Consider the following 115,343-nt stretch of genomic DNA (forward strand, 5'->3'; position numbering starts at 1 on the left):
CAGCTTCCTTAAATGATGAGATTGCTGTTGTGTTAAATTGCAGTTATGATGCCGCGCACCGAAGAGTTTCGGGTAAGAGTAAGTTTTCTATTGATGAAACGTTGCTTTTGGCAAATCATTTTAATATTTCGTTAGACAAATTATTTTTGAAAAATGATAAAGTAATTGTTGAAAAAACCATCGAAATTACTTCGTTAAAAGACATGCTTTCATATTTTAAAAAATCAGCAGAACGCATTGAACAATTAGCAACTACTGAAAAAGCAACCTTATATTATTCGGCTAAGGATATCCCGTTGTTCTATTTTATGGACGGAACGATTATATCAAAATTTAAAGCCTACGTTTGGTTGACATTGTTAAATCCGAATCAATCCAATGTGTCTTTTGAAAATTTTGTTATCGACGAATCCTTCATGGAACATACTCAAAAACTTAAAAAAATTTATGAGAAAGTTGGTGTAAAAGAAGTTTGGAACGACACAACAATCAACAGTAGCTTGCAACAAATATTGTATTTTAATGAATCTGGTTTACTGAATTTTAAAAGTGCAACAGCATTGTATTTAGATTTAAAAAGGATTTTGAATTTAATAAAAGACAAATCAAACAAATCCAATTCGAATTATTCTATATATTATAATGAGTTGATTTTGCTCAACAACAATATGCTAATTGAAACCAATGAAAAGCTCACGATGTTTATTCCGTATACTTTATTAGGTTATTTTATTACGGATAATAAAGAGAGTTGTAAAAATGTGCACGAGTTTTTCAATCAGCAAATTCTAAATTCTAAATCGTTGAATCAATCAGGAATTAAGGATCAAAATTTATTTTTTAATAAAGCCAACCGAAAAATTGATTATTACATTGAACGATTAAACAATCAAGTTGATTTACTTTTTTAATTATTTTTGAATTTTTGTAACTTTTTCTCAATCCTTTACGTATAACAACTTGTACACTTAAAAATAAGGAGGCAAAACTATGAGACAACTTAAAATTACCAAGCAGGTAACAAATCGTGAAACTGCATCATTAGACAAGTATTTACAAGAAATTGGAAAAGTTGATCTTATTACCGCTGACGAAGAGGTAGAATTAGCACAAAAAATTAAAGCTGGTGACCAGAAAGCCTTAGAAAAATTGACTAAAGCCAATTTACGTTTCGTGGTTTCGGTAGCAAAACAATACCAAAATCAAGGATTAACACTTCCTGATTTAATTAATGAAGGAAATTTAGGATTAATAAAAGCAGCGCAACGTTTTGATGAAACTCGTGGTTTCAAATTTATATCTTACGCCGTTTGGTGGATTCGTCAATCGATTCTTCAGGCACTTGCAGAACAATCTCGTATCGTTCGTTTGCCATTAAACAAAATTGGTTCTATCAATAAAATCAACAAAATGTACGCTTTATTAGAGCAATCTAATGAACGTCCACCTTCAGCTGAAGAAATTGCTAAAGAGCTTGATATGACTGTAAATGACGTAAAAGAGTCTATGAAAAACTCAGGCCGTCACCTATCTATGGATGCTCCGCTTGTTGAAGGAGAAGATTCTAACCTTTATGACGTTTTGCGTTCAGGTGAATCACCAAATCCAGACAGAGAATTAATACACGAATCATTGCGTACAGAAATTGAGCGTTCATTAGAAACTCTTACACCAAGAGAAGCCGATGTAGTGCGTTTGTATTTTGGTTTAGGCGACCAACATCCTATGACATTAGAAGAAATAGGTGAAACTTTTGACTTAACGCGTGAGCGTGTGCGCCAAATTAAAGAAAAAGCGATTAGACGATTGAAACATACTTCTAGAAGTAAAATTTTAAAAACATATCTTGGATAATAATTTCCAAAATTGAAATCTTTAAATTTTTAAATATTTCAATTTATAGTAAACAACAGTCTGATTAACTGTTCGTTTTTTGATTGATGATTGAAACCTCGGCTGATTACCGAGGTTTTTTATTTTAGATCCAAGATTAAATGAGAGTTTCTTAACTTTGAGAACTTTGCGTAAAACCTTTGTGTTCTTTGCGGTTAAAATTTTACCTTTGTCTAAACAACATAAACAGCACAATGAAAAATACTATCATCGCTCCATCAGTTCTAGCTGCCGATTTTGCCAATTTACAGCGCGACATCGAAATGATTAACGCTAGTGAGGCCGATTGGTTTCATATTGATATTATGGATGGCGTTTTTGTTCCCAATATTTCATTTGGAATGCCAGTTTTAGAAGCAATTACAAAACATGCTAAAAAAACTATTGATGTCCATTTAATGATTGTAGATCCTGATCGTTACATTAAAACTTTTGCAGATTTAGGAGCAAACATTTTGTCTGTGCACTATGAAGCCTGCACGCATCTTCACAGAACACTTCAAGCTATAAAAGCAGAAGGTATGCAAGCCGGTGTGGTCTTAAATCCTCACACAAGTGTTGGTTTACTGGAAGATATTATCAATGATATTGATTTAGTTTGTATCATGAGCGTAAATCCTGGTTTTGGCGGGCAATCTTTTATTGAAAACACCTATTCAAAAGTTGAAAAACTGAAAGCAATGATTATAAGAAAAAATACTTCAACTATAATAGAAATTGATGGCGGAGTAACCAATAAAAACGCTAAACAATTAGTAATTGCTGGAGCAGATGTTTTAGTAGCTGGAAACTTTGTTTTTAAAGCCGAAAACCCAACGCAAACTATTGCAGATTTAAAAGTATTAACAACACTATAAAAATTAAAAAATCCCAAGATTGGGATTTTTTAATTGTATTGCTCCAATAAATATTTGATTAAATCGGTCGTGGTTAAAATTCCTACCAACAAACTTCCCTCGCAAACTGGCAACGCATGAAACTCATTATGGGATAAAATTTCTGCGGCTTCTTTAATTGTTGTTTCTGGAGAAACACTAACCACTTTTTTAGCCATAACTTGCTCTACAGTAAACATATTATAGACTGTTGTGTCAACAATATCGGCATCATCGTCTACAGCGTCAACAAAAGAAATTCTAAGCAAATCGGTATAGCTTAACATACCAATAATTTTTGATCCGCTTACAATAGGAATGTGTCTGATTTTATTTTTTTTGAACAACTCTTCTGCCTTTGTTAAATCATCGGATAACTTAAGCGTGATTACATTTTTTGTCATTATAGATGACACTGGAACTCTATGCTTCATGATGTTTAAATTTTAATTTATACTTTAAAGGTATTCAGTATAAATAATATAAAACATGATGTTTATCAGTTCTCAAAAAAAAGCTCAGAAAGAGTTTAGTATAAATAAAGAGAATACTATTTGTAAAGAGTTTAGTAGTTGATAATCTCTTTTAAAATATAGCCAACCACATAAATAATCAAAAGGAAACAAAAGAAGAGGAAAACAAACTCCATGATTTTTGATTTGTAGGTTAATTTTGAAAGCTTAAATCAAAGTTAGGTATAAATATTTAAGTCTATGTTAAGTTATCAATAATTTTTTATGTAATTTACTTGTTATCAGTCCTTGAAAAAAATGATTATTGCTTAACGACTTTAAAAACCTGCTGCTTGGCATCAGATACCACTTTTACAAAATAGTTTCCAGAAATTAAATGTGACAAGTCTAGTTTTAACTCTAAACCATTTCCTTTTTGACGGAGTACTTCTTGACCTAAAATGTTATAAATACTGACTTTAGTAAAAATTTTATTGGATTTAATCGTTAACACATCTACTAAAAGATTTGGAGTTACTTGCAAATCTTTGAATGCAAATGAATTGTTATTTAAGGGAACCCCCACTTGATAATTCAACTCAAAGAAACTATTAACTCCTTTAATGGTTATTTTATTTAACTCATTACTTACATATGTAAATATATTAGATTCTTGAAACACTCTATTGCTTCCTCCTATTGTAGATTCATTTGAGGCAATTACTCTAATTCTGTCTCTAGTCAAAACACTTGTAAATCTTGGAATTTACACCCGAAATAGTTCCGCTTACAATTGCGGTTTTTATTCCAATGTTTATAGGACTCACAAACTAACTAGAAGCATTACTCAATTGAGAAGTAAATACATTTCCTGAATTATATGTACCACTTACTGTAAATGTAATAACAACTGTTGTACCTTAACAAAATGAATTTAAGGAGACCGAGTAAGTAATTTAATTAACTAGCACTTCTTTTTTTACATCATTTCCCTGTTTAAAGGATTGCTTGCGGCGTTTATAAAAAAAAACATTGCAAAGTAAAGTCAGCTTGAGAAGTAATTTTAGTTTCATAATTTGACACTTAATGATTTGATTATAAAGAAGTTTCAAATTTTATAAAAATAATAGTGTTAAAGTTTTTTATGTATTATTAAAACAATAAGTATAAAAAAAACAGCATAAAAAATACTTTAATGCTGTTTTTTTGTGACCTCGGAGGGGTTCGAACCCCCAACCATCAGAGCCGAAATCTGATATTCTATCCAGTTGAACTACGAGGCCTTTTTTTTTTAGATAGTTAGACTTCTTAGATTTTTAGATTCTAAAATGTCTAACAATCTAAAATGTCAAATTATCCTATTTCTCTATACCAACAATTTCTTAACTATTGATGAAATAGTTTTTCCTTCGGCGGTTCCTCCTAATTGTGCGGAAGCTATTCCCATTACTTTCCCCATAGCAGCAATTCCTGATGCTCCTGTTTCTGCAATAATTTTTGCAATTATAGCTTCAACTTCGGCTTCGCTTAGTTGTGCTGGTAAGAATTTTTCGATTACTGCAATTTGTGCTAATTCTGGTTCTGCTAAATCTAAACGGTTTTGCTCTGTAAAAATCTTAGCGCTGTCTTTTCTAGTTTTTACTAATTTTTGAAGCAATTTGATTTCATCGGCTTCAGTAATTTCTTCTTTTGATCCTGATGATGTTTGGGCTAGTAATAATTCTGATTTTATTGCTCTTAAAGCTTCAAGGGCAACTGTATCTTTGGCTCTCATGGCAGTTTTGATTTCCTCCATGATTTGTGATGCTAAACTCATAATATTTTTAGATTTTAGATTGTTGATTTTAGATTTGTGATGTTTGAAATTCGTTTTGGCTAAATGAAAACTTAGTTTATTCGAATTTAAAACGAATCACTGTCTAATTGCCCCAGATGGAAGTGGAAAACCTTTTTTAGAGAAAATGTATTTTTTTCTTGAACTTAAAAAGCGACCAAAGAAGCTCATTTAAGTTTTTAGAAAAAAGCATTTTAGAAAAAAAGCTTGTAACGCACAGCTGGATTAAGGCTCGACAAATTTAAGGAAATTTACTGAATTTAACAACTGATAAATTTGAGATTGTTTCGTTGCTCGCAGTAACAAAAAGCCTGAAAATTTACTAGAAATTTTCAGGCTTTTTAGCTTTGTTAAAAATTTATTAGTCTACATTGTCATGAAGAAAAGAATTGTTAGATCGCAATTGCGGATCGTTGTTACTATCAGTTCCTATTGAAGTGCGAGATGCGTTATTAGTTATTTGTGTGTTTGAAAGGTCTATTCCCGATCTTTTGTATGCTGGCTCTCTTTCTAATTCGTCCATACGTGATGGGTTGTTGTGAAACTTATAATTGAAATCTTTTAACTTTCTTCTTCTTTCGTCAGCTCTCAATTTTAAAGTATCTTCGATTGACATATCTATTGGAGAAACCTCTTCGTAAGATGCTGAAAAATTAGAAACTTCTTCCACTTTTTTCATCGTAAAATTTAATTCCTCAGCTATTGGCTCAGAAACATTTTTCTCTACTTGTTTTGAATTGAGCAAATCGTTTTCAACTTCCATATATTCTTCTAACGAATATTTGATGATACCTTTTTCATTCAATTCAGTCATTGGAACCATTTCAACTGCTTGGTTTACTACTATGTTTCTAGTTTCGTTAGTTAATTCGAATAGAATTTTATTTTCATCAATAGCAGCTGTTTCAATTGTTTTTTCTCTAGTTAGTGGCAAGTCGAAAGAGAATGCAGCTTGCTCAGGTTCTTTTACAACAATATGATCTATAACTTTAATTTCCTTTACATCAGGAATTACAGGAGCAGAAACCACAAAATCGATTGGTTTTTCAGGCGAAACGATTTCGAAAGTAACATCTAAATTTTTGATAAATTCAGATATTATAACCAATTCATTTTCGTTAATTAATGGTTCTTGAACGGCTTGAAAATCATCTTCAATCAATTCAAAAACAATTTTTTCTTCTGATTTAGTCTCAACTATTTCCGTATTGAATTGAAAAGACTCAACTGTTTTATTGGTTAAATCACGTTCTAATTTATGCTCACCATCTAAAGAGTGGATAATTTTTTTTGGTTCAGTATTTACTATTTCGTTTTGTTGTTCGATATTGAAACCTGTTGCAATAATAGTAACTGCAATTGATTCTCCAAGAGTTTCGTCCTCTCCAACTCCCATGATAATATTGGCGTTATAACCTGCTTCTGCTTGAATATGATCACTAATTTCTCCTATTTCGTCGATAGTAATTTCATTCGAACCAGAAACGATAAGCAACAATACGTTTTTAGCCCCTGAAATTTTATTATCATCTAAAAGTGGAGAATCTAATGCTGAAATAATAGCTTCTTTTGCGCGATTTTCTCCCAGTGCGGTAGCAGAGCCCATAATTGCAGTACCGCTATTTGACAATACTGTTTTAGCATCTTTTAAATCAATATTTTGCGTGTAATGGTGTGTAATGACTTCCGCAATTCCCCGTGAAGCAGTTGCTAAAACTTCATCTGCTTTAGAAAATCCAGCTTTGAAACCTAAATTTCCGTACACTTCTCTCAATTTGTTGTTGTTGATAACAATTAAAGAGTCTACTTGTTTTCTAAGTTTATCTACACCCAATAGAGCTTGTTCATACCTAACTTTTCCTTCAAACTGAAATGGTTTTGTAACAATACCCACAGTAAGAATTCCTCTTTCTTTGGCCAATTGTGCAATAACTGGAGCAGCTCCAGTTCCCGTTCCTCCACCCATTCCTGCGGTGATAAAAACCATCTTGGTGTTACTGTCTAACATTTTTTCGATTTCCGCAATACTTTCAATAGCAGATTGTTGCCCTACTTCTGGATTTGCTCCTGCGCCAAGACCTTCAGTAAGGTTAAGTCCTAATTGAATTTTATTGGGTACAGCACTATTTTGTAAAGCTTGTGCATCAGTATTACAAACAATAAAATCAACTCCTTTGATTCCTTGTTTGAACATGTGATTAATAGCATTACTTCCGCCTCCACCTACTCCAATCACTTTAATTACATTAGATTGGTTTTTTGGTAAATCAAATGAAATACTTCCAAAATCTGAGTTGCTCGTCATAATATTGGTTTTTATTCTTGTTATTGTTTTGTTTGTTCTGTTTCTGTTTTTGTTTCGAATTAGTTAAAGCTTATTCCGCATTATCTAAAAACTCTTTGATCTTATCTACATATTTATCAAAAAAAGATCGTCTTATTCTTGTTTCTGTTGAACCTCCTTGAGTAGTAGTTTCATTTACAAGGACTTCTTCCTCTGCTACTTCAATTTCTTCTTTAAATTGAGGAACTACAGGTTCGAAATAACGTTCTCTTTGTGGAGATACCTTTTCAGGAACAATAGTTGTTTCGAATTTTATGGCACTTTGTGTCTTATTCTCGATGCTATTCATTACCAATCCAACCGCTGTTGCATATAAAGGACTAGATATTTCTTCGTCTGAATTTCCTGCTAAATGTTCGTTAGGATAACCAATTCTAGTGTCCATTCCAGTTATGTATTCTACCAATTGTTTGATGTGCTTTAGATTTGCACCTCCGCCGGTTAATACAATACCTGCAATTAATTTTCTGCGTGGATCTTCATGACCATACGATTTTATTTCAGCAAATACTTGCTCCACAATTTCTACAACACGAGCGTGTATAATTTTAGAAAGGTTCTTTAAAGAAATTTCTTTGGGCTCTCTGCCTCTTAATCCTGGAATAGAAACAATTTCGTTGTCTTTATTTTCTCCTGGCCAAGCTGATCCAAATTTTACTTTTAATAATTCGGCTTGCTTTTCTATAATCGAACAGCCTTCTTTTATATCATCGGTAATTACATTTCCGCCAAAAGGAATTACTGCGGTGTGGCGAATAATACCATCTTTAAAAATGGCCAAATCAGTTGTTCCACCACCAATATCTATTAATGCAACTCCTGCTTCTTTTTCTTCTTGACTTAAAACGGCATCAGCAGAAGCTAGTGGTTCTAAGGTTAATCCTGATAATTCGATTCCAGAGCTTTGAATGCATCGTCCAACGTTTCTTATGGAAGAAGCTTGTCCTACCACTACGTGAAAACTGCTTTCTAATCTTCCACCATACATCCCTATTGGCTCTTTTATGTCGGATTGACCATCAATTTTAAATTCTTGTGGCAATACATGTATGATTTCTTCACCAGGAAGCATTGCCAATTTATGTACTTGGTTGATTAACATATCGATGTCTTTTCCACCAATTACTTCTTCTGGATTGTCTCTACTGATGTAATCGCTATGCTGAATGCTACGTATGTGTTGCCCTGCAATTCCTACTACTACATCTTTTATTTTATAACCCGAATTGTTCTCGGCTTCTTCAATAGCTTGTTGAATGGATTGGATGGTTTGTGTAATATTATTTACCACCCCTCGAGCCACACCGAGGCTTTTTGATTTTCCTACACCTAAAATCTCTAGTTTTCCGTACTCATTTTTCTTGCCTATCATGGCAACAATTTTTGTTGTACCTATGTCTAAACCTACTGCGATGTTCTCTTTTTCCATACCCTAATTATTTAGTGCACACTACTTGTTGCGTAAACTTCAGATTTATTTTTTTGTATTTGTATAATGAACTGTCTAAAACAGCTTTTTGAAAAAACGCTTTATAATTATCAAATTTTCGTTCTACATGTATCGCTCTTCCAAACTCAATCTCATAATTAAAAATTCTATTCCTCATTTTTATGTTTCCATTCGGAGAAATCTGTATCCCGATGATGTTTTTTTTCAAAAATTCATCATCATAAACCAATCGTAATAATTTGTTTAATTCGAAGCTATTTTCCTTATTAATTTCTCCTGAAATAATAGGAACCCTAGCGGTAAACTCATCTGACAAGGGCATCCTATTTCCTTGATAGTCAATATAAAATGAACCTTTATCGTTAAACACTCTTGCTACAGGTGTTTTTTGTTTTACAACTGCTTTAAGCACGCCATCGATACTCACAAAAACCTCTGATTTTTCGATCATTTTGTTTTTGTTAATGGCTTTTTCCAACTTGTTCAAATCTAATTTATCTTTTTCAATGCTTGAGGCATCTTTTTTATTTTCTATTAACAATTTATTAACCGTTTCTTGTTTAATAAATGGGTTGGAATCGTCTAAGAAAATTACTATGGATTTTGACAATTTTCGATGTTCATTTCGCTTTGAAGTGAATGAAAATAGAAAAATGACCAATGTAAACATTAGTACTAATCGAATAGTTGTCCAATTAAATAGTTTCATTTAAAGCTGCTTTAATAGGTTTTACTAATTCTCCAATATCTCCTGCTCCAATAGTCACAATAATTCGAGCTTCGCTTTTTAAAATAGTTGGTATTAAATCAGTTTTTGAGACTAATTTTTTATTTGGATTTGAAATCTTATCTAATAACCATTTCGAATTTACTCCTTCCACTGGCAATTCTCTGGCGGGATAAACATCTAACAGTAGTACTTCATCAAATGCCGCTAAACTTTTGGCAAAATCATCAATAAAATCTCTTGTTCTGCTAAAAAGGTGCGGCTGAAAAATGGCTAATATTTTTTTATTTGGATATAACTCTCTTACTGCTTGATGCACTGCATTTATTTCTGTTGGATGATGTGCATAGTCATCAATATAAACTAAATCATCTGTTTTGATTTGATAGGAGAATCGTCTCCTAATTCCTTTAAAAGACATCAACGCCTTAGCAATGGCCTCGGTCGGGGAACCATACGTTTTTGCCATTGCTAAAGCCATTAATGCATTTGTCAAATTATGTTTTCCTGGCAATCCAAACTGTAAATCTTTAATGATTTCTGTAGGTGTTTGAACGTCAAAAATATATTGACTTTTTTCTATTCTAACGTTGAATGCTTTATAAACCGCTTCTTCGTTTACTGCAACTGTAACACCATCTAAAAGGAGTCCTTTTGCAACAAATAATTTAGTTTTATCCTCTATTTTATCGGCAAACTCATGAAAAGAGGCTTCAATAGATGCTGCATCGCCATAAATATCTAGGTGATCGGCATCAGTAGACGTCACGCAGGCAATATTAGGATGTAAATGCAAAAACGAACGGTCAAATTCATCCGCTTCGACAACTGTTACCGTTTTTCCGTTTCCGATTAAGTTTGAATTGTAATTTTCTACAATTCCGCCAATAAAAGCCGTTACGTCGGCACCACTTTCGTATAAAATATGTCCTAAAATACTAGATGTTGTTGTTTTACCGTGAGTTCCTGCAACAGCAAAACAAAAAGTGTCTTTGGTTATAATTCCTAAAACTTCGGCTCTTTTTTTAATGTCGTATTCTCTTTCTATAAAATAATTCCACTCCGAATGGGAAGTTGGAACGGCTGGAGTAATAATAACCAATGTATTTTCCTGATAATATTCTTTTGGAATAGCACTTATACTGTCTTCGAAATGAATAGCGATACCAATACTTTCTAATTCTTTGGTTAATTCGGTTTCGGTTTTATCATAGCCTGAAACGTTTTTTCCTATCGATTTAAAATAACGAGCTAAAGCACTCATCCCGATGCCTCCGATTCCTATAAAATAAACGTTATGTATTTGGTTTAGATTCATTTTATCAATTTTATTATCTCGTCAACAATATCTTTTGTCGCATTTGGTTTTGCTATTTTTCTAATATTTCCACTCAATTCCTTTTGCCAATTTTCATTGGAAATTAAACTTTCAAAAGTATTTTCAAACTTTTCATCCAATTCACTTTCTTTTAACAATAACGCTCCTTTTTGGTCTACAACCGATTTTGCATTCTTCGTTTGATGGTCTTCGGCAACATTTGGTGATGGAATAAAAAGCACAGGTTTGCCAACAATGCACAATTCGGAAACCGATGATGCTCCAGATCTAGAAATGATAATATCTGCCGCTGCATACACTAAATCCATTTTATCAATAAATGCTAGTACTTGTACCTTTTCATGGTCATTAAAATGTTTGTATTCTTCAAAATAAAACTTGCCACATTGCCAAATTACTTGACAGTTTTTAGAAGTAAAAAAATCCAATTCTTTTGCAATTAACTGATTGATTCTTCTGGCGCCAAGGCTACCGCCCAATATCAAAATTGTCTTTTTATTGCTATCTAATTTGAAATGCTGAATTGCTTCGTTTTTTTTACTTTCGATATCTATTAAATCCTCACGAACAGGATTTCCAGTTAAAACTATTTTCTCTTTTGGAAAAAAAAGTTCTAAATTTTCGTAAGCTACACAAATGGCGTTGGCTTTTTTGCTCAATAATTTATTGGTAATACCTGGAAACGAATTTTGTTCTTGAATTACTGTTGGAATACCGAAGCTATTGGCAACTTGTAATAATGGTCCGCTAGCAAAACCTCCTGTTCCTATAACGACATCTGGTTTAAATTTTTTTATAATAGTCCTTGACTTTATAAGACTACTCACTAATTTAATTGGAAAAAGAGCGTTGTCTAAAGTCAGTCTTCGTTGTAAACCTGCAATCCAAAGTCCTTCTATTTTATAGCCTGCTTGGGGCACTTTTTGCATTTCCATTTTGTCTTTTGCGCCAACAAATAGAAATTCGGCATCAGGAAAACGCAATTTTAATTCATTAGCAATAGCAATTGCAGGATAAATATGTCCTCCTGTTCCACCACCACTTAATATGAATTTTAATTTCTTCATTCCTTTAGGCCTTTTGTTTTTTATTTAGAACGGCATTCATAGGGTTTTCAGATTCATCTTGAATAGAAAAGGTCTCGTCTTCCATTGCGTTTTCTTTGGCAATTTGCTCGTCAATCATTCGTTTTAAAGTTTCTTCTCGCTTTTCTTTTTCGACTTTTTCTTCCAAAATTTCTTCGTCTTTCTTGGTAACGCTAATTATAATTCCCAGTGCGATACAAGTCATCCAAATAGAACTACCTCCGCTACTAATTAATGGTAGCGTTTGTCCTGTAACAGGTAATAATTCAACAGCAACAGCCATGTTAACCATTGCTTGAAAAATCATTGGGAAACCGAGTCCGACCACTAATAATTTTCCGAAAACCGTATTCGCTTTATGGGCAGCAACTATAAATCTAAAAAACAGCAATAAATACATTCCTAGCACTCCAATTCCTCCAATTAATCCATATTCTTCTACGATTATGGCGTAAATAAAATCAGAAGAAGATTGCGGCAAAAAGTTTTTTTGAATGCTCTTACCAGGTCCAAGACCGTATGCTCCCCCAGAAGCTATGGCAATTTTTGCTTTTTCGATTTGATAATCGTCTTCATCAGGTTTATCACTTGTAAAATTATCAATTCTGGAAATCCAAGTATCCACACGATTCGGAAAAGCATCTGGAAAAGCCTTGGCTACTACAATAAAAAAAGTCAAAGAAACTAATCCTACTCCAACAACAATTCCAATATATTTTAGCGGATATTTACCAACGAAAGTCAACATTAGCACCATACTAAAAATTAACGCAGAAGTAGAAAAGTTAGCTGGTAAAATGAATAGTATTGTTACAAATACGGGCAACCAAAGTTCCCAAATTGATGATTTAAAAGTGATTGGTGTATCCCGCTTTTTAGATAAATACCTTGCAACAAAAATTAATAGTACAATTGCTGCTAAAGTTGATGTTTGAAAAGTAATACCAATAAATGGCACTTGAATCCATCGACTGGCATTGGCGCCAGCAATAACAGTTCCTTTTACCATAGTATAGCCTAATAATATCCAAACTATTGGCAACCCTACTTTTGAAATGGCTCTAAAATAATGATACGGCACTTTATGCACCCAATAAATAATTAAAAACCCAATACAAATATGTGCTAAATGTTTCAACAAATACCCTAAAGTATTTCCTGTTCCGTGACCAATATAAGCCAAATTGCTACTTGCACTAAAAACAGGCATAAACGAAAACAAAGCCAATAAAGCCACGAATGACCATATTACTTTATCTCCTTTTAAACTGTTAATTAGTTCTTTCATCTTTGGGTTTTGGGTTACTTATTTTGGGTTTTGGTTCTATGACCAAACACCTTTTGTCTAGTGTCCTAATTTTACAAATTCCTTACAGCTTCTTTAAATTGTCGTCCTCTGTCTTCGTAGTTTTCGAATAAATCGAAACTAGCACAAGCTGGAGATAATAATACAGCATCGCCTCTTTCAGCAATTCGTTGTGCCATTTTAACAGCGTCGTTCATCGAATCAACTTCAATCATTACATCAACTACATTTCCGAATGCATCAATAATTTTTTTATTATCAACTCCTAAACATATAATAGCTTTGACTTTCTCGTGCACTAAAGCCATCAATTCAGAGTAATCATTTCCTTTATCAACTCCGCCAACAATCCAAACTGTTGGAACATTCATACTATCCAACGCAAAAAATGCAGCGTTTACATTCGTGGCTTTAGAATCATTGATGTATTGCACATTCTGAATTTTTAGCACTTTTTCTAATCGATGCTCAACACCCTGAAAATTAGACAAACTTTCTCGTATTGTTTCTTTTCGAATCTGTAACAATTTAGCGACCGAAGTGGCGGCCATTGCGTTTTTCATGTTGTGTTTTCCTTCAAGAGCAATGTATTCTGTCTCCATTATGAACTCTTCCTCGTTGATGTTTACTTCCATTTTGTTGTTGTTTAAAAAGGCTCCTTTTTCTAATTTTCTATTCACAGAAAAAGGAATTAATTGGGCTTTAGTTGTATTTTTTTTTAACCATTCAGAAATTACTTCATCGTCAGCATCATAAATTAAATAATCATTTTCTGTTTGATTCATTGTTATTCTAAACTTAGAGGCAATGTAATTTTCATATTTATAATCGTATCGATCTAAATGATCCGGACTTATATTTGTTAAAATAGCGATGTCAGGCTTATACTTAAAAACCCCATCTAACTGAAAACTGCTCAATTCTAGCACATAATAATCGAACTGCTCTTGTGCGACTTGCCAAGCAAAACTTTTACCAATATTTCCCGCCAAACCCACATTTAAGCCTGCCGAATTTAAAATATGATACGTAAGCATTGTAGTCGTAGTTTTACCATTGCTACCTGTAATTCCAATTGTTTTAGCCTTGGTAAAAGGTGCTACAAACTCAATCTCAGAAATTACTGGAATTTTCTTTTCCAATATTTTTTTTACAATTGGAGATTTGTCTGGAATTCCAGGACTTTTCATGACGATATCGGCATTTAAAATCTTGTTTTCAGTATGGGTTTCTTCTTCCCAATCGATGCCATGATGCGTAAGAACTTCTTTATAATTGTCTTTTATTTTTCCAAAATCTGAAACAAAAACATCATAGCCTTTTTGCTGTCCTAGAATTGCTGTTCCAACACCACTTTCTCCACCACCAAGGATAACCAATCGTTGCATTCTATCTTAATTTTAAAGTAACTATGGATAAAATAGCCAGAATAATTCCAACAATCCAGAAACGTGTTACTATTTTACTTTCATGATATCCTTTTACTTGATAGTGGTGATGCAAAGGCGACATTAGAAAAATTCTTCTTCCTTCACCAAAACGTTTTCTGGTATATTTAAAATAACTCACTTGTAGAACAACTGATAAATTTTCGACCAAGAATATGCCACACAATAATGGGATTAACAATTCTTTTCGAACAGAGATTGCTAAAACAGCAATTATTCCGCCAATAGTTAAACTGCCTGTGTCACCCATAAATACTGATGCTGGATAGGAATTATACCAAAGAAACCCGATTAATGCTCCAGCAAATGCTGCTATAAAAACCGTCATTTCTCCAGAATTCGGTATGTACATGATATTGAGGTAACTCGAGAAAATAATATTTCCGGAAACGAATGTGAAAATACCTAATGCAACGACCGAAATAGCTGATGTACCCGCGGCAAGACCATCTATTCCATCAGTCAAATTGGCTCCGTTTGAAACCGCTGTGATGATAAAAATAACTATTGGAATAAAAACCAACCAAGCCCAATTTTCATAGCCTTCACCCGTCCAAGCTACTAATTCGGCATAATCAAATTCGTTGTTTTTGAAAAAAGGAATTGTCGTTGCTGTTGACTTTTCTTCAATTGGCGATTGCGAAATCACATTCTCGGTTTGATTGATTGCTATTGTTTTAAGCTTCTCTTTTCTAATTGTAACGCCAGGATGCAAATACAATACAGAACCAACGATTAACCCTAATCCTACTTGCCCAATAACTTTAAAAATACCTTTTAACCCTTGCTTGTCTTTTTTGAAGATCTTGATATAATCGTCTATAAACCCAATAGTTCCCATCCATAATGTGGTAACAATCAAAAGAATAATGTAAATATTGTCTAATTTTGTTAATAACAACACAGGAATTAAAGTAGCGATAATAATGATTAATCCACCCATTGTTGGCGTACCTGCTTTTTGAGTCTGCCCTTGTAATCCTAATTCTCGAACTGTTTCGCCAACTTGTTGATTCCTAAGAAAATTGATGATTTTTTTTCCAAAAACAGTAGAAATCAAGAGGGACAAAATCACTGCTAATGCCGAACGAAAAGTAATGTACTGAAAGACTCCTGCTCCAGGAACATTAAGTGTTTTGTATAGGTATTCAAATAAATAATACAGCATATATTTTAGTTTATTTGGTTGGTTTGATTACTCTTTTAACTTCATTTCAGAATAGCGAAATTGCTACCTTATTTTTGCAAATTGTTTAACAATTCCTTTACTATCTCCATATCGTCAAAATGATGGCGAACTCCTTGAATTTCTTGATAATTTTCATGCCCTTTTCCCGCAATTAATATAATATCATTGGGCTGAGCCAACTGACAAGCCGCTTTAATTGCTTGTTTTCTATCAATTATAGAAATCGTTTTTTTATAATTTTGAGGCTCTACACCTTTCTCCATTTCTTGAATTATGGCTTCCGGATTTTCGGTTCTCGGATTATCCGAAGTAATAATTACTTTATCACTTAAATTGGAAGCAATGTTTGCCATTATTGGTCGCTTGGTCTTGTCTCTATCACCACCACAACCAACAACGGTAATCAATTGCTCGTTTTTAGTTCGAATGTCATTAATCGTTTTTAAAACATTTTCTAAGGCATCTGGTGTATGCGCATAATCGACAATTACTGTAATGTTTTGATTAGAAACTATAAACTGAAAACGCCCAGAAACACTTTCCAATTCAGATAGCAACCGCAATACTTCAAAATGATCTAGTCCTAATTCTATAGCAGTTCCGTAAATGGCTAATAAATTATAGGCATTAAAAGTTCCTATTAATCGAACCCAAACTTCATTATCATTGATTTTTAAAAGCAAACCCGACAATTGATTTTCTAAAATTTGTGCTCTATAATTAGCATACGTTTTTAAAGCATAAGTTACTTTTCTGGCATTGGTATTTTGTAACATTACCAACCCATTTTTATCATCGATGTTGGATAGTGCAAATGCGGATTTCGATAAATTATCGAAAAATGATTTTTTTACATCTCTATAATCTGCAAAAGTCGGGTGGTAATCTAAATGATCGTGAGACAAATTAGTAAAAACACCGCCTTCAAAATGTAATGCTTCAGTTCTTTTTTGGTGCACACCATGTGAGCTCACTTCCATAAAACAATATTCCACACCCGCACCATTCATTTGTTTTAAATACTTATTAATAGTAATAGAATCTGGTGTGGTATGGGTAGCTTTATATTCAATATCATCAACAATAATTTTTACGGTAGAAAGCAATCCAACTTTGAAACCTGCTTTCTTGAACAGTTGAAACAACAAAGAAGCAACTGTTGTTTTACCATTAGTGCCCGTAATTCCAATTAATTTTAAGTTTTGAGAAGGATTTCCATAATAATTAGCAGCTATAAATGCAAGTGCTTTATTGGTATCTCTTACTTGAATATAAGTAATTCCCTCTTTACAATTTTCTGGAAACGTATCGCAAACTATAGCAATGGCACCTAAACTAATGGCTTTTTCTATATACTCGTGACCGTCAGAAACCGTTCCTCTAATGGCTATAAAAACATCGTTTTGAACTATTTTTCTAGAATCGAAATCAATGTTATGAATAGCAATATCTGTTGAACCTTTTACGGCTTCAATTGCTACTTTGTATAATATGTCTTTAAGAAAAATCACGATAATTCTAATGTTATAAATGTGTTTTTATTAAAATTTTGTCCAGGCTGAATGGATTGTGTTTTTACTTTTCCAACTCCAGTTATCTTTACTTTAAGACCTAAATTCCCCAACAAAGACAAGGCATCCATACCAGACATTCCTTTTAAGTTTGGAATGACTTTTGCTTTTTGCTTCGAAATTTTCGCATAATAGTTCGTATAATCTTTGTCTTGTTTTACGTTCTTTTTATTCAAATTTTTTATCTCATTTGTAGATGGCGCATCGGTAAAAATCTTTTGAGCTATTCTTTTAAAAACGGGACCAGCAACATCAGCTCCGTAATAATTATTATTTGAAGTATTAGGTTCGTGAACGACAACTATGCAAGAATACTTAGGTGTATCGGCAGGAAAATAACCTACAAATGAAGAAATATAATGTTTTTCGACTCCTCCGTTTTTAGCATAATTAGCTTGGGCAGTCCCTGTTTTTCCTGCCATAGAAAATTCTTTAGAATACAGTTTTGAGCCAGTGCCTCGCTTTACTACATTTTTTAAAACTTCTTTTAATTTTAAAATCGTTTCTGATGAGCATACTTTTGGATTAATAATTTCTGTATCGTATTTCTTAATGGTTTTATTCCATTCTTTAATTTCTGAAACAAATTGCGGTTTTACCATGACACCATTATTGGCAACAGCATTATAATAAGTCAAGGTTTGTAATGGCGTAATTAAAACCCCATAACCGAAAGCCATCCACGGAAGTGAAATATTTGACCAGTTTTTATCACTTGACTGAGGAATATAGGGCTTTCCTTCTCCTTTTATAGGTAATCCTAAAGGTTTATTTAAACCGTAACCGTTTAGATGATTTACAAATTGAGACGGATTGTCCTTATAGGCATTATATACCGATTGAACCAACACTGTATTTGAAGAAAGCTCAAAGCCTCTTGCTAATGAAATTTTACCGTAACCGCCATCATGAGAATCCCGAACTTTTTTTCCTGAATAGATAATTGTTCCACCTTTACTATCATATACTGTGCTTGTATCCGCTTTTTTATCTTCTAAAAGTGTCATCAAATCGGCTAACTTATAGGTCGATCCTGGCTCATGCGCTTCGGCTATAGCATAATTTGTAGTTTCAAAGTAGGAGCCATCAGTATCTTTTCCTAAATTTGAAATGGCTTTTATATAACCTGTTTTTGTTTCCATTACCACAACACAACCATGATTGGCGTCAAATATTTCTAATTGTTTTAACAAAGCATGGTGCGCAATATCTTGAATGTACACGTCGATAGTAGAAATAACATCATATCCGTCTTGAGGGTCTACTTCATTTACATCACGAATGGGCTTCCATTGTCCTTTAGCAATTTTTTGTTTTAAAATTTTCCCGTCTTTTCCGTTTAAGTATTTTCTAAAAGCCCATTCAATGCCTTTTCCATCTTTAGATCCTGAAGGCGTAACCCTTTCGTAGCCTATGGTTCTTTCAGCAATTTTCCCAATTGGATGTTCCCGAATTGTTTTTTGCTCAGTAATGATTCCGCCTTTATTTGCTCCTAAATTAAATAACGGAAAACTTTTTATTTTCATGTACTGCGTGAAACTTAAGTCACGAGCCACTAAAAAATACCTGTTTTCGGTTGCTCTAGCTTGTCGTAATTCTGACTCAAATTTCCCACTAGGTTTACCTAATAATACAGAAAGTGAATCGGCTAATGCTTGAACATTTTTGGTAAAAACTTCTTCTTTTGGAGCAACAGCATCAAAACGAATAATATAGTTTGGAATTGAAGTCGCTAATAAACTTCCATCTGCTGAATAGATGTTTCCTTTATTAGAAGGAATTATAAAATTTTTAACCGTTCTTTCTTTGGCTAATTTCCTGTAATAATCCCCTTCAACCCACTGAATATTAGTCAATTTTATAGTAATGGCAACCGCCATCAAGAAGATGACAAATGCCACGAGATAAATTCGATAGGATATCTGTTTGTCGTCTACTGCCATAATTTTTTGAAGAAACTTTTTTCCTCTATTTTTCTTACTATTATTTTTGTCGGCGGAACCTCTGAAGGGAAAATTTGTTTGGCTTCCATTTTTTGAGAAACTGTTGATTCCATTTTTAACTTCATTAGCTCTGAACGCCTGTCAACAAACTCTGAGCGCAATTCTTTTACTTCGTTTGTTAAAGCTACAATCTCGAATACCTTTTGTTCGTATCGTTGCGTGTTTGCTATCATTAGTAATATCAAAACAATTACAAAAACAATAAAACGCCAGTTTTTTGCAGCATTTGCCTCTTCACTTATAAGAAATCTGGCTTTTAATATGCCGTATACTCCTTTTTTCATCTGCTATTTCTTTTCAGCTATTCTCAACTTTGCGCTACGGGCCCTATTGTTTATTTTAATTTCGGCTTGATTCGGAACTATTAATTTTCCGATGGTTGTGAATGGAACTGAAAAATTTCCGAAAAAATCACGTTCTGGTTCACCTTCAAACATGCCATTTTTAATGAATCTTTTTACCAATCGATCTTCGAGTGAATGATAGGAAATCACGCTTAATCGCCCTCCTGGATTTAAAATCTCTAATGATTGTTCTAAAAATTCTTTTAAAACATCCATTTCCTGATTGACTTCAATTCGAATCGACTGATACATTTGAGCCAATATTTTATGGCTTTTATGTGCTGGCAAAAACTGACTTAAAACTGTTTTTAATTGCTCGGTGTTTTTTATCGGACTTTCTTCTCTGGCCTTTATGATTACTCTAGCAATTGCGGGCGCGTTTTTAAGTTCACCAAATTCCAAAAAAACGCGTCGCAAGTTTGCCTCATCATATTCATTCACCACCTTATAAGCATTTAAGTCGTTTTTTTGACTCATACGCATATCTAATTCCGCATCAAAACGAGTAGAAAAACCACGTTCTGCAACATCAAATTGATGCGAAGAAACTCCTAAATCAGCTAAGATTCCATCAACACTTTTAATATTATGAAATCGTAAAAATCTTTTTATATACCTAAAATTCTCATTTATTAAAACAAATCTTTCGTCATGTAAAGTATTTGCCAAGGCATCTTCATCCTGATCAAAAGCAAATAATTTACCGTTAGGTCCTAATTGATTTAAAATAAAAGCCGAGTGTCCGCCTCCGCCAAAAGTAACATCCACATACACACCGTCAGGCTTAATATTTAAACCAACGACAGAAGCTTGAAGCAAAACTGGATTATGATATTCCATCGTCATCATTTACATTTCCCATTACATCTTCGGCCAAATCAGCAAAATCGATTACCGAATCATCGATTGATTTTTCATACAAATCTTTATCCCAAATTTCAATTATATTAACAGCAGACGACAACACTAAATCTTTGGATACACTGGCAAAAACTACCAAATCTTTTGGGATTAATAATCGTCCTAAATTGTCAATCTCTACCACTTTTACCCCAGCAGTAAAACGACGAATAAAATCATTGTTTTTCTTAACGAATCGATTGAGATTGTTGATTTTTTGCATCATTAGATTCCATTCTTGCATAGGATACAACTCCAGACAAGGCTGAAAAACAGAACGCTTCAAAACGAAACCATCCTGAAGAGAATGAGTCAATTGCTTTTTTAAAGGCGCTGGCAAAAGCAACCTTCCTTTAGCATCAACTTTACACTCATATGTTCCTACTATTGAATTCAAGAAAACTGTTTTTAAATGATAGTAGCAAAAATATAAAAATAATTACCACATTTTACCACAATATACCACTTTGTTAATAAGTTTTACCACTTTAAACCTAAAACCAGCAATAAATAGGAATTGAAAAGCAAATGCATATTTAACATATTGTTAAGGAATGTTAATACTTGAATAAAAACAGCAGTTAAAATAAATAGTAATTAATAATTAATACCAATACATGTATTTAATAATCCTTTTTGAAATTTAATTTCTCATAATAATTTACCTAAAACAAACTATTTATGTAAATTTTTCACAAAATTTCCTTTTAATGTATAAAACCTTATATTTGCGGAAATTTGAAACGCCAAACCCAATAATGAAAAAAGATTTAAAAAAAGAAGGTAGATACTCGTATTATGAAGCGGGAGAAGGAACTCCAATTATCATTTTACATGGATTAATGGGCGGTTTAAGTAATTTTGACGGAGTTGCTAACTATTTTCCAGAAAAAGGGTATAAAGTGGTAATACCTGAATTGCCAATTTATACTCAAAATATTTTAAAAACAAACGTAAAAGCTTTTGCAAAATATGTTAAAGATTTTATCACTTTTAAAGGTTTTGACCGAGTAATTCTTTTAGGCAATTCGTTAGGAGGGCATATTGGTTTGTATCATGCTAAAATGTATCCAGAAAAAATGTTGGGACTTGTAATAACTGGAAGTTCAGGATTATATGAAAGCGCCATGGGTGATAGTTACCCTCGTAGAGGCGATTATGATTATATTCAGAAAAAAGCTGAAGACGTATTTTATGACCCTAAAGTAGCTACCAAAGAAATAATAGACGAAGTGTATTCCATGGCGAATGACAGAATCAAATTAATAAAAACATTAACCATTGCCAAAAGCGCTATCCGCCACAATATGGCAAAAGATTTACCTAAAATGCACGTTCCAACCTGCATAATTTGGGGTAAAAACGATAAAGTAACACCGCCAGAAGTTGCAGAAGAATTTCATAAATTATTGCCGCACTCTTCTTTATATTGGATAGACAAATGTGGACACGCTGCTATGATGGAACATCCTGATGAATTTAACGAATTGATGTATGCTTGGCTAAAAAAGAGCGAAATGTAAATCTTAAAAAATAAATAAACCACTATTTTCTGATTGAATTTCAAGAAAATAGTGGATCTTTTTTTAGCTATATTTGCCAAAATCAATTTTTGCTATGAAAATTAACACTGCCGAATTTATAATTAGCAACTCCGAAGTAGACAAATGCCCTTTAGAACGTATCCCTGAATATGCCTTTATTGGCCGCTCAAATGTAGGGAAATCCTCATTGATTAATATGTTGACTAATCATAAAAATTTAGCAAAAACTTCTGGGAGACCAGGAAAAACACAGTTAATTAATCATTTTAAAATTAATAGCAATTGGTTTTTAGTTGATTTACCAGGATATGGCTATGCTAAGGTTTCTAAAAAAACAAAATCGGTTTTTCAACAATTCATAACTGATTATTTTGAAAAAAGAGAGCAACTGGTTTGTGCTTTTGTATTGATAGATATTCGTCATGAAGCCCAAAATATCGATTTAGAATTTATGGCATATATGGGCGAAAGTGAAATTCCGTTTTGTATTATTTTTACTAAAGCGGATAAGATTAGTAAAGTTAAGATTGACTCTCATATTGCAGCTTACAAGAAACAAATGTTTGCCAATAATTGGGCAGAAATCCCGCCTTTTTTTGTAACTTCATCAACTGAGGGTACCGGTAAAGACGATTTACTTGAATACATTGACGAGGTGAATCAGGAAGTTTTTAAAAACAATAGTGAGTTTTAATATGAAATGTAAAATCATAATTATATGGATTATTTTGACTGTTGCGAGTTCTTGTACTCTTCCAAGATATGTTTTTGAAAATAAAGGGCAAACAACAGGATTAGATTTTACTAAAGGCAAATGGCTAATAAACAATATTGATTCTCCAAGTGAAGTTTCAGTTCAACTAACAAAAAAAGCTAAAGATGATTTCGAAAATTACCTTTCAAATCGCTTGTTTTTTATTTATGAACCAAAAGGTATAATTTTACCAAAGAAAATAACTATGAATCCTAGTAAAGGTACTTTAATAGAAATAAAAAAAGGAACCAATTTTGACTTCTTTATAAACATCCGAGCAGGAAAAATTAAAGATGAGTTAGGCTTAATTGATACGACTCCACATAATTTTTATACCGATAGAAATAATCAAAGCGAAGTGGTTATTGAAATTTATGATTTAAATCTTGCTCAAATTATATATTCACAAAAGGTAATAGGCACAGTCTCGTCTATTAAAAGTAATGAAGATGTTAAGTTTTACAAATCTACTCAGAGTCTAATTTTGGGATGTTATAAAAAATTGATTAGAGACATTAAACAAAAATCAATAAAATAAGCAACTAATTTAAATAAGCCAAAATTAAAAATGTAAGTTTTACTTATTCAACTCCAACTTTTCAGCAAAATAATCGCAAAAATCTTTCATAGTTGCGGTCATTTTTTCATCATTAGTGGCTCTATTAAAAGTATCGGACATGGCAACTAATGTTTGATGAAAAAACAATTTCATTTCATCTACTGGCATATCTTTAGTCCATAAATCAATTCGTAAAGTTTCTTGAGTTTTGCTGTCCCAAACAGAAAGCATCATGGCTTTAGCTTCCTCGGCATCAACACCGCCGTCTTGAGCAGTCCAAGTTAATTTTTCTGGAACTCTATTTTGATCTAATTCGACTAAGAATTTTATTTCTGAGGTAATGGTATCCGGCATTATTTTTTAGGTTTGTATTTAGATTTTTCAAATATTTCTTTGGCATCCATTTGTAAAACTTGTTGCACACTTACTTCATTATTTTCTATAAAAGAACGAACGATTTGCCATCCTATCCATGAGCCAACTCTTCCGGGTGATTCGTTATCTATCTCTAAATAAAATTTAGAAAACGGTGCTGGATTTATAAATCGAGGAATCAGTTTTTGATCAGTATCGTATAGCAATTTTTTTTCAATAAAATAACGCCACATATAGCCTTCATTTTCTTGACACCAAGTAATTTGTTCTTCTTTGTATCCAATTTTATTGGCATCAGAATAGTTGGGCAATAAAACGTCTTTTATATATAATTTCTTTCCTGAATAAATCATTTGCGCTAGAAAAGTTTCGTCTGAGGGTAGTGGAATTTTACTCACCGAATAAGCATCGACAATGTCTGGTAGCATTTGATTGGATTCGAAATTTTGTTTTAAATATTCAGGGAATTCATAAAACTTATGCTCTTTACCAAGATATAACTCTAATGAAATAACCAACATATCATTGAGATAAATTACCTTATTATGATAATCCATTTCAGAGATAACCGTAAAAACTTTCGGCGTTTTAGTTTCTGGAAAATAATACTTAATATGCTTAAAAAGCGATTCGATTTCTGTTGTTTGAGAACTAAAGTCGGAATATTTTTTTTCAACTTCAGTATACAATTCTTTCCAAAGCGGATTTTGCATTTTCTCTATCCAAATCGAATCGCCATTTCCTTCAGGAAAAAAAATTGGGTACTGTGCTTTTAATTTTTGTAAATCTTTTGGTTTGGTTTCAAAAAAAGCTTTGTCAAATCGGTTTATCTTTATTTCTAGAGGAATGTTCTCGATTTCTTTTTCGACTTTACTTTTTTTATCACATGAAAATAAGACTATTGATATAAGAGTTATTATTAAAAAATACTTTTTCATGAAGTGAATTTGGATATTAACCTAAAGTGAACCACAAATTAATTTATATTTAATTTTAAGTCCTCTATTTTATAGAAATTATAAAAATTTTACGAATGACACTAATTACTAAAAAATCTCTAGAAATAGTATTATTTTTGCAAATATACATTACGGTTTTTATAATTTTTCAATTATGTCTAAAAAAAGCACCTTACAAGTAGAAAAGGTTACTCTGCACATTGTAAACTGGTTAAAAGAATATGCAGAAAATGCAAAAGTAAATGGTTTTGTTGTAGGTATTTCTGGCGGAGTCGATTCAGCGGTGACCTCTACACTCTGTGCTCAAACAGGATTAAGTGTTCTATGTCTAGAAATGCCCATACATCAGGCAGAGTCACATGTGAGCCGCGGTAAAGAACATATTGAACAATTGAAAAAAAGATTTTTAAATGTCAATTCTATTGAAGTGAATTTGACTCCTGTTTTTGAAGATTTTAAAAAACAAGTTCCAGATTCGAATGATATTCATAAGCTTCATTTATCATTAGCTAATACTAGAGCAAGATTAAGAATGACAACTCTTTATTATTTTGCTGGGATTCATGGCTTATTAGTAGCTGGTACAGGTAATAAGGTTGAAGATTTTGGAGTTGGTTTTTACACAAAATATGGAGATGGAGGTGTTGATTTGAGTCCAATTGCAGACTTGATGAAATCGGAAGTATATGCTTTAGGAACCTTCTTGAAAGTTCCTGATTCAATATTAAATGCTGATCCTTCTGATGGATTATTTGGAGATGCAAGAACGGATGAACAACAACTTGGAGCCAGCTATGATGAATTAGAATGGGCTATGGAAGAAGATGAATTAGGCAAAACAGCAGCTGATTTTTCAGGAAGAGAAAAAGAAGTGTTTGAAATTTACAAACATCTCAATAAAACTAACCAACACAAAATGAATCCTATACCAATTTGCTTAGTTAATCGGAATTAATTGTATTTTTATCTAATAAAATTGCATTATTAAGTTTTTTTTTCTTAAATTTATCTTATGCATTTGCCAATTTAATATTAAATAACAGAAAATTATGATTAAAGTTTGTTTAGCTGATAATTATCCCGTAGTACATTTTGGAGTAAAATCATATTTTAGGGATCATGCTACAATAAGTATAGTTGCTAATGTAGGGAACTTTTCTATGGTGAAAGATGTTCTTTATACCAAAGAAATTGACGTATTAGTTATTGATTTAGATTTGGAAGGAATGTCTAGTCTTTATGAATTAAAAGCAATTATTAAACACTACACCAAAACTAAAATCATTATTTTTAGTGGTTATTCTGAACAAATATATGCCCCTAATGCTATAAAAGCGGGAGTTGCAGGATATGTTCACAAAACCGCAAAATTAGAGACTTTAGGTATTGCCATCACAAAAGTACAACAAGGTCAGATTATTTTGAACGATGCCATTAAGAAGAGTTTAGCTTTAATTGCAAAACAGAATAAAAGCGAACGTTTGTATAGAAAATTATCAAACAGAGAAATTGAAGTACTGCGTTATTTAAGTAATGGTAAAAAAAATAATGAAATTTCGGCCATTCTTGGTTTGAATGAAAAAACGATTAGTACTTATAAATTAAGATTATTAACTAAATTGAACGTAACAAATCTTGTTGATTTAGTGAATAAAGCCAAAACTCTTGAAATCGTCTAATTATAGCGAGACATTACTCTTCCTAGCTTTTTAGAAAAAGAATTTATTAGTTTAGAATAATCTACAGCCATAGCCATTGACTCAGAATTGTCTGCATCCACTTCCGATGAAATAGATGCTTTGAGTTCTTCGATAATTCCATCTACTAGAAACCACCTCATTGTTAGTATAGTTTCAGACACGTATTGTGAAATGGTTTGGTCTTTTAGTTTTACAATAATATGTTGGCCTTCCCAATTGTGTAAAGTTTGTTGTTCATCTATCATTAGAATATCTGTAACTTCTTTAGAAAAATCAGATTCTAAATGCATTAGATACTGCTCAATTTGAAAAGTCTCGTTTTGATGATAGTAATTTATTAAGTGATTGTAAATCCCTCTAAACAAAGGATTGGCTAATTCTACCTCATCTTCCTGTAAGCTCAAATAAATGCGCTGATAGACTTTATATTCCTTTCTTTCAATGGTATTTTCTATTTCGCCTTCTTCATTTGCTTTTAAAAGCACATCTTCAAATTCTTCAACTTTATCTCCGTACAACAAAAGAATTTCTATGATTTTTCGTTCTAATTCATATAAAACATCAATTTTTTCAACTGCAATTTTTTCGTCATTTTTTACAACTTCAAAGGCTTTTTGATCTTGTTTTAATTTTTTTCCCGCTTCAGAAATGTCCTTTTGAACCAATTGTGCCAATGTATTCAATAAAACCTGTTCAGAAATATCCATAATTCTAGAACATTCCTGTATATATATTTCGCGTTTAATACGATCAGGAATTTTAGAAATACTCAATACCATATCTCTAATTAAATCGGCTTTTTTTATAGGATCATTCTTAGCTTCATTCATCAACAACGACGCTTTAAATTGAATAAAATCTTTTGCATTATTTTCTAAATACAAAACTAAATCCTCGTAAGTTGTTTTTTTAGCAAAGCTATCGGGGTCTTCGCCTTCAGGAAAGGTGCACACTTTTACATTCATGCCTTCCTCAAGGATTAAATCGATTCCACGAATAGAAGCTCGAAGTCCGGCGGCATCACCATCATAAAGTACTGTAATATTTTTGGTTAATCTATTTATTAATCGAATTTGATCGGGAGTTAATGCTGTCCCTGAAGATGCTACTACATTTTCTATTCCCGATTGATTAAACTGAATTACATCAGTATACCCTTCAACCAAATAACAATTGTCTTGCTTAGCGATGGCTTGCTTGGCTTGAAAGATTCCGTATAGCACTTTGCTTTTATGATAAATATCGCTTTCAGGAGAATTTAAATATTTTGCTGCTTTTTTATCATTTCCTAGAATCCTAGCTCCAAAACCTAGAATTCTTCCCGACATACTTTGTATAGGAAACATTACTCGACCTCTAAAACGATCTATAAGCTTGTCTTCCTTAACAATTGTGAGTCCTGTACTTTCTAGAAATTCTATTTTATATCCTTTCCCCAAAGCTTCTTTTGAGAAAGAATCCCAAACTTCAGGCGAATATCCTAAAACGAATTTTTTGATGGTTTCATTGGTAAAACCACGTTCTCTAAAATAAGTATAGCCAATGGCTTTACCTTCCTCTACATTTAATAAAGTATCGTGAAAATAATTTTTTGCAAATTCAGTTACGAGATACATACTTTCTCGAACATCTGTAATGGCTTTTTCTTCATCAGTTTGTTCGGTTTCTTCAATTTCGATATTGTATTTTTTGGCTAAATACCGAATGGCTTCTGGATAGGTAAAATGAGAATGTTCCATCAAGAAAGCCACAGCATTGCCACCTTTTCCCGAACTAAAATCTTTCCAAATTCCCTTTGCTGGCGACACCATAAAGGATGGAGAGCGCTCATCTGAAAACGGACTCAACCCTTTGAAATTACTTCCAGCACGTTTTAATTGTACAAAATCGCCAATAACTTCCTCTACTCGAGCAGTTTCGAAAACGGTATCTATGGTGGCTTTTGAAATCAATTTATGTTAGAGTCAAAGTTGAAAAAGCTCAAAGTTACAAAGTTTTTAGATAGCAAAAAACCTTCTAGGATTTAAACTCTAAAAAAAAACTAATTCAAACTCATTTTAATTCCAATCCCAACGAATACCAAGAGAAACATTATTTTGGTCTATACTATTGTCACTAAACAAAGGGCTTATGTCGTATTTAGCATATAAGCTTATATCTTTATAACCTATATATGCACTTGTACCATACATAAATTCATTTACATTAAAATCTCCTTTAGTACGAACTTTTACATCATTACCGTCAGTGTTTTCATATTTTAAAATTTGTTTCGATTTTAAATTAGCTCCAAAGTATCCACCTAATCCTATTCGAATACTTTGATGGGTTCTGAAAATGGTTTTATCACCGCTTTTTTTAGTTCTGGAAAAATCAAATTCTAAATGCAATGGAACAACTAAATACACGTTACGAAATCGAGATTCATCAAGTTTAAACTGACTTTTTTCTAGGCTTGTTTGTTTACCAGAATCAAAAAACAGTCTATCGTCTGTTGGTCGTAAGTTGTTATACATTACTGACATTCCATATTTTGCATGGAGTAAGTTACTTTTTTTGAAAATTCTAGTGTTGCCCGTAAAACCCCATTCATAGAAATGTGAGCCTAAATAGCGATAATCCGAATTAGCAACTGCCTTATTAGTTACTAAATTATTTATCCCTAATGCAAAAACAAATTGAGTGGTAGTCCTAGAAAAATTCTTAATAGAGTCTTGGCATTTCATGAATTTATCATGATTTTTTCCGTCAGATTTGTGAAAAAACAAGAAATTAAAATCGTCATCGTTGGTTTTTATTTTTCCATCTACTTTTTCTTGCACTAAATTGACTAATTCGGTTTGAGCTTGAGACACTCTAAACTCAATAGCTTTAGCTCTAGATTCAGCTAGTTTTTGTTTTTTTTCGTCAGCTTGCTCTTTGGTAATAATGCCTTTTTCAAGTTCTACATTTACGGCTTCTACTTCCTCTTTAAGTCCTGCTTTTTCGTCTTTAGTTATGTTCTCTATTTTTATTGCAATTGATTTTGCACGTGATTCAAAAGTATCTTGCGAAAAAACTTTGGTTAAAAAAAGACAAAGTAATCCTGTTAAGTAAATAGTAAAATTTCTCATGATGATTTGTTTTAAATTTGATTAATTGATTTATTCTTGATTGCGATTGGCTAATGCCACTTTTACAGTTTTGTAATTTTTACCTATGGTATTAATTACTTTTTCTCGAAAGGAAAGTTCCAATTCTCCATCTATTTGCGAAAGTAAATGAAGAGCATCCACTTTGACAACTGATTTTGGAATTTCATTTTTTGAAAGGTTTTCAATAGCGGCTATACGTTCGTCAACTATAACAGTGTTTTGATTTAAAGCATTTAATTGTTCTGCTTTTTGATTGATGATTTTATTTGGCGTTAGGCGTTGGGTATTGGGTGTTGGGTTCTGAATAACCTGATTTTGTTTAAAATTACTATCCTTAGAGGCCATAGCTATACTTTTTGGAGATATACTAGGCGAAACGATTATTTTTGTTTGCTCTTTAATTGCATTTTCTAAAGGTTTTGTTATTGCTTTGCTTTCGAGAACTACATTATTTCTTTTTACATCAATAAGTTCTTCGGTTTGACTAAAAAATAATGTTCCAATAAATATAAATCCGATAATACTTGCGGCAATATACATCCAATCGTAATTGCGCTTTGTCTTTTTCTCTTCTGCAACAGTAAGCATCGCATCGAGCCTGTCCCAAGAATTTGCGCTAGGCTTAATCTGTCGATGATTCAGTTTCTTTTGGAAATCGATTTCAAATTTATTCGGTCCCATTGCTATAATTTTTTAACTTTATTATTTGTTCTTGCAGCATTTTCCTAGCATGCGACAACTGCGATTTTGAAGTCCCTTCATTAATACCTAACATTGTTGCAATCTCTTGGTGTTTATATCCTTCAATAGCATATAAATTGAAAATCATCTTATAACCATCGGGTAAATTATCTATTAGAAACTGAATGTCATTTACACTAAAATTACTTTCTATATTATTAAAACTTTCCTCTTTATAATAAGTATCTTCTAAAAAACTGACCTTTTTGTTTACTCTAATATAGGATATACATTCGTTTACCATAATGCGTCTTATCCAGCCTTCAAAACTTCCTTTATGTTCAAATTTTTTTAAATTAAAGAATACTTTCATAAATGCAGTAATCATCAAATCTTCAGCATTTTGCAAATCCTTGGTATATTGACGGCAAACACTTAACATTTTTGGAGAAAACTTTGCATAAATCACTTGTTGAGCCTGACGATTATTTTCGATAGCCAACTGAATGATTTCGTATTCCTCCTGATGTAAATTGATTACTTTCAAAATATTTTATAAAGTGTTTCTATTAGCATAGACGAGAACATCTGTAAAAAGGTTGCATGATGTATTAAAAAAAATAAAGAATAAAAAATAAAATAATTAAAATACCAATAAAATCAGGACTTTAAAGATAAAATTTTATTTATTTTTTTCTTTCAATTACATAATTTACCATTAAAATTAAGGCATCTTTAAATTCAGAATTAGGATAATCTTGCAAAAGTTGAAGTGCTTCTTGCTGAAATTGAGCCATTTTTTGTTCAGCATAAAGCAATCCATTATTGTTTTTTACAAAAGTTATAACTGCTGCAACTCGTTTTTTGTCTTTGTTGTGGTTTTTTATTGAATTAATGAGCCAAGATTTTTCTTTTGGACTGCAATTATTCAATACATGAATTAATGGCAATGTCATTTTCTGCTCTTTGATGTCAATTCCTGTTGGTTTTCCTATAGCTTCTTCTGAATAATCGAATAAATCATCTTTGATTTGAAATGCCATTCCAATGAGTTCGCCAAATTTTCGCATGTTCTCTACCTGAATCTCATCATCAATTACCGATTTTGCTCCAAGTGCACAGCATGAAGCAATTAGTGTAGCTGTTTTTTTTCGAATAATTTCGTAATAAACCTCTTCTATAATATCTAATCTTCTGGCTTTTTCAATTTGTAACAACTCGCCTTCACTCATTTCGCGAACGGCAACGGATATAATTCTTAATAAATCAAAATCACCATTATCAATGGAAAGCAATAATCCTTTTGAAAGAAGATAATCCCCAACGAGAACCGCAATTTTATTCTTCCAAAGCGCATTGATGGAAAAAAAACCTCTTCGCCTATTGCTGTCATCTACTACATCGTCATGAACTAAAGTTGCTGTATGAATTAATTCAATTACCGAAGCACCACGATAGGTTCTTTCATTTACACTTCCGTTAGAAACCATTTTGGCAGTAAGGAAAACAAACATCGGGCGCATTTGTTTGCCTTTTCTATTGACAATATAATAGGTAATACGGTTAAGCAATGCGACTTTTGAAGTCATCGATTCATAGAACTTTTTCTCGAAAAGTTCCATTTCAACTTGAATGGGTTTTTTTATTTGTGAAGTGATGTTCATCAGTTTTCAAAGGTACTTATAATGTACAAGAGTGCAAAAGTTATAATTTAGATTTTTTAGGCTATCAATTAAACCTTTTCTATATTTGAATGTCTTAATGGAAACTTAAAAAATGTAATTATGAAATCAAAAATTGTAATGCTGGCTATGATTAGTTTTTTATTAATTATAAGCTGTGACAAAGAAGAAAAAACTTCTGTAGTAAGTGGTTCAGACATCGAATCTGATACGAAAATTGACGCTATTTCTGATGATGTTTTACAAATTGTAGAATCTCAATCAAATGATGTAGTGGCTTCTGCAGGACGAACAAATTCTAACTCTGGAAGTTTTTTAACAAATTGTGCTACAGTTAATACTGTTGTTGATGGAGATTCTAGAACAAGAACTGTAGATTTTGGGACAACAAATTGTACTCTTTATAATGGAAATTTAGTTAGAGGAAAAATAATTATCAATTTTATAAATGATTTTGATGCCTTAACAAGAACTATCAATTACACTTTCGAAAATTTTTATCATAATGATCGTCAAGTAGCTGGTTCGAGAACTGTAGTTAAAACTATTTTACAAAACGGAAATCGACAAGCCACTATCAATTTAAATATGACTGTAACTTATCCAAACGGCAATATTTATACTCGAGTTGGAGAAAGAGTTAGAGAATTTACAGAAGGATATGGAACTACAATTTTAACCGATAATGTGTTTTCGATAACTGGCAATTGGAAAACTACCTTACCAAACGGAACATTACATTCTACAACTATAACCAAACCATTAATAGTAAAATGGAGTTGTCCAAATATTGTGAGCGGTACCATTTCAATAGTAAGAACGGGTGCTCCTTGGATTTTAGACTACGGAAATGGGGAGTGTGACAATAAAGCGACTTTAACCATTAATGGCGAAACTCAAAATTTTACTTTACGAAATTAAACTATTTAGTAAGCCTAAAGACTCTAAATTTAGCGTTTTTAGGCTTCTTTATTGGCTAATTGTCCGCAAGCAGCATCAATGTCTTTTCCTCTGCTTCTTCTTACTTTTGCTACAATTCCGTAAGATTCTAAAGCTTTGATATAGGCATTAATAGATTGTTCTGAGGCTTGTTGAAATTCTCCGTCATCAATAGGATTGTATTCTATAAGATTTACTTTGCACGGAACATATTTACAAAATTTTACCAGCGCATCTATTGATTCCTTGTTGTCGTTTATGTCTTTCCAAACCACATATTCGTATGTGATTTTACTTTTGGTTTTATAGTACCAATATTCTAGTGATTCTCGCAATTCTGCTAATGGAAAATTAACTGTAAAAGGCATAATCTTAAAACGAATTTCATCGATTGCAGAATGTAAAGAAACTGCTAATTTAAATTTTACTTCATCATCAGCGAGCTTTTTAATCATTTTAGGCACTCCAGAAGTTGAAACTGTAATTCGTTTAGGCGACATGCCTAGACCTTCAGTAGATGTTATCATATCAATAGCTTTGATGACATTGTTGTAATTCATCAACGGCTCTCCCATTCCCATAAAAACAATATTGGAAAGCGGATGATTGTAGTACAAACGGCTTTCTTTATCTATAGCTAGTACTTGATCGTAAATTTCGGCAGGCTCTAGATTTCGCATTCTTTTTAGTTTTGCTGTAGCACAAAAATTACAATCCAAACTACAACCCACTTGACTAGAAACACAAGCGGTTGTTCTTGTATTTGTTGGTATTAACACGCTTTCTACAACTAGTCCATCATGCAAACGAACTGCATTTTTTACAGTCCCATCCTCACTGCGTTGCATAGTATCGACTTTGATGTGATTGATTACAAAATTATCAGAAAGCATGGCTCGAGTTTCTTTAGATAGATTGGTCATATCATCAAAATGGTGCGCTCCTTTGCTCCACAACCATTCGTAAACTTGATTCCCACGAAAAGATTTATCGCTATTTGAAACAAAAAAATCTCGTAATTGTTCTTTAGATAATGATCGTATGTCCTTTTTGTCGATTTGCATGGCGCAAATTTAATGACAATTTGTTGATTAATTTCATGAATTTGCATAAATGCTCGTGTGTTGATTTGATTATTTGATAACTTTGACACAAATTGAAAAAATAATTAAATGCACTTCATATCTCAAGAACTAGAAGATTATATTGAGCAACATTCTCAAGTTGAACCCAAATTATTAGCTGCTTTAAACAAAGAAACCTACCAAAAAATTTTATTGCCTAGAATGTTAAGCGGGCATTTTCAAGGCAGGGTTTTGAGTATGTTGTCAAAATTAATTAGCCCTATAAATATTCTCGAAATTGGGACTTACACGGGTTACTCTGCATTATGCTTGTGCGAAGGCATGCAAGAAAACGGAATACTTCATACCATAGACATCAAAGAGGAGTTAATCGATTTTCAAAGAAAGCATTTTGACAAATCGCCTTGGGGCAAACAAATAGTGCAACATTTAGGCGAGGCAATAGACATTATTCCGACTTTATCTATAAAATTTGATTTGGTTTTTATTGATGCCGATAAAGAAAATTACCTTAACTATTTTGAATTGGTAGTTCCTAAAATGAATAAGGGCGGCGTCATTTTATCGGATAATGTATTGTGGAGTGGCAAGGTTTTAGAGCCATTGCAACCCAATGACAGTAGCACTAAAGTTTTATTGGAATACAATGAATTATTAAATAATGACACTCGAGTAGAAACGGTTTTATTACCCATTAGAGATGGACTCACGGTCACTAGAGTACTTTAGTTTTAAAAACATATTTCGTATACAATTTATAAAAGACAACACCAAAAGTAGCCCCAACAACATAACCTGTTAGAATATCTATAGGATAATGCAATCCAAGGTAAATTCGGCTGTAGGCAAAAATCAATGGAAATATAAACAACAAATAAATATGTTTATAGTGTTTGCGCATTATTAAATACGTAAAAACCGCAGTAGCCATTGAACTTGTTGCGTGACCTGAAAAGAAACTTTTTGTATCACTCGATTTTACTATTCGAATAACATCTTTAATTTCAGGATCATTACAAGGCCTTAAGCGTTGAAAAATTTCTTTAAAAAGATTAGCGGTTTGATCGCAAATAACTATTAAAACACTTATAAATAAAATGTAATATAGAAAATTTTTCCAGCCAATTTTCTTTTGTAAAAGATAAAAAACCAATAGAAATAAAGGAGTCCAATTGATTTGTTTCGTTATTAATAGCCACAATCCATCAAAAGTCTCTGAGCCTAATCCGTTTAGATAAACAAAAACAACTTTATCAAAATTGATGATTTTTTCAAGCATTACAGTTGTCTTTTTATTGGTCCAGTAACTTCTTCAATATCTTCCTTTATTTTGGTTACAGTAGAGTTAGCATTTCCTATTAAGTTTTCTTTTGCTTTATTTATTTCTGAAGATATGTCAGTTATGGTCGTATCATAACCTGTACCATCTACTCCTTTTTGAATTTCACTTTTAATATCATTAGTTGCGTTTTTTAATTGCGCCATTAATTTACCAAAAGTCCTAGCCATTTCTGGAACTTTATCTGATCCGAAAAGCATTAAAACTACAAGCAGTATAAAAAATATTTCTCCGCCTCCTATACCAAACATAATAATTGTTGTTTATTTCAATGCAAAAATACAAAAACTTCGGCATCTATTATTTTGTGTAATAAATTAAAAATGTTATTCTTTTTTAAAAATAAGTTGACAATAATTTGTTGCTAATCCTTTTATTAAAAACAATGTCATTGCTTTATTTTTAGATTCTAATGCTCGCGAAAAATCAGCATCTTCTATCAAATAATATTGAAATCCTTTGATATATGCTGTAGGAATTTTTAAAACCTCTGTATAATAGTCGTCTTTATAATAGCCATCTAATCTTACTAGCAATTTTTCATGCTTTTCGACAATAATTTCTTTTTTCAACATTTTTGTTCGGCCAGTAAACCAGTTAATTAGAGGGTTAAGGGGTACTAGTCCTCCTCCTGATGTTGCTTCATATAATTTCCGTTCTGCATGAGTATATTTTTTAGCCGGCTTTTGCAAAACTCCAGCAGAAACTGCATTAATAGCTTCGTTTTGATTGACAACTACCTCTTTTAATTGATTGTTTTTAGTTTTCATTTTTACAATAATTTCACCTGATTTTAAATCATCTAGACTTATTTTTAATTTTTTGGGCTCAAGGTTTACTGCAGAAAACAGAATAATATCACCAACTGAAACACTCATAGATACAATTCCATACTTATTTGATGCTGTGGCTTTTTGACTTATTTCATTAACTACATTAACTTTCTCTACGGGAATAGAGTCGACTAGAATTTGAAATGTAATTTTTTCTTCTATGAATGATTGGCTCGAGGCAATTTGAAAAACGAAAAACAGCATGAATAATAGAGATTTATTTCTCAAAATTGGCGATTTTTTTAAATTCTATATTCTTCTCTATTAAAAAATCCATTAATTCAAATTTTGTATTGGATTTTAATAATACACTTGATTTTGGGTCGTTTTCACAATAAACAAGAAAAAGTTTAATCTCATCATCTTTTAACTTTAATGTGTTGTTAAAAAAAGAATAATCAATTTTTTTCATGACAAGTTCTGTAAAATCTGTTTTAGTTGTAAAATCTAATATTTTAGGCGTATTAATCTTCAATATTTTAAAAACATCTTTATAGATACGAACAAAATCCATGGGGTTTTCAAGAACATTTACTGGAATCATTGCTTTGTTTTTGGGAGATGACTTCTCATCGTCAAAATACTTTTTATCAATAATTGCCTGAGAACTAGCAATTGGTTTTGTTTTTTTTTCTTTAAACACCACAACTTCTGATAATTGATAGCTAAATGCTTCTAATTTTACTTTAATTTCAGATCCTTTAATTTCAGAATAGATTATTTTTTTGGATTTAAATTGCAAGCCCGAAAAAACTAAAGTATCACTTTGCATTACATATATTGAGAAATACCCTTGATTGCTTGTAACAGTGCCTGTCTTTGAATTCGCATTAAAAACAACAACATTCTCTACATTGATAGAATCATTAACAACCTGACCATGAATTAACTTCCTTGTCCCAATTTGACCTAAACAAATTTGACCAAATAAAAAAAATGCTAGTATTCCTATTTTACTTTTCATCTTCAACACTATTTAGACATCTCAAAGCTACTTCTCGTATTAAGAAAGACACTATTATTTTATTTTTAGCATTCAATGTACTAACAAAGCTAGTGATTTCTGGGACACAATCTTTAAATTATGTTATATATTCTACTATAAGCTAAGCCTTTATTTGTTTTGTAAATGTATTTTAATAGCCTCACAATAAATTGCTAATAGCTTACTAATTTTAAGTTAATTTAAAAAAATATTTTGCTTATAGGTTTCCTATATTTTTTATCTTTATACTAAAATAGCACCATTTCAAAAAATGATAAACCTTATTATTGCTAGTACTTCAACGTTATGGGGTGAAGATTATTTAGAATATCTTTTACCGCATTTAGAAAATCATTTCAAAGATTGTAAAACTGTTCTGTTTATTCCCTATGCTAGACCAGGCGGCATTTCGCATGAAGAATATACCAACAGAGTACATTTAGCATTTTCTAAAATAAATATTACGGTTCGAGGCATTCATGAATTTGAAAACCCGGCAGAAGCTATTGAAAAAGCAGAAGGGATTTTTACAGGAGGTGGAAACACGTTTCTATTGGTTTATGAATTGTATAAAAAAGAAATAATGACCGTTTTAGCGACAACTCTAAAAAAAGGAACTCCTTATTTAGGCACAAGTGCTGGAAGTAATATTTGCGGCTTAACCATGCAAACAACAAATGATATGCCTATTGTTTATCCGCCAAGTTTCAAAACACTAGGATTAATTCCTTTTAATTTGAATCCACATTACATAGATGCTCTTTTGCAATCAAAATATATGGGAGAAACACGTGAAACTCGTATTTCTGAATTCCATCAATTTAATTCTATTCCCGTTTTAGGTTTACGGGAAGGAAGTTGGTTAGAGATAAATGGAGATAATATTATTCTTAAAGGATCCCGTTCTGCTCGACTCTTTAGAAAAGATCAGACTCCTCAAGAATTAGTAAGCGAAACAAATCTGAGTCAAATAGATTTTTTAAACTGAAAAATTAAAAAAAAATCGCTCAATGAGCGATTTTATATTTTGTAGATTTAAATTTACAATTCTAATACGCCATTTTCAGCACCTGCAAATTCATTCCAGATGAAATAATCCGCTTCAGAATCGTTAACATAAACACCATCAACAACATACTTAAATTCATAGATAGCGTCTGTATTTAATTCGAAAACTCCTTTAAAAGTTCCGTTTTTTAATTTGCTAAGTTGTCCTTCTTCTACACTCCAGTTGTTGAAATCACCTACTACTGATGCATTAGTTGCATCTTTTGCATCAACACTAAAAGTTACTTTGCAAACTGGTTTCGATTTTATAAATTGTTTCTTAATAGACATAACTGTTTCATTTTTAGAATTATGGGACAAAGAAAGTAAATTCATTTGAACTATCCATAACTCTTGTTACGAATTAGGATAATGACAAGAAGTATCAAAAAAAATAACCATATTCATAACTTTTAACATTTTAAATTTCTATATACTTAAAGTGCAAACGTTTTTCTATTACATATTCTTCATTCTAATACTATTACTTTTTAAGAAAAATCCAATAATTCTGGTATTAAAAACATCAATTTAAACAGAATTCTTTTCGATTTTAAAAATAAACATCCGTTTTGTTTATTAATTTTTATAAATTAAAGAATAATCAACTTTTGTAACATCTTCATCTTTTATTATTTATAACTGCGATAAAAGTAAAAAGCCAAGCCCCAATAAGGAATAATCCTCCAATAGGAGTAATAAAACCTATTGCTCTAAAATCAATACTAGTTAAGTCATTTGTTGCTAAAAGATAAATGGAACCCGAAAAAAAGAGAACTCCTAACACCACTAAGTATAAAATTGTTCTTTTAGCCTTTTCGGTTACCAAAGTTGTTGTGCCAACAAACAATAAAAATAAAGTATGATACATTTGATATTTCACTCCAGTTTCAAAGGCAATCAATTGTTCTGTTGATAAAACTTTTTTCAATGCATGTGCTCCAAAAGCGCCTAGAACAATAGCAATTACTCCAAATAGTAACGCTGTTAATACCATTTTTCTTTCCATTATATTTTATTTTTTTATAAAAAGTAAAATTATTGGTTATACATGAAAATAGAAAGCTATTTATGATTTATTAATTCCTTTTGTTACTAATAAAAAATATTATATTTGTAATTCATAAAAATAGAGAACCCTAATGAGAAAAATACTTTTAATTCTTACTGTTATTCTAACGATTAACTCGCTTTTTGGACAAGTAAACAAAACTGTAAAATCAGGAGAGAAATTTATTTATGCGGCTTCCTATAACATGAGCGGTCTGATGACACAACTCGCCCAGGTAACTATGGAAACCGAAACGGTAAAGACTTCCAAAAAAACCTTACTTCATTTAAGTTGTCAAGCCACAACTTTTAGTAAATGGGATACTTTTTTTAAGATTAGAGATTTATATGAATCTTATGTAGATCCTATTACGCTAAAACCTAGTTTATATAAAAGAGATATTTTTGAGGGCAAATACACTAAGAGAGAAAAATACATTTTCAAAAATGACGGAAAAACTATAGAAAGTACCGTTAATAAAAAAAATACTCCTGAAACTAAAAAAACCTTCCAAATCGGTGGAGCAACTCAAGATGTAGTTTCTTTATTATACAAAGTAAGAACAATAGATTTCAGCACATTTAAACCCGGACAAATAAAATCTTTTATAGTAGTTTTTGACCAAAAAGAAATGGCAGTTTCGGTAAAATTTATGGGTAAAGAATCTGTTTCAGCTGGAAACTTAGGAACAAAAACATGTTATAAAATTTCTATTGGAGCAAAAACCCAAGCCCTTAGAGGAACTGACAAAAATATCATTTGGCTTACTGCCGATTCGGCAAAAATACCTGCTTTAATCAAATTTAGTATTCCTGTGGGAACAGGACAACTTACATTAACTAACGCTTCTGGATTATAAAATTATGAGAAAATTATTTATTGTTTTAGCCATTGTATTTGCAATTCTAGGAATTGTATTTGCCGTATTACCTTTGGGAACCTTAGCACTATTGCCTGTAGGATTGGCATTAATTTTTGCTTTTATAGCATTTATACAATCCGATATTAATCAAAAAAGTTTGCCTAAATGGATTCTTATTATCATGGGAATTACACTAATTGTTGTAGTTGGAAAAGTAACTCTTATAAAGGATGAAGTAGCCAAAGACGAACAATTTGAACAAAAAAAGATAGAATCTAAGCAAGAAGATTTAAAGGATTTAGAAGATTTAGAATAATCTCCCTTTACCTAAAATAGAAAGCTCACTTCATGTGGGCTTTTTTATTAATTTTCACTGCTGTTTATATTCTATCATGACTCTTATTCCTTGATAATTTTCACAACAAAAATCTCGGTTAGCGTATTAATTTTTAAAATATAATTTCCTTTTTTAAAAGTTGACACATCAATCTTTGAAATAAACGTTGATGGTTTTATTAATTCTTTTTTCAAGCATTTGCCTTGAACATCATAAATAGAATAATCAACAATTGAAATGAATTCAGAATTCAATTTGATATTTACAAAATCTTTTGTGGGATTTGGATATGTAAATATGTTCGTTGTTTTTCTATTTGTTTTGGGAAGACCTAATACATCTGATAAATTAAACCTTGAAACGCCTATATTAGACGACGTACTCCCAGCTACTAATATTTGATTTGTGGGAAGATATATGGCATCATAAGCAGTCACAACAGGGTTGGGGTCGGTATTTTTATAATAATATTTACCGCTAGTAGCAAAAGTTAAATCTAAAACACCATCCTCACTGTAACGAGTCATCGCCAAACTAGCTCCAAAAGCTCTTCCTACTAGAATTATTTTACTATCGGGCTGAAATAAAATTTGATAAGCAGTATCATTACTATAAGTAAACTCTGTAAATACTTTTCCTTGATTTCCAAAGGTTGTGTCTAAATCCCCATTCGCATTATACCGAAGCATCATAAAGGCCTTTCCTTCATTAAAGGAAGTGTATTTTTCACCAGCAACAATAAACTTGCCGCCTTTTTGAAATTTCATACTTGTAACGTCTATTAAACTAGAACCAGAGAGTCCAATATCAGTTTTTACGGTTCCGTTTACACCAAAAGAAGGGTCTAAATTTCCTTTTGAATCAAATTTAGCAACTGCTACCATTTGGTTTGATATTCCTGAAACAATTATTTCTTGATCATCCGTTAACAATAAAGAATTCCCAAAATCACCATTATTATTATCTCCAAAAGATAATACCACTTTTCCATTACTGCCAAAAGTAGTATCTAATGTGCCATTTGTATTATATCTAGCCAAAATAAAATTCCCATGCTGTGAGGAATATTCTGGCGGATAGGTAGAACCATCTGTAAAATTAGTTTTCCCACATAGTACAATTTTGCCGTCATTTTGAATTTTAACATCGGTTGCGCTATCTGAAAAACCATCAAAATCGGTAAAAACTTTTCCCCCAACTCCAAAACTCGTATCTAAAGTTCCATCTTTATTGTATCGCGCCATGGCAACATCCAAAAAATTATACAAGTTAAAATTTGAAGTATTTCCAACGGCGACAATTTTGTCATCTGTTTGAATAGCAATAGCCAATATCGCATCATAAGTGCTGCTTAAATTATAGGGAGGATTAACAAAATCTGTGTTAGTAACACCATTGGTTCCAAAAGTGATGTCTAGACTCCCATCAGCATTCATTCTGGTCAAACCAAATTCAGTTCCAGTTCCAATAGGGGTTTTAGTTCCTGCTAAAACAATTTTACCATCGCTTTGCAAAGCAATTGCATTGGCACGTGAGGTAGCGAGAGAAGTTGGAGAATTTTTGGGAAAAACAGCAACTTGGGTGCCATTATTTCCAAAACTTGTGTCGAGACTTATTGCTTGAGAAAAAGCTGTAGTAATACAAAAAACGAGACTAAAGATTAAGTAAATTCTATACATGATATTTTATTAAAACAAAGAAGCGAAGCTAGTTAATTGTTTGTATACAAACAAATTAATTAAATTTTTCTTACTTCAAATTCATCGTTGTATTAATATTAAAACTTTAAATGATTACAAAAACTTTTAGAAACTATCCTCAAAAAATCAATCAAAATTATACATTATATCTTACAAGCATTTACAATTTAATATATTTGTATCACTATTCACAAAAACAATGAGAAATATTCTAATTATTGGAGCTGGTCGTTCAGCATCTTCTTTAATACAATACCTATTAAAAAAATCCGATCAGGAAAATTTGCATCTTACTATTGCCGATTTATCTATCGAGTTAGCCCAAAGAAAAACCAACAATCATAAAAATGCAACAGCAATTGCTTTAGATATTTTTGATGAAAATCAGAGAAAAATCGAAATTCAGAAAGCCGATATCGTTATTTCGATGTTGCCAGCGCATTTACACATTGAAATTGCTAGAGATTGTATAGTTTATAAAAAACACATGGTTACCGCCTCATACGTGAGCGATGCCATGCAAGAATTAGATGCTGCAGCAAAAGAGAACAATCTTATTTTCATGAACGAAATTGGTCTTGACCCTGGAATTGACCACATGAGTGCCATGAAAGTCATTGATGAAATTAGAGAAAAAGACGGAAAAGTAATTCTGTTTGAATCTTTTTGTGGCGGATTGGTTGCGCCAGAATCAGATACAAATTTATGGAATTATAAATTTACTTGGGCTCCTAGAAATGTGGTTTTAGCAGGGCAAGGTGGCGCAGCTAAGTTCATTCAGGAAGGAACCTATAAATACATTCCTTATCACAAGTTATTCCGTAGAACCGAGTTTATGGAAGTGGAAGGATACGGAAGATTTGAAGGATACGCCAACAGAGATTCACTCAAATACCGAAGCGTTTATGGTCTAGACGACGCTTTGACTTTATATCGTGGCACCATTCGTCGTGTGGGATTTTCTAAAGCATGGAATATGTTTGTGCAACTCGGCATGACCGATGATACTTATGTCATCGATAATTCTGAAACCATCAGTTACCGAGAATTCACCAACTTGTTCTTGCCCTATCACCCCACCGATTCAGTTGAAATTAAATTGCGATTGAGTTTAGGCATCGAACAAGACGATATCATGTGGGACAAATTATTAGAATTAGATATTTTGAATTCTAAGAAAATTGTGGGATTGAAAAATGCTACTCCTGCACAAATTCTAGAAAAAATACTTACCGATAGTTGGACCTTGCAACCCAATGACAAAGACATGATTGTGATGTACCACAAGTTTGGTTTCGAAATAAACGGTGTTCAAAAACAAATAGATTCTAAAATGGTTTGCATTGGCGAAGATCAAACCTATACCGCAATGGCAAAAACGGTAGGATTACCGGTAGCTATGGCAACTTTACAAATCCTAAATGGGAATATTACAACTCCAGGCGTGCAATTGCCCATAAATAAAGAAGTATATCTGCCCATTTTGAAAGAACTTGAAGAGTATGGAGTAATTTTCAACGAAAAGGAAATGCCCTATTTGGGCTACAATCCTGATAAAGTTAGAGGGTAATTAACTTAACGCAAAAAAAATCCGCTTCTCTTGAAACGGATTTCTGTCTCATAAAATAATAAGAATATTACCTTCTATTATTAAAAATAGAAATATAATACAACAACGTGGCAATAGACCCAATTGCAGCAACAACGTAGGTTCTAGCAGCCCAATTCAAGGCGTCTTTAGCTCCAGCATGTTCTTCACGAGTGAGCATATTTTTGTTTTCTAACCATGCTAAAGCTCTGTTACTTGCATCATATTCTACAGGTAAAGTGATTACAGTAAATAGCGTTGTAGCTGCAAATATTACAATTCCAACCAATAATAATTGCGGAAATGTTTTCAACATTAAAATACCTGCAATCAAAATCCATTGTACATAATTAGATGTTATGCTTACCACAGGGACTAATTTAGAACGCATTTCTAACCAACTATAAGCAGTAGCATGCTGTACAGCGTGACCACATTCGTGAGCGGCAACTGCAGCAGCGGCGGCATTTCTTTGGTTGTAAACTCCTTCACTTAGATTAACTGTTTTGTCGGCTGGATTGTAATGGTCGGTCAATTGTCCTTCAACCGAAATGACTCTTACATCACGAATGCCATGATCGGCGAGCATTTTTTCGGCAATTTCACGCCCTGACATTCCGTTTTGCAATTGCAATTTAGAATACAACTCAAATTTACTTTTCAATCGACTACTTACTAACCAACTGAATAACATGATTAAACCTGCTAATATCAAATACATAATTCTTTGTTTTAAAATTTAAAATTATTTAACGATCATCAAATTATAAGCCAATTTTTGAAAATGTCAATTTGGCATTATTATTTTAATCCCATAGAAACATAGATAATAAGATGTTTTGGTATGTATTGTAGTCAACAATAGAAAAAATGAATGGTTTTTTCATACTTATGATTCTCTTTTTTAATTTTAAAAAAGCCATATTTCTATGTCGCAAACCTTTTTATCCAACCAAATTAATCACTTTCCCAGGAACAATAATTACTTTTTTAGGTGCATTTCCTGCTAATTGTTTTATCGTTCTTTCATCTTTCATGATGATTTCCTCAATTTGATCTGGAGTTAAATCTAAAGGCAATTCGATGGTGAAACGCATTTTTCCGTTGAAAGAAACTGGATATTCCTTACTGCTTTCTATTAAATATTTTTCGTCTAATGCTGGAAAATCAACCGTAGCAATTGAACCAGAATGTCCTAATTGACTCCACAATTCCTCAGCAATGTGTGGCGCATAAGGCGATATCAAAATGGCTAACGGTTCTAGAATTGCACGAGAATGACAATTTTGAGCCGACAGTTCATTCACACAAATCATAAACTGCGAAACCGAAGTGTTGAAAGAAAATCCTTCAATATCTTCAGCTACTTTTTTGATGGTTTTATGTAACGACTTTAAATTGTCTTTGGTTGGTTCGGCATCAGTAACACAAAACATGTTCTGTTCTCCCCCTTCGGGGGAGTTAGAGGGGGATTCAAAATACAAACGCCATAATTTTTTTAAAAAACCAAAAACTCCAGAAATTCCTGCTGTATTCCATGGTTTTGCTTGTTCTAAGGGTCCTAAAAACATTTCGTACAAACGCAAGGTATCGGCTCCGTATTCATTACAAATATCATCTGGAGTAACTACATTGTATTTGGATTTGGACATTTTTTCGACCTCGCGAACAACAGTAATATTTTTATTCTCGATTACATCATTACCATCAAAATAAGATGCATTATACAACCTTTTATATCTTTCATCTTTAGATAAATCTGTTAAATCTATTTCGTTCTTTGAATTGACATATTTAACATCTATTGACGACTTAAAACAGACAAAACTTCTTTCTAATCCTGATAATCGATTATTAAAACTTTCAAAAACTGATAATCTTTCATCAAGAAATTCAAATAATTTTTTTGGTAAATTGTTTATTAAACCTCCATTCATATATTCTTTATATGTTTGAAAGTTTATCAAAACTTGTTCAAAGGCATTTTCATCACCAATTTTTGCTTGTAAAACAAACACAAATGCGCTTTCTCCCAAAATCATCCCCTGATTAATCAACTTCTTGAAAGGTTCTTCTGTCGGTGCAAAACCTTTGTCTTTTAAAAATTTATTCCAAAAACGGGAGTACAATAAATGTCCAGTGGCGTGTTCGCTTCCGCCAATATATAAATCCACGCTTTCCCAATAGTTTAAAGCTTCTTTACTGGCAAATTCTCCGTCGTTATGTGCATCCATATACCGCATCCAATACCAAGAACTTCCCGCCCAACCCGGCATGGTGTTCAATTCTAATGGAAAAATGGTTTTATTGTCGACCAAATTCGTTTCAACTACTTTACAGTTTAGACTGTCCCAAGCCCAAACGGTAGCATTTCCTAATGGCGGTAATCCGTCTTCGGTTGGTAAGTATTTTTCTACTTCTGGCAACACGATTGGTAAATGTTTTGCATCAATCATTTGCGGTAAGCCATTCACATAATACACTGGAAATGGTTCGCCCCAATATCTTTGGCGAGAGAAAACGGCGTCACGCAAACGGTAATTGATTTTGCCTTTTCCTTGACCTATTTTTTCTAATTCTGAGATAACTTTCTTAGTTGCTTCTTTATAATTCAATCCATTCAAGAAATCAGAATTGGCAATAACAACGTTGTCTTTAGAACTGAATGCTTCTTTTGAAATATCGGCATTGGCAAAAATATTCTTGATCTCTTGCATTCCCTCTTGCCCCTTGAAGAAATTCGCAAAAGCATAATCTCGTTCATCACCACAGGGAACCGCCATAACAGCGCCAGTTCCGTATCCTGCCAAAACATAGTCTCCAATCCAAACTGGAATTGGTTCTTTGGTAAACGGATGCTCTGCATAGGCTCCCGTAAAAACACCTGAAATGGTTTTTACATCTGCCATGCGCTCTCTTTCAGAACGTTTTGCGGATTTTTCGATATAGGCTTCAACAGCTGCTTTTTGTTCTGGAGTGGTGATTTGAGCCACCAATTCGTGTTCTGGAGCCAATGTCATAAAGGTTACTCCAAAAATAGTGTCAGGCCGTGTTGTGAATACTTCGATATTTGCTTCGTGATTTTTTAATTTAAAAGAAACCATCGCTCCAACCGATTTTCCAATCCAATTTCTTTGGCTTTCCTTAATGCTTTCGCTCCAATCAATGCTTTCTAAACCTTGCAACAAACGTTCCGCATAGGCTGAAATTCGCATACTCCATTGGGTCATTTTCTTGCGAACAACTAGGAAACCTCCGCGTTCTGAAACGCCATTTACAATTTCGTCATTGGCTAAAACAGTTCCCAAGCCTGGACACCAGTTTACTTCAGTTTCCGCCAGATAAGTTAATCGATATTGTAATAGTATTTTTTGTCGTTCTTCTGATGAAAATGCGTTCCATTCGCTTAACGAAAAAGTTGGAATGTTATCATCGCAAACCGCATTTACATTAGCATTTCCTTCGCTTTCGAAAACAGCAATTAGCGTTGCAATATCTTCGGCTTTGTCAGTATTTTTATTGTACCAAGAATTGAATAATTGAATAAAAATCCATTGGGTGTGCTTGTAATAATCTGGATTTGAAGTACGGACTTCACGACTCCAATCGAACGAAAAACCAATTTTATCCAATTGCTTTCTATAGCCTGCTATTTGTTTTCCTTCTTTATCTACTCCACCATCAATATTTACTGAAGTTGTGTCTTCTGGGCGTTGCCCCGTTTGAATAGCATATTGCTCAGCTGGCAACCCAAAGCTATCATAACCCATTGGGTGCAGAACATTGAATCCGCGATGTCTCTTGTATCGCGCATACACATCAGATGCGATGTATCCTAACGGATGCCCCACATGTAATCCTGCTCCTGATGGATAAGGAAACATATCTAAAACATAAAATTTAGGTTTGTCGGAATGGTTTGATGCTGCAAATGTTTGGTTTTCTGACCAGAATTTTTGCCATTTAGCTTCTATTTCGTTGGGATTGTATTTCATAAAAAGATTCAAAGTTAGAACGTGACAAAGTTGCAAAGCCTATCTCACATGACTATTTAAGTCAGCAAATTTACGTTTATTGTACTAAAGTCAAAACTTTAAACGTTATAAAGTATAATTAAAGAAATTCTTTATTATTTTTACCACATAATTTAAATTTATTATGAGTTCTTCTTTCGAAAAGTTTCAAAAACGCAGACTGATATCCTCTTATTTTTCGGTTGTGTTAAGCATATTTCTGGTACTCTTCCTTTTAGGCCTTCTTGGTTTATTTGTTATTAATTCTAAAAAACTATCTGACGATTTTAAGGAAGAAATTGCTATGACTGTTTTCTTCAAAAACGAAGCTAATGATAGTGTCATGAAGGCTTTTCAAGAGGAACTTAAAGTGGCTAAATTTGTAAAATCGAGCGAATATGTTACAAAAGAGCAAGCCGCTAAACAGCATACCGATATTATTGGGGAAGATTTTATGACTTTTTTAGGTGCCAATCCTCTACAAAACTCCTTTGACATTCATTTAAAAGCCGATTATATTGATACAGAGAATATCCGAAAAATTGAAAGTCGTTTTAGAGCTAATGAAATGGTTTCGGATATAGTTTATGACAAGCAATTAGTAAGTTTAGTAAACGATAATATCAAGAAAGTAAGTATGTGGATTTTGATTATTAGTGGTATTTTAGCTTTTATTGCCGTAATTTTAATTAATAGTTCTATGCGGTTATCCATTTATGCGAATCGATTTATTATAAAAACAATGCAAATGGTAGGTGCTACAAAATCATTTATTAGAAAACCATTCATCATGCGAAGTATAAAATTAGGATTGATAGGTTCTTTTTTAGCAGTTTTAGCATTGATTGGTGTACTTATTTATTTAGATACTAGCTTCCCAAATTTAGAAATACTCGAGGAGCCATTATTTATTGGAGCTGTATTACTTGGCGTACTTTTAGTTGGAATTTTAATCACATGGTTGAGCACCTATTTTGCAACGCAACGCTATTTGAATTTAAGAACCGACGATTTATATTAATTTAGAATCACAGATTAAAAATACAACCTTAAAACAGAGGATAAGATTGCTTCAATCCTCAAAATGATAAAATGGAAGACAAACAACAACCACAAGAATTTCTTTTTGATGCAATAAACTATAAAATTCTTTTAATTGGAATTGCCGTAATTGCCCTTGGATTTATATTAATGTCAGGCGGTGGCAGCGATGATCCTAAGGTTTTTAATGAAGCCGTTTTTAACTTCAGAAGAATCCGTTTGGCACCTACGATGGTTTTGATTGGCTTTGGAATTACCATATACTCTATATTAAAAAAAGATAAAAAATAGATTATTCTCTTATAATCTAAAATACAAAAACATACATGGATATTTTACAAGCTATTGTTCTTGCTATTATTGAAGGGATTACTGAGTTTTTACCTGTTTCTTCAACTGGTCACATGATTCTTGCGAGTACTTTTTTCGGAATCGAACACGATGATTTTACTAAATTATTTACAATAGTCATTCAATTGGGAGCTATACTTTCTGTAGTGGTTTTGTATTTTAAACGCTTTTTTCAAACTTTCGAATTTTATTTAAAAATTCTGGTAGGTTTTATACCCGCTGTAATTTTAGGATTATTATTTGCCAAAAAAATTGATGCTTTGTTAGAAAATCCTATTACCGTTGCCGTATCACTTTTGATTGGAGGAGTTTTATTATTGAAAGTGGATGACTGGTTTGGAAATTCAACCAATACCGAAATCACTTATCTTAAAGCTTTTAAAATTGGTATATTCCAGTGTTTAGCCATGATTCCGGGTGTTTCAAGAAGTGGCGCAAGTATTGTTGGCGGAATGTCGCAAAAATTATCACGCCCTTCGGCGGCAGAATTTTCTTTCTTTTTGGCAATACCAACCATGCTTGGCGCGACAGTGAAAAAGTGTTATGATTATTACAAAGATGGCTTTGTGCTGACTCACGATCAAATTAATTTATTAGTTATTGGAAATGTAATTGCCTTTATAGTTGCGCTAGTTGCTATTAAATCTTTTATTGGCTTTTTAAGCAAACATGGGTTTAAAGTTTTTGGTTATTATAGAATTATTGTAGGGATTGCATTGCTAATAATCCACTTTTTTATCCATCCTCTTTCAGTAATTTAATGAATGCTGAAGACTACTTAAACGGGGAAATTTTGCTTATTGATAAGCCTTTGCATTGGACTTCGTTTCAAGCCGTAAACAAACTGAAATATTTGCTTATAAATAAAGTTGGTTTACCAAAAAAATTTAAGATAGGTCATGCTGGAACCCTAGATCCATTAGCTTCAGGGTTATTACTCGTTTGTACAGGAAAATTTACCAAACGAATTACTGAACTGCAAGGACAGGCCAAAGAATATACGGGTACCTTTTATATTGGAGCCACGACGCCTTCTTACGATTTAGAGACCGAAATTGACGAAACTTTTCCAACTTCTCATATCAACGAATCTTTGATTCATGAAACTGTTAAACAATTTTTGGGAGAAATTAACCAAAAGCCACCTGTTTTTTCTGCTATTAAAAAAGACGGCGTTCGACTTTATGAACATGCTCGTGCAGGAGAAACTGTTGAAATTGCATCAAGAAAAACAACCATTCACGAATTTGAAATTACAAGAATTGCTCTTCCTGAGATTGATTTTAGAGTAGTTTGTAGTAAAGGTACTTACATTCGTTCTTTAGCTTATGATTTTGGAAAAGCGATGGATTCTGGCTCGCATTTAACATCGTTACGAAGAACAAAAATTGGCGATTATGATGTTAATAAGGCTATTGAGGTAAATGATTTTGAAGATAGTTTAGTTTCCAATTTATAGTGTCTTATTATTTTTTATAAACACTATTTCATAAAAACAGAATATAGCTATATTTGCAGAACTAAACTTAACAAAAAAATGGTGGAGAAATATGCATAATAAACTCCACATAAAAACAAAAAAACTAGAATGAAATACAAAAGAATTCTTCTAAAATTAAGCGGCGAAGCACTAATGGGCGACAGACAATACGGTATTGACCCATCACGTTTGGCTGAATATGCTGATGAAATTAAGGAAATTCACGACAAAGGTGTAGAAATTGCCATTGTAATTGGTGGAGGAAATATCTTTAGAGGTGTTGCTGGAGCTAGCAATGGTATGGATCGAGTTCAAGGTGATTATATGGGTATGCTTGCTACGATAATAAATGGAATGGCTTTGCAAGGTGCGCTTGAAGATAAGGGCATGCTTACTCGTTTGCAAACGGCTTTAAAAATAGAAGCTATTGCTGAGCCTTATATTAAAAGAAGAGCCGTTCGTCACTTAGAGAAAGGCCGAATTGTAATTTTTGGTGCTGGTACAGGAAATCCTTATTTTACTACCGATACAGCTGCGGTTTTACGTGGTGTAGAAATTCATGCTGATGTCATTTTAAAAGGTACTCGAGTAGATGGAATCTATACTTCTGATCCTGAAAAAGATCCTACAGCAACAAAATTTGATTATATTTCATTTGAAGATGTACTTAAAAAAGGATTAAATGTAATGGATACTACCGCTTTTACTTTAAGCCAAGAAAACAAATTACCCATCCTTGTCTTTGATATGAATAAGAAAGGCAACTTAATAAAAATTTGCGAAGGAGAAAATATTGGAACCGTAGTTAATATATAGACACTTGGACAAACTTAGATTTTTAGACAAAACCAAATAAGTCTAAATAAATTATCTAAGAAGTCTAACCATCTAAAAATCTAAAATATGACTGAAGAAATTGAATTTATATTAGATAGTACCGAAGAATCGATGAATGGTACAATTGCACATTTAGAAAAAGCATTTTTGAATATTCGCGCTGGAAAAGCTTCTCCTGCAATGTTAGGAAGCGTTTTTGTAGATTATTATGGTTCGGCAACACCGCTTTCGCAAGTATCTAAAATAAGTGTTCCAGATGCCAGAACAATCACACTTCAACCTTTTGAGAAAAACATGCTTCATCTTATAGAAAAGGCTATAATGGTTGCTAATATAGGTTTTAATCCTATGAACAATGGCGATTTAATTATCATTAGCGTACCACCTTTAACAGAAGATAGAAGACGTGATCTTGCCAAACAAGCAAAAGGAGAAGCCGAAGAAGCTAAAATTGGTATTAGAAATGCTAGAAAAGAAGCTAATACAGATATTAAAAAGTTAGAAAAAGAGGGCACATCAGAAGATATTTGTAAAACTGCTGAAGAAGAAGTTCAGACTTTAACCAATACATTTATACGTAAAATAGATGAATTACTAGTAAATAAAGATGCTGAAATTATGAAAGTGTAATTTTAGCATCTTCTTTATATTCTCTAAGGTTTGATAATTAAAACCGAAGGAATACTAGATAACCAAACACTCTGAGAATCAATAAGCTTTTTCCAACTTTCAAGACTAACAATCATTAAGTCCTGCTTGCCTAAAAACTCTTTTTTCATTGTTCTTTCGTTCATTAAAGAAATATTTTTAGGATAATTTTTTTGTAAAGAATCGATAGCACTTTCTATAACAAAATTATTATCAAACATATTATTTATATCTAAAATAAAGATAGTAGAATTATTGTTGAAAATTAATTTTTGAGCATAATCTAAAAGAAAAGAATCTTCAGAATTAAAAATAGGAATAAATACATTATTAACCGTTTTTAAACTCTTATCAATCAAAACCCCTAATGGCATTTTTGTTTTCGAAATGATTTGTCTGGTTCGTTCGTCAAATGGCGAATTTTCGAATAACCCTTCTTTACCCGTAAATTTATCAATAAGTCTGTCTGGATTTATAATTCGAGTAGTAAATCCTAGCACTTTTCCTAGTAAAGTACCTTCAAAAATTGATTTTCCTAATCCTACTAATAACAAATCATAGTCTCCATGATTCGCGATATCTGCTATATCAGTTTCGATATCTGTGGTAGCTTTAAAAAGAGTAGTGATTTCTTGATTCAACAAATTTGATTCTTCAAGTATGGGGTCGAATCTTCTTTTTTCTTGTTCTTCTATATCATAGGAATGCATTTCATCGCTTAATGACAAATGCATTGCGGTTATAGTTGATGTTTCTTTTTGTTTTTTAACTAAACAATTGGCGAGTCTTAAAAGAGATTTTGCTTTCTCATTATTGCCAAAAGATATTAAAATTTTATACTTATTATCATTCGGAACGTTATCTATAACTGCCTCCGCTTTAGTTTTAAAAATAAAATTTATTAAATCAAGGGCTGGCCCCGTCATAACAGTCGTTACAAGTGCCATAATAACCATCATAGTAAAAACTTCGGATGTGAGAACACCTAAATCATAACCAATGTTTAAAACTACCAATTCCATTAATCCTCTTGTATTCATTAAAGCACCAATTGTTAAACTGTCCTGCCAGCTCTGTCCAACAAATTTAGCAGCTAATGCACTTCCGAAAAATTTTCCTACAACAGCTACTAATATAATTGCCCCTGTTAGTTTCCATAAATAAGGGTCGTTTATTAGCCCTATTTGAGTTCTTAAACCTGTAAAAACAAAAAATAAGGGTAACAATAATATAACCGATACATCTTCGACTTTTTCAATAAAAATAGCTCTAAACTTAGTAATGTCAGGCATAATTGCCCCAGCCATAAATGCTCCAAATAGCGCATGAATACCTATAATTTCGCTGGTATAAGAAGATAAAATAAGTGTTAAAAAGAAAATGGCTACAACAGGTTTGCTTAATTTATTTTTAGTTTTATATAAATCCCCTATTCTTTTAAGAAAAGGTCTTACTATAAGAAGCATCACGCCTACATAAAGTATTGCTAACCCTATTACATATAGCGAACTAACGAACGACCCTGCTTTAACTATAGCAATTACCGCTGCTAAAATACACCAAGCTGTAATATCATCAGCGGCTGCGCAAGTAATAACAATAGTTCCTAAACGTGTTTTATGTATTTCTCTTTCTTGTACAATTCGTGCTAAAACGGGAAAAGCAGTTATACTCATAGCGATTCCCATGAATAAACTAAATGACAAAAATTCGACTCCTAGAGGAGCAAATCTGTAATAAATAAAATAAGCTAAACCAATGCCTAGGGAAAAAGGGATTACAATGCTAGCATGACTAATTACAACTGCATCGTTTGCTTTGTTTTTTAATACTTTTAAATCCAATTCCATTCCAATTACAAACATAAAGAGTATCAAACCTATTTGACTCAAGAATTGCAGATTCCCAAGAGAAGCTATAGGAAATAATACAGAAGAAAATTCCGGAAAATACAAACCTAGTAATGATGGTCCTAATGCAATTCCAGCTACGATTTCACCTATAACTGATGGTTGCCCTATTTTTCTGAAAATCCACCCAAATAGTCTGGCAACAAAAATTATCGTAATTATTTGCCCTAAAAGTATCGCAAGCGGATGTTGCAGATTGTGAGACAGTGAAGTTAAAAATTGAGTCCATTGATTTTCTTTAGAAGCTACAACCACAATTTCTCTTCCGTTTTCTAAAAATTTTCCTTTGGACAAAATCCAATAAATCAAAACTGAAAAACCTCCAGTAACAACAATATAAAAAATAGAATTTTTATGTCTTTTCATTTTTTTTGATTCATCTTAACAATGATTTTTTACCTTCAAAATTACTGAACCAAATATATAAATTTTAAAATTCAAAAAAATTAATACATAAATTAAATCTTATTAAAAAAATCATGATTTAAAACTGTAATTCTATAGGTCATAAATTATTAAATATGTCCCGATTTATTTACCTTTGCAGCCATTTTATATGATATGATAAAGAAAATAAAGGTAGGCTTCTGGGAATTTATTGCTGGGATTATACTACGAAATAGAATTACAATACTAATTGTAATAGGAATTATTACTGTTTTCCTAGCCTTTCAATGGCATAAAATACAATTTACCCATTCAGAGGCTAATCTTCTTCCAGACGACCATATAGTCAATATAGAGTACAATGCTTTTTTGAAAAAATTTGGTGAAGAAGGAAATTTAATCGTTGTAGGTGTAAAAAGCGAAGAATTATTTACTCCAAAAGCTTTTTCGGCTTGGAATAAACTAATGACCGATTTAAAAGATGACAAAGAAGTAGATTTAGTTGTATCTGTAAATGATTTAAAAAAATTACAAAAAAACGATTCTCTTCAAAGGTTCGAATTGGTTTCATTTACTAATGATAAAAAAGTATTAAGCAAAGAATATCTCTCTGAAATTAAGAACGATTTATTTCAAAAATTACCTTTTTACGAAGGATTACTTTACAATAAAAAAAGTGGTTCCATTCGTTCAGCAATTTATTTAGATAAAAAAATAGTCAATACTATTATCCGGAAAGAGTATGTTCTGGATGCTTTTATTCCAAAAATTGAAGCTTTTGAAAAAGAAACGGGTATCGATTTGAAAGTGTCAGGAATGCCTTATATCCGTACATTAAACGCAAAAAGCATTGTCGATGAAATTGGTTTATTTGTTGGAGCTGCTTTATTTATTACTTCTTTAATATTCTTTTTGTTTTTTAGATCGCATCGTGCAACTTTAATTTCTGTTGTAATTGTTATAATTGGCGTCATGTGGACCTTTGGATTATTAGGCCTATTTAATTATCAAATTACTGTTTTAACTGCCGTTGTTCCATCGTTAGTTATTATCATTGGAATTCCTAACTGTATCTTTCTTACCAATAAATACCAACAAGAATATGTTGCCCATGGCAATAAAGCGAAATCATTGCAAAGAGTCATCACGAAAGTAGGCACGGCAACATTAATGACTAATCTTACTACCGCAGCGGGATTTGCAACATTTATAATTACAAATAGTGAGATTCTTAAAGAATTTGGAATTATAGCTTCTATTAGCATTATAGCGCTTTTCTTTTTATGCCTTATAATTATACCTATATATTACAGTTACCAACCTGTTCCTCAACCCAAACACTTAGAACATTTAAATCGAAATTACACTCGAGTATTTATGTCTTGGATTGAAAGAACTGTAAAATACAGAAAAAGTTACGTTTATACGGTTTCCATAGCTTTATTCTGCATAAGTATTTATGGCGCATTACAAATAAAAACATCAGGCAGCTTAATAGAAGATATGCCTAAAAATACTGATTTTTTTAAAGATATTATCTTTTTTGAGAAAGAGTTTGACGGAGTTATGCCTTTAGAAATAATGATAGACACCAAACGTAAAAAGGGTGTTTTAAAATTATCAACTCTAAAAAAAATGGACGAACTTCAAAAAACCATTGAAGAAATTCCAGAACTTTCTAAACCCATTTCTATATTAAATCTTGTAAAATATTCTAAACAAGCGTATTATAATGGAAATCCTGGATATTATGATTTACCAACTTCTCAAGAGCAAACATTCATAGCCAGTTATGCTAAAAATGCTTTTAATGGAGGTAAAAAAGACATCATGAAAAGCTATGTAGATAAAGAGGGCCAAGTTGCCCGAATTACTACCTTCATGAAAGATATTGGCACAGGAAATATGGAAAAAATTGATCAAAAATTGTGGAAAAAGATTAACGAAATTTTTCCTCCTGATCGTTATACGGTTACCATTACTGGTAAAGCTTCTGTATTCGAAAAAGGAACAAAATACTTACTTGACAACTTGGTTTCTTCTCTGCTATTTGCTGTTTTCTTGATAGCCCTGCTAATGGTAATAATGTTTCGATCATTTAAGATGGTTATTGTTTCATTGATTCCTAATATTTTACCTTTAATGATTACCGCTGGGTTAATGGGCTTTTTTGGAATTCCATTAAAACCGTCAACAATATTAGTATTCAGTATTGCTTTTGGGCTTTCAGTAGATGATACCATACATTTCTTAGCACAATACCGTCAAGAATTAACAAAACACAACTGGAAAATAAAAAAATCGGTTTTTGCCACTTTACAGGAAGCTGGCGTAAGTATGTTTTATACATCAGTGGTATTGTTCTGTGGATTCTCTGTATTTATGCTCTCTAGTTTTGGAGGCACCATAGCACTTGGTGGTTTAATAGCCATGACGTTGGGCTTCGGAATGTTATCTAACCTTATGCTTTTACCATCTTTAGTATTAACTTTAAACAAAAGATTGGCTAATGAACAAGAGTTTCATGAACCGACTATAAATATTGTAGATAAAGAAGATTACGAAGAAAATTTAGAAGAAAAATAAATTAATTTATATTTGTAAGACGATTTGGAATTTCATTATTATTCCCTAATCAATAATCAAAATTTTAAAATGAAACATACAAAAATAAAAGACTTATTAAGCAGTTCAAAAACAGCACAAGAAGTAAATGCTAAAGGCTGGGTAAGAACTTTTAGAAACAATCAATTTATTGCTTTAAATGATGGTTCGACTATTAATAATATTCAATGTGTAGTCGATTTTGAAAATACTTCTGAAGAAACTTTAAAAAGAATTACAACTGGCGCAGCCATTTCAGTAACTGGTGAATTAGTAGAAAGCAAAGGTGCTGGACAAAAATATGAAATTCAAGTTACAAAACTTGAAATTCTTGGCGATTCTGATGCTGAGAAATTTCCGATGCAACCCAAAAAACATTCGTTAGAATTTTTACGTGAAAATGCTCATTTACGAGTTCGTACTAATGCTTTTGGAGCCATTATGAGAGTGCGTTCGGTTTTGTCATTTGCAGTACATAACTATTTTCAACAAAAAGGATTTGTATATGTAAACACGCCTATCATCACTGGATCTGACGCTGAAGGTGCCGGAGAAATGTTTAAAGTAACCTCACTACCATTTGACAATCCACCAAGAAATGAAGATGGGAAAATAGACTATAAAAAAGATTTTTTTGGAAAAGAAACCAATTTAACGGTTTCAGGTCAATTAGAAGGCGAAACTTTTGCAATGGCATTAGGTCAGATTTATACTTTCGGACCTACATTTCGTGCCGAAAACTCGAATACATCCCGACATTTAGCCGAATTTTGGATGATTGAACCCGAAGTCGCTTTTAATGATTTGAATGACAATATGGATTTGGCAGAAGATTTTATTCAATACGTTATTAAATATACGTTGGATAAATGCCCAGACGATTTGAAATTTTTAGACAGTCGTTTAACCGAAGAAGAAAAGTCGAAACCACAAACAGAACGCAGCGAAATGTCTTTGTTGGAGAGGCTAAACTTCGTTTTGTCAACTAATTTCAAACGCGTTTCATATACAGAAGCTATTGATATTTTAAGAGATTGCACCCCAAACAAAAAGAAAAAGTTCAATTACATCATTAACGAATGGGGAGCTGACTTGCAGTCGGAACACGAACGCTATTTAGTAGAAAAACATTTTAAATGTCCAGTAATATTATTTGATTACCCAGCAAACATAAAAGCATTTTATATGCGTTTAAATGAAGACGGAAAAACAGTTCGAGCTATGGATATCCTCTTCCCGGGAATTGGTGAAATTGTTGGCGGTTCACAAAGAGAAGAACGTTACGATGTTTTGGTTGAAAAAATGAAAGCATTAGGAATTGCTGAGGAAGAATTGTGGTGGTATCTTGATACCAGAAGATTTGGAAGTGCAGTTCATTCTGGTTTTGGATTAGGGTTTGAAAGATTGGTATTATTTGTAACCGGAATGTCTAACATTCGTGATGTGATTCCTTTTCCTAGAACACCAATGAATGCAGAATTTTAAAAAAAGTTGATTCGGTTAATCAGTAATTCGATTAATCAATTAAACAAATAAACGATTAATCGATTAAACAAACACATGCTCAAGCAATTCTTAAATCTTAAATTATCTCAAAAATTATCTCCACAGCAAATACAGTTGATGAAGCTAATACAGTTACCTACGCAAGCTTTTGAGCAACGTTTGAAGGAAGAGATGAATGAAAATCCAGCTCTCGAAGCTGGAAAAGAAGAGGAAGAATTGTACGAAAAAGACGAATTTGATAACAATGATGAATTCGATGATTATGAGGATAATGAAAGTATCGGTGCTGAAGAAATTAACATCGACGAATATCTAAGCAACGACGAAACCCCTGATTATAAAACCCAAAGCAACAATTACAGTGATGACGATGAAGATCGAGAATCACCGTTGACAGCTCCAATAAGTTTTCACCAAGATTTAATCAATCAATTGAATACTTTTATTCTTAACGATGAAGAACGAGAAATTGCGGAATTTCTTGTAGGAAGCATAGATGACATGGGTTACATCCGCAGAAGTATTGCTGATATTGTTGATGATATGGCATTTACACAAGCTATTTATACTGACGAAAAAAAAGTTGAAAAAATGCTTTATATTATTCACGAACTTGAGCCTTCTGGTGTTGGTGCTCGTGACTTACAAGAATGTTTGTTGTTGCAATTAAAGCATAAAACTCCTACAGAATATATTGCATTAGCAATCGACATTATTGAAAATCAGTTTGATGCGTTTACCAAAAAACATTACGACAAACTACTTCAAAAATACAATGTTTCAAATGAGCAACTCAAAAAAGCCATACACGAAATAGAAAAATTGAATCCCAAACCAGGTGGTTCGTTTACAGGTAATAATAAAATTACTGAAAATGTAGTTCCCGATTTTGCTATTCGAATCGTAGATGGTAATCTAGAATTGACTCTTAACGGAAGAAATGCTCCTTCTTTGCACGTTTCGAAAGATTATCAGGAAATGATGCAAACTTATAAAGATTCCAGAGATAAATCGAATGCTCAAAAAGATGCCGTGCAATTTATCAAGCAAAAATTAGATTCAGCCAAATGGTTTATTGATGCTATTAGACAACGTCAAGAAACTTTATTTGTCACTATGAATGCCATTATGCATTTTCAACAAGAATTTTTCCTTGAAGGAGACGAAACCAAGATGAAGCCAATGATTTTAAAAGACATTGCTGACATGGTTGGTTTAGATATTTCGACAGTTTCCCGTGTAGCCAATAGCAAATATGTTGAAACGCCTTATGGAACAAAACTCATCAAAGAATTTTTCTCAGAAGCCATGAAAAACGATCAAGGCGAAGATGTTTCTACCTTAGAAATCAAGAAAATTCTTAAAAACACTATTGAGGAAGAAGACAAACACAAACCACTTCCTGACGATCAGTTGGCTGAAATTTTAAAAGAAAAAGGCTATCCTATTGCTAGAAGAACCATTGCAAAATACCGAGAACAGCTCGATATTCCTGTTGCTAGAATGAGGAAGAAAATGTAGCAGTTTTGTTTTTCTGTTATAAATCATAGGATTTTGGACTATTAATTTATTATAAACTTATTTCATTGAAAAAAATCCTTCCACTATTTTCCTATCTTTTTCATCCAATATTTATTCCATTATTCGGAACGATTTTTTATCTATTTTTTATACCTAATTATTTTGAATTCAATCAAAAGTACCTGCTTTTGATTCAAATACTTATAATTACAATTTTCATTCCTATTTCATTTTATTATCTTTTAAGAACGCTAGGAAAAGTAGATTCTATGATGGTTTCTGAATTATCTCAGCGAAAAATTCCGTTAATTATTCAAGCAGTATTAATTGTCACTTTAATTCAAAAAAGCATCACTATAGATCGAGTGCCTGAATTGTTTTTTTTCTTTTTTGGTGGTCTTATTAGCACTTTATTGACACTGATTTTTCTATTTGGAAAAATAAAAGCTAGTATTCATATGATTGGAATTAGCTCATTAACCGCTTTTGTTGTTGGACTCAGTTTACACAACCAAGTAAATTTTATATATTATATTGCCTTTTTGATTCTAATGAACGGAGTTATTGCATCTTCTCGATTAGCAATGAAAGCTCATACAAACATAGAATTGGGAATTGGTTTTTTAGTTGGATTAATTCCACAAGTTGCTTTAGGTTTTTTTTGGCTATAGGATGTAAAACATCAATCCTAAATTTAAAGTACGCATACCTATTGTCTCTCCATTTATTTTTGCTGAAGATTTAAAGAAAGGAGTCAATCCGTAATTTACATAAAAATTCCACGTGTTATAACCAAAAGCCAAATAGGTCTTGAATTGTAACTGGTTTAAATCAGTATTTCCTGAAATATGATAATTAGAATCATTGTCTATATGAGAGTATTTGTCATGAATTAAATAACTTAATTTTACTCCAGCATAAATTCTCCAAAACTCGTGACTCTCCGGAGTAGAAGTTCGCCATCTAAATTCTAGAGGGACATCAACATAATACTGATCTTGTCTGTTTTTTGAAGTATTATTTACTGAACCTAGAGTTGAATATGAAATGAATTGATTCGCTTTTGTAATCAATAAATTATGAAAACAACGGTCGTAAGAAAAACCCAAACCCGCTGCTATCGCTAAAGTTCTACTTATATTTATAGGCATATCTCTCAAAAAACCTAATTCAATTCCTGAAGAAAATTTATTTTGAGAAATAGCATCTGGTTTATTAAACAAACTATTATAAGTAAATCCTAAATAAAATTGATCCTCACGATACAACGAATCTACTGCTATTATAGGTGCTGACAACATATTCTCTTGTGAAAAAATAGCACAACTTATAAAAAACAAAAAAATAGTGAGTGTAAACTTCATAGTGCATATTTGGTGGCTTAAAATTACAAAAAAACACTTATAAAAGGTAACTTTGAAAAGTTTAGATTCTAAATTGTAAATTTGTTTGTCTAAAATTTCCTTTTAGTCTCATTTATTATACAAAAAAACATGATTATACTTGTAGCGGCGGCTGGTAAAAATAATGCTTTGGGCAAAAACAATGATTTAATTTGGCATTTACCAAATGATTTTAAGCGTTTTAAAGCACTTACATCAGGTCATCATATTATTATGGGGAGAAAAACATTCGAAAGTTTTCCGAAACCTCTTCCTAATAGAACACATATTGTAATAACAAGGCAGAAAGAATATCAACCTGAAGGCTGCATTATCGCTGATAGTATTGAAAAAGCATTAGAGATTTCGCCTAAAAGTGAAGATGTTTTTATTATTGGTGGTGGAGAAATTTATGCACTAGGATTGCCTTATGCAAATAAAATAGAGCTTACACGTGTTTTAGATAGTTTTGAAGCTGATGTTTTTTTTCCTGAAATTGATTTAAAGGAATGGAAACTGGTAGAGGAAGAGTTTCATCCAAAAGATGAGAGACATAAATATGATTTTAGTTACCAAACTTTTATAAGAAAATAAGTAATACTTCTTTCTAATGTAAAATCTTATAGGTAAATATAACCAACGCCAATATAATTCCAGTTGAAAAAATAATGACGTTGGTATATTTGTGAGAATAACTCTCAAAAAATCCTTTAATACCAAATACCACAAAGGTACTAAAGGCGGAAAAAACTAAAATTTCCAAAAACAAATTTAAACCAAAGAACGTTTTTTGCGCTTCAAAATTAACACCATATAAATTTGTTGTATTTACAACGTTTACAAGAAAAAATGAAATAATAATAACGACTATTAACCATTTAATTTCTCTTATGAAATCTCTTGAAAAACATATTCTAAATGTTAATTAATTGCTTAGTAAAATTGAAATTAATTTATCAGACCAACAATACCCATAATTAGTGATTTTTTATTCACTAATTTTAGTGAGCAAAAGAACAAAACTTAAGACTCTCTCTTAGAGTTAATATATTTTAAAACACAATTAGAGATTGTGCAGTTTATATTATATTTGCAAAAAACAAAAATGCCAAAAATCATTACTCCATATAAAGAATCTTTATTAAGTAAAAAAGAACAAGTTGCTCAAATGTTTGATACAATTTCTGAAAATTATGACGGTTTAAATCGAATAATTTCATTTGGTATTGATGTTAAGTGGAGAAAAAAAGTATTGCAAATAGTCACGCAATCAAATCCTAAAACAATTCTCGACATTGCTACAGGAACAGGTGACTTAGCCATATTAATGGCAAAAACAAATGCAGAAAAAATTATTGGTTTAGACATTTCTCCAGGAATGCTAGAGGTGGGCATAAAAAAAATAGCCAATAAAAATCTTGCCAATAAAATTGAGATGATTATTGGAGATTCTGAAAAAATGCCTTTTGAGGACAATACTTTTGATGCTATTACAGTTGCTTTTGGCGTACGAAATTTTGAAAATCTTGAAAAAGGATTAACCGAAATTTTACGTGTGTTGAAACCAAATGGTGTTTTTGTAATTTTAGAAACTTCAAATCCTACAAAATTTCCTTTCAAACAAGGATATGTTTTTTATACTAAAAACATCTTGCCATTAATAGGGCGAATATTTTCTAAAGATGATGTAGCTTATGGTTATTTATCAGAATCGGCTTCAGTTTTTCCTTTTGGAGAAGCTTTAAACAATATTTTGAGAAAAATTGGGTTTATAAATGTTGTAGATAGGCCTCAAACATTTGGTGTTGCAACCATTTATTCAGCTTCCAAGAAATAATACTGAAAAACAGTACGCATCAATATGAAAAAAATAATTGTTTTTATTGTAATGTTCATTTTTACTGATGGATACTCCCAGTTTCCAGGTGGTGTATTTAGTAAAGACCCAATTATTAACAATGAAAATTTTGACAAACAACGAGTATACTGGGGCTATTTTTTAGGTTTTAATTCCTATGATTTTAAATTTGAATATAAAAATGTTGCTCCAGATGTTTTAGTCAAAACTACTACTGGTTTTAATGTTGGTTTGGTAGGTGATTTACGTCTTTTTGAATATGTTAATTTGCGGTTTGAACCCGGACTGTATTATACCCAAAGAGATTTAACTTTTGCCAATCAAACTAAACCTATTGATGCTTTGAGGCCTGTTGGCGCTACTTATATCCATTTGCCATTATTATTAAAATTCTCTTCTTTAAGAACTGGTAATGTGAGACCTTATCTAGTTGGAGGCTTATCCTCTACTTTAAATTTATCTAGTAATTCGCAATCCTTAGATGATAATTTTCAGCAACGTTTTAGAGTAAAAAAATGGACTCGAAATTATGAAATTGGTTTTGGCGTTGATTTATACTTAGAATATTTTAAATTCTCCCCTTCTATACGTGGTGTTTTTGGTTTAAACGATGAATTAATTAGAGATAATGACCTCAACAGTCCTTGGACTGGAAATATTCAATCGATGAAAACTCGGGCTTTTTTAGTAAACTTTACTTTTCATTAAAATTTAACAATTTCGTTTAAATTCGCTTAAAACTATAGCGGTTGCTGTTGCTACATTTAAGCTTTCGGTTTGTTGTAAACTACCAAATCTAGGAATTGATAATCGCTCAGATATAATTTTCTCTATATTTTCAGTAATTCCATTGGCTTCATTTCCCATGACAATGATTCCTTCTTTTGGAAGTTTTTGGTTGTAAATATTTTTGCCATCCATAAAGGTTCCAAAAATGGGTAATGAAGTATTTTTTAAAAATGAATTCAAATCTACATAATTCACATTTACTCTCGAGATAGAACCCATTGTGGCTTGTATCACTTTTGGATTAAAAATATCGACAGTTGATTGTGAGCAAACTACATCGGTAATACCAAACCAATCACACAATCTGAGAATGGTTCCCAAGTTTCCTGGATCACGAACATCATCTAATGCGACAAGTAATCCTTCTTCTTGAATGATTTTAGACTCTGGTATCCTAAAAACACCCAAACATGTATTTATGGATGATAATGCGGAAATTTTTTTTAAATCACCTTCAGAAATAATGGTTTTCTCAACAATGGAAATTTCATTAAAATCTTCTTTAGTGGTATATAAATGTTGTAATTTGAAATTGGATTGCAACAATTCTTGAATTACTTTTGTTCCCTCGGCAATAAATAATTTTTCGATATTGCGATATTTTTTTTGTTGCAAACTCGTTATTAATTTTATTTGGTTTTTACTAACCATAGAAATAATGTACTTTTGAATTAAATATTTCACAACCCTTGAGAAACACCTTTACAAAAATATCATTATTTATTTTAATTGGAATACTTATATCTGGTTGTGCCTCAGAAAAAAAAGTGCCTAACGGTAAAAAACTATTAACAAAAAACGTAATTGAAGTTAATAATAAGAATGAGAAAAAAGAACTCATTCACAATCAACTCTACCAAAAACCAAATAGTGCTATTTTAGGATTTCCCTTTCGATTAAATTTATACAACCTAGCCAATTCTAAACACGATTCAATTTATAAAGCTAAGTTTATTGCAAATCCGGAGAAATATAATCGCAAATCTAAATGGTTATCCGCTAAACAAGTAAATCGTTTAGGACAATCTTTTTGGTATGCAGGAATTCACGAATTTTTAATGAAGTCTGGTGAAGCACCAGTTATTTTAGACGAAAAAAGCACGAAAAAATCAGAAGCTTTATTAAAATCGTACTATTTCAACAATGGTTTTTTTAACACCAAAACCAAATATAAAATAGATTCTATTGGTGCTAAAAAAGCAAAAATTAAATATACCGTAAATACGGGCAATGCTTTCTTTATAGATTCATTACAAACTAAAATTATTTCCCCAATATTAGATTCATTATATAACTCTAAAAAAACGAACTCATTAATAAAAATAGGAAAACAATACAAGACTGACGATTTTAATGCCGAAATTGCTAGGATTACAAGTCATTTTAGAAATAATGGGATTTATCTTTTTCAACAAAACTATATTAATTTTGACATAGATACCATTAACAAAAAAAACAAAGTAGGTGTCGATCTTAAAATTAACGATTATTCTTATAGAGAAGGCGATTCTACCAAAACAAAACCTTTTATAGCCTATAAAATAAGTGAAGTTAATATTTATACTGATTTTAAAGCAAATAAATCAAAATCAGAAAAAAAAGATACTACAAAAGTAACGTACAATAATTTTAATTTATTTAGCAAAGGAAAATTAAAATACAAACCAAAAGCAATTTCTGATGCGGTTTTTATAACTAAAGGAAGTCTTTATTCTGACACTAAAACCAATTTAACCTCCCGGTATTTTAGTAATTTAAAAGTGTTTAATTACCCCACAATTCAATACGATTTCGATACAAAAGACAGTACACAAAACGCTCTGATTGCAAATATTTATTTAACCCCTCGAAAAAAATTTAGTTTTGGTACTTCGCTAGATTTAACACATTCTAACATTCAAGATTTTGGAATTGTAGCAACAACTTCACTCTCAATTAGAAATATTTTTAATGGTGCTGAAACCTTTGATATTGCAGGTAGAGGAAACATAGGCTCTTCACAAGATTTGGCAAATCCTAGCGATAATTTTTTTAATGTTTTTGAATATGGTATTGACATGAAATTAAATTTTCCTAGAATTTTTATGTTTTTTAATCCCGATAAAATTATACCAAAAAGCATGATTCCAACTACAACTTTAAATGTAGGTTATGCAAAACAAAGAAATATTGGACTAGATAAAGAAAATTTTACAAGCACTTTAACCTATAATTGGACTCCCAAACGAAATGTAATTGCCCGTTTAGACTTGGTAAACATTCAGTTTGTAAAAAATATAAATCTTGGTAATTACTTTAAAGTGTATAGCTCATCTTATAACACACTAAATAGCATAGCAAGAGAATATCCCTCAACTAATCCTGATTTTTTTGATGACAAGAAAAATTTAATTATTGAAAGTGGCACTAATGGATTTTTAGGAAGTAGCCTAGGTAACAATCCATCTATAGTTTTAAATGATATCGATCGAAAAATAGTAAATAGTTTAAATGAACGAAAAATAAGACTAACAGAAAATAATTTGATTTTTGCTTCTAATTTTACATTTACAAAGACTACCAAAAGTGATTTGAATGATGAAAATTTCTATAGCTTTAAAACAAAGGTGGAATCTGCAGGGAATTTATTATCCCTCATTGCTAGAGCTTCGAAACAGCTAGATAATCAGGGTGGTAGCAATACCGTTTTTCAGGTTGAATTTTCTCAATATATTAAAAATGAATTAGAATTCATTAAACATTGGGACTTAAACCGAAAAAAAATAGTCGCCTTTAGAAGTTTTATAGGAATTGCAATTCCATACGGAAACTCAAATAGTATTCCTTTTTCTCGTAGTTATTTTGCAGGCGGATCAAATGACAATAGAGCATGGCAATCATACTCTTTAGGTCCCGGAAGAGTAGCTTCTTTTAACGATTTTAATGAAGCTAATTTAAAAATCGCTATGAGTGCTGAGTTTAGATTTAATTTCTTTGGGCAATTAAATGGAGCTTTGTTTGTTGATGCAGGAAATATATGGAACGTATTAGACAATGTTACTGACGAAAAAGCAGTATTTACCGGCCTCAAATCATTAAAAGACACAGCTATAGGATCTGGAATGGGCTTTAGATATGACTTCAATTTTTTTGTTGTTCGTTTAGATCTTGGATTTAAAACCTATGTTCCTTCGGAAGAATACAACAAAAAATGGTTTAGAGATTATAATTTTAGTAACTCGGTACTAAATATCGGAATAAATTATCCTTTCTAAATTATTAAATTATTATTTTTGTGCTCTAAATCTGTAAACTAAAAACAAACACAATGGCACATAACATTAAACCTGGTGTTGCAACTGGCGACCAAGTTCAAGAAATTTTCAACTATGCAAAAGAAAAAGGCTTTGCACTTCCCGCAGTAAATGTAATAGGTTCAAGTACAATAAACGGGGTAATAGAGACTGCTGCAAAACTAAATGCACCAGTAATTATTCAGTTTTCTAATGGAGGAGCTCAATTTAATGCTGGAAAAGGATTGTCTAATGCTAACGAAAAATCAGCCATTGCTGGAGGTATTGCTGGCGCAAAACACGTTCACACGTTAGCAGAAGCTTATGGTGCAACGGTAATTTTGCATACTGACCATTGTGCTAAAAAATTATTGCCTTGGATTGATGGTTTACTAGATGCTTCGGAGAAAAATTTTGCTGAAACTGGAAAACCATTGTTTAGCTCTCACATGATTGACTTATCTGAAGAACCAATTGAAGAAAATATAGAAATTTGCAAAACCTATTTGGCTAGAATGAGCAAAATGGGAATGACACTTGAAATAGAATTAGGAATTACCGGTGGTGAAGAAGATGGAGTAGACAACTCGGATGTAGATAGTTCAAAATTATATACACAACCAGAAGAAGTAGCTTATGCTTACGAAGAATTAATGAAAGTGAGCCCTCGTTTTACAATTGCAGCTGCTTTTGGAAATGTACACGGGGTTTACAAACCAGGAAATGTAAAATTAACTCCTAAAATCTTGAAAAATTCTCAAGATTACGTTCAAAACAAATTCAACACAGGTCACAATCCAGTAGATTTTGTTTTTCATGGTGGATCGGGTTCTACTCTAGAAGAAATTCGTGAAGGGATTTCTTATGGTGTAATTAAAATGAATATCGATACTGATTTGCAATTTGCATTTACAGAAGGAATTCGTGATTATATGGTTAAAAATATTGATTATTTAAGAACTCAAATTGGTAGCCCTGAAGGAGCTGACTCTCCAAACAAAAAATATTACGATCCAAGAAAATGGATTCGTGAAGGCGAAGTAACTTTCATCAAAAGACTAGAAGTAGCTTTTGCTGATTTGAACAACGTAAATACATTATAGCTAGAAGCTAGTAGTTTGAAGCTGGGATAAAATCTTCCATCTTCTAACTTCCATCTTCCATCCAAAAATAAAAATTATGGCTTGGTTTAAACGAACAGAAAAAGGAATTACAACAGCAACCGAAGACAAAAGAGATGTACCAAAAGGATTGTGGTATAAATCTCCTACTGGAAAAATAATCGATGCTGATGAATTGGCACGCAATCTTTGGGTTAGTCCCGAAGATGATTTTCATGTACGAATTGGAAGCGCTGAATATTTTGAAATTTTGTTTGACAATAATGAATTCAAAGAGTTAGATAAAAATCTACAATCTAAAGATCCATTGCATTTTGAAGACACTAAAAAGTATGCCGATCGTTTAAAAGACGCAATGTCTAAAACAAATCTTAAAGATGCCGTTCGTACTGGAGTTGGAAAATCTAAAGGAAAAGATTTAGTGATTTGTTGTATGGATTTTGCTTTTATAGGAGGTTCTGTTGGAGCAGTTGTTGGAGAAAAAATTGCTCGTGCAATAGATTATTCAATCAAAAACAAAGTTCCTTTTTTAATGATTTCAAAATCAGGTGGGGCTAGAATGATGGAAGCAGCCTATTCGTTGATGCAATTAGCCAAAACAGCGGCTAAATTAGCGCAACTAGCCGAAGCCGAGATTCCTTACATTTCATTATGTACTGATCCAACAACGGGAGGAACAACTGCTTCTTATGCCATGCTGGGTGACGTAAACATTTCTGAACCTGGAGCCTTAATTGGTTTTGCTGGTCCTAGAGTGGTAAAAGACACCACTGGTAAAGATTTGCCAGAAGGTTTTCAAACTGCTGAGTTTGTTTTAGATCACGGTTTCTTAGATTTTATAACTCCAAGAAAAGAGCTAAAAGACAAGATAAATTTGTATCTCGATTTGATACAGAATAATGAAATTAGATAACTTGAAATCCTGAGCAATCAGGATTTTTTTGTATACAAAAATGATAACAAAACTAAATCCCCGTTCTAATAGCCTCTACAGGATCTAATCGTGATGCTGAAATGGCTGGCAAAATGCCCGAAATTAATCCAATTACTGCAGCTAAACCTGTTCCGAGAAGAATGTTTCCGGTACCAAGAAAGAAATCAAAATCTAATGCCTTAGTCAAAACGATAGAGATAATCCAAACTAAAAATAAACCAATTATTCCGCCAATTACGGATAGTATTACCGCTTCAAATAAAAATTGCATTAAGATGAATTTATTTTTAGCACCTAATGATTTCTGAATACCTATCAAGTTGGTGCGTTCTTTTACAGAAACAAACATAATATTGGCAATTCCAAAACCGCCTACAAGAAGAGAGAAACCAGCAATTATCCACCCCACAAGATTCATTTGACTAATGATACTGTCAAGAAAATCGGTAAATCCCGAAAGTACATTAATGAAAAAATTATCGATATCTCCCGTTTTTACGCCTCTATAATTTCTTAGTTTTTGAGATAATTCAGCTTTAAAAGCATCGATATCAATTCCTTTTAACGGTTTTAAAATAATTACAGGTGTCAAAAAATCGGCATTATCTCCGTACATTCTTCTTAAAAAATTAGAAGGTAAAAAAACCGAAGTATCATTACTGTCTCCAAAAAGCCCTGCTCCTTGCTTTTTTAAAACTCCTATAACTGTAAAATTTTGACCATACAATCGAACCTTTTGGCCTATTGCTTCATAATTCTCGAATAAATTTTGAGCAACATCATAACCAAGAACAATTAAAGCTGCTCCTGAGTTCGATTCCGATTCATTATAAAAACGTCCTTCTTTAAAATCTAATTTCTGAATATCATCGAACTCTGATGAAACTGGAACCACATTCAAATCACTAACTGTTTTAGATTCAAATTTTACATTTTCACGTTTGGTAAACAATTGATAACATAAATTTTCTGCTCCATTCATCGAACTTTTTAAATATTGGTATTCTTCATAAGTTACTTTTGGAAACTGTTCCCTTTTCCATCGCGGGATTTCTGTTGGTGCAAAAGAAAAATTCATTAAATAAACTGTATTCTTATCGAGAGTACTCAAATCCTTCTTGATTTTTCTGTCTAACGAATCTACAGCAGCTAGAACGGCAATAATAGAAAAAATTCCAATAGTAACTCCCAATAACGAAAGGATTGTCCTCAATTTATTGGTGCGAAGCGCATTCATCGCAAAACTAAAACTCTCATTGAGTAATCGAAAATAAACAACCATAAATTTACTTATTGGATATTGTAAAATTCATTACTATTTTTTTAAAAACCTAATAAAATCCTACACCAATATTTGTCCTATTTTTTAAAATATTGTTACACAAATACATTGAATTTTAGGTTTAAAAAAATTACTTTTGCATTTTTAAATCTTCCTGTCGACAGTCAGGCACAACTCAACAAAATGAACACAACTAAAACTATTCAATCGGCATTAATTTCAGTCTTTTCTAAAGACGGGTTAGAGCCAATTGTTCGCAAACTACACGAACAAAATGTCACCCTTTATTCAACTGGCGGAACCGAAGATTTTATTAAAAATCTAGGAATTCCAGTTGTTCCAGTAGAAGATGTTACTTCCTATCCTTCCATCCTTGGCGGAAGAGTAAAAACATTGCATCCAAAAATTTTTGGAGGAATATTAAACCGTCAGGACAACGAAAGTGATGTGCAACAAATGGAAGAATTTAAAATACCTCAAATCGATTTAGTGATTGTCGATTTATATCCTTTTGAAAAAACAGTACAATCAGGAGCTCCAGAAAGTGATATTATCGAAAAAATAGATATTGGTGGCATCTCATTAATTCGTGCTGCTGCAAAAAACTTCAAAGACACTGTTATTGTTGCTTCAGTTGACGAATATAGTTTGCTTTTGGATTTAATTTCGACTCAAAATGGCGCAACAACTTTAGAAAACAGAAAACTTTTCGCAACAAAAGCTTTTCATGTTTCCTCTCATTATGATACTGCAATTTTCAATTATTTTAATACAGATGATACTATTTTCAAAACAAGTATTGCAAACGGTCAAGTATTGCGATATGGCGAAAATCCGCATCAAAAAGGATTTTTCTTTGGTGATTTTGACGCTATGTTTTCAAAATTACACGGAAAAGAATTGTCTTATAATAATTTATTAGATGTTGATGCTGCTGTAAATTTAATTTTAGAATTCAAAAACGAAGCCCCTACTTTTGCAATACTAAAGCACAACAACGCTTGTGGTCTTGCCACCAGAAGTACTATATATGAAGCGTATGTTGCGGCATTAGCTTGCGACCCAACCTCAGCATTCGGTGGAGTTTTAATTTCTAATGTAAAGATTGATGTGGCAACAGCTGCCGAAATAAACAAACTTTTTTGTGAAGTTGTAATAGCACCTAGTTATGAAAAGGAGGCAATTGCTATTTTATCTGAAAAGAAAAATAGAATTATATTAGTTCAAAATGATGTAGAGTTACCTCAGAAACAAGTTCGAACTTGCCTAAACGGACTTTTAGTTCAAGATAAAAACAATGTCACAGATGCTAAACAAGACTTAAAAACAGTTACAATTAAAAGTCCAACTGCTCAGGAAATCGAAGATTTGATATTTGCCTCTAAAATTTGCAAAAACACCAAGTCAAACACTATTGTTTTTACAAAAAACGGAACTTTGATCTCCTCTGGAACAGGACAAACATCTAGAGTTGATGCCTTGAAACAAGCTATTGAAAAAGCAAATACATTTGGTTTTGATTTAAACGGAGCGGTAATGGCAAGTGATGCTTTTTTTCCTTTTCCTGATTGTGTGGAGATTGCTAAAAAAGCAGGGATTACTGCTGTTATTCAGCCTGGGGGTTCTATAAAAGACGAATTAAGCATCAAATATTGTAATGAAAATAAAGTTGCAATGGTATTTACAGGAACACGTCATTTTAAACATTAATTTGTTTAACTTTGTACGCTTAAATTTATATAAATAATAAACCCTTAAAAATCGTATGGGATTTTTTGATTTCATGACTGAGGATATTGCGATAGACCTTGGTACCGCCAACACGTTAATTATTCACAATGATAAAGTTGTCATTGATAGTCCATCTATAGTAGCTCGTGATCGAATATCGGGTAAAATAATTGCCGTAGGAAAAGAGGCAAATATGATGCAAGGTAAAACGCATGAAAACATAAAGACCATAAGACCATTGAAAGATGGTGTTATTGCCGATTTTGATGCTTCTGAAAAAATGATTAGCATGTTCATTAAAAGCATTCCTGCTTTAAAGAAAAGAATGTTTACTCCAGCGTTGCGTATGGTAGTTTGTATTCCTTCTGGAATTACCGAGGTGGAAATGCGAGCTGTAAAAGAATCTTGTGAGCGAGTAAACGGAAAAGAAGTATATCTAATTCATGAACCAATGGCTGCCGCAATTGGTATTGGCATAGACATCATGCAACCTAAAGGAAACATGATTGTTGATATAGGTGGCGGAACTACTGAAATTGCTGTTATTGCATTGGGGGGGATTGTATGCGACAAATCTGTGAAAATTGCAGGTGACGTTTTTACAAATGATATTGTTTATTACATGCGTACGCAACACAACTTATTTGTTGGAGAAAGTACTGCCGAAAAAATTAAAATTACTATTGGCGCTGCTATTGAAGATCTTGAAACACCTCCAGATGACATGTCTGTTCAAGGTAGAGATTTATTAACAGGAAAACCAAAGCAAGTAGAGGTTTCTTATAGAGAAATTGCTAAAGCGTTAGATAAATCTATTCAGCGTATTGAAGATGCTGTAATGGAGACCTTATCTCAAACTCCTCCAGAGTTAGCTGCCGATATTTATAATACAGGTATTTATCTTGCTGGCGGTGGTTCAATGTTGAGAGGTCTTGATAAAAGAATTTCTCAAAAAACAGACTTGCCTGTATATATTGCAGAAGACCCATTAAGAGCCGTAGTTCGAGGAACAGGCATGGCACTTAAAAATATTCCTAAATTCAGAAGTGTTTTAATTAAATAATTACGACTAATTAATGCAGCAAATATTTAATTTTATATTTAAAAACAGCTATAGATTGCTGTTTTTGCTGCTTTTGGGTACCTCATTAATCCTAACTATTCAGTCACATTCTTATCATAGAAGCAAAATAATCAGTTCGGCTAACTTTTTAACAGGCGGTGTTTATGAGAGAATAAATTCAATTAGTGAATATTTGAATTTAAAAACTCAAAATGAGGAATTAGCTCTTGAAAATGCTAGACTTAAAAGTATTATATTTAATTCAAAAGATACTACTTCTTTACCTAAAATTGACACCATTAGAGGAGTTAGTAAAGCTAATATTATAGTTTCTAAAGTAATCCACAATTCCTACAGTTCATATGAAAATTACCTCACTATTAATAGTGGAGAAGCTGCTGGGGTAAAATCAGACATGGGTGTAATTAATAGTGCAGGGATAATCGGAATTGTTGATAAGACTTCGAAAAATTATGCTACTGTAATTAGTATATTGAATGTAAAATCTCAAATTAATGCAAAAATTAAAAAATCAAATCACTTTGGATCATTAGTTTGGAATGGTAAAAGCACTGGATTTGTACAATTAATTGATGTTCCAAGATTGGCATCGGTTAGAAAAGGGGACACTATTGTTACTGGAGGCCAGTCGGTTATTTTCCCTGAAAACATCGGAATAGGAACAATCAATAATATCTTTATTGATAATAAAACCAATTACTACACCCTAAACATAAAACTATTTAATGACATGACTAGCCTTGGTCATGTATATATCATAAAAAGTAAAGATAGCGAAGAAATTAAAAATCTAGAAAAAAAAGAAAATGAATAGCGCCATCTTAGTAAATTTAGCTCGATTTATTCTGCTATTGGCGGCTCAAGTTCTTATTTTTAATAATATGAATTTTTTAGGATATATTAATCCGTATCCTTATCTTCTATTTATTATTCTTTATCCTGTAAATGGTAATAAATATGGGCTTTTACTTTCAAGCTTTTTATTGGGTATTATTCTAGATATGTTTTGTAATTCTGGAGGAGTTCATGCAGCTTCTTGTTTGGCATTAGCCTACTATAGACCCTATATTTTTAAATTTTCTTTTGGTTTAAGTTATGAATACCAAACCGTAAGACTAAATGATATTCTTACTCCAGAACGATTTTCATTTATTCTTTTTTCAGTTGTTCTACATCATTTTTCTTTGTTTTTACTAGAAGTTTTTAGATTAAATTTTTTATGGGAAATTATTCTAAAAACAATTCTTAGCACCGTGTTTACTATAATTATTTGCATTATAATTATTTATATTATAAAGCCAAGTAAGCGATGAGAAAAGTTTTATTACCTACAATAATCATTATAGCAACTATCTTATTAATATTGAGGCTTTTTTATTTGCAAGTTATTAATGATTCCTTAAAATTAAAATCGGATAACAATGCCATTAAAATTCAATATGAATATCCCGAAAGAGGGTATATCTATGATAGAAATGGGGTTCTTCTTGTGGCCAATCAACCGTCATACGACATCATGGTAATCCCAAGAGAATTAAAAAATATTGACACTTTAGAATTTTGTAAATTATTAAATGTTCCCAAATCTGAATATATTAGGATTATAAAAAAAGCAAAAGTATATAGCCCTCGATTACCATCCGTATTTCTTCCGCAATTAAACAAATTAGAATTTGCGGCTTTTCAGGAAAAAATTAGAAAGTTTGAAGGATTTTATATTCAAAAAAGATCCCTTCGTGATTACCAAGTAAATTTTGGAGCAAATGTTTTCGGTTTTATTACACAAGCCAATGAAAGAACAATTGAAAAAAACCCCTATTATAATAGTGGGGACTTGCTAGGCATGCAAGGTGTAGAACAAAGTTATGAAGAAGTACTGCGAGGAATAAAAGGGGTAAAATATATTCAAAAAGACAAATACAATAGAGAAATTGGCTCTTATAAAGAAGGGGAATTTGACACTATTGCCGTGCAAGGAGAAGATATTAATTTAACTATTGATGCTGAACTTCAAAAATATGGGGAGCAATTAATGAATAACAAACGTGGAGGAATCGTTGCAATTGAGCCTAAAACTGGAGAAATCCTAGCATTGGTTACTGCTCCTTCCTATGATCCTGCAATTTTAGTTGGAAGACAACGCTCTAGGAATTACACAATGTTATATCGAGATTCTATTGCAAAACCTTTGTATGACAGGGGTTTACTCGCGGAATATCCACCAGGTTCTCCTTTTAAAATTATGACAGGTCTTGTTGGACTTCAAGAACGAGTGATAGATGAGCAAACTACTTTTATGTGCCATCACGGTTTTAGTTATGCGCCAGGGCGATTTATGAAGTGTCATGGATCTGGCCCTCATCAATTACACAATGGAATCTACAATTCTTGTAATACTTATTTTGCAAATGTTTACTTACGTATTATCGGAAAATATTCGAATACACCATATGCAGTAGATACTTGGAGTAATCATGTGAAAAGTTTTGGATTAGGACAATTTATGGGCTACGATTTACCGACGGGTAAAAAAGGAAAAATTCCTACTTCAAAAACATATAAAAAAATATATCCTGGCTGGGGTTATAGTGGTAAAACAATTATTTCAAACGCAATTGGTCAAGGTGAGGTATTAATGACTCCTATTCAATTGGCGAATATGATGGCTACAGTTGCAAATCAAGGTTATTATTATACACCTCATATCATTAAGAAAATTAAGGGTGAAAAAATTGATAAAAAATTCACAACTAAACATGTAAGCACAATTGACAAAAAATATTTTGCTCCTATGATTAGTGGTTTATTTGATGTTTATAACTTTGGAACAGCAAGTGCTCTTCGTGTAGAAGGGATTGATATTTGCGGAAAAACCGGAACCGCGGAAAATTTTGCTAAAATTAATGGTAAAAGAACGCAACTAGAAGACCATTCAATATTTGTTGCCTTTGCCCCAAAAGACAATCCTAAAATTGCTATAGCTATTTTGGTGGAAAATGGTGGTTTTGGAGCAACAATTGCTGGGCCAATTGCAAGTTTAATGATTGAAAAATATCTTAGACATAAAATAACAAGAATAGATTTAGAAAAAAGAACACTAGAGAGAAGCTTACAAGATAGATATGCCAAATATTCTGGAAAAAAAACGGTAGATAGTTTATTGATTTCAAAGCCAAAGATTGGAGATAGCCTATTGGTAATGAAGCCAAAAAAAGTGATTTTAACTGATAGCATGAAGAAAAAGAATTAGAAAATGAAAAACCAAAGCGTAACAAATAATCTAGATTGGGTTAGCGTGATTATCTACATCACACTAGTGGTTATGGGTTGGTTAAATATTTATTCCTCTTCTCTATCTCTTTCAGATGACAATTATATTTTAGATTTATCCCAATTTTACGGGAAACAATTGTTGAGTATCGTATTAACCATTCCTTTAATTTTTATGGTTTTATCAGTAGATGGAAAATTCTACGAAAAATATTCGACAATAATTTTTGGTGTTGCATTGTTATCATTAGCTGGATTATTTGTTTTTGGAAAAACTATAAAAGGACAAGCCAATTGGTATTCGTTTGGTTCGTTTGGATTACAACCTTCTGAATTTGCTAAAGCTGCAACTGCGCTTGCAATAGCTAAATATTTAAGTGATGTACAAGTAAATTTAAAAGATGTAAATAGGCAAATACAAGCCCTAGGAATCATTTTTTTACCCATTCTTTTAATAGTTCCACACGACCCTGGAAGTGCTTTAATTTATACCATGTTTATTATCGTTTTATATCGGGAGGGATTACCGCCTTGGTATCTTTGGACTGGTTTTATTGCAATTGTTGTGTTTGTGCTTTCATTGGTTTTAGAACCTTGGGCCGTAATTTTAATTTCTTTTTTAGTTACTAGCTTTATTTATTATAAAAGCCGTATAATCGATAGAAACGTTGTTGCAAGCGCCATAATTCTAGTATTAATTTCAGGATTTGTATTTTCTGTGGATTATGTTTTTGACAATGTATTTAAACAACACCATCGTGACCGTTTTAATATTCTTTTAGGCAAAGAAGTAGACATGAAAGGAATTGGATATAATACAAACCAATCAGAAATTGCAATAGGCTCAGGAGGCTGGTTTGGAAAAGGATTTCTTGAAGGTACTCAGACTAAAGGGGGATTTGTACCTGAGCAACACACCGATTACATTTTTACAACAGTTGGGGAAGAATGGGGGTTTTTAGGTTGTTTAATCGTTATTGGTTTGTTTGTAGGTTTGATTTTTAGGGTAATCTATTTATCTGAAAGGCAAAAAACAAAATTTAGCCGAGTCTATGGATATTGTGTAGCCGCCATATTATTTATGCACTTTTTTGTAAACATTGCCATGGTTACTGGAATTTTTCCAACAATTGGAGTGCCTTTGCCTTTCTTTTCCTATGGAGGATCGGGGCTTTGGGGTTTTACAATATTACTGTTTATCTTCTTAAAAATGGATGCTAATAAAGTAAATGAATGGTAAACTCACTTTAATCGCTCCTTTATAAAAATTATTTTTTTTTTAACTTCCTCTTCTTGATTTTCAAGTTTAGGAAAAAAATCTACTACTGTATTTTGTACTATATCCTATAGACACCACGAAATTATAAAATGGCATTTCTGATTTTGATAGGGAATTAAAAAAGCAATCATATTGTATTTTTCAGCATTTTGTCTTGGTAGAATTTTATAAATAAATGAAAGTTAAAAGATGATATACACTAATTAAACACTAAAAAACCCATAAAAATAATTTTTTTTATGGGTTTTATATTTAAACTATCTAAACTGCTTAAGTTTAAAAATAATTATCTACGATTTAACTAACTTATCTTTTTTTAAGGGTTCAATATTCTTTTTTACAATTGGTTTAGTTTGTAAATCGTTAAGAATATTAATTGCTTCTTCAACATAAATATCTTTAGACAAACTTTCGTGCCATCTTTCTCGCTTTTCTTTTAAAGCACCATCCGTTTTCATTGCTTCAATTTCAGTTGGCAAAGAATAAAACTTTAATTGCGTTTGATAATCAGCAATAGATTTGAATTTTTTTGCAGCTTCTTCAATTGTATTTTGCTCCTTCTTAAATTTATCAATATTTAAACTATAAATACTTTCTTTATTTCTAGTATCAATCCATTTTGCATTTTCCTCAATTAATTTAAACTTATCATTCAACGCTACTCTTTTCTTACTATTTTCTATGGCAGCATCAAAATTGGTTTGCTTGTCCCAAAAATTAAATATAGCTGGATCTATTTTATCCCAAGGCATTGCATTATCTATATCACGCTCGCCCATTTTTAAGTAAGAATAACGATCCGGCATTGCCACATCACTTGTTACTCCCTCTAGCTGAGTAGAACCTCCATTAATTCTATAAAATTTTTGAGTTGTTGTTTTTAATGCACCAATATCACCAATAGCACTATTTCTAACAAATTGATTCAAATCAATTACATTTTGAACCGTTCCTTTGCCATAGGTTTGCTTGCTACCAATAATGATTCCTCTTCTATAATCTTGTATTGCGGCAGCTAAAATTTCTGAAGCAGATGCCGAAAAACTATTTACCATTACAACTAATGGTCCGTCCCATTGTACTTTTTTATCTCTATCATAAAGCACTTCTTTTTTTCTGCCAGCCGATTTTATTTGAACTACTGGACCTTCTTCAATAAATAACCCAGCAATGTCTACAACTGTTTTTAAAGAACCTCCTCCATCATCACGAACATCAACTATGATTCCACTAACGCCTTCTTTCTTTAATTTATCAACTTCAATAGCCATGTCTTTACCAGCATCTCTACCATCGTTGTTCTCAAAATCGATATAGAACTTAGGCAAATAAATGATTCCGTATTTTAAACCATCTTTTTCAACCACGCTTGATTTTGCATATGTTTCTTCAATTTCAACAATATCTCTAATTATTGAAATTATTTTAATAGTTCCATCAACTTTTTTTACGGTAAGTCGAACTTCGGTTCCTTTAGGTCCTTTTATTTTTTTTACTACATCGTCAAGATGCATTCCAACTACTTCTACAGGCTCCTTATCTCCTTGAGCGACTTTCATGATAACGTCTCCAGCTTCCAACTCTTTTCCTCTCCATGCAGGCCCACCTGATATTAATTCTGAAATTTCGGTGTAGTCATTTTTCTTTTGAAGTCTGGCTCCAATTCCTTCTAATTTACCACTTATACTAACATCAAACTGCTCTTTTGCGTCTGGCGGAAAATAATTTGTATGAGGGTCAAAACGTGTTGCAATAGCATTAATGTATATAGAAAACCAGTCATTTCTTTCCAAATCTTCTACAAAATCATAGTATTCATTAAAAGATTTTAGTGAACTTTCTCTTGTTTCTTTTTCGAGTTGTTGAAAAGTTTTAATTGGACTTTTATCTGAATCTTTATTTTCTTTTTCGTCAGTACTATTATTACTATCCGTTAAAGATTTTAAAGGGCTCAAAGAATCGTCAGTCTCCTTTTTATCTTTATCCTTTACGACTCCATTTTTTTTATCTTCTTGCATCTTTAATTTATCGGTCAAAGAAGAAAGAGTCGATAACTTAATTTGTTTTCTCCATTTCTCTTTCAACTCCTTAGAAGTTTTAGCAAAAGGCAAAATAGAATAATCGGTATTAAAATCCTCTTGAACAGAATAATCGAAAGGTTTGTCTAAAATTTCTTTATAAAAGGTTTTGCTTTCAGTAAGTCTCTTAACTAATCTATCGTAGGTTAAATTGAAAAAAGTTAAATCTTTATTCTTAATTTCATCGTCTAATTGCAATTCATATTTAGCAAATTCATCAACATCTGATTGTAAAAAAAATCGTTTTGAAGGGTCTAAAGCTTCAATATAATCTTTATAAACTCCTTTAGAAAAAGCATCATCAATAGCTGCAGGATCATAATGACCTCGTTCTATTACAAAAGTCAATAACTCCAATAACAATTTATCTTTTTCAGGATCTTCCGTTTTTTTGGGGATAAAACTCCATAAACCAATGGAAAATGCTATGGCTACAACTATTATTTTATAATTCCTTTTCATATATTGAATAATAACATTCATTAAATTTTTAACCAAATTACACAAAAAATCATGCCAAGTAATTCTTTAGCTTCCTAATTTTTTGTTAAAGATAGTAATTTACAAACATCCTAACAAAAAAGCTTATTTTTGTACCGTTATTTTAATCTTTGCACCTAAAATAAGAGCCCTTTGTGATTTTAACTTCAAATTAATAATGAAAAAACCATTAATATTAGTAACAAATGACGACGGTATTTCTGCTCCTGGAATAAGAAGTCTAATAGATGTCATGTCAGAAATTGGAGAAGTCGTCGTGGTTGCTCCAGACAAACCTCAAAGCGCAATGGGTCATGCTATAACCATAAACAATACATTATTCTTAAATAAAGTATCAAAATCAAATGCAGCAATAACAGAATACAATTGTTCGGGAACACCCGTTGATTGTGTAAAGTTAGCTGTAAATGAAATTTTTCATAGAAAACCAGATTTGTGTGTTTCAGGAGTTAACCATGGCTCTAACTCGTCTATAAATGTTATCTATTCAGGAACAATGAGTGCTGCAGTTGAAGCTGGTATTGAAGGTATTCCTGCCATAGGATTTTCATTATTAGATTACGAATGGGATGCCGATTTTGAACCTATCAAATCCTTTATTAAAAAAATTACTATCGAAACTTTAACAAAGGGATTGCCTATAGGAGTAGTTTTGAACGTGAATTTCCCTAAACTCAAAGAACATGAAATTAAAGGAATTAGAATCTGTAGGCAAGCAAAAGCATTGTGGGTAGAAAAATTTGATAAACGAAAAACACCGCAGGGCAAAGATTATTACTGGCTTACAGGTGAATTTGTGAACGAAGACAAAGGAGAAGACACTGATGAATGGGCTTTGGCAAATGGTTATGTTTCTGTAGTTCCAGTTCAATTCGATATGACTGCGCATCACAGCATTCAGCATCTAAACACTTGGAATCTAAATGAGAAAAATTGATTTGCTTTTAGGTATATTTATGGCAATTGTTGCGGCTATTCTTGGTAGTTTTATTTTTATTGAAGCCTTTACTAATTATTCCTTTTTAGAAGGTTTTGAAATTATGAAATCTCAAAGAGAATTAGGCAAGATCATTACTCTAGGCTCAATATTAAACATAATAGTCTTTTTTACTCTACTCAAACTAGATAAAGAATTAATGGCTAGAGGTGTTGTTTTAGGAACCATTCTTTTAACTATTGTAACTTTGTTTGTCTAAATTAAATTCAAAAACTAACACTTTTTTTATTGAAATGAAATACTATATTATTGCTGGAGAAGCTTCTGGAGACTTACATGGTTCAAATTTAATGAAAGCATTATATCAAGAAGATAACAATGCTAATATTCGGTTTTGGGGTGGCGATTTAATGAAAACTGTTGGTGGAACTTTGGTAAAACACTACAGAGAATTAGCTTTTATGGGATTTATTGAAGTGATTTTCAATTTAAAAACCATTGTAAACAATATCAAATTTTGTAAAAAAGACATTTTAGATTTCAATCCTGATGTAATTGTGTTTATTGATTACCCTGGTTTTAATATGCGTATTGCAAAGTGGGCTAAGGCAAAGGGTATAAAAACGCATTATTACATTTCGCCACAAATTTGGGCTTGGAAAGAAAATCGCATTGAAGCCATAAAACGCGATTTTGATAAACTTTATGTTATTTTGCCTTTTGAAAAAGATTTCTACGAAAAAAAGCATGGTTTTGTAGTAGAGTTTGTTGGGCATCCATTAATAGATGCTATTCATAATCGAAAAGCTATTGAAGTCGATACATTTATAAGAGAAAACAAACTAGAAGAAAAACCAATTATTGCTGTTCTTCCAGGAAGTAGAAAACAAGAAATTACCAAAATGCTTTCTGTTATGTTAAGTGTTGTAGATGATTTTCCTAATCATCAATTTGTTATTGCTGGCGCACCTAGCCAAGAATTCGGCTTTTACGAGCAATTTTTGAAAACCAAAAACGTGCATTTTATTGCAAATAAAACCTATGATTTGTTGAGTCATTCCACAGCGGCATTAGTTACGTCTGGAACTGCAACATTAGAAACCGCATTATTTAAAGTTCCTGAAGTTGTTTGTTATAAAGGAAGTTGGGCTTCGTATCAAATTGCAAAGCGAATCATTACTTTAAAATACATTTCTCTTGTAAATTTAATCATGGACAAAGAGGTGGTTACTGAATTGATTCAGGAAAAATGCAACTGTAAAAATCTGAAAATCGAATTGCAAAAACTACTTGAACCCAATCATAGAAAACAACTCTTAGAACAATATGAAATTTTAGAATCAAAACTAGGGGGAACCGGCGCAAGCGAAAAAACCGCAAAGTTAATTGTACGAAACCTATCGTAAATCCGTTTTAAATTTAATTTCCTAAATTTGCAAAAAATTATTGTTTTGAAAAACATTGCCCTTTTCCTAATTCTTGTCATCTTTTTATATTCTTGTAAGTCAAAATCTAATATCATTACTTCAAAAATCGAAGCAGAAAAAAGAGGAATATATAGCTTGCCACAATCTAAAAAAGTAATTGCAAAAAATGACAAGACTACTAAACCTTCTGAACCCAAATCAACAAAAAAATCAAAACTTAACGAAAAAAACGAGGATGATTATGTTGTTTCCGATGACGACACGAGCTATTTGATAAAACAATTAATCAATACAGCAGCTGCAAATCTTGGTGCCAATTATAAACCAGGAGGAACCACGTCAGAAGGTTATGATTGCTCTGGATTGATGTATGCTACCTTTAAAAAATTTGATATTATTTTGCCTCGATCCTCAGTAGATATGGCGAAAATAGGGGATAAAATAAGTACCGATGCTATAAAAAAAGGCGATCTCATTTTCTTTAAAACCAATGGTCGAAACGTAATTAATCATGTGGGGATGGTTATTGAAATAAACGATGATGAAATAAAATTTATTCACTCTTCCACACAAAAAGGAGTTATTATTTCCTCTACTAAAGAACCGTATTACGAAAAATCTTTTAGTCAAGTAAATAGAATTTTATAATAACACTATATTACTTGTTAAAATTGCTTATCTTAGTTTTTAATTTTTTCAATCGATTAAAAATTTAAGACTATTTAGCATGAAAGTAATGCAATTTCCATTAGCAAAAATTACAATTGCTTTTGTATTTGGAATATTAATGTCTTTTTATACAAATCCCAATCCTAAATTGGCATTCACTTTTCTTTTAATCTCTTTTTTATCCATTTGTATCACTTTACTTTTATCAAAAAAAGACTTCATACAAAAATTATACTTCGGATTTTCTCTCCTATTCCTGTCCTTTTTTATAGGATTTACTACTCAAGTCATTCACTCTGATATTTTTCAGAAAAGCAATTATGTTCATCAAATTAAAGATGACAAAAAAGAACATTTGCTGGAAATTGTACTACGAGAAAAATTGAAAAACTCAACTTTTAGCAATCGTTATATTGCTATTGTAAAAAAAATAGACAACATTGAGAGTTCAGGGAAAATCCTTATTAACATTTACAAAACTTCACTTTCAGAACAAATAAGAATAGGATCGAATTTACAAATTAAAGGGGCTGTATTTAAACACAAGTCAGCCAACAATCCTGATCAGTTTGATTATGGAAAGTATCTAACTAATAAATCAATTTTGGCACAAATGTTTGTTAGTGCTTACGATATAAAAATCAGTTCTGAAATAGATGAAGATATTTTTTACTACTCCAATCAACTTCGTAATAAAATAATACATAATTTAAGAAAAAGCGGCTTTAATAATGAAGAATTAAATGTAGTTGCAGCACTAATTTTGGGACAGCAACAAGATATCTCTCCAGAAATCTTACACGATTATCAGTTTGCAGGTGCTATTCATATTTTATCGGTTTCTGGATTGCATATCGGTTTTATTTTACTTTTTATTACTTTTTTGCTGCAGCCGCTACCTAAAAATAATTTTGGCTCCTATATAAAATTAAGTATTATTCTATTTTCGTTATGGGGATTTGCATTTCTTGCTGGTTTATCGCCAAGTGTGATTCGTTCTGTAACAATGTTTTCATTTGTAGCTATTGGAATGTGTTTAAAAAGAAAAACAAATGTCTTTCATACATTATTAGCATCTCTATTTTTCATTCTGCTTTTTGAACCTTCGTTTCTGTTTGATGTTGGTTTTCAATTGAGTTATGTTGCACTTTTTTTTATTCTTTGGTTGCAGCCTTTACTTTCAAGTATTTGGACTCCAAAAAATAAAATTCAAAGCTATTTTTGGGATATTATTACAGTTTCATTTGCTGCACAAATTGGAGCTATGCCTTTGAGCATCTATTATTTTCATCAATTTCCCGGATTATTTTTTGTCACCAATTTAATAATTCTTCCTGCATTAGGAGTAATAATGGCATTAGGAGTTTTTGTAATGACTTTAGCCAGTTTTGATTATGTAAACCTTTTTTTTGCAAAAATTTTAGAATGGAGCATATTTCTTTTAAACAAAACGATAAATTGGGTAGCGTCATTTGAGCAATTCATTTTTCAAGATATTCCATTCAATTGGTATATGACCATTAGCTCCTATTTAGTAATTATTGCAATGGTTATTTGGTTTAAAAAACCCAACTATATTAAAATGGCAATTACTTTAATCACAATATTACTATTTCAGGCAACTTGTTATATTTCGATTTGGAAAACGCAAAGTCAAAAAGAATTCATCGTTTTTAATATAAAAAAAGCAACTCTGATTGGAGAAAGGAATGGACAAAATTTGATTTTGTTTAGTAAAGATAGTATTCAAAACAATTCAATGCTGAAATCATATCAGGTTGCTAACTTTACCACATTAAAAACAATAAAAGCTTTACCAAATCTTGCTTATTTTAATGGTAAAAAAATTTTAATCATTGATAGTTTAGGCATTTTTTCTTTGAATAAAAAACCTAATGTTATCATACTAACACAATCACCAAAGTTAAATTTAGAAAGACTTTTTTTGAAAATGAAACCGCAACAAGTCGTTGCAGATGCTTCAAACTATAAAACCTATATTAAAGTTTGGAAAAAGACTTGTATCAAATATAAAATCCCTTTTCACGCTACTGGCGAAAAGGGATTTTATAGATTAAATTAAGAATTTATCCTTTTGAAGTCAAAATTTGATTGGCATTTTCAATCCATTTAGAAGGACCTCCGGCTACATATCCTGTACTACCGATTTTATTAAAATTGATTTTTTCATCTGCTTTTTGAGGATTTGCTAGCCAAATAGTTGGATAACCTCTCACTTCAAAAAGTTGTTGTAATTGTGCGTTTTGACTTTGAATTTCGGGCTGTTGAGGAGATCTTCTCGGGAAATCAACCTCTACCAAAACCACATTTTCTTTTGCCCATGAGCTAAATTCTGGAGTTTTAAGCACTTCATTTTGTAAACGGATGCACCACCCGCACCAATCGCTTCCTGTAAAAAACAACAATAGTGGCTTTTTAGTTTTTAAAGCAACTTGAGTTGCCTTTTCTAAATTAGTTTCCCATTTTAATTCTTGAGCCTGAACTGCCATAGAACCAATCACTAACAAAAGTATTAAACCTATTTTCTTCATTTTTATCTTATTATTTAAAATTTAGTTTTCAAAAACCGTGCCTTAAATTCATCGGACACCATGCATTAATTTTTTTATAATTGGACCCATTATTATTGAAAAAGCAGCAACAACAAGAGAAATAATTGTTAACATCCAGAAAAAATAGCTCAATCCATGCTCATTGGCAATGGTATCAATATTTTCTCCAAACATCCCTGCTCCTTTCATTCCAATAGCTACTGCAAGATACCAAACTCCAAACATAAATGCAATCATTCTTGCTGGAACTAGCTTACTTACATAAGACAAACCTACTGGCGATATACACAATTCGGCCATTGTATGGAACAAATATACTAAAATCAACCATATCATACTCACTGATGCTGTTTTTGCTCCTGGTAAAATACCGTTTGCTCCAAAAGCTACACAAGCCATACCTAAAGCCAATAATCCCATACCAATTCCATACTTTAAATTGGCATTTGGATTGTATTTACTCTCCCACCATTTAGAAAACAAAGGTGCTAAAGTGATAATAAACAATGAGTTTAGTGTAGAAAACCAAGTTGCAGGAACTTCTGTTAAAGGCATTGTAACTTTATCAATTTTTAATAAAGATAATGTATCATCTGATAAAGATAAATATCCTGCGGTATAATAATCTTTTGCTAACATCCAGATGGCGATTGCCCATATAATTACAAAACTTATACTTAAAATGATATTGGCAATTGCATAATTTTTGAATGTTTGTTTAAATAATAAGTACAAAACCCATGTAATTATGGCCAATGGCAATATGGTTATTAATGAATTGATGATTAAAAAAGTTACACTCCAATTCCCTTCTAAAACCCTATTAGTGTAGTCGTTTGCAAAAATGGTCAAGCTGTTTGGTGACTGCTCAAAAATTGCCCAAAAGAAAATAGTAAGAAAAGCGAAAAATGTAACTGCAATAAGTTTTTCTTTAGTGATTTGAGAATATTGTGTAAATCGATACATTAATAACCCTATGAATAATGATAAAGCGGTAACAATAGCAATTGAATTTCCGTTTTCGCCCAGAAAACCAAATACATTTACTTTTCCTCCAGAAATTTTTGAGGCAGGATCGTTTAAAATCCATAACAATCCTAAAAGACAAGTTATAGCTATTACTACTAATTGTATTGGCGTAAAAGGATTTCTCTTATCAGTATCAGAAGCTTCGGCTTTTGCTTTACTATCAGCATTTGGTTTTAAACCAATATCTCCGAATATGTTTTGAGACAACCAAAATTGTAAAGTACCGAAAAACATAAAAATTCCGGCTAAACCAAAACCATAACTCCAACCTACTTTTTCTCCGAGATAGCCACAAAGTAAAATTCCAAAAAAAGCTCCAGCATTAACACCCATATAAAATAAAGTATAGGCTCCATCTTTTTTCTCAGGTCTGTCTTTATACATTTCTGAAACAATAGAAGTCATGTTTGGTTTAAAAAATCCGTTTCCAAAAACCAATAATACCAATCCTAAATAAATTGAAAAATGGGTTTCTAACGCCATTGAAGCATGACCAAGAGTCATTAGAGTTGCTCCCAAAACAATAGCCCAACGAAAACCAATAACTTTGTCAGCGAAATATCCGCCTAACATAGTTGACAAATAAACCAATCCTACATAGGAACCAAATAAAGCTGAAGCATTTTCACGAGTCCATTCCCAACCACCGTCAACTGCCGATGTTGTCAAGAATAATATCAATAAAGAACGCATTCCGTAGAATGAAAATCGCTCCCACATTTCGGTAAAAAACAATACAAATAATCCGGCAGGATGACCTAGAACGGGATTTTTAAAAAACTGATCAGTTGAGTTTTGAGTCATAGTATTTTTTTATTTTACTTCTTGCATTAGTTTTTTTATTAATGGCGATACTACAATTAATAATACTCCTGCAATTAACGCATAAATTGCAAGTTGATAATAGCCTTCGGTGTAGCCGTGAAGTTTAGTAATTAATGTTGCATTTTCATCAGGCGAAGACATTCCTGCACCTAATAAACCAGCAACATATTGCCCATAAGCACTTGCTAAAAACCACATCCCCATCATCATTCCTGACAACCTTTTAGGAGATAATTTTGTCATAATTGACAATCCTATTGGGGATAAGCACAGTTCACCAAATGTTATTATTAAATAAGCAAAAGTAAAAACATTTAGAGAAGTAATTCCTTCTAAATTGGCAAAAAATCGCGTATAATAAAACACATAAAATGACAATGCTAAAAACAAAAATCCAATTCCAAATTTCATTACAGTGTTAGGTTCCACTTTCTTTTTTGCCATGACTAACCAAATTAATCCCAAAATTGGACTAAAGACAATTACAAATAAAGAATTAGAAGTATTGTTGATAATATTTGGATTTATTTCAAAAAATAAAAGTGAGCTATTCAAATTATTTTTGGCGAAAAGGGCTAATGAACCTCCGCTTTGCTCAAAGAAAGCCCAAAAGATAACCGAAAAAAGAATGAATATAAAGGCTGCAATTAATTTCTTTTGTGCTTTAATTTCTTTCTCTTTTATTGTTTCGTATATAAAATATAAAATCGCCAATGGACCAATGGTGTACATGAAATAATCCGTGTAATCCGTATTTTTTATCATTATAAAAATTAATGGAATACTAATTAATGAGCCAACATAAACTGCAATCTCATTTATTGTCCTTTTAGATGAACTTAAATTCAACAAAGGAGAATCGCCTATTGGTCCCAAAGATTTTTTAATGATGATAAAAGTCACCAACCCAATAATCATTACTATTGCAGCTGATAAAAAAGCATAACTCCAACCATATTCTGGACTTGTACCTAGATAAACACAAACAGCTCCACCAAGCAATGCCCCAATATTGATTCCTGAATAAAACAACCCAAAACCAGCATCACGTCTGCTATCACCTTCTTTATAAAGTTCTCCTACCATTGAAGAAATATTGGGCTTAAAAAACCCAGTTCCAATAATTGACAGCGTGATTCCTAAATAGAAAAATTCTTGTGGTGATAAAGCAATAATTAAATTCCCAAGAATCATAACTGTTGCTCCAAAAAGAAGTGATTTTTTAAAACCTAAAATTTTATCTGCAAAAATACCCCCAATAAATGTAAAAGCATATACAAAGGCCTGAATAGCTCCATATTTTAAATTGGATTCCTTATCCGATAAAGAGAGCCCTAAAAGCTGGTCTGCCATAAAAATGGTTAATACTCCTCGCATTCCATAAAAACAGAATCGCTCCCACATTTCTACTAAAAACAAATACCATAATTGTTTTGGATATTTGCCCTCAAAATTTTGAATATCTTCTAATGTTAATGCGGTTGTTTTAGTCATTTTTATAAATTTTCTTTAATAAAATTAGTCATCTTGTTGTACAATTGAATTCGGGTTTTACCACCATAAATTCCATGATTTTTATCAGGATAAATTTGGGAATCAAACTGTTTATTAGCTTGAATTAATGCCTCCATCATTTGCATAGAATTTTGTAAGTGTACATTATCATCCGCCGAACCATGTATCAGAAGAAATTTCCCTTTGAGTTTATCAACATGATTTATGGGTGAATTATCATCATAACCACTTGGGTTTTCTTGAGGGGTTTGCATGTATCGCTCCGTATAAATACTATCATAAAAACGCCAATTGGTTACAGGTGCAACAGCAATAGCCATTCTAAAAACATCTGCTCCTTTCAGTAGGCAATTAGAAGACATGAATCCGCCATAGCTCCATCCAAAAATTCCGATTCTCATTTTATCTACATAGGGATACCCTCCTAATACTTTTGCAGCGTCAATTTGATCTTCTACTTCGTATTTTCCTAACTCTTTTTGAGTACATTTTTTAAATTCAGCTCCTTTAAATCCCGTACCTCTTCCGTCAATACAAGCGATAATATATCCTTGTTCTGCCAGCATCATAAACCAATAATCATCCGTATTATTCCATTCGTTATTGACTTGTTGCGAACCAGGCCCTGAGTATTGGTACATAAATACAGGATATTTTTTTGAAGCATCAAAATTCTTTGGCTTTATCATCCATGCATTCAATTCGTTTCCTTTTGGAGTTTTTAAAACAAAAAATTCTTTAGAAGGTAAATTATACGCTTTAAGTTTAGTTGATAATGCTGCGTTGTTTTCAATAACTTGAACTAATTTTCCTGATTTAGAATCATTTAATGTATAAGTTGTAGGCTGGGTTACACTAGAAAAAGTGGTAATAAAATATTGGAAATTCGGGCTAAAAGTTGCCGAGCTTGTTCCTGTATTTTGAGACAATCGCACTTTGTTTTTCCCATCAAGGCCAATTTTATAAATATCTCTATTAATAGAACCATTCTCTACCGACTGGTAAAAAATAGTTTTAGTTTTCTCATCAAAACCATAGTAAGAAGTTACTTCCCAGTTTCCTTTTGTTACTTGATTTTTTAATTTCCCTGTTTTATCGTATACATAAATGTGGTTGTGACCGTCTTTTTCAGAAGTCCAAATAAAGCTATTGTCTTTTAAAAAAGTTAAGTTATCGGTATCAATAAAATCAATATAGGCTTTGTCCTTTTCGTTAAGAACTACTTTGGTTGTTCCTGTAGTACTATCAACAAACAATAAATCTAAATTGTCTTGGTGCCGATTTAATATTTTTGCTGATAAAAAATTAGAGTCATTAGTCCACTCAATTCTTGGAATGTAGAAATCATTGTATTTTGAAAGATCTATTTCTTTAGTTGAAACACCAGCAACATCATAAATATGCAAAGAAACCAATGAGTTTTTTTCACCTGCTTTCGGATATTTAAAGGTTTCAATAGTTGGATACAAGTCTTTTCTAAACATCGACATCGAAAATTCAGGCACTTGACTTTCATCAAAACGGATATACGCAATTTTTTTACTGTCGGCACTCCAATCGAAAGCTTTTACAAAAGCAAATTCTTCTTCATAAACCCAATCTGTGATTCCGTTTATAATTGCATTTTTCTTTCCGTCAGCTGTCATTTGGACTGATTTTTTTGTCGCAATATCATATACAAAAAGATTGTTTTCTTTGGCATAAGCAATCTTTGTCCCATCAGGAGAGAATGCAGGTTCTTGAATTTGAAAATCGAATAGTTTGGTCAATTCTTTAGTTGTAGTATTGTATAAATAATAATCGGCAGTAAACGAATAACGGTAAATTTGATTGGTATTGTTTGCAATTAAAATCATTTTTTCATCAGAATTGAAAGTATAGCTATCAATACCATCAGCTAATTCTTTTTGGTCTTTAGTATCTATAAGTGTGGCTACTTTTTTTAAGTTGGCAAAATCATATAAGTCTATTTGCATACTTCTCGAAGCTCTGTCAAAATTAAGTACCGTATATTGATTGGTGTTTTTCATAGACTGCAATTCGTCCATTCCTTTGGCTCGAAAAGCACCTGAATAAATTCCTTCGACAGTTATTTTTTGTTGGGCAACAACCGAAAAACTCAATAAAAAAAGAATACAAATAATATTGATTGATCTCATAGATTATAGTTAAATATAAAAGTTGTCAATTTTAGTGAAAAATTTACACATAATGACACTATTTTGTGTTAAAAGCGGATTTTAAAAAAATGGTCATCATTTCAATTTAATAAATCCTTTTTCAATTTTAAACAACTACAAATAACTCAGCCACCATTTTTCTTTGTGTGCAGTTTTATAGCCATCATACCATTTACAGATTGGAAATAAAATAAGAATTACAACAATCCAAATTATATAGACCATCTTCAAACCAAAACCATCAGTAGTTACAACTCCTAAAAATGGAATATTGTATTTCGTTGAAAAATCATAAATAGCTGCAATAGAATGTCCATTGATGAAATAATTTATTAAAGCAAAAAAATGAATCAAGAACAAATGAAGAATATAATAAAAGAAAGCTGTTCTTCCAAAAACCACCATTGTATTGGTAAATCGGTTTTCAATTTTCTCTAAAAATGATAATGCAAATAATGCCATTCCAATAGTGATGGCCATGTAAAGTAACGATGGGGGGTATTTTTGCACATTTAGAAATGATAAAAAAGTATAAAAATTATTTTGTTGGTATTGCCACGGCAAAGGGTCTCCATAGATATTAATTCCGCGAAGAATGATAAATAACACCAACAAAACTATTCCTAATTGTTTAAGGAGTTTGGTTCTTTGAGCCAATGAAAACTCTGGAGTGAATAATTTCCCTAAACAATATCCCAGCATCATCAATCCTGTCCAAGGCAAGAAAGGGTAAAAAATAAAAGCCGAATGATTGGCATTTATGGGATAAAAAACAGCATGACCATGATGCAGCAAATCCCACCAAAAACCTGCTTTAAAACCCGAAACAGCTTCTGGAAAATCCAATAAATTATGACCTAAAACTATCAATAACCCGATGCCGAGAATAAAATTGTAAGGTAATTTAATTAAAAAACCTAGGATAAACATACTTATGCCAATAGTCCAAATAACTTGAAAAATTTGTAAAGGATAATTCGGGTTGAATGTCCATGCAAAATTTACAATTGCAAATTCAACAAAGATAAGCCACAAACCACGCTTGAATAAAAAAACACTTAATTCGCTTTTAGTTTTGCGTAAACTTTGCAAATAAATAGAAGTTCCTGAAAGAAATACAAAAGTTGGAGCACAAAAATGAGTGATAAATCTTGTAAAAAATAACGCAGGCGTAGTCGTTTCTAGATTTAAAGGATCGTCTGTCCATGCTGTAATATGAAAATAATCTCTCACATGATCTAGTGCCATAAGTACCATTGCTATTCCCCTAAGAATATCAATAGATTGAATTCTTTTTTGAATGATCTCCATAGTTATGTTTTTAATTACAATCAAATATAACTAATAAATCTAAACCGTATCTTTGCTATCAAATTATTTAAAAATTGAGCATGACCAACACTGTTTCAGGATTTTCCAAATTATCCAAAGAAGAAAAAATTAATTGGGTTGCCAAAGAATATTTCTCTAATCCTTCAGAAGCTATTTCATTAATTAAAAGGTATTGGAATGCTGACGAAAAACTGCAACAACTACATGACGAATTTATCGAAAACACTTTAACTAATTTTTATTTGCCACTTGGTGTTGCTCCAAATTTCATAATCAACGGAAAAAAGTATACGATTCCTATGGCTATTGAGGAAAGTTCTGTTGTGGCTGCCGCATCAAAATCGGCAAAATTTTGGTCGACCCGTGGCGGATTTAAAACTACTGTTTTAAACACCGAAAAAATTGGTCAAGTTCATTTTATATATACTGGCGACACTTTAAAACTAGAACAATTCTTTTTAGCAATTAAAGAAAAATGCATCGCAGCTACCGAAGGCATTACTAAAAACATGCAAAAGCGTGGCGGTGGAATTCTAGATATTGAACTTAAAAACAAAACCCATTTAATAGATAATTACTATCAATTGCATACGACTTTTGAAACCAAAGATTCAATGGGAGCCAATTTTATCAATTCATGTTTAGAACAATTTGCTAAAACATTGAAAGAAGAAGCGCTTTTGAATGAAACCTTTTCAGAAGAAGAAAAAAACATTCAAATTGTGATGAGTATTTTGTCTAATTATGTTCCTAACTGTATTGTTCGAGCCGAAGTTTCTTGTAAAGTTTCTGAATTAGCCGAAAAGAAAATTGAAAATCCTCAAGACTTTGCCGAAAAATTCGTGAGAGCGGTTCAAATCGCCGAGGTCGAACCTTTTCGAGCGGTAACCCACAACAAAGGAATCATGAACGGAGTTGACGCTGTAGTGCTGGCGACGGGCAATGATTTTCGTGCTGTAGAAGCTGGAATTCATGCTTATGCTGCCAGAAATGGTCAGTATTCGAGTTTGTCACATGCTAAAATTGAAAATGAAGTTTTTAGCTTTTGGATGGAAATCCCATTGGCATTAGGAACCGTTGGCGGATTAACTTCGTTGCATCCATTGGTGAAATTTTGTTTAGAAATGCTTGAAAAACCAAATGCAAAGGAACTAATGCAAATTGTTGCGGTTGCTGGTTTGGCTCAGAATTTTGCAGCTTTGCGGTCTTTAACTACTACAGGAATTCAGGAAGGACACATGAAGATGCACTTGAATAACATTATTAATCAATTTGAAGCTACTATTGAGGAACGAGTCTTGGTAACTAATTTTTTCAAGCACAATATAGTTTCACATGCTGCTGTCGTTGATTTTATTGAAAACTTAAGAAAATAAAACGTTGAAAAAAAGATTCTATAGCAACGGAAAACTATTAATTACAGGAGAATATGTCGTTTTAGATGGCGCTAAAGCCCTTGCCTTACCAACAAAATTTGGTCAGGATTTGATTGTTGAAGAAGGAAAAAATAAAGAAATTGTTTGGAAAAGTTTTGATAAAGACAAAAGTATTTGGTTTAATGAAATCATTTTATTTTCTGAAATTATAGAAAAAACTACTTTCGAAAATCTGCCTGAAAAAAATACGTTAATTGCCATTTTGCACGAAGCGTTTCTATTGAATGCTGATTACCTCAATTTTTCAGAAGGATACAACATAACAACCCATCTGACTTTTCCTAAATTTTGGGGTTTAGGCACTTCTTCCACTCTTATAAACAATATAGCACAATGGATCAACATTGATGCGTTTGCTTTACTAAACAACAGTTTTGGAGGCAGTGGTTATGATATTGCTTGCGCTCAAAACAATACGCCTATTCTCTATCAACTAGAACGCGGAAAACCAATTATAACATCTGTAGTTTTTAATCCTAGTTTTACCAACCAATTGTATTTTGTTTATCTCAACAAAAAACAAAGTAGCAAAAATGCGATTGCCTCTTATTATAAGAAACAAAATGATATTGTTCCATTCATTACTAAAATAAATACCATTACGAATTCAGTACTACTATCAAAGGAAATTGAATCGTTTGTTTCAGAAATTGAAAATCACGAAACAATTCTAAGTGAAATTTTAGAAACAAAAACTGCAAAAGAAACATTATTTTCAGATTTCTCAGGAACGATTAAAAGTCTTGGTGCTTGGGGAGGTGATTTTGTTTTGGTAGTTTCAAAAGAAAATCCTTCAGTTTATTTTAAAGGAAAAGGCTATGAAACAATTCTAAGTTACGAAGAAATGATTTTATAAAAAAATCCCGACAAGTCATAAAACGAGTCGGGATTTTTTATTGAATAAATTGAATTTAATAATTAAACTGAGCTCTATTGTCTTCTATATCGGCCTCAGCTTTTAAAGCTGGAATTACTCGACCTGAATAAGAAGAAGTTTGTGATTTTACTTTAGCAATATAATCGGTATGGTTTTTTAAAACTGGAGCTTTTGTTACCAATTTAGTTTGAATTACGAATACTCCAGAATTTCCTTCAATTGGAGCAGATAATTTATTTACTGCCGAAGCGAATGCAATACCAACAACTTTTTTCTCTTGACCAACATTTGGTAAATTTGCATTTTCAAGATTTACATCTAAAGCTTGCTGTACCGTTGTCGCATTTGATTTTGCAATAGCCGCTAATGAAGTTCCTTTCATTTTCGCAGTGATTAAAGCGGCTTTTTTCTTGTTTCTAAGAATTGGTTCAATTCCTGGTCGAGCATCATCAATAGGTGTTAATCCTTTCTCGTGAACTTTCTTTAGTTTAGCAATAATGTTACCAACATTAGCAATTTCAAAACGTTTTACGTCACCAACTTTCGTTTTATTTTCGAAAGCCCATCTTATAATTTGTCTTTGGTTTCCTGCGCTACCAAAACTTTCGTCCATAGCTTTTACTTTTACAGCTGGATTTACAGTTAACTTAGCTTCTTTAGCTACTTTTTCGAAATCTTTTTCGTTAGCATCCATTTCAAACTTAACTGCCGATTGGTAAATTTTATCCGTTGTAGCATCTGAAGGTTCTATTTTTTGAGCAATTGTAGCTAAACGAACACCGTCTTGTTTGTCAGTAATATTAATGATATGAAAACCGAAATCAGTTTCTACCAAACCTATTTTACCTACAGGATTATTGAATACAAAATCATTAAAAGGTTTTACCATCTGTCCTGGAGAAAAATAACCCAAATCACCCCCTTGTTGTGAAGAAGAATCATCAGAATTAGAGAAAGCCATCATTAAAAAACTAGAAGGATTGGCTTGAATTTGAGCGAATAACATTTCTGCTTTTGCTTTTGCTTGTTCTTTAGTTCTTTTCTCTTTTTTGTTGGGCACTTGCGTTCCTTCATAACTAATCAAGATGTGGCTTGCTTTTGCATTAATCCCTGCTTTTCTTCCTAAAGATTTAGTGATGCAGTAGTATTCGCCCTTCATATAAGGACCGTAAATTTCTCCTTGAGGTAAATTATACAATTGTTCAGCGCTTTCTGCTGGCAAATCTTTTTTAGCAACATAGGTCGAATCATATGGGAGATCCGAATTTTCATTTACAAATTCAACTGTATTTACCGCTTCTCTAAATCCTGGTAAAGTATCGTTTTTAGCAGTTGCTTGATTGTAAATTATTCTGGTGTTTAATAATGAATTAACAGTAGTCTTTACTTCGTTTTCGTCTTGAGCTGAAGCTTTATCTGCTATTAAAACATATTCAATCTCACGAGATTCTTCGGCTTTGTATTTTTTCTCGTTTTTCTTCATGTAATCTGTAATTTCAGCATCTGAAACTTTTACATCCGTATCTTTTATAGATGAAAACAAAACGGAAACAAAATCAAAATTTACTTTATTGGCCTCCATTTCATATTTAAACTTTCCTTCACTTTCAGTTGTGAACATACCTGCTTTTACCAACGTGTTGTATATTTGATATTTAGAATTAAGATCAGCATCTTTTTCTCTATCTTTTACATATTGTGCTTGCTCTGGATTCGATTTAAAATATTCTTTAAATTTAGCCAAATCAAAAACACCTTTGGTTTGAAACATTGGATTTTGTCCTATATTTTGATCGGCTTTAAATGCTTCAAGAATGTGTTTTTCTCCAGCTCTAAGACCTAACTTATCAAACTCAGCAGACAATAAAGCAATTGAAACTTCTTGATCCCAAACTCTATTTGCTGCCTGTGTAGCTGTCATTCCTTGCTGACCACTTTTCTCGACATTACTCACTTTGATTCTAAAATCTTCAAACGAAATATCTTTTCCGTTTATGGATCCTACATCTTTCGAAGAGCTTCTAAAACCACCACTGTTAAATAAATCTCCAATGATGAATGCTAATAAACAAAAGCCAATAACGAGTATCAGAAGAAGTGAACGTTGTCTAATTTTTTGTAAAACTGCCATTTTTATTGTTGTTAATTTTAATTTCAGTTTGCGAAAATACAATTATCTATTTAATATCCATAACTGTATAGTTATAATTTTCAATAATTTTAATTCTTTTCTGAAAAATTATTCTATAATCTTAAGTTTAACCAATTCTATCTTTTTATTAGTGGCTTCTTCAATGGTAAAATGAAATTTATCAATTACAATTTGTTCGCCTTTTAAAGGAATCTTTTTTGTGAAATCGACAATAAAACCACCGAGAGTTCCATAAGAGTCACTTTCAGGAATGTTCAATTTGAAAGTTTGATTTAAATATTCCACATCAAAACGAGTTGAAAACAAATAAACCCCATCTTCTAGTTCTTTTTCTATTAATTCTTCTACTTCGTCATGTTCGTCTTCAATTTCTCCAAAAAGCTCTTCTACAATATCTTCTATGGTTATAATTCCTGAAGTTCCACCATATTCATCAAGAACAACTGCAACACTTTTTCTTTTTTTGGTGAGTAAATTCAATACATCTTTTATAAATATAGTTTCGGGAACAAATTCTACAGGAATTAGTATCGATTTAATACTTTTTGGCTTTTTGAACAATTCAAAAGAATGTACGTACCCAATAATATCGTCATGAGAATTTTGATACACTAAAATTTTTGAGTATCCTGTTTGAATAAACATTTCTTTTAAATCAGAAATAGAATCATAAATATCTACTGCAACAAGCTCTGTTCTAGGCGTCATGACATCTCTTGCTTTTACCCCGGAGAATTCTAAAGCATTTTGAAAAATCTGAATTTCGGAATCTACATTTTCATGATCTTCAACTGTACTCATTTGTTCTGTGATATAATTGCCTAATTCTACTTTGGTAAAAAACAACTGTACCTGATCGCCTTGAGTTTTGAAGAATCTTCGCAGAATAAAATCGGATATCCAAAGTATAAAAGTAGATACAACATAAAAAAGTTTGTAGAATAAATACGCAGGAAGCGCAAAAAATTTAATCAAACTATTAGAATAGATTTGAAAAAATACTTTTGGTAAAAACTCCGCTGTGATTAAAACTATGAGAGTTGAAATTGCAGTTTGAATCAATAAATTCGATAATTCTGAAAAATGATATGGTACTGTTTTTATCCAAGCCATTAACATATCACCCATAAAAAAACCATAAACTACAAGCGCAATATTGTTTCCAATTAGCATTGCTGCTATAAACTTAGATGGTTTTTCTGTAAGTTTTGTAAGGATTTGTGAAATAAAATTTTCTTGTTTTTTTTCTATTTCAAGATAAATTTTATTGGAAGAAATGAAAGCAATTTCCATTCCTGAGAAAAAAGCGCAAAAGAACAAACATAGTATTATAATACTAATTTCCATTTCTTATGGTTACTTGTTAGCATTGTTATCAAATTTTTTAGCAAATTTTCTTCTGAAAAAAAACATAAAAATAGCTACTGCAGCAATAATAAAATTAAGCCAAGGAGACTCTGCCGTTCCTATTTTAGTAAAGCCTACATATATAAACAATATTCCAAAAACCAAATAAATATATTGTGTGTATTTTAGATAATTCATTGCTTTTGTTTTTTATTAATTATTCGGATTGGTCAACTTCTCCTTTTATCTTTTGGGAATTTACAATTTTAAAATCCTTGCTAAAATCAATTCCTTCTCCAAAGGAAACTCCTTTTGGGTCTGTAAATTTAAACTTTTTTTGCGTAAAAAACCATTCGTTTTTTTGGTCAAAATACAATTGCTCGGTTTCTAGAAATTGTCCTGTTTCAGTTGAAATTTTGACGTGTCCTCTTAAGTCGATGACATCGGTTCCTTTAAAAGAAAGAGCATAATCAGCAACAACAAAAGTTTTTTTTCCTTTAGCATCGTATAAAGTTACATCTATTCCTTTTGGAAATTCCGTAAACGGAAACTCAACATTAGAATAGTCGAGCATTTTTGGACTTATAAGTATTGATTTTATTCTGCCTGAATCGGTATATTTCAAATTGAAATCATCTGCTTCGCCGCTAGGAGTAAACTCTGAATAATTGATTTTTTGAATCTCTTTAAAATTACTCTCGCAACCTAAAAGCAACAATAAATTACTGAATAGAAAAGTAATAAAAACTAATTTATGATTGGTATTGCTCATCTTAAAATTTAGTTTAAACAAATCTAGAAAAGTTTTTTTAGGAATTAATCGTATTTTCTTTTGACAAACCATTTGTCATTCAAAGATAAACTTATCATGACATTTACATAATTTTCTTCGACCAAATTGGCTTTAGCCGTTCCCCGTCTTCCTATTTCAACTCCTAAATTAAGATTTGAAAAAGTTCCTCCCAGCGGAAGTCCAACACCTCCTGTAAAAGCATAGTCCTTAATTGATTCATCATTAATTACTAATCCTGTATTTTCATATCGAAATCCTCCTCTATAGGTAACTTTTTTAAAATAGCTAGTAAACGAATTGTAATTTGGAATATAGAATCCACCTAAACTATATTTTACTGCATTTTCATATTTAACATTATTGGCTACACTCAATCTATTACTAAAAGTATTGCTTCCTTGAAAAGTAACTTCACTACCAACAAGCCATTTCTTACTTTGACCCAAACCTACTCCAAAGGAATATTTACTAGGCAATTTAATAGTTGTTTTAGAAGTTTGCGTATCCAGATAATCTATAGGTATTGATGTAAAATCATCTACATAACGAATCGAAAAAATATCTCTTTGATTATTAGAACTTAAATTACTTTGTGGAGTAAAAGTAATTGCGCTATAAAAATTGGTGTTTTTATTAACTTTGGCATTATACATAGCTCCAAAATTAATTGTAAGCCCTGACATTTCTGATACATTAGTCTCCTGAGAGCCATTTTTTTGAGCAGTAAGTAAGTATCTAATGTTATTGGTTTCTATTCTCCCGAAATTATAAGCAAGTTCTGTTCCGATACTCAATCTCGGCGTTATTTGATACCCCAAGCCTAAAAAAGCTTTATTCAATCCTCCGTCACCAGTATATTGTTTTGATATATTGTTTGCAACATCCTCTGTTTTTACCTTATACCCAACTGTAGAATATGGAATTAATCCGAAAGATAATCCGAATTTTTTCATTGGTAAAGCAACCGCTAAATAATCTAGTGAAGATCTTTGTGCTTTTTCGTTAGCCGTATTAGAATTAAATTTTGTTGCATTAAAAGTTCCTCCAATAGTAAAAGTTGATAGCTTTATACTAGCGTATGATGCTGGATTTTGGAGATTGATATGAATACTATCCGGAAGTATAGCAACTCCTCCCATAGCACTAATTTCATGTGTTCCTTTAAATTTAACATCTCCAACACCAAAGAAAGAATACGGAGAGGCAGAACCATTTTGTGCAAAAGATACTATAGAAAAAAGTAAAAATAGAGGCAGTATAAATTTTCTAATCATTTTTAGTTGTGTATAGATAGATTTGATTTAAACTTTCGAGAAGAAAATTTGAATTGGCAAATATGGTATTTTTTAATCGTTTAGCCAAAAATTCTGAGTCTCCTCCCGTTAAAATTATTATAAATTGTGGATATTTCTTTCTATACTCGTTGATAAATCCTTCAATTTCAAAAACAACCCCATTTATAACTCCAGAATGAATGGATTGTTGCGTAGAATTTCCGATTAAATCTTGTTGTTCATTAGACGGAACATTTTCTACTGCTAAAAGAGGCAAATTAGCGGTATAGTGATGCAATGATTCGTACCGTAAACGAATTCCTAGAGCAATGGCGCCGCCAAGATACCTATCTTCATTATCAACAAAATCATAAGTGATGCATGTTCCGGCATCAATAACCAATCGGTTTTGTTTCGGAAATTGCAACACCGCACCCGCAGCAAGAACCATTCTGTCAATTCCTAAAGTATGTGGCGTTTCATATAAATTTTGGAAAGGGAAGAGCGTTTCGTGAGTTACAAAATGTACATTTATTTTAGCATTTAATGCCAAAAAATCATCTTTATCTCTATTTCCTACAGAGGCAACAATCATATCGGTCACTTTAGGATAAGAATCTAAAATAGTTTTACTGTTTTTTTGAAAGTCTACATTAGAAAAAAAAAGAGTTTCTAAAAGGGTATTACCCTCAAAAACAGCGGCTTTAATTCTAGTATTTCCAACATCAATTACTAAAAGCATCATTTGAATTTTAGAATGCGAAGATACGATTTGATTTTTTTTAATAATTGTTTTGTATAAATTAAAAATCGTTCTATATTTGCAACCGCTTAAAGTAAGAGGTACCTTAGCTCAGATGGTAGAGCAATGGACTGAAAATCCATGTGTCCCTGGTTCGATCCCTGGAGGTACCACAAAAAAACCCGAATAGAAATATTCGGGTTTTTTGTTTTTAAGACGTATCAAGATTGTCTACAACAATTCCGAAATAATATTCATATTGTCTGGTAATCGTCCCACATTTTGTAGTTTTATACTTGCCAGTTTCTGAGCAATGGTCAAACACTCCTCAAGGTTTTTGTTGAGTAGTTTCGCAAACAAAAACCCTGTCCAAAAGGCATCTCCTGCGCCCGTAGTATCTTTAATCTCTTTTAACGGAATGGCTTCTTGGAAATAAATTCCATGCGTAGTATCAGATAATTTCACACCATCTTTCCCTTTGGTCAAACAAATGGTAGAAACGCCCAGCTTGTGGAAATAATCAAAGATAAATTCTTCTGACTTGCTTTCTCCAAAAAATCGGAAACAGTCGTCCTCACTCACTTTCACCAAAGGATTGGTTGACAAATAATCTTTTAAAACCTGATGTGCTTCGTAGCGATTGGGCCAAATTTTCTCCGAATAATTAATATCAATGCTCAATTGCAACCCCAAGGATTTAGCTTTGTGCGCACGATTGAGAATAGTGCTCCTAGCGGGCTCTTTGCTCAAAGCAAAACAAGTGGTATGGAATATTTTGGATTTTGACAATAACTCATCCGGGATTTGGTCTTCTAGAATTTGGCAATCGGCTTCTCGATAAGCAATAAATTCGGGCGTGCTCTTGGACTTAGAAATAAAAATTACCGATGTGGGTGTATTCAAGGACTTCCTGATGTGTGTCGTAATCACTTTGTTGTGATTCAACTTGTTGATAATATAATCTCCTAAACCATCACTACCACTGGTGGCAACAAGCGCGACATTTAGCCCAAGACGAGAGGCATTTACGGCAACATTTGTGGGTGAACCCCCTAGAAATCGGTGGTAATCTTTTGTTTGTGTTAGCGTATTGACTTCATGACCTATAAAATCTATAAGTACCTCACCTACGCAAATAATGTCTGTTAAAGTATCCAATTTTAAGTAAGAAATTTGAAATTAGTATATATATTTTGATGTAAAAAGACCCTTGCCGCTGCACTCCAGGCGCAAAATGGTACTCCATTAGGCTCGGCGGTTTGGGTATTAAAATTCTCGTAAAAACTATAATTCTCTATCGCATTTGCGTGATTGATGGCTTTTAAAACAGTTTCTGCCTCTTGTCTTTTATTTTTTGAAAGCAAAGCCAATCCAAAAAAACCATTTACCATCGCCCAACTTCCTCCGTTATGGAACTCATAGGGGTAATTTCTAAACTCGTATTTGCAATTGTTTTTTAACAAGTGCCAGTCTATATCATTTTCTTCAATAGGTGGCCAAAAAGCGGGAAGCAATTGCAAATTGGTTTGTTTCTGCAAATTCTCAGCATAGGTAATCATCGCATTTTGAAAATTTTCATTTCCAACATTTAAAATCAACGCCAAGGAATTAGCAAAGGCGTCAAACTGAACTTTGTATCCCGCTGGAGAAAAAGAGCAGGGCATAAAAGGGTCAAAATTCAATTCATTGTAAGCGCGTTCATGGTATTTTTCTCCAAGAGCGTTAGGCGTAAAATTGATTTCAACTTGCTTTTTAATATTTTCGATTTTATCCTGAATCGCTTGCTTTTTAGCAAAATAATTGTAACTCCTTAAAGCCCAAATGCGCAGCAACTGATCGTACAAAACATAACCATCGGTAATGTACTCGTCTGCCCAATTTCCAGAAAGGGGCACATACATGAGGTGTTTGTTATTAAACTCCCAAGCTTCCATGAGTTGTAAACACTTTTGAATGTTGCTTTCATATTGCACAACAAAATCGGGGTCTTTTTTGTAAAATGCATATTGACAAATTCCAATAATAAACCAAGTAACTGCATCTACTCTCCCAGCCAACCCACCATAACTGACTTCTTTTTCTGAATTGGAAGTCATCACATTGGATGGAATGGTTCCGTTAGCATGTTGATGTTGAGCAAGGGTATCAATGGTGTTTTTAAATGTAGCTATCAAGTCATCATCACCCGAAGCCAATGCCGCCAAACCACAAATTACCCCATCACGAGCCCAAACTCTTTTATAATTAGAAATATTTTGTGCGCTTGCCAAAAATCCTTCTTCGGAAGAACAGCTTAGCAACAATTCAATTGCTTTAGTATAACCAATAGTATTCATTAATCAACAATTTGGTTTTTATTTTTAACTGTAATAAAAAGGGTGAAAATGGCTCCTAGTATCAAAAACAAACCCGCCAATCGAATTACATTTATTGGATTTTTTCCCAATAAATCATAGACAAAAAATTGCATGGTTAGTATTTGAATCGCCATTGGAATGACAATAAACATGTTGAAAATACCCATGTAAACACCTCTTTTTTCTTTGGGGATAGAACCTGCTAATAACTGATACGGCATCGCCATCATAGACGCCCACGAAATACCAAGTCCGAAAGAATACAAGTAAATGGTGCTTATAGCAACCGACGCCCCAAAAGGATTATAAATATGGAAAAGCACATCGGTATTGTTTAGATAAGGCACCGAAAGCAATCCTAAACCTCCTAAAATTAAGGCTATGAAATGAACGCCTTTGGCTCCGATTTTTAAAGCAATAGGAACTAATGCAAAAGCCACTAAAAAGCAAATGATATTATACGTTCCGTTTAAATTACCTGTTAGTAATTGTGCTTTAGAAAAGCCTTGAGAAGCTTGATCAGTAGTATGAAAAATAGAAATAGATAATGTAGAAGTAATGTATTGCCAATAACAAAACATGGCGTACCAGGTAAAAAACTTAACAGGAATCAACTGTCGCATCGTTAAAGGCATGGTTACAAATGCTTCTTTGATGTCTAAAAAAGTTCGGGTAAGAATATTATTTTTTTGTTTTTCTTGCTTCATAAGAAGCAACTCTTCCTCTGTTGGAGGATATTCCTTGGTGGTGAGAACGGAAAGTAATACCGATCCTATTGCTGCAATAGCGCCAATGAAAAATGCCCAATAAGTATAGACTGGAACGCCGTTACTCATTTTATCTGTAAAAGCAAAAAAACCTAAGGCGACTAAAATAGCAGGAGTAAAATTAGCCAAAGTAATTCCTAAGCCAGTAAAAAAACTTTGCATCAAAAATCCGAAGGAGTGTTGTTCCTTTTGTAACTTATCGGCAACAAAGGCACGATAAGGTTCCATAGCAATATTATTAGCCGCATCAAGAATCCAAAGCAAACTAGCTGCCATCCAAATGGAAGTGGAAAAAGGCATAATCACTAAGGCAACACTGGAAAGAATCGCACCGATTAGAAAAAAGGGTTTTCTACGTCCGAATTTTGGCGACCAAGTTCCGTCGCTTATCGCTCCAACAATAGGTTGCAATATCAATCCTGTTATTGGGCCAGCAAGCCAGAGCATGGGCAAACTCGCTTCGTCGGCACCCAAATATTTATAAATGGCGCTCATATTACTTTGTTGCAAACCAAAGCTAAATTGAATTCCGAAAAAGCCGAAATTCATATTCCATACTTGCCAAAAATTGAGTTTCGGTTTTTTAAACATCTTTTTATCGTATTAGCCTTTTTAAAAAATCATCAAAGTTGGTATTATTCGAAAAAAGTTCTCCGTATTTATCTATTACTGGAATCCCAAGATTAGCAGTGCTGATGTTTGCCTTTCGTAATTTAGCAAGCATTTCGTTTAGCGCTTCTTTATTGGTGTCAATGTCAAAAAAGATGAAATCTATTTTATTTTCCATAAGGGTATTTTTAGCCGCTATACAATAATGACAATCCAGGCTACCATAAATTATAATTGCTTTCTTGGTTTCTTCAACCTTTTTTTCGGGAGTTCCAATGGCTTGAGCATTCAAGTTAAATTGAAAAAAAGAAGTAAAAAAAATAAGTAAATAAGTACAACTTTTCATGTAATAAAAATTAGATTTTTAGTTAAAAACAATTCCCATACTCTAAAAGTACGGGAATTGCTAAATAAACTAAACAAAACATAAAACTTTTTAAAATCGGTACTGTAATGATATCATAGAGGAACGTCCTGTGATAGAGCGTGCTCTAACGAGTCTATCACTATTATAAGCGCCATCAACACCATTAACTTCTGTAATTCCAACAGTATCTAGTAAATTGTTAACACTATAAGACAAAGATAACCCTTCGGTTAATCCCGCTTTTAATAATAAATTAATATAAACATAGCCTGGCTGTACTAATTTATTGTCATCAAATGCATACGATTTGCTGGTTCCGAGTGCTGAAAGACCAACTAAATGTTGTTTGCTTTTTCCAAAGACATATGTTGGCGACAAGTTGTAAACAAAATCTGCCTGTCTTTGTGGTGTTTTTCCATTATTAGTTCCAACAACGCCAGATGTTCTGTCCTCAATAATTTTTGCTTTGGTATACGTTAATGAACCAACAACAGAGAAATCTCCAGCATTATACAAGCCTTCCAATTCTAAACCGCTTGCATTGTATTTATTTCCTGCATTCAAGTTTAATGCTGTTCCTGCCGCTTCATCAGTAATACTGTGAAAGACTGTTGCGTTAAGATAACCTGAAGAGAATTTTCTTTTGTATCCTGCTTCCAACTGCGATACCTGATCAAATTGGTCTCTAGCAGTACCGTCTGGTCGGTAACCATTTCTGTCTGCAGCTCTACCAGAAGCTCCCAAACTGTATCTACCGAAAACTGCCGAGTTATCGTTCAATTTATAGTTCAAACCAGCTGAATACGAAGTATAGCCATAATTGTCTGCTACAAAATTTCTGTTAGTGGCTTGTACTACAGGAACCAAAGTTTCTATAGTCTCAATAGTTGTATTTCCGTTCACATCTACAGGACCAACTATGTTGCCGGCTGAAATAGTTCCATCAACGTTTACATTATCATAGCGAATGCTACCACTGAAATTAAGTTTTTCGGTAATATTAGCATCAACGGCTGCATAAGGTGCATTTACAGTGTGCTGCACGTTGTAGTTACGCTGACAACAGTTGCCCCAAACTGGAGTTCCATAAGACCATTGTCCATTTCTTGAAAGTCCATCTACATTTACTAGTCTCGCATCGCCACCGCCTCTCACTTCTTGCAGGTATGCATTCCATTGCCATGATATTTTGGTAGTTTGGCTTGCAGTAAAGTAACCAGCGGTTACAGAAATGTTATCACCAAGTTTTTTTGTGATTTTAATATCATTAAACAAGTTGTTTAAGTTATCTTGGGTTGTATCAAACATATGAATGTTTTGAATCAATCCGTTGCTTGGCGCAAAAGGTGATCCGTCATCGGCATAGGTCAAGGAGCTCCCCGCAGGAATAGTAGGTTGATTAATACCTGCAATAAATCCAGAAGTAGTATAAACACCAGCAGTAAAAGGAGCTATCCAATTCCCTTTATTAAAAGACATTCTACCTTTTTCACTTAATTTCCAACCTTCTCCCAAATCAAATTCGGCTTCTAATCCAATTGATTTAGAAATTGGATTGTTACCATTTCGAACATCTCTTGTTGGATTATTACTTTCGCTTGATGTAGGACTTGTGCTTTCTTGTAAATACTTGGATTGCAAACCATCTGTTGTGATGTCAAAACCAGGCAAATTTGCATAAGTAGGATTCGAATCAGTGCCCTGCAATAACATTGGCATAGGCATGTACATTGGCGTTTTGTCGTTCAAGAATTTAAAACTAGTTCTAACATAACCCGATTTAAATTCTTTTGTAATATTAGCTTTGAATTGTCCTCCTTGTGATGCATTGTAACCCACTGCTCGTGGTCCTTCTCCAGAACGCACAAAACCGCCTAGATGATAAGAAATCCCATTTGCAAGCGGCGTTCCATATTCAAAATCCAAACGGTTGGTGTTAAAATCTACACCAACAGTCGTTGCAACCGAACCACTTTCTGTTTTTCCTGTTTTGCTAATCATATTGATTATACCTGCTGGTCCGTTAGATGTTTGCGTAGAAGCCGAACCTCCACGAATAGATTCCACTCTCCCTATATTTGAATCAATACGCAACCAGTTATCTGAGTTACCAAAAGAAGTATCGCCAAATAACATTACTGGTAAACCATCTTCTTGTAATTGTAGGTACCTAGATCCGCCTGCAGATACAGGTACACCACGAACGTTAAAGTTAGCATTACCCTCTCCTCCAGAGGACTCCGCTCTTACTCCAGGTATATTTCTAAAAACTTCTCCTGTAGTTCTTGGTGCAGATTGCTCAATCTGTTTAGTTCCAATAGAAGATACAGAAACACTAGACTCTAATCTAGATTTAGGATTTACAACCCCAGTCACTACAACATCATCTAGAACATTTGCATCCTCAGTCATAGCAATGTTCTGAACGGTATTACCACTAATAGTAACTGTAGTACTTACTGTTTTGTATCCAATATAGGATGCAACAACTACTACTTCTCCGTTTTGAAGGTTTGACACTACGTATTTCCCATCAGCATCAGTAGCTGTTGTTTTAGTAGTGTTTTGAATATTAACATTCACTCCTGGTATTGGATTTCCTTTTGCATCAGAAATAACCCCAGATAGCGTGGCATTTTGTGAAAAAGACAAGTTGACAAGCAAGACTGCTACTATCAATCCGAGTCTTTTCATAAATAAAGTACTTTTTTTCATGGTTTAAATTGTTTGATTAATAAATTTTACGTTTATTTATTTCGAAATTAGTTATTTACAATACGATAGAATTCAATAATACTATCGAAAACGTTTTCGAAATTACCGAAAACGTTTTCGATTATCTAAATAAATTTTATGATATTTGTTATATGAGAGAAATTACGCTAAAAGAGATTGCTGAAACTTTAGGAATATCTATAACAACAGTTTCAAAAGCATTAAAAAACTATCCTGATGTTAGCGAAAAAACGAGAAAGTCAGTAATTGCATTAGCAGAAAAATTACAGTATACACCCAATAGCTTTGCAGTCAATCTTCGTACAAAAGAATCTAAAACTATTGGCTTAATTATTCCAGAAGTTGTGCATCACTTTTTTTCGAATGTTATTAACGGTATCATTGCCCAAGCAGAAAAAAACGGCTATCTCGTTATTATTCTTCAGTCGAATGAATCCCTTGAATTAGAAAAAAAACAAGTTGAATTATTGATAAATAAAAGAGTTGATGGAATTTTGATGTCGCTTTCAAATGACTCAAACGACGAAAATCATATCAAAGAAATTCTCAATCGTAAAATTCCTTTTGTTCAATTTGATAAAATTTCAAAACTAATACCTAGTTCTAAAGTAATCATTAATGACCAAAGAGCCGCAATGGATGCCGTACAACATCTCATCAATAAAGGGTGCAAGAAAATTGCCCACATTCGAGGTCCAATAAACCCTCAAAATGCTATTGATCGTTTTCTGGGTTATAAAAAAACCTTAGAGAAAAATGACATTCCTTTCGACTCGAAACTCGTTTATACCTGCACCCACGTAACTTTTGAAGAAGGTGTTGAATTTGCTAAACAAATTATCGAGGAGCATCCCGATGTTGATGGTATCTTTGTAATTACTGATTTGGTTGCCGTTGGCGTTTTGGCACATTTTAATGAAAAAAATATTCCTGTTCCCAATCAAATTGCAGTAATAGGATTCAGCAATTGGTTTATGTCACAAGTTATTAATCCAAAATTGAGTACGGTAGACCAACCTAGTTATGAAATGGGTGTTGCCGCTTTCAATTTACTTTTAGAAGAAATGATTTGTCATAAAGATGCCCTTCCTTTTAAACCTAGAACTGTTGAGTTAGGAACGAACATTATTGAAAGAGAATCTACTTTAAGAAAGTAATATTCATTTTCAACACTTCAAACTTCGTTCTTTTTACAATAAAATTTTTAAACCCCTTTTTAAATGTTACTTCCGTAATATCATCCCTATTCTTTTTACTTATATAAAATCAAGCTATCACGAATTTGCAATGAGATTCTTAATTACTAATTCACATTTTTGACAAAAAAAGCTAAGTTGTTGAGATATAGTTTTTATTTAAGCGCCAATTATCATTCTGGAATACTTACCAAAAAGCTTCCTGAACAACCCTGTAACCAACATGCTCAATGCAATACTAGCAACTAAAATAAATACTCCGCCAATTACAGCATTGTATTGAATTATAGGAAGAAAGAGAGTAACATGTCCTACCCAACCTAAAAAAACACCTATAAACAGTATATGTAAAAAATAAATAGAAAAAGCATCTTTGGCAATGGGATGTAACCATTTAGGTTGTTTTTCGCCCAAACTATTAAAAAACAGCAGTACTAACAACGAAATAATAATTTTCTGGACATAATACAAACTCGACTGAATAGAAAACACTCCAATCCTATCTATTTTTTGAAGAGTAACATATACTAATAATGCTGTTGAAACAATAGCTAAGAACAGCAAAATAATTTTGTTTTTTCGTATCCACATTATTCGTCGCTCTAGGTTATCAGCGAAATACATTCCTGCGGCATAGGCTCCAGTAAAATATATCATATTATGAAAACTTAAAAAATCGCCATCATACAACTCCATAACTTCCTCTCTGCGAACTAACAATGGTATAGCAATGATAATAGCTATGAGCCAATGACCCCATTTTTTTATCTGTAAGATATAGTCTAACAAAGGCGTAACCAAATATAAAAATAAAAGCACTGGAATATACCAAAGTACAAATATGGCTTTCCCATAAATAAAATTGCGTGGTAAATCTTTTAGATAATTTATAAAACTGGTTTGATAGACAAAAAAATCATACACCTTATTATCAAAAACAGTATACAAGAGCGTAAAAAAAACATAAGGCAATACCACATACTTAAATTTACTCATAAAAAACTGTGGATAGCCTTTTTTTTTCAAAATAGCGGTGTATAATAATCCTGAAATAAGTGCAAAATAAATGGTACTGTTGTGAAACAGTATTTCATTCCCAATAGAAACGGTAGTGTTAAAATCAGATTTTCCCATATAAGCAGAAAAACCAATAGCATGAATAGCAACAATATTGATAATTGCAAATCCTCTAAAACTATGCAGATAATAAAGAAAATTAGGTTTGTCGGTCGATGATGTAGTCATTTTTTTAAGTTTTAGATAGCACAAGATAATAAAAATATGTACTTTCTGGTAATAAAAAAATAAAACCTGATTTTGCACTTTAACTAAAAAAGAAACACCCTCTATCTTTTTCGAGTTACTAAAACTACACTATTTCCAATTAATTGGTGTTTCTGTTTTTATTTTAAGAAATTGATATTGCGATTAAATCCTTCAAAATTTGTTCGTTTTACAGCCGAATTTTTAAATACCTTTTTAAATGTTTCTTCTGTAATTTCTTCCCAATCCTTTTTGGTCATGGATAGCAAATCTGGGTTGGGATTAAAAAGAGGTTCACTGTGAGGTTTAGAGAATTTATTCCACGGGCAAACATCTTGGCAAATATCGCAACCAAAAGCCCAATCATTAAATTTTCCTTTCATAGCTTCTGGAATATTGTCTTTAAGTTCGATAGTGAAATAGGAAATGCATTTGCTTCCATCAACTATGTAAGGCGCGACTATAGCTTCCGTTGGACAAGCATCTATACAAGCGGTACAGGTGCCACAATGATCCGTTGTGGCATGGTCGTATTCTAGTTCTAAATCGATAATGAGTTCTGCTATAAAATAAAAGGAACCGACTTGTTGGGTCAATAAATTACTGTTCTTGCCTATCCAACCCAAACCACTTTTGGCTGCCCAAGCTTTGTCTAAAACTGGTGCAGAATCTACAAAAGCTCTACCGGAAACTTCTCCTATAGTTGACTGAATAGAATGGAGTAATTGATTCAATTTCTCTTTCATAACAAAATGATAATCTTGTCCGTAAGCATATTTGGATATTTTATAGCTTTCTTCATTTTGAAATTCAGAAGGGTAATAATTCAGGAGTAAAGAAATTACGCTTTTGGCATCATCAACAAGCAAGTTAGGATTCAATCGTTTGTCAAAATGATTTTCCATATATGACATTTGACCATGATGATTTTGGTTCAACCATCTTTCTAAACGAGGTGCTTCTTCTTCTAAAAAACCAGATTTGGATATACCACAAGTCAAAAAACCGAGGCGTTGTGCTTCGGATTTGATGAAAGAAGTATAGTGGGAAGTAGGAAGTGGGGAGTGGGAAGTTGCCATTATTACTTCAATTTGGACTTAAACGCAATTATCATATTCATCATATCGAAACAATCCTTATACAATTTATCAAATTCCTGAACTGTCATATAATTTCTTCTTCTTGCTTTGTGCAAACAAGTAACTACTTCTGCAATTGAACGAACTGAATAACCTAAAAATCTATTAAATTCAGCATTAGATTGTTCTATGGAACCTTCCGAAATATTTAAAGCAACTGAATCCGAAGCCCTTAAAATTTGAGAAGAAAGATTGTAGATTTCGTGTTTAGGAAATTCTTTAATAATAGCATTAATATCTTCTCCAAAATCCATTGATTTCTGCCAGATGATTAATTTTTCGAATTTAAAACTCATACGCTATTCTTTTGTGGGAAGTTGGGAGTTAGAAGTAAAATATGGAATTATAAAAATAATAAATTTATATATCTCTTCTTCCTGCTTCCAACTTCTCTCTTCCTGCTTCCATCTTCCCTCTTCGTGCTTTTTAAAACAATCCCCCTTGAATATTCACTCTAACTTTTCCTAAATGTTTGTAGGCTTTCTCAGTAACCTCTCGACCTCTAGGAGTTCGCATGATGAATCCCTCCTGAATGAGAAAAGGCTCATATACTTCTTCAATAGTTTCACTGCTTTCTGATACTGCTGTTGCCAATGTAGACAATCCTACTGGTCCTCCTTTAAATTTATCGATTATGGTGTTCAAAATTTTATTATCCATTTCATCCAAACCGTGTGCATCAACATGTAATGCTTTAAGAGAATAGCGTGCAATTTCAATATCTATTTTACCATTTCCTTTAATCTGTGCAAAATCACGAACACGACGCAACAAAGCATTTGCAATTCGAGGCGTTCCTCTGCTCCTACCTGCAATTTCTATTGCTGCCTCCATAGTTATAGGCATTTTTATAATAGATGAACTACGTTGTACAATAGTTGTTAAAAGTTCAGTGGTGTAATATTGCAATCGACTTTGAATTCCGAAGCGAGCTCGCATAGGAGCAGTTAATAACCCTGAACGTGTAGTTGCCCCTATTAAAGTAAATGGATTCAGATTGATTTGAACTGATCTAGCATTGGGTCCAGACTCAATCATAATATCTATTTTGAAGTCTTCCATGGCTGAATACAAATACTCCTCTACAATTGGGCTCAATCGATGAATCTCGTCTATAAAAAGAACATCACGTTCTTCCAAATTAGTTAGTAGTCCTGCTAAATCTCCAGGCTTATCTAAAACAGGCCCAGAAGTAATTTTGATTCCAACCCCTAATTCATTAGCCAAAATATTTGCCAACGTGGTTTTCCCTAAACCAGGTGGACCATGAAAAAGTGTATGATCCAAAGCTTCATTACGCTGATTTGCCGCTTCAACAAAAACTTTTAGATTTTCTAATATTTGATCTTGACCGGAAAAGTCGTCAAAACTTAGAGGTCTCAATTTTTTTTCAAGATCAAGTTCGTCAAGGTTATAACGGTTGTTTGTAGGATCTAAATTTTCATTCATAATACAAATGTAATGAAGTTCTATTCAAATAAAAATGCCTTTCGAATGGAAAGGCATTTTATAGTTTATTTTTGATTAATGATGCAATTGTTCTTCCCCTTCTTTCATTGGAACGTTTTGAGGAACAAAATCATCTTCATGTCCTGGCTTGCTATAATCATAAGGCCATCTGTGTACATGTGGAATCTCTCCGGGCCAATTCCCATGAATGTGTTCTATTGGCGCAGTCCATTCTAGAGTATTTGATTTCCATGGATTTTGAACTGTTTTCTTTCCGTAAAAAATACTACTGAAGAAATTATAAATAAAAACCAACTGAAAAGCACCTCCTACTAAAGCAAACATTGTAATTAACACATTTACATTTTGTAAATCATCAAACAATGGGAAGTTAGTATTGGTATAATAACGTCTTGGCAAACCTGCCAAACCTATAAAATGCATTGGAAAAAACACCCCATAAGCACATATTGCTGTCACCCAAAAGTGAATGTATCCAAGGTTTTTATTCAACATTCTTTTGAACATTTTTGGATACCAATGGTAAATACCAGCAAACATTCCGTAAAGAGCAGAAATACCCATTACTAAGTGAAAATGCGCTACAACAAAATAAGTATCATGAACATTAATATCCAATGTGCTGTCTCCAAGTATAATACCTGTTAAACCTCCTGTGATAAAAGTTGAAACTAATCCAATGGAGAACAACATAGCAGGGTTTAATTGTAAGTTCCCTTTCCAAAGTGTTGTAATATAATTAAACGCTTTTACAGCAGATGGAATAGCTATAAGTAAAGTAGTAAATGTGAATACAGATCCTAAAAAAGGATTCATACCTGAGATAAACATGTGGTGACCCCAAACTATGGTAGATAAAAATGCAATGGCAAGAATCGACATAATCATTGCTCTGTAGCCAAAAATTGGTTTCCGAGAATTTGTCGCTATAACTTCGGAAGTAATTCCTAATGCAGGAAGTAAAATGATATACACTTCTGGATGTCCAAGAAACCAAAATAAGTGTTCAAACAATACGGGTGAACCACCTTGATAATGCAAAACTTCACCTGCTATGTAAATATCTGAAAGGAAGAATGAAGTTCCGAAACTTCTATCCATAATCAACAACAAAGCTGCTGAAAGAAGAACTGGAAAAGAGATAACTCCAATGATTGCTGTAACAAAGAAAGCCCAAATTGTAAGTGGCAATCTAGTCATTGACATTCCCTTAGTTCTTAAATTGATAACTGTTACAATATAATTTAAAGAACCCATTAATGAAGAGGCAATAAATACTGCCATAGAAACCAACCATAACGTCATTCCCATTCCAGAACCTGGAATTGCTTGTTCTAAAGCGCTTAAAGGAGGATATATTGTCCAACCGGCAGATGCGGGCCCTGACTCAACAAACAAAGAGGAAACCATGATTATACTAGAAGTAAAAAACAACCAATAAGACACCATATTTAAAAAACCGGATGCCATATCACGTGCACCAATTTGAAGAGGAATTAATAAATTACTAAACGTTCCGCTCAAGGCGGCAGTAAGCA

General features: G+C 32.3%; 103 protein-coding genes and 2 tRNA genes (2 of these 105 running past the window's edge). 45 read left to right on the plus strand and 60 right to left on the minus strand.

Annotated elements, in window-relative coordinates; all coding sequences use genetic code 11:
* From F6464_RS04825 to rpe, 3 genes are all read left to right on the plus strand, one after another.
* Positions 1 to 911: the 3' portion of a hypothetical protein gene (locus F6464_RS04825; protein WP_151106676.1), read on the plus strand. 52 nt of this gene lie to the left of the window's left edge; only the last 911 of its 963 coding nucleotides appear in the window; its start codon lies off the left edge, out of view; its stop codon occupies positions 909 to 911.
* A 79-nt stretch (positions 912 to 990) separates the two neighbouring features.
* Entirely contained in the window at positions 991 to 1,854 is an 864-nt protein-coding gene (locus tag F6464_RS04830) for a sigma-70 family RNA polymerase sigma factor (RefSeq protein ID WP_007137700.1), read from the plus strand.
* A 233-nt stretch (positions 1,855 to 2,087) separates the two neighbouring features.
* Positions 2,088 to 2,750 carry a ribulose-phosphate 3-epimerase gene (rpe, locus tag F6464_RS04835; protein ID WP_151106677.1) on the plus strand — a complete coding sequence of 221 codons (663 nt, stop codon included), beginning with the start codon at positions 2,088 to 2,090 and terminating at the stop codon, positions 2,748 to 2,750.
* A 29-nt stretch (positions 2,751 to 2,779) separates the two neighbouring features.
* On the opposite strand, the gene F6464_RS04840 is transcribed toward rpe, so the two are convergent.
* The 17 genes from F6464_RS04840 to mraZ form a co-directional block, all read right to left on the minus strand.
* Complete coding sequence (locus tag F6464_RS04840; protein ID WP_151106678.1) at positions 2,780 to 3,202, minus strand: CBS domain-containing protein; 423 nt, start codon at positions 3,200 to 3,202, stop codon at positions 2,780 to 2,782.
* A 340-nt stretch (positions 3,203 to 3,542) separates the two neighbouring features.
* Positions 3,543 to 3,965 carry a T9SS type A sorting domain-containing protein gene (locus tag F6464_RS04845; protein ID WP_191963323.1) on the minus strand — a complete coding sequence of 141 codons (423 nt, stop codon included), beginning with the start codon at positions 3,963 to 3,965 and terminating at the stop codon, positions 3,543 to 3,545.
* Between the two features lie 464 nt (positions 3,966 to 4,429).
* Positions 4,430 to 4,503: transfer RNA gene (locus F6464_RS04850), tRNA-Arg, on the minus strand.
* Positions 4,504 to 4,586: 83 nt separating this feature from the next.
* A complete protein-coding gene (locus F6464_RS04855) occupies positions 4,587 to 5,036 on the minus strand; it encodes a GatB/YqeY domain-containing protein (RefSeq protein ID WP_151106680.1) in 450 nt (149 codons plus the stop codon).
* Between the two features lie 379 nt (positions 5,037 to 5,415).
* Positions 5,416 to 7,359, minus strand: coding sequence for a cell division protein FtsZ (gene ftsZ / locus F6464_RS04860; RefSeq protein WP_151106681.1), 1,944 nt, complete (start codon positions 7,357 to 7,359; stop codon positions 5,416 to 5,418).
* A gap of 70 nt (positions 7,360 to 7,429) precedes the next feature.
* Complete coding sequence (gene ftsA, locus F6464_RS04865; RefSeq protein ID WP_151106682.1) at positions 7,430 to 8,827, minus strand: cell division protein FtsA; 1,398 nt, start codon at positions 8,825 to 8,827, stop codon at positions 7,430 to 7,432.
* A gap of 7 nt (positions 8,828 to 8,834) precedes the next feature.
* Positions 8,835 to 9,557: a cell division protein FtsQ/DivIB gene (locus tag F6464_RS04870; RefSeq protein ID WP_151106683.1), complete on the minus strand. Its 723-nt coding sequence runs from the start codon at positions 9,555 to 9,557 to the stop codon at positions 8,835 to 8,837.
* Positions 9,544 to 10,893, minus strand: a complete 1,350-nt coding sequence (murC, locus tag F6464_RS04875) for a UDP-N-acetylmuramate--L-alanine ligase (RefSeq protein ID WP_151106684.1) — start codon at positions 10,891 to 10,893, stop codon at positions 9,544 to 9,546. Before murC ends, F6464_RS04870 begins: the two co-directional genes overlap by 14 nt.
* Entirely contained in the window at positions 10,890 to 11,981 is a 1,092-nt protein-coding gene (murG, locus tag F6464_RS04880; protein ID WP_151106685.1) for an undecaprenyldiphospho-muramoylpentapeptide beta-N-acetylglucosaminyltransferase, read from the minus strand. Before murG ends, murC begins: the two co-directional genes overlap by 4 nt.
* Positions 11,982 to 11,985: 4 nt before the next feature.
* Positions 11,986 to 13,287, minus strand: coding sequence for an FtsW/RodA/SpoVE family cell cycle protein (locus tag F6464_RS04885; RefSeq protein ID WP_151106686.1), 1,302 nt, complete (start codon positions 13,285 to 13,287; stop codon positions 11,986 to 11,988).
* Positions 13,288 to 13,358: 71 nt separating this feature from the next.
* Positions 13,359 to 14,693: a UDP-N-acetylmuramoyl-L-alanine--D-glutamate ligase gene (gene murD / locus F6464_RS04890; protein ID WP_151106687.1), complete on the minus strand. Its 1,335-nt coding sequence runs from the start codon at positions 14,691 to 14,693 to the stop codon at positions 13,359 to 13,361.
* 1 nt (position 14,694) lies between these two features.
* The gene (gene mraY, locus F6464_RS04895; RefSeq protein ID WP_151106688.1) at positions 14,695 to 15,921 is read right to left on the minus strand and encodes a phospho-N-acetylmuramoyl-pentapeptide-transferase; all 1,227 of its coding nucleotides are present in this window, start codon (positions 15,919 to 15,921) and stop codon (positions 14,695 to 14,697) included.
* 68 nt (positions 15,922 to 15,989) lie between these two features.
* The gene (locus F6464_RS04900) at positions 15,990 to 17,453 is read right to left on the minus strand and encodes a UDP-N-acetylmuramoyl-L-alanyl-D-glutamate--2,6-diaminopimelate ligase (RefSeq protein ID WP_191963324.1); all 1,464 of its coding nucleotides are present in this window, start codon (positions 17,451 to 17,453) and stop codon (positions 15,990 to 15,992) included.
* On the minus strand, positions 17,450 to 19,456 hold the full coding sequence (locus F6464_RS04905) for a penicillin-binding protein (protein ID WP_151106689.1): 2,007 nt from the start codon (positions 19,454 to 19,456) through the stop codon (positions 17,450 to 17,452). The genes F6464_RS04900 and F6464_RS04905 overlap by 4 nt, the downstream gene beginning before the upstream one ends.
* The gene (locus F6464_RS04910) at positions 19,447 to 19,800 is read right to left on the minus strand and encodes an FtsL-like putative cell division protein (protein WP_151106690.1); all 354 of its coding nucleotides are present in this window, start codon (positions 19,798 to 19,800) and stop codon (positions 19,447 to 19,449) included. Before F6464_RS04910 ends, F6464_RS04905 begins: the two co-directional genes overlap by 10 nt.
* Positions 19,801 to 19,803: 3 nt before the next feature.
* Positions 19,804 to 20,700, minus strand: a complete 897-nt coding sequence (rsmH, locus tag F6464_RS04915) for a 16S rRNA (cytosine(1402)-N(4))-methyltransferase RsmH (protein ID WP_151106691.1) — start codon at positions 20,698 to 20,700, stop codon at positions 19,804 to 19,806.
* Positions 20,687 to 21,157, minus strand: a complete 471-nt coding sequence (gene mraZ / locus F6464_RS04920; protein ID WP_151106692.1) for a division/cell wall cluster transcriptional repressor MraZ — start codon at positions 21,155 to 21,157, stop codon at positions 20,687 to 20,689. The genes rsmH and mraZ overlap by 14 nt, the downstream gene beginning before the upstream one ends.
* Before the next feature lie 361 nt (positions 21,158 to 21,518).
* Here mraZ and F6464_RS04925 point away from each other — a divergent pair, with 361 nt between their 5' ends.
* The 3 genes from F6464_RS04925 (at position 21,519) to F6464_RS04935 (ending at position 23,596) form a co-directional block, all read left to right on the plus strand.
* Entirely contained in the window at positions 21,519 to 22,283 is a 765-nt protein-coding gene (locus F6464_RS04925; RefSeq protein WP_151106693.1) for an alpha/beta fold hydrolase, read from the plus strand.
* Between the two features lie 94 nt (positions 22,284 to 22,377).
* Positions 22,378 to 22,998, plus strand: a complete 621-nt coding sequence (gene yihA / locus F6464_RS04930) for a ribosome biogenesis GTP-binding protein YihA/YsxC (protein ID WP_151106694.1) — start codon at positions 22,378 to 22,380, stop codon at positions 22,996 to 22,998.
* A gap of 1 nt (position 22,999) precedes the next feature.
* The gene (locus tag F6464_RS04935; RefSeq protein ID WP_151106695.1) at positions 23,000 to 23,596 is read left to right on the plus strand and encodes a hypothetical protein; all 597 of its coding nucleotides are present in this window, start codon (positions 23,000 to 23,002) and stop codon (positions 23,594 to 23,596) included.
* Between the two features lie 39 nt (positions 23,597 to 23,635).
* Here the strand turns inward: F6464_RS04935 and gldC are convergent, their stop codons facing one another.
* Together gldC and gldB are read right to left on the minus strand one after the other, a co-directional pair.
* Entirely contained in the window at positions 23,636 to 23,971 is a 336-nt protein-coding gene (gene gldC / locus F6464_RS04940; protein WP_191963325.1) for a gliding motility protein GldC, read from the minus strand.
* Positions 23,971 to 24,930, minus strand: a complete 960-nt coding sequence (gene gldB, locus F6464_RS04945; RefSeq protein ID WP_151106696.1) for a gliding motility lipoprotein GldB — start codon at positions 24,928 to 24,930, stop codon at positions 23,971 to 23,973. Before gldB ends, gldC begins: the two co-directional genes overlap by 1 nt.
* Positions 24,931 to 25,105: 175 nt before the next feature.
* On the opposite strand from gldB, the gene nadE reads away from it, so the two are divergent.
* Together nadE and F6464_RS04955 are read left to right on the plus strand one after the other, a co-directional pair.
* Positions 25,106 to 25,906: an NAD(+) synthase gene (gene nadE / locus F6464_RS04950; RefSeq protein ID WP_151106697.1), complete on the plus strand. Its 801-nt coding sequence runs from the start codon at positions 25,106 to 25,108 to the stop codon at positions 25,904 to 25,906.
* Between the two features lie 94 nt (positions 25,907 to 26,000).
* A complete protein-coding gene (locus F6464_RS04955; protein WP_151106698.1) occupies positions 26,001 to 26,630 on the plus strand; it encodes a LuxR C-terminal-related transcriptional regulator in 630 nt (209 codons plus the stop codon).
* On the opposite strand, the gene dnaG is transcribed toward F6464_RS04955, so the two are convergent.
* The 5 genes from dnaG to F6464_RS04980 all read right to left on the minus strand — a co-directional run bounded on the left by dnaG (position 26,627) and on the right by F6464_RS04980 (position 32,130).
* Positions 26,627 to 28,603: a DNA primase gene (gene dnaG, locus F6464_RS04960; protein ID WP_151106699.1), complete on the minus strand. Its 1,977-nt coding sequence runs from the start codon at positions 28,601 to 28,603 to the stop codon at positions 26,627 to 26,629. The genes F6464_RS04955 and dnaG overlap by 4 nt on opposite strands.
* A 105-nt stretch (positions 28,604 to 28,708) precedes the next feature.
* Positions 28,709 to 29,764 carry a hypothetical protein gene (locus tag F6464_RS04965; RefSeq protein WP_151106700.1) on the minus strand — a complete coding sequence of 352 codons (1,056 nt, stop codon included), beginning with the start codon at positions 29,762 to 29,764 and terminating at the stop codon, positions 28,709 to 28,711.
* A 30-nt stretch (positions 29,765 to 29,794) separates the two neighbouring features.
* Positions 29,795 to 30,466, minus strand: a complete 672-nt coding sequence (locus tag F6464_RS04970; RefSeq protein ID WP_151106701.1) for a hypothetical protein — start codon at positions 30,464 to 30,466, stop codon at positions 29,795 to 29,797.
* A complete protein-coding gene (locus tag F6464_RS04975) occupies positions 30,453 to 31,013 on the minus strand; it encodes an RNA polymerase sigma factor (RefSeq protein WP_151106702.1) in 561 nt (186 codons plus the stop codon). The genes F6464_RS04970 and F6464_RS04975 overlap by 14 nt, the downstream gene beginning before the upstream one ends.
* Before the next feature lie 139 nt (positions 31,014 to 31,152).
* The gene (locus tag F6464_RS04980) at positions 31,153 to 32,130 is read right to left on the minus strand and encodes a polyprenyl synthetase family protein (protein ID WP_151106703.1); all 978 of its coding nucleotides are present in this window, start codon (positions 32,128 to 32,130) and stop codon (positions 31,153 to 31,155) included.
* A gap of 120 nt (positions 32,131 to 32,250) precedes the next feature.
* Here F6464_RS04980 and F6464_RS04985 point away from each other — a divergent pair, with 120 nt between their 5' ends.
* Complete coding sequence (locus F6464_RS04985; protein WP_151106704.1) at positions 32,251 to 33,069, plus strand: hypothetical protein; 819 nt, start codon at positions 32,251 to 32,253, stop codon at positions 33,067 to 33,069.
* 38 nt (positions 33,070 to 33,107) lie between these two features.
* Here F6464_RS04985 and rlmN read toward each other — a convergent pair whose 3' ends face one another.
* Complete coding sequence (gene rlmN / locus F6464_RS04990; RefSeq protein ID WP_151106705.1) at positions 33,108 to 34,151, minus strand: 23S rRNA (adenine(2503)-C(2))-methyltransferase RlmN; 1,044 nt, start codon at positions 34,149 to 34,151, stop codon at positions 33,108 to 33,110.
* Between the two features lie 108 nt (positions 34,152 to 34,259).
* Here rlmN and F6464_RS04995 point away from each other — a divergent pair, with 108 nt between their 5' ends.
* Entirely contained in the window at positions 34,260 to 34,901 is a 642-nt protein-coding gene (locus F6464_RS04995; RefSeq protein ID WP_151106706.1) for an O-methyltransferase, read from the plus strand.
* On the opposite strand, the gene F6464_RS05000 is transcribed toward F6464_RS04995, so the two are convergent.
* The 4 genes from F6464_RS05000 to F6464_RS05015 all read right to left on the minus strand — a co-directional run bounded on the left by F6464_RS05000 (position 34,888) and on the right by F6464_RS05015 (position 37,308).
* Positions 34,888 to 35,451 carry a phosphatase PAP2 family protein gene (locus F6464_RS05000; RefSeq protein ID WP_151106707.1) on the minus strand — a complete coding sequence of 188 codons (564 nt, stop codon included), beginning with the start codon at positions 35,449 to 35,451 and terminating at the stop codon, positions 34,888 to 34,890. The genes F6464_RS04995 and F6464_RS05000 overlap by 14 nt on opposite strands.
* Entirely contained in the window at positions 35,451 to 35,762 is a 312-nt protein-coding gene (locus F6464_RS05005) for a Sec-independent protein translocase subunit TatA/TatB (protein ID WP_151106708.1), read from the minus strand. Before F6464_RS05005 ends, F6464_RS05000 begins: the two co-directional genes overlap by 1 nt.
* A gap of 75 nt (positions 35,763 to 35,837) precedes the next feature.
* Entirely contained in the window at positions 35,838 to 36,572 is a 735-nt protein-coding gene (locus tag F6464_RS05010; RefSeq protein WP_151106709.1) for a carboxypeptidase-like regulatory domain-containing protein, read from the minus strand.
* Positions 36,562 to 37,308, minus strand: a complete 747-nt coding sequence (locus tag F6464_RS05015; RefSeq protein WP_151106710.1) for a peptidase associated/transthyretin-like domain-containing protein — start codon at positions 37,306 to 37,308, stop codon at positions 36,562 to 36,564. The genes F6464_RS05010 and F6464_RS05015 overlap by 11 nt, the downstream gene beginning before the upstream one ends.
* A 292-nt stretch (positions 37,309 to 37,600) precedes the next feature.
* On the opposite strand from F6464_RS05015, the gene pepE reads away from it, so the two are divergent.
* Positions 37,601 to 38,317 carry a dipeptidase PepE gene (gene pepE, locus F6464_RS05020; protein WP_151106711.1) on the plus strand — a complete coding sequence of 239 codons (717 nt, stop codon included), beginning with the start codon at positions 37,601 to 37,603 and terminating at the stop codon, positions 38,315 to 38,317.
* Positions 38,318 to 38,370: 53 nt separating this feature from the next.
* On the opposite strand, the gene F6464_RS05025 is transcribed toward pepE, so the two are convergent.
* Both F6464_RS05025 and F6464_RS05030 read right to left on the minus strand, forming a co-directional pair.
* Complete coding sequence (locus F6464_RS05025; protein ID WP_151106712.1) at positions 38,371 to 38,667, minus strand: isoamylase early set domain-containing protein; 297 nt, start codon at positions 38,665 to 38,667, stop codon at positions 38,371 to 38,373.
* Between the two features lie 331 nt (positions 38,668 to 38,998).
* Positions 38,999 to 39,385, minus strand: a complete 387-nt coding sequence (locus F6464_RS05030) for a DUF423 domain-containing protein (RefSeq protein ID WP_151106713.1) — start codon at positions 39,383 to 39,385, stop codon at positions 38,999 to 39,001.
* Positions 39,386 to 39,518: 133 nt separating this feature from the next.
* Between F6464_RS05030 and F6464_RS05035 the strand changes: the two genes are divergently transcribed.
* Together F6464_RS05035 and F6464_RS05040 are read left to right on the plus strand one after the other, a co-directional pair.
* A complete protein-coding gene (locus F6464_RS05035) occupies positions 39,519 to 40,286 on the plus strand; it encodes a DUF3108 domain-containing protein (protein WP_151106714.1) in 768 nt (255 codons plus the stop codon).
* 4 nt (positions 40,287 to 40,290) lie between these two features.
* A complete protein-coding gene (locus F6464_RS05040) occupies positions 40,291 to 40,605 on the plus strand; it encodes a hypothetical protein (protein WP_151106715.1) in 315 nt (104 codons plus the stop codon).
* 83 nt (positions 40,606 to 40,688) lie between these two features.
* Here the strand turns inward: F6464_RS05040 and F6464_RS05045 are convergent, their stop codons facing one another.
* Positions 40,689 to 42,305 carry a T9SS type A sorting domain-containing protein gene (locus F6464_RS05045; RefSeq protein ID WP_151106716.1) on the minus strand — a complete coding sequence of 539 codons (1,617 nt, stop codon included), beginning with the start codon at positions 42,303 to 42,305 and terminating at the stop codon, positions 40,689 to 40,691.
* A gap of 220 nt (positions 42,306 to 42,525) precedes the next feature.
* Between F6464_RS05045 and F6464_RS05050 the strand changes: the two genes are divergently transcribed.
* Complete coding sequence (locus tag F6464_RS05050; protein ID WP_151106717.1) at positions 42,526 to 43,896, plus strand: saccharopine dehydrogenase family protein; 1,371 nt, start codon at positions 42,526 to 42,528, stop codon at positions 43,894 to 43,896.
* 67 nt (positions 43,897 to 43,963) lie between these two features.
* Here F6464_RS05050 and F6464_RS05055 read toward each other — a convergent pair whose 3' ends face one another.
* The gene (locus F6464_RS05055) at positions 43,964 to 44,635 is read right to left on the minus strand and encodes a zinc metallopeptidase (RefSeq protein WP_151106718.1); all 672 of its coding nucleotides are present in this window, start codon (positions 44,633 to 44,635) and stop codon (positions 43,964 to 43,966) included.
* A gap of 223 nt (positions 44,636 to 44,858) precedes the next feature.
* Positions 44,859 to 47,909: a leucine--tRNA ligase gene (locus F6464_RS05060; protein ID WP_151106719.1), complete on the minus strand. Its 3,051-nt coding sequence runs from the start codon at positions 47,907 to 47,909 to the stop codon at positions 44,859 to 44,861.
* Between the two features lie 163 nt (positions 47,910 to 48,072).
* Here F6464_RS05060 and F6464_RS05065 point away from each other — a divergent pair, with 163 nt between their 5' ends.
* The 6 genes from F6464_RS05065 (at position 48,073) to frr (ending at position 52,266) form a co-directional block, all read left to right on the plus strand.
* Positions 48,073 to 48,948: a cell division protein FtsX gene (locus F6464_RS05065; protein WP_151106720.1), complete on the plus strand. Its 876-nt coding sequence runs from the start codon at positions 48,073 to 48,075 to the stop codon at positions 48,946 to 48,948.
* 71 nt (positions 48,949 to 49,019) lie between these two features.
* The gene (locus F6464_RS05070) at positions 49,020 to 49,259 is read left to right on the plus strand and encodes a DUF3098 domain-containing protein (RefSeq protein ID WP_151106721.1); all 240 of its coding nucleotides are present in this window, start codon (positions 49,020 to 49,022) and stop codon (positions 49,257 to 49,259) included.
* A gap of 35 nt (positions 49,260 to 49,294) precedes the next feature.
* A complete protein-coding gene (locus tag F6464_RS05075) occupies positions 49,295 to 50,080 on the plus strand; it encodes an undecaprenyl-diphosphate phosphatase (protein ID WP_151106722.1) in 786 nt (261 codons plus the stop codon).
* Positions 50,080 to 50,778, plus strand: a complete 699-nt coding sequence (truB, locus tag F6464_RS05080) for a tRNA pseudouridine(55) synthase TruB (protein WP_151106723.1) — start codon at positions 50,080 to 50,082, stop codon at positions 50,776 to 50,778. Before F6464_RS05075 ends, truB begins: the two co-directional genes overlap by 1 nt.
* Before the next feature lie 129 nt (positions 50,779 to 50,907).
* Positions 50,908 to 51,615: a UMP kinase gene (gene pyrH, locus F6464_RS05085; RefSeq protein ID WP_151106724.1), complete on the plus strand. Its 708-nt coding sequence runs from the start codon at positions 50,908 to 50,910 to the stop codon at positions 51,613 to 51,615.
* A gap of 87 nt (positions 51,616 to 51,702) precedes the next feature.
* The gene (frr, locus tag F6464_RS05090) at positions 51,703 to 52,266 is read left to right on the plus strand and encodes a ribosome recycling factor (RefSeq protein ID WP_151106725.1); all 564 of its coding nucleotides are present in this window, start codon (positions 51,703 to 51,705) and stop codon (positions 52,264 to 52,266) included.
* 23 nt (positions 52,267 to 52,289) lie between these two features.
* Here the strand turns inward: frr and F6464_RS05095 are convergent, their stop codons facing one another.
* Entirely contained in the window at positions 52,290 to 54,560 is a 2,271-nt protein-coding gene (locus F6464_RS05095; protein ID WP_151106726.1) for a cation:proton antiporter domain-containing protein, read from the minus strand.
* 195 nt (positions 54,561 to 54,755) lie between these two features.
* Between F6464_RS05095 and F6464_RS05100 the strand changes: the two genes are divergently transcribed.
* The 4 genes from F6464_RS05100 (at position 54,756) to F6464_RS05115 (ending at position 60,883) form a co-directional block, all read left to right on the plus strand.
* Positions 54,756 to 57,167, plus strand: a complete 2,412-nt coding sequence (locus F6464_RS05100) for an efflux RND transporter permease subunit (RefSeq protein WP_151106727.1) — start codon at positions 54,756 to 54,758, stop codon at positions 57,165 to 57,167.
* A 69-nt stretch (positions 57,168 to 57,236) separates the two neighbouring features.
* On the plus strand, positions 57,237 to 58,670 hold the full coding sequence (asnS, locus tag F6464_RS05105; protein WP_151106728.1) for an asparagine--tRNA ligase: 1,434 nt from the start codon (positions 57,237 to 57,239) through the stop codon (positions 58,668 to 58,670).
* Between the two features lie 75 nt (positions 58,671 to 58,745).
* Positions 58,746 to 60,212 carry an RNA polymerase factor sigma-54 gene (gene rpoN, locus F6464_RS05110; RefSeq protein ID WP_151106729.1) on the plus strand — a complete coding sequence of 489 codons (1,467 nt, stop codon included), beginning with the start codon at positions 58,746 to 58,748 and terminating at the stop codon, positions 60,210 to 60,212.
* A gap of 188 nt (positions 60,213 to 60,400) precedes the next feature.
* Positions 60,401 to 60,883 (plus strand): hypothetical protein, encoded by a 483-nt coding sequence (locus tag F6464_RS05115; RefSeq protein ID WP_225318031.1) that lies wholly within the window; start codon positions 60,401 to 60,403, stop codon positions 60,881 to 60,883.
* Here F6464_RS05115 and F6464_RS05120 read toward each other — a convergent pair.
* Positions 60,878 to 61,576: a porin family protein gene (locus F6464_RS05120; RefSeq protein ID WP_151106731.1), complete on the minus strand. Its 699-nt coding sequence runs from the start codon at positions 61,574 to 61,576 to the stop codon at positions 60,878 to 60,880. The two genes, F6464_RS05115 and F6464_RS05120, sit on opposite strands and share 6 nt — an antisense overlap.
* 129 nt (positions 61,577 to 61,705) lie before the next feature.
* Here F6464_RS05120 and F6464_RS05125 point away from each other — a divergent pair, with 129 nt between their 5' ends.
* From F6464_RS05125 to porT, 3 genes are all read left to right on the plus strand, one after another.
* Positions 61,706 to 62,188, plus strand: coding sequence for a dihydrofolate reductase (locus tag F6464_RS05125; protein WP_151106732.1), 483 nt, complete (start codon positions 61,706 to 61,708; stop codon positions 62,186 to 62,188).
* A gap of 511 nt (positions 62,189 to 62,699) precedes the next feature.
* Positions 62,700 to 63,431: a bifunctional demethylmenaquinone methyltransferase/2-methoxy-6-polyprenyl-1,4-benzoquinol methylase UbiE gene (ubiE, locus tag F6464_RS05135; protein ID WP_151106733.1), complete on the plus strand. Its 732-nt coding sequence runs from the start codon at positions 62,700 to 62,702 to the stop codon at positions 63,429 to 63,431.
* Positions 63,432 to 63,455: 24 nt separating this feature from the next.
* Complete coding sequence (gene porT, locus F6464_RS05140) at positions 63,456 to 64,160, plus strand: type IX secretion/gliding motility protein PorT/SprT (RefSeq protein ID WP_151106734.1); 705 nt, start codon at positions 63,456 to 63,458, stop codon at positions 64,158 to 64,160.
* A gap of 3 nt (positions 64,161 to 64,163) precedes the next feature.
* Here porT and F6464_RS05145 read toward each other — a convergent pair whose 3' ends face one another.
* On the minus strand, positions 64,164 to 64,892 hold the full coding sequence (locus tag F6464_RS05145) for a TrmH family RNA methyltransferase (RefSeq protein WP_151106735.1): 729 nt from the start codon (positions 64,890 to 64,892) through the stop codon (positions 64,164 to 64,166).
* 38 nt (positions 64,893 to 64,930) lie between these two features.
* Between F6464_RS05145 and tamL the strand changes: the two genes are divergently transcribed.
* The 3 genes from tamL to accD all read left to right on the plus strand — a co-directional run bounded on the left by tamL (position 64,931) and on the right by accD (position 69,547).
* Positions 64,931 to 67,495 (plus strand): translocation and assembly module lipoprotein TamL, encoded by a 2,565-nt coding sequence (tamL, locus tag F6464_RS05150; RefSeq protein WP_151106736.1) that lies wholly within the window; start codon positions 64,931 to 64,933, stop codon positions 67,493 to 67,495.
* A gap of 53 nt (positions 67,496 to 67,548) precedes the next feature.
* Positions 67,549 to 68,616, plus strand: a complete 1,068-nt coding sequence (fbaA, locus tag F6464_RS05155; RefSeq protein ID WP_151106737.1) for a class II fructose-bisphosphate aldolase — start codon at positions 67,549 to 67,551, stop codon at positions 68,614 to 68,616.
* Positions 68,617 to 68,692: 76 nt separating this feature from the next.
* The gene (gene accD / locus F6464_RS05160; RefSeq protein WP_151106738.1) at positions 68,693 to 69,547 is read left to right on the plus strand and encodes an acetyl-CoA carboxylase, carboxyltransferase subunit beta; all 855 of its coding nucleotides are present in this window, start codon (positions 68,693 to 68,695) and stop codon (positions 69,545 to 69,547) included.
* Between the two features lie 52 nt (positions 69,548 to 69,599).
* On the opposite strand, the gene F6464_RS05165 is transcribed toward accD, so the two are convergent.
* A complete protein-coding gene (locus F6464_RS05165) occupies positions 69,600 to 70,850 on the minus strand; it encodes an ABC transporter permease (protein ID WP_151106739.1) in 1,251 nt (416 codons plus the stop codon).
* 183 nt (positions 70,851 to 71,033) lie between these two features.
* Between F6464_RS05165 and purH the strand changes: the two genes are divergently transcribed.
* The 6 genes from purH to rodA are packed head-to-tail and all read left to right on the plus strand — an operon-like array spanning position 71,034 to position 78,175.
* Positions 71,034 to 72,560, plus strand: a complete 1,527-nt coding sequence (gene purH, locus F6464_RS05170) for a bifunctional phosphoribosylaminoimidazolecarboxamide formyltransferase/IMP cyclohydrolase (protein ID WP_151106740.1) — start codon at positions 71,034 to 71,036, stop codon at positions 72,558 to 72,560.
* Between the two features lie 55 nt (positions 72,561 to 72,615).
* Positions 72,616 to 73,644, plus strand: coding sequence for a rod shape-determining protein (locus F6464_RS05175; RefSeq protein ID WP_151106741.1), 1,029 nt, complete (start codon positions 72,616 to 72,618; stop codon positions 73,642 to 73,644).
* 13 nt (positions 73,645 to 73,657) lie between these two features.
* Positions 73,658 to 74,479, plus strand: coding sequence for a rod shape-determining protein MreC (mreC, locus tag F6464_RS05180; RefSeq protein WP_151106742.1), 822 nt, complete (start codon positions 73,658 to 73,660; stop codon positions 74,477 to 74,479).
* Positions 74,472 to 74,978 (plus strand): rod shape-determining protein MreD, encoded by a 507-nt coding sequence (locus F6464_RS05185; protein WP_151106743.1) that lies wholly within the window; start codon positions 74,472 to 74,474, stop codon positions 74,976 to 74,978. The genes mreC and F6464_RS05185 overlap by 8 nt, the downstream gene beginning before the upstream one ends.
* On the plus strand, positions 74,975 to 76,915 hold the full coding sequence (gene mrdA, locus F6464_RS05190) for a penicillin-binding protein 2 (protein WP_151106744.1): 1,941 nt from the start codon (positions 74,975 to 74,977) through the stop codon (positions 76,913 to 76,915). The genes F6464_RS05185 and mrdA overlap by 4 nt, the downstream gene beginning before the upstream one ends.
* 3 nt (positions 76,916 to 76,918) lie before the next feature.
* The gene (gene rodA, locus F6464_RS05195; protein WP_151106745.1) at positions 76,919 to 78,175 is read left to right on the plus strand and encodes a rod shape-determining protein RodA; all 1,257 of its coding nucleotides are present in this window, start codon (positions 76,919 to 76,921) and stop codon (positions 78,173 to 78,175) included.
* A 329-nt stretch (positions 78,176 to 78,504) separates the two neighbouring features.
* On the opposite strand, the gene F6464_RS05200 is transcribed toward rodA, so the two are convergent.
* Positions 78,505 to 80,775, minus strand: coding sequence for a carboxy terminal-processing peptidase (locus F6464_RS05200; RefSeq protein ID WP_151106746.1), 2,271 nt, complete (start codon positions 80,773 to 80,775; stop codon positions 78,505 to 78,507).
* Positions 80,776 to 80,950: 175 nt separating this feature from the next.
* Here F6464_RS05200 and surE point away from each other — a divergent pair, with 175 nt between their 5' ends.
* The 5 genes from surE to F6464_RS05225 all read left to right on the plus strand — a co-directional run bounded on the left by surE (position 80,951) and on the right by F6464_RS05225 (position 85,909).
* Positions 80,951 to 81,730: a 5'/3'-nucleotidase SurE gene (gene surE, locus F6464_RS05205; RefSeq protein WP_151106747.1), complete on the plus strand. Its 780-nt coding sequence runs from the start codon at positions 80,951 to 80,953 to the stop codon at positions 81,728 to 81,730.
* On the plus strand, positions 81,717 to 81,989 hold the full coding sequence (locus tag F6464_RS05210) for a hypothetical protein (protein WP_151106748.1): 273 nt from the start codon (positions 81,717 to 81,719) through the stop codon (positions 81,987 to 81,989). The genes surE and F6464_RS05210 overlap by 14 nt, the downstream gene beginning before the upstream one ends.
* 34 nt (positions 81,990 to 82,023) lie before the next feature.
* Entirely contained in the window at positions 82,024 to 83,136 is a 1,113-nt protein-coding gene (lpxB, locus tag F6464_RS05215; protein ID WP_151106749.1) for a lipid-A-disaccharide synthase, read from the plus strand.
* Positions 83,137 to 83,181: 45 nt separating this feature from the next.
* On the plus strand, positions 83,182 to 83,805 hold the full coding sequence (locus F6464_RS05220; protein ID WP_225318032.1) for a C40 family peptidase: 624 nt from the start codon (positions 83,182 to 83,184) through the stop codon (positions 83,803 to 83,805).
* Between the two features lie 79 nt (positions 83,806 to 83,884).
* Complete coding sequence (locus tag F6464_RS05225) at positions 83,885 to 85,909, plus strand: ComEC/Rec2 family competence protein (protein WP_151106751.1); 2,025 nt, start codon at positions 83,885 to 83,887, stop codon at positions 85,907 to 85,909.
* Positions 85,910 to 85,913: 4 nt separating this feature from the next.
* Here the strand turns inward: F6464_RS05225 and F6464_RS05230 are convergent, their stop codons facing one another.
* The 5 genes from F6464_RS05230 to F6464_RS05250 all read right to left on the minus strand — a co-directional run bounded on the left by F6464_RS05230 (position 85,914) and on the right by F6464_RS05250 (position 93,259).
* Entirely contained in the window at positions 85,914 to 86,378 is a 465-nt protein-coding gene (locus F6464_RS05230) for a thioredoxin family protein (RefSeq protein WP_151106752.1), read from the minus strand.
* A 48-nt stretch (positions 86,379 to 86,426) separates the two neighbouring features.
* The gene (locus tag F6464_RS05235; protein ID WP_151106753.1) at positions 86,427 to 88,232 is read right to left on the minus strand and encodes a peptide MFS transporter; all 1,806 of its coding nucleotides are present in this window, start codon (positions 88,230 to 88,232) and stop codon (positions 86,427 to 86,429) included.
* A 9-nt stretch (positions 88,233 to 88,241) separates the two neighbouring features.
* Entirely contained in the window at positions 88,242 to 89,747 is a 1,506-nt protein-coding gene (locus tag F6464_RS05240) for a peptide MFS transporter (protein ID WP_151106754.1), read from the minus strand.
* 2 nt (positions 89,748 to 89,749) lie between these two features.
* Positions 89,750 to 91,927, minus strand: a complete 2,178-nt coding sequence (locus F6464_RS05245) for a S9 family peptidase (protein WP_151106755.1) — start codon at positions 91,925 to 91,927, stop codon at positions 89,750 to 89,752.
* A 135-nt stretch (positions 91,928 to 92,062) separates the two neighbouring features.
* Positions 92,063 to 93,259 (minus strand): DUF1624 domain-containing protein, encoded by a 1,197-nt coding sequence (locus tag F6464_RS05250; protein ID WP_151106756.1) that lies wholly within the window; start codon positions 93,257 to 93,259, stop codon positions 92,063 to 92,065.
* Positions 93,260 to 93,339: 80 nt separating this feature from the next.
* Here F6464_RS05250 and F6464_RS05255 point away from each other — a divergent pair, with 80 nt between their 5' ends.
* Positions 93,340 to 94,656 carry a hydroxymethylglutaryl-CoA reductase, degradative gene (locus F6464_RS05255; protein ID WP_151106757.1) on the plus strand — a complete coding sequence of 439 codons (1,317 nt, stop codon included), beginning with the start codon at positions 93,340 to 93,342 and terminating at the stop codon, positions 94,654 to 94,656.
* Positions 94,657 to 94,660: 4 nt separating this feature from the next.
* A complete protein-coding gene (locus F6464_RS05260) occupies positions 94,661 to 95,572 on the plus strand; it encodes a GYDIA family GHMP kinase (protein ID WP_151106758.1) in 912 nt (303 codons plus the stop codon).
* Between the two features lie 55 nt (positions 95,573 to 95,627).
* Here F6464_RS05260 and F6464_RS05265 read toward each other — a convergent pair whose 3' ends face one another.
* The 6 genes from F6464_RS05265 to F6464_RS05290 form a co-directional block, all read right to left on the minus strand.
* On the minus strand, positions 95,628 to 97,724 hold the full coding sequence (locus tag F6464_RS05265; protein ID WP_151106759.1) for a peptidylprolyl isomerase: 2,097 nt from the start codon (positions 97,722 to 97,724) through the stop codon (positions 95,628 to 95,630).
* A 108-nt stretch (positions 97,725 to 97,832) separates the two neighbouring features.
* Positions 97,833 to 99,092 carry a hemolysin family protein gene (locus F6464_RS05270; protein WP_151106760.1) on the minus strand — a complete coding sequence of 420 codons (1,260 nt, stop codon included), beginning with the start codon at positions 99,090 to 99,092 and terminating at the stop codon, positions 97,833 to 97,835.
* A gap of 9 nt (positions 99,093 to 99,101) precedes the next feature.
* Entirely contained in the window at positions 99,102 to 99,290 is a 189-nt protein-coding gene (locus F6464_RS05275) for a hypothetical protein (protein WP_151106761.1), read from the minus strand.
* Positions 99,291 to 99,309: 19 nt separating this feature from the next.
* Entirely contained in the window at positions 99,310 to 99,864 is a 555-nt protein-coding gene (gene lptC / locus F6464_RS05280) for an LPS export ABC transporter periplasmic protein LptC (protein ID WP_151106762.1), read from the minus strand.
* 44 nt (positions 99,865 to 99,908) lie between these two features.
* Complete coding sequence (locus tag F6464_RS05285; RefSeq protein WP_151106763.1) at positions 99,909 to 101,159, minus strand: hypothetical protein; 1,251 nt, start codon at positions 101,157 to 101,159, stop codon at positions 99,909 to 99,911.
* On the minus strand, positions 101,152 to 101,901 hold the full coding sequence (locus F6464_RS05290; protein WP_151107129.1) for a type III pantothenate kinase: 750 nt from the start codon (positions 101,899 to 101,901) through the stop codon (positions 101,152 to 101,154). Before F6464_RS05290 ends, F6464_RS05285 begins: the two co-directional genes overlap by 8 nt.
* A gap of 100 nt (positions 101,902 to 102,001) precedes the next feature.
* Between F6464_RS05290 and F6464_RS05295 the strand changes: the two genes are divergently transcribed.
* Positions 102,002 to 102,074: transfer RNA gene (locus F6464_RS05295), tRNA-Phe, on the plus strand.
* 58 nt (positions 102,075 to 102,132) lie between these two features.
* Here F6464_RS05295 and F6464_RS05300 read toward each other — a convergent pair.
* The 5 genes from F6464_RS05300 to F6464_RS05320 form a co-directional block, all read right to left on the minus strand.
* A complete protein-coding gene (locus F6464_RS05300) occupies positions 102,133 to 103,059 on the minus strand; it encodes a carbohydrate kinase family protein (RefSeq protein WP_151106764.1) in 927 nt (308 codons plus the stop codon).
* A gap of 2 nt (positions 103,060 to 103,061) precedes the next feature.
* Positions 103,062 to 104,237, minus strand: a complete 1,176-nt coding sequence (locus tag F6464_RS05305) for a glycoside hydrolase 100 family protein (protein ID WP_151106765.1) — start codon at positions 104,235 to 104,237, stop codon at positions 103,062 to 103,064.
* Complete coding sequence (locus F6464_RS05310) at positions 104,237 to 105,616, minus strand: MFS transporter (protein ID WP_151106766.1); 1,380 nt, start codon at positions 105,614 to 105,616, stop codon at positions 104,237 to 104,239. The genes F6464_RS05305 and F6464_RS05310 overlap by 1 nt, the downstream gene beginning before the upstream one ends.
* Positions 105,617 to 105,620: 4 nt before the next feature.
* Positions 105,621 to 105,980, minus strand: a complete 360-nt coding sequence (locus tag F6464_RS05315; protein ID WP_151106767.1) for a glutaredoxin family protein — start codon at positions 105,978 to 105,980, stop codon at positions 105,621 to 105,623.
* Positions 105,981 to 106,070: 90 nt separating this feature from the next.
* The gene (locus F6464_RS05320; protein WP_151106768.1) at positions 106,071 to 108,716 is read right to left on the minus strand and encodes a TonB-dependent receptor; all 2,646 of its coding nucleotides are present in this window, start codon (positions 108,714 to 108,716) and stop codon (positions 106,071 to 106,073) included.
* Between the two features lie 152 nt (positions 108,717 to 108,868).
* On the opposite strand from F6464_RS05320, the gene F6464_RS05325 reads away from it, so the two are divergent.
* Positions 108,869 to 109,894, plus strand: coding sequence for a LacI family DNA-binding transcriptional regulator (locus tag F6464_RS05325; RefSeq protein ID WP_151106769.1), 1,026 nt, complete (start codon positions 108,869 to 108,871; stop codon positions 109,892 to 109,894).
* A gap of 198 nt (positions 109,895 to 110,092) precedes the next feature.
* Here the strand turns inward: F6464_RS05325 and F6464_RS05330 are convergent, their stop codons facing one another.
* The 5 genes from F6464_RS05330 to F6464_RS05350 all read right to left on the minus strand — a co-directional run.
* Positions 110,093 to 111,178: an acyltransferase gene (locus tag F6464_RS05330; RefSeq protein ID WP_151106770.1), complete on the minus strand. Its 1,086-nt coding sequence runs from the start codon at positions 111,176 to 111,178 to the stop codon at positions 110,093 to 110,095.
* Positions 111,179 to 111,336: 158 nt separating this feature from the next.
* Positions 111,337 to 112,275, minus strand: a complete 939-nt coding sequence (gene queG / locus F6464_RS05335) for a tRNA epoxyqueuosine(34) reductase QueG (RefSeq protein ID WP_151106771.1) — start codon at positions 112,273 to 112,275, stop codon at positions 111,337 to 111,339.
* Positions 112,276 to 112,277: 2 nt separating this feature from the next.
* Positions 112,278 to 112,631: a four helix bundle protein gene (locus tag F6464_RS05340; protein ID WP_151106772.1), complete on the minus strand. Its 354-nt coding sequence runs from the start codon at positions 112,629 to 112,631 to the stop codon at positions 112,278 to 112,280.
* Positions 112,632 to 112,761: 130 nt separating this feature from the next.
* Positions 112,762 to 113,784 carry a Holliday junction branch migration DNA helicase RuvB gene (gene ruvB / locus F6464_RS05345; RefSeq protein ID WP_151106773.1) on the minus strand — a complete coding sequence of 341 codons (1,023 nt, stop codon included), beginning with the start codon at positions 113,782 to 113,784 and terminating at the stop codon, positions 112,762 to 112,764.
* A gap of 75 nt (positions 113,785 to 113,859) precedes the next feature.
* A protein-coding gene (locus tag F6464_RS05350; RefSeq protein WP_151106774.1) for a cytochrome c oxidase subunit I crosses the window boundary here: on the minus strand, positions 113,860 to 115,343 show its 3' portion. Its footprint extends 325 nt past the window's final position; only the last 1,484 of its 1,809 coding nucleotides appear in the window; its start codon lies off the right edge, out of view — the gene reads right to left on this strand; it ends in the stop codon at positions 113,860 to 113,862.

This window comes from Flavobacterium luteum (assembly GCF_008806775.1).
Taxonomy (GTDB): domain Bacteria; phylum Bacteroidota; class Bacteroidia; order Flavobacteriales; family Flavobacteriaceae; genus Flavobacterium; species Flavobacterium luteum.

What these genes read in the sequence shown, in the direction of transcription:
- F6464_RS05240 (WP_151106754.1), bottom strand. Translation starts at nt 89,747, where the DNA reads ATGACTAAAACAACCGCATTAACATTAGAAGATATTCAAAATTTTGAG.
- F6464_RS05265 (WP_151106759.1), bottom strand. Translation starts at nt 97,724, where the DNA reads ATGGCAGTTTTACAAAAAATTAGACAACGTTCACTTCTTCTGATACTC.
- truB (WP_151106723.1), top strand. Translation starts at nt 50,080, where the DNA reads ATGAATGCTGAAGACTACTTAAACGGGGAAATTTTGCTTATTGATAAG.
- F6464_RS05235 (WP_151106753.1), bottom strand. Translation starts at nt 88,232, where the DNA reads ATGACTCAAAACTCAACTGATCAGTTTTTTAAAAATCCCGTTCTAGGT.
- rodA (WP_151106745.1), top strand. Translation starts at nt 76,919, where the DNA reads ATGAAAAACCAAAGCGTAACAAATAATCTAGATTGGGTTAGCGTGATT.
- rpe (WP_151106677.1), top strand. Translation starts at nt 2,088, where the DNA reads ATGAAAAATACTATCATCGCTCCATCAGTTCTAGCTGCCGATTTTGCC.
- F6464_RS04905 (WP_151106689.1), bottom strand. Translation starts at nt 19,456, where the DNA reads ATGGCAGTAGACGACAAACAGATATCCTATCGAATTTATCTCGTGGCA.
- F6464_RS05015 (WP_151106710.1), bottom strand. Translation starts at nt 37,308, where the DNA reads ATGAAAAGTAAAATAGGAATACTAGCATTTTTTTTATTTGGTCAAATT.
- accD (WP_151106738.1), top strand. Translation starts at nt 68,693, where the DNA reads ATGGCTTGGTTTAAACGAACAGAAAAAGGAATTACAACAGCAACCGAA.
- F6464_RS05000 (WP_151106707.1), bottom strand. Translation starts at nt 35,451, where the DNA reads ATGCTTGAAAAAATCATCAATTTTGATAAAGTTGTTTTTGTTTATCTA.
- F6464_RS05050 (WP_151106717.1), top strand. Translation starts at nt 42,526, where the DNA reads ATGAGAAATATTCTAATTATTGGAGCTGGTCGTTCAGCATCTTCTTTA.
- pyrH (WP_151106724.1), top strand. Translation starts at nt 50,908, where the DNA reads ATGAAATACAAAAGAATTCTTCTAAAATTAAGCGGCGAAGCACTAATG.
- rlmN (WP_151106705.1), bottom strand. Translation starts at nt 34,151, where the DNA reads ATGCAAATCGACAAAAAGGACATACGATCATTATCTAAAGAACAATTA.
- ubiE (WP_151106733.1), top strand. Translation starts at nt 62,700, where the DNA reads ATGCCAAAAATCATTACTCCATATAAAGAATCTTTATTAAGTAAAAAA.
- F6464_RS05320 (WP_151106768.1), bottom strand. Translation starts at nt 108,716, where the DNA reads ATGAAAAAAAGTACTTTATTTATGAAAAGACTCGGATTGATAGTAGCA.
- F6464_RS04980 (WP_151106703.1), bottom strand. Translation starts at nt 32,130, where the DNA reads ATGAACATCACTTCACAAATAAAAAAACCCATTCAAGTTGAAATGGAA.
- F6464_RS04985 (WP_151106704.1), top strand. Translation starts at nt 32,251, where the DNA reads ATGAAATCAAAAATTGTAATGCTGGCTATGATTAGTTTTTTATTAATT.
- ruvB (WP_151106773.1), bottom strand. Translation starts at nt 113,784, where the DNA reads ATGAATGAAAATTTAGATCCTACAAACAACCGTTATAACCTTGACGAA.
- F6464_RS04970 (WP_151106701.1), bottom strand. Translation starts at nt 30,466, where the DNA reads ATGGGACCGAATAAATTTGAAATCGATTTCCAAAAGAAACTGAATCAT.
- murG (WP_151106685.1), bottom strand. Translation starts at nt 11,981, where the DNA reads ATGAAGAAATTAAAATTCATATTAAGTGGTGGTGGAACAGGAGGACAT.
- F6464_RS05075 (WP_151106722.1), top strand. Translation starts at nt 49,295, where the DNA reads ATGGATATTTTACAAGCTATTGTTCTTGCTATTATTGAAGGGATTACT.
- yihA (WP_151106694.1), top strand. Translation starts at nt 22,378, where the DNA reads ATGAAAATTAACACTGCCGAATTTATAATTAGCAACTCCGAAGTAGAC.
- F6464_RS05290 (WP_151107129.1), bottom strand. Translation starts at nt 101,901, where the DNA reads ATGCTTTTAGTAATTGATGTTGGAAATACTAGAATTAAAGCCGCTGTT.
- F6464_RS05340 (WP_151106772.1), bottom strand. Translation starts at nt 112,631, where the DNA reads ATGAGTTTTAAATTCGAAAAATTAATCATCTGGCAGAAATCAATGGAT.
- lpxB (WP_151106749.1), top strand. Translation starts at nt 82,024, where the DNA reads ATGAAATACTATATTATTGCTGGAGAAGCTTCTGGAGACTTACATGGT.
- queG (WP_151106771.1), bottom strand. Translation starts at nt 112,275, where the DNA reads ATGGCAACTTCCCACTCCCCACTTCCTACTTCCCACTATACTTCTTTC.
- F6464_RS05145 (WP_151106735.1), bottom strand. Translation starts at nt 64,892, where the DNA reads ATGGTTAGTAAAAACCAAATAAAATTAATAACGAGTTTGCAACAAAAA.
- F6464_RS05210 (WP_151106748.1), top strand. Translation starts at nt 81,717, where the DNA reads ATGAGAAAAATTGATTTGCTTTTAGGTATATTTATGGCAATTGTTGCG.
- surE (WP_151106747.1), top strand. Translation starts at nt 80,951, where the DNA reads ATGAAAAAACCATTAATATTAGTAACAAATGACGACGGTATTTCTGCT.
- F6464_RS05055 (WP_151106718.1), bottom strand. Translation starts at nt 44,635, where the DNA reads ATGTATTTGATATTAGCAGGTTTAATCATGTTATTCAGTTGGTTAGTA.
- F6464_RS04910 (WP_151106690.1), bottom strand. Translation starts at nt 19,800, where the DNA reads ATGAAAAAAGGAGTATACGGCATATTAAAAGCCAGATTTCTTATAAGT.
- F6464_RS04885 (WP_151106686.1), bottom strand. Translation starts at nt 13,287, where the DNA reads ATGAAAGAACTAATTAACAGTTTAAAAGGAGATAAAGTAATATGGTCA.
- F6464_RS05275 (WP_151106761.1), bottom strand. Translation starts at nt 99,290, where the DNA reads ATGAATTATCTAAAATACACACAATATATTTATTTGGTTTTTGGAATA.
- F6464_RS05030 (WP_151106713.1), bottom strand. Translation starts at nt 39,385, where the DNA reads ATGGAAAGAAAAATGGTATTAACAGCGTTACTATTTGGAGTAATTGCT.
- F6464_RS05100 (WP_151106727.1), top strand. Translation starts at nt 54,756, where the DNA reads ATGATAAAGAAAATAAAGGTAGGCTTCTGGGAATTTATTGCTGGGATT.
- F6464_RS05325 (WP_151106769.1), top strand. Translation starts at nt 108,869, where the DNA reads ATGAGAGAAATTACGCTAAAAGAGATTGCTGAAACTTTAGGAATATCT.
- F6464_RS05070 (WP_151106721.1), top strand. Translation starts at nt 49,020, where the DNA reads ATGGAAGACAAACAACAACCACAAGAATTTCTTTTTGATGCAATAAAC.
- F6464_RS05310 (WP_151106766.1), bottom strand. Translation starts at nt 105,616, where the DNA reads ATGTTTAAAAAACCGAAACTCAATTTTTGGCAAGTATGGAATATGAAT.
- fbaA (WP_151106737.1), top strand. Translation starts at nt 67,549, where the DNA reads ATGGCACATAACATTAAACCTGGTGTTGCAACTGGCGACCAAGTTCAA.
- F6464_RS05120 (WP_151106731.1), bottom strand. Translation starts at nt 61,576, where the DNA reads ATGAAGTTTACACTCACTATTTTTTTGTTTTTTATAAGTTGTGCTATT.
- F6464_RS05285 (WP_151106763.1), bottom strand. Translation starts at nt 101,159, where the DNA reads ATGATTAGAAAATTTATACTGCCTCTATTTTTACTTTTTTCTATAGTA.
- ftsZ (WP_151106681.1), bottom strand. Translation starts at nt 7,359, where the DNA reads ATGACGAGCAACTCAGATTTTGGAAGTATTTCATTTGATTTACCAAAA.
- F6464_RS05165 (WP_151106739.1), bottom strand. Translation starts at nt 70,850, where the DNA reads ATGGTTGTTTATTTTCGATTACTCAATGAGAGTTTTAGTTTTGCGATG.
- F6464_RS05185 (WP_151106743.1), top strand. Translation starts at nt 74,472, where the DNA reads ATGAATAGCGCCATCTTAGTAAATTTAGCTCGATTTATTCTGCTATTG.
- F6464_RS05250 (WP_151106756.1), bottom strand. Translation starts at nt 93,259, where the DNA reads ATGGAGATCATTCAAAAAAGAATTCAATCTATTGATATTCTTAGGGGA.
- porT (WP_151106734.1), top strand. Translation starts at nt 63,456, where the DNA reads ATGAAAAAAATAATTGTTTTTATTGTAATGTTCATTTTTACTGATGGA.
- purH (WP_151106740.1), top strand. Translation starts at nt 71,034, where the DNA reads ATGAACACAACTAAAACTATTCAATCGGCATTAATTTCAGTCTTTTCT.
- nadE (WP_151106697.1), top strand. Translation starts at nt 25,106, where the DNA reads ATGTCTAAAAAAAGCACCTTACAAGTAGAAAAGGTTACTCTGCACATT.
- F6464_RS05245 (WP_151106755.1), bottom strand. Translation starts at nt 91,927, where the DNA reads ATGAGATCAATCAATATTATTTGTATTCTTTTTTTATTGAGTTTTTCG.
- F6464_RS05255 (WP_151106757.1), top strand. Translation starts at nt 93,340, where the DNA reads ATGACCAACACTGTTTCAGGATTTTCCAAATTATCCAAAGAAGAAAAA.
- F6464_RS04955 (WP_151106698.1), top strand. Translation starts at nt 26,001, where the DNA reads ATGATTAAAGTTTGTTTAGCTGATAATTATCCCGTAGTACATTTTGGA.
- F6464_RS05305 (WP_151106765.1), bottom strand. Translation starts at nt 104,237, where the DNA reads ATGAATACTATTGGTTATACTAAAGCAATTGAATTGTTGCTAAGCTGT.
- F6464_RS05005 (WP_151106708.1), bottom strand. Translation starts at nt 35,762, where the DNA reads ATGTTTGGTATAGGAGGCGGAGAAATATTTTTTATACTGCTTGTAGTT.
- F6464_RS04855 (WP_151106680.1), bottom strand. Translation starts at nt 5,036, where the DNA reads ATGAGTTTAGCATCACAAATCATGGAGGAAATCAAAACTGCCATGAGA.
- gldB (WP_151106696.1), bottom strand. Translation starts at nt 24,930, where the DNA reads ATGAAAAAGTATTTTTTAATAATAACTCTTATATCAATAGTCTTATTT.
- F6464_RS05025 (WP_151106712.1), bottom strand. Translation starts at nt 38,667, where the DNA reads ATGTCTATTAAGAAACAATTTATAAAATCGAAACCAGTTTGCAAAGTA.
- F6464_RS04965 (WP_151106700.1), bottom strand. Translation starts at nt 29,764, where the DNA reads ATGAGAAATTTTACTATTTACTTAACAGGATTACTTTGTCTTTTTTTA.
- mrdA (WP_151106744.1), top strand. Translation starts at nt 74,975, where the DNA reads ATGAGAAAAGTTTTATTACCTACAATAATCATTATAGCAACTATCTTA.
- mreC (WP_151106742.1), top strand. Translation starts at nt 73,658, where the DNA reads ATGCAGCAAATATTTAATTTTATATTTAAAAACAGCTATAGATTGCTG.
- murC (WP_151106684.1), bottom strand. Translation starts at nt 10,893, where the DNA reads ATGAATCTAAACCAAATACATAACGTTTATTTTATAGGAATCGGAGGC.
- lptC (WP_151106762.1), bottom strand. Translation starts at nt 99,864, where the DNA reads ATGAGCAATACCAATCATAAATTAGTTTTTATTACTTTTCTATTCAGT.
- asnS (WP_151106728.1), top strand. Translation starts at nt 57,237, where the DNA reads ATGAAACATACAAAAATAAAAGACTTATTAAGCAGTTCAAAAACAGCA.
- F6464_RS04830 (WP_007137700.1), top strand. Translation starts at nt 991, where the DNA reads ATGAGACAACTTAAAATTACCAAGCAGGTAACAAATCGTGAAACTGCA.
- murD (WP_151106687.1), bottom strand. Translation starts at nt 14,693, where the DNA reads ATGCAACGATTGGTTATCCTTGGTGGTGGAGAAAGTGGTGTTGGAACA.
- F6464_RS05065 (WP_151106720.1), top strand. Translation starts at nt 48,073, where the DNA reads ATGAGTTCTTCTTTCGAAAAGTTTCAAAAACGCAGACTGATATCCTCT.
- gldC (WP_191963325.1), bottom strand. Translation starts at nt 23,971, where the DNA reads ATGCCGGATACCATTACCTCAGAAATAAAATTCTTAGTCGAATTAGAT.
- F6464_RS05060 (WP_151106719.1), bottom strand. Translation starts at nt 47,909, where the DNA reads ATGAAATACAATCCCAACGAAATAGAAGCTAAATGGCAAAAATTCTGG.
- F6464_RS05175 (WP_151106741.1), top strand. Translation starts at nt 72,616, where the DNA reads ATGGGATTTTTTGATTTCATGACTGAGGATATTGCGATAGACCTTGGT.
- frr (WP_151106725.1), top strand. Translation starts at nt 51,703, where the DNA reads ATGACTGAAGAAATTGAATTTATATTAGATAGTACCGAAGAATCGATG.
- F6464_RS05125 (WP_151106732.1), top strand. Translation starts at nt 61,706, where the DNA reads ATGATTATACTTGTAGCGGCGGCTGGTAAAAATAATGCTTTGGGCAAA.
- ftsA (WP_151106682.1), bottom strand. Translation starts at nt 8,827, where the DNA reads ATGGAAAAAGAGAACATCGCAGTAGGTTTAGACATAGGTACAACAAAA.
- F6464_RS05330 (WP_151106770.1), bottom strand. Translation starts at nt 111,178, where the DNA reads ATGACTACATCATCGACCGACAAACCTAATTTTCTTTATTATCTGCAT.
- F6464_RS05095 (WP_151106726.1), bottom strand. Translation starts at nt 54,560, where the DNA reads ATGAAAAGACATAAAAATTCTATTTTTTATATTGTTGTTACTGGAGGT.
- F6464_RS04935 (WP_151106695.1), top strand. Translation starts at nt 23,000, where the DNA reads ATGAAATGTAAAATCATAATTATATGGATTATTTTGACTGTTGCGAGT.
- F6464_RS05040 (WP_151106715.1), top strand. Translation starts at nt 40,291, where the DNA reads ATGAGAAAATTATTTATTGTTTTAGCCATTGTATTTGCAATTCTAGGA.
- F6464_RS04870 (WP_151106683.1), bottom strand. Translation starts at nt 9,557, where the DNA reads ATGAAACTATTTAATTGGACAACTATTCGATTAGTACTAATGTTTACA.
- rpoN (WP_151106729.1), top strand. Translation starts at nt 58,746, where the DNA reads ATGCTCAAGCAATTCTTAAATCTTAAATTATCTCAAAAATTATCTCCA.
- F6464_RS05045 (WP_151106716.1), bottom strand. Translation starts at nt 42,305, where the DNA reads ATGTATAGAATTTACTTAATCTTTAGTCTCGTTTTTTGTATTACTACA.
- F6464_RS04925 (WP_151106693.1), top strand. Translation starts at nt 21,519, where the DNA reads ATGAAAAAAGATTTAAAAAAAGAAGGTAGATACTCGTATTATGAAGCG.
- F6464_RS04840 (WP_151106678.1), bottom strand. Translation starts at nt 3,202, where the DNA reads ATGAAGCATAGAGTTCCAGTGTCATCTATAATGACAAAAAATGTAATC.
- F6464_RS05200 (WP_151106746.1), bottom strand. Translation starts at nt 80,775, where the DNA reads ATGAATGTTATTATTCAATATATGAAAAGGAATTATAAAATAATAGTT.
- F6464_RS05035 (WP_151106714.1), top strand. Translation starts at nt 39,519, where the DNA reads ATGAGAAAAATACTTTTAATTCTTACTGTTATTCTAACGATTAACTCG.
- F6464_RS05230 (WP_151106752.1), bottom strand. Translation starts at nt 86,378, where the DNA reads ATGAAGAAAATAGGTTTAATACTTTTGTTAGTGATTGGTTCTATGGCA.
- F6464_RS05225 (WP_151106751.1), top strand. Translation starts at nt 83,885, where the DNA reads ATGAAAGTAATGCAATTTCCATTAGCAAAAATTACAATTGCTTTTGTA.
- F6464_RS05270 (WP_151106760.1), bottom strand. Translation starts at nt 99,092, where the DNA reads ATGGAAATTAGTATTATAATACTATGTTTGTTCTTTTGCGCTTTTTTC.
- mraY (WP_151106688.1), bottom strand. Translation starts at nt 15,921, where the DNA reads ATGCTGTATTATTTATTTGAATACCTATACAAAACACTTAATGTTCCT.
- pepE (WP_151106711.1), top strand. Translation starts at nt 37,601, where the DNA reads ATGATAAACCTTATTATTGCTAGTACTTCAACGTTATGGGGTGAAGAT.
- F6464_RS04995 (WP_151106706.1), top strand. Translation starts at nt 34,260, where the DNA reads ATGCACTTCATATCTCAAGAACTAGAAGATTATATTGAGCAACATTCT.
- F6464_RS05315 (WP_151106767.1), bottom strand. Translation starts at nt 105,980, where the DNA reads ATGAAAAGTTGTACTTATTTACTTATTTTTTTTACTTCTTTTTTTCAA.
- rsmH (WP_151106691.1), bottom strand. Translation starts at nt 20,700, where the DNA reads ATGGAATATCATAATCCAGTTTTGCTTCAAGCTTCTGTCGTTGGTTTA.